This is a genomic window from Nonomuraea sp. PA05 (assembly GCF_008086045.1).
Taxonomy (GTDB): Bacteria; Actinomycetota; Actinomycetes; order Streptosporangiales; family Streptosporangiaceae; genus Nonomuraea; species Nonomuraea monospora.
Genome location: NZ_VSEY01000012.1, coordinates 115,344 through 230,686, shown reverse-complemented (window position 1 = coordinate 230,686; position 115,343 = coordinate 115,344). Strand labels below are relative to the sequence as shown.

General features: G+C 72.9%; 95 protein-coding genes (2 of these 95 cut by a window edge). 51 read left to right on the top strand and 44 right to left on the bottom strand.

What is annotated here, in order from left to right:
• Together FXF51_RS20830 and FXF51_RS20825 are read left to right on the top strand one after the other, a co-directional pair.
• Positions 1-1,811, top strand: the 3' portion of a protein-coding gene (locus tag FXF51_RS20830; RefSeq protein WP_187414471.1) for a CHAT domain-containing protein. It extends 1,639 nt beyond the left edge of the window; 1,811 of the gene's 3,450 nt are visible here — the last part of the coding sequence; its start codon lies beyond the left edge, outside the window; it ends in the stop codon at positions 1,809-1,811.
• Positions 1,812-1,909: 98 nt separating this feature from the next.
• The gene (locus tag FXF51_RS20825) at positions 1,910-2,344 is read left to right on the top strand and encodes a hypothetical protein (protein WP_148436179.1); all 435 of its coding nucleotides are present in this window, start codon (positions 1,910-1,912) and stop codon (positions 2,342-2,344) included.
• A gap of 59 nt (positions 2,345-2,403) precedes the next feature.
• Here FXF51_RS20825 and FXF51_RS20820 read toward each other — a convergent pair whose 3' ends face one another.
• From FXF51_RS20820 to FXF51_RS20810, 3 genes are read right to left on the bottom strand one after another with little or no spacing between them, the layout of a single operon-like run.
• The gene (locus tag FXF51_RS20820) at positions 2,404-4,101 is read right to left on the bottom strand and encodes an ABC transporter ATP-binding protein (protein ID WP_148436178.1); all 1,698 of its coding nucleotides are present in this window, start codon (positions 4,099-4,101) and stop codon (positions 2,404-2,406) included.
• On the bottom strand, positions 4,091-15,076 hold the full coding sequence (locus tag FXF51_RS20815) for a non-ribosomal peptide synthetase (RefSeq protein WP_148436177.1): 10,986 nt from the start codon (positions 15,074-15,076) through the stop codon (positions 4,091-4,093). Before FXF51_RS20815 ends, FXF51_RS20820 begins: the two co-directional genes overlap by 11 nt.
• Before the next feature lie 42 nt (positions 15,077-15,118).
• Positions 15,119-16,942 (bottom strand): ABC transporter ATP-binding protein, encoded by a 1,824-nt coding sequence (locus FXF51_RS20810; RefSeq protein WP_262379699.1) that lies wholly within the window; start codon positions 16,940-16,942, stop codon positions 15,119-15,121.
• Between the two features lie 145 nt (positions 16,943-17,087).
• On the opposite strand from FXF51_RS20810, the gene FXF51_RS20805 reads away from it, so the two are divergent.
• Complete coding sequence (locus tag FXF51_RS20805) at positions 17,088-18,176, top strand: alpha/beta hydrolase-fold protein (RefSeq protein ID WP_148436176.1); 1,089 nt, start codon at positions 17,088-17,090, stop codon at positions 18,174-18,176.
• A 43-nt stretch (positions 18,177-18,219) separates the two neighbouring features.
• On the opposite strand, the gene FXF51_RS20800 is transcribed toward FXF51_RS20805, so the two are convergent.
• Entirely contained in the window at positions 18,220-19,173 is a 954-nt protein-coding gene (locus tag FXF51_RS20800) for a methionyl-tRNA formyltransferase (RefSeq protein ID WP_148436175.1), read from the bottom strand.
• Between the two features lie 112 nt (positions 19,174-19,285).
• Here FXF51_RS20800 and FXF51_RS20795 point away from each other — a divergent pair, with 112 nt between their 5' ends.
• From FXF51_RS20795 to FXF51_RS20785, 3 genes are all read left to right on the top strand, one after another.
• Positions 19,286-20,602, top strand: a complete 1,317-nt coding sequence (locus tag FXF51_RS20795; RefSeq protein ID WP_148436174.1) for a lysine N(6)-hydroxylase/L-ornithine N(5)-oxygenase family protein — start codon at positions 19,286-19,288, stop codon at positions 20,600-20,602.
• A 90-nt stretch (positions 20,603-20,692) separates the two neighbouring features.
• Positions 20,693-21,973, top strand: coding sequence for a cytochrome P450 family protein (locus FXF51_RS20790; protein WP_262379698.1), 1,281 nt, complete (start codon positions 20,693-20,695; stop codon positions 21,971-21,973).
• Positions 21,974-22,010: 37 nt separating this feature from the next.
• A complete protein-coding gene (locus FXF51_RS20785; RefSeq protein ID WP_148436173.1) occupies positions 22,011-22,784 on the top strand; it encodes a DUF6544 family protein in 774 nt (257 codons plus the stop codon).
• Between the two features lie 49 nt (positions 22,785-22,833).
• Here the strand turns inward: FXF51_RS20785 and FXF51_RS20780 are convergent, their stop codons facing one another.
• Positions 22,834-24,399, bottom strand: coding sequence for a polysaccharide lyase family 1 protein (locus tag FXF51_RS20780; protein ID WP_148436172.1), 1,566 nt, complete (start codon positions 24,397-24,399; stop codon positions 22,834-22,836).
• 219 nt (positions 24,400-24,618) lie between these two features.
• Here FXF51_RS20780 and FXF51_RS20775 point away from each other — a divergent pair, with 219 nt between their 5' ends.
• The 8 genes from FXF51_RS20775 (at position 24,619) to FXF51_RS20740 (ending at position 35,347) form a co-directional block, all read left to right on the top strand.
• Complete coding sequence (locus tag FXF51_RS20775) at positions 24,619-27,372, top strand: ATP-binding protein (RefSeq protein WP_148436171.1); 2,754 nt, start codon at positions 24,619-24,621, stop codon at positions 27,370-27,372.
• A gap of 90 nt (positions 27,373-27,462) precedes the next feature.
• On the top strand, positions 27,463-28,782 hold the full coding sequence (locus tag FXF51_RS20770; RefSeq protein ID WP_148436170.1) for an MFS transporter: 1,320 nt from the start codon (positions 27,463-27,465) through the stop codon (positions 28,780-28,782).
• A gap of 75 nt (positions 28,783-28,857) precedes the next feature.
• Positions 28,858-30,075: a low temperature requirement protein A gene (locus FXF51_RS20765; protein WP_222871387.1), complete on the top strand. Its 1,218-nt coding sequence runs from the start codon at positions 28,858-28,860 to the stop codon at positions 30,073-30,075.
• Between the two features lie 100 nt (positions 30,076-30,175).
• Complete coding sequence (locus FXF51_RS20760; RefSeq protein WP_148436169.1) at positions 30,176-31,567, top strand: amino acid permease; 1,392 nt, start codon at positions 30,176-30,178, stop codon at positions 31,565-31,567.
• A 43-nt stretch (positions 31,568-31,610) separates the two neighbouring features.
• On the top strand, positions 31,611-32,876 hold the full coding sequence (locus FXF51_RS20755; protein ID WP_262379697.1) for an arginine deiminase: 1,266 nt from the start codon (positions 31,611-31,613) through the stop codon (positions 32,874-32,876).
• Between the two features lie 23 nt (positions 32,877-32,899).
• The gene (argF, locus tag FXF51_RS20750) at positions 32,900-33,913 is read left to right on the top strand and encodes an ornithine carbamoyltransferase (RefSeq protein ID WP_262379705.1); all 1,014 of its coding nucleotides are present in this window, start codon (positions 32,900-32,902) and stop codon (positions 33,911-33,913) included.
• A gap of 1 nt (position 33,914) precedes the next feature.
• Positions 33,915-34,859, top strand: coding sequence for a carbamate kinase (locus FXF51_RS20745; protein ID WP_148436168.1), 945 nt, complete (start codon positions 33,915-33,917; stop codon positions 34,857-34,859).
• The gene (locus FXF51_RS20740; protein WP_148436167.1) at positions 34,856-35,347 is read left to right on the top strand and encodes an Ohr family peroxiredoxin; all 492 of its coding nucleotides are present in this window, start codon (positions 34,856-34,858) and stop codon (positions 35,345-35,347) included. The genes FXF51_RS20745 and FXF51_RS20740 overlap by 4 nt, the downstream gene beginning before the upstream one ends.
• A 43-nt stretch (positions 35,348-35,390) precedes the next feature.
• Here the strand turns inward: FXF51_RS20740 and FXF51_RS20735 are convergent, their stop codons facing one another.
• Positions 35,391-36,245, bottom strand: a complete 855-nt coding sequence (locus tag FXF51_RS20735; protein ID WP_148436166.1) for an alpha/beta fold hydrolase — start codon at positions 36,243-36,245, stop codon at positions 35,391-35,393.
• A 263-nt stretch (positions 36,246-36,508) separates the two neighbouring features.
• Between FXF51_RS20735 and FXF51_RS20730 the strand changes: the two genes are divergently transcribed.
• The 4 genes from FXF51_RS20730 to FXF51_RS20715 are packed head-to-tail and all read left to right on the top strand — an operon-like array spanning position 36,509 to position 40,190.
• Entirely contained in the window at positions 36,509-37,453 is a 945-nt protein-coding gene (locus FXF51_RS20730; RefSeq protein WP_148436165.1) for a patatin-like phospholipase family protein, read from the top strand.
• Complete coding sequence (locus FXF51_RS20725; RefSeq protein ID WP_148436164.1) at positions 37,450-38,769, top strand: macrolide family glycosyltransferase; 1,320 nt, start codon at positions 37,450-37,452, stop codon at positions 38,767-38,769. The genes FXF51_RS20730 and FXF51_RS20725 overlap by 4 nt, the downstream gene beginning before the upstream one ends.
• Positions 38,770-38,772: 3 nt before the next feature.
• On the top strand, positions 38,773-39,267 hold the full coding sequence (locus FXF51_RS20720; protein ID WP_148436163.1) for a hypothetical protein: 495 nt from the start codon (positions 38,773-38,775) through the stop codon (positions 39,265-39,267).
• On the top strand, positions 39,264-40,190 hold the full coding sequence (locus FXF51_RS20715) for a hypothetical protein (RefSeq protein ID WP_148436162.1): 927 nt from the start codon (positions 39,264-39,266) through the stop codon (positions 40,188-40,190). The genes FXF51_RS20720 and FXF51_RS20715 overlap by 4 nt, the downstream gene beginning before the upstream one ends.
• A gap of 52 nt (positions 40,191-40,242) precedes the next feature.
• On the opposite strand, the gene FXF51_RS20710 is transcribed toward FXF51_RS20715, so the two are convergent.
• Positions 40,243-42,969, bottom strand: coding sequence for a cation-translocating P-type ATPase (locus tag FXF51_RS20710; RefSeq protein ID WP_148436161.1), 2,727 nt, complete (start codon positions 42,967-42,969; stop codon positions 40,243-40,245).
• Between the two features lie 311 nt (positions 42,970-43,280).
• Here FXF51_RS20710 and FXF51_RS20705 point away from each other — a divergent pair, with 311 nt between their 5' ends.
• The 3 genes from FXF51_RS20705 (at position 43,281) to FXF51_RS20695 (ending at position 45,100) form a co-directional block, all read left to right on the top strand.
• Positions 43,281-43,757, top strand: a complete 477-nt coding sequence (locus tag FXF51_RS20705) for a MarR family winged helix-turn-helix transcriptional regulator (protein ID WP_148436160.1) — start codon at positions 43,281-43,283, stop codon at positions 43,755-43,757.
• 82 nt (positions 43,758-43,839) lie between these two features.
• Positions 43,840-44,502 (top strand): nitroreductase, encoded by a 663-nt coding sequence (locus FXF51_RS20700; RefSeq protein ID WP_148436159.1) that lies wholly within the window; start codon positions 43,840-43,842, stop codon positions 44,500-44,502.
• A gap of 31 nt (positions 44,503-44,533) precedes the next feature.
• Positions 44,534-45,100 carry an NADPH-dependent FMN reductase gene (locus FXF51_RS20695; RefSeq protein WP_222871386.1) on the top strand — a complete coding sequence of 189 codons (567 nt, stop codon included), beginning with the start codon at positions 44,534-44,536 and terminating at the stop codon, positions 45,098-45,100.
• Here the strand turns inward: FXF51_RS20695 and FXF51_RS20690 are convergent, their stop codons facing one another.
• From FXF51_RS20690 to FXF51_RS20680, 3 genes are all read right to left on the bottom strand, one after another.
• The gene (locus tag FXF51_RS20690) at positions 45,101-46,111 is read right to left on the bottom strand and encodes an ABC transporter permease (RefSeq protein ID WP_187414470.1); all 1,011 of its coding nucleotides are present in this window, start codon (positions 46,109-46,111) and stop codon (positions 45,101-45,103) included.
• 290 nt (positions 46,112-46,401) lie between these two features.
• Complete coding sequence (locus FXF51_RS20685) at positions 46,402-47,037, bottom strand: transcriptional regulator (protein ID WP_148436157.1); 636 nt, start codon at positions 47,035-47,037, stop codon at positions 46,402-46,404.
• Entirely contained in the window at positions 47,034-47,420 is a 387-nt protein-coding gene (locus tag FXF51_RS20680; RefSeq protein WP_262379696.1) for a DNA-binding protein, read from the bottom strand. Before FXF51_RS20680 ends, FXF51_RS20685 begins: the two co-directional genes overlap by 4 nt.
• Positions 47,421-47,479: 59 nt before the next feature.
• Here FXF51_RS20680 and FXF51_RS20675 point away from each other — a divergent pair, with 59 nt between their 5' ends.
• The 3 genes from FXF51_RS20675 to FXF51_RS20665 all read left to right on the top strand — a co-directional run bounded on the left by FXF51_RS20675 (position 47,480) and on the right by FXF51_RS20665 (position 50,898).
• Positions 47,480-48,991, top strand: coding sequence for a PEP/pyruvate-binding domain-containing protein (locus tag FXF51_RS20675; protein ID WP_148436155.1), 1,512 nt, complete (start codon positions 47,480-47,482; stop codon positions 48,989-48,991).
• Positions 48,992-49,061: 70 nt separating this feature from the next.
• Entirely contained in the window at positions 49,062-49,664 is a 603-nt protein-coding gene (locus tag FXF51_RS20670; RefSeq protein WP_148436154.1) for a histidine phosphatase family protein, read from the top strand.
• A 40-nt stretch (positions 49,665-49,704) separates the two neighbouring features.
• Positions 49,705-50,898, top strand: coding sequence for an acyltransferase family protein (locus tag FXF51_RS20665; RefSeq protein WP_148436153.1), 1,194 nt, complete (start codon positions 49,705-49,707; stop codon positions 50,896-50,898).
• Positions 50,899-50,932: 34 nt separating this feature from the next.
• Here FXF51_RS20665 and FXF51_RS20660 read toward each other — a convergent pair whose 3' ends face one another.
• A complete protein-coding gene (locus FXF51_RS20660; RefSeq protein WP_148436152.1) occupies positions 50,933-52,114 on the bottom strand; it encodes a cytochrome P450 in 1,182 nt (393 codons plus the stop codon).
• A 180-nt stretch (positions 52,115-52,294) separates the two neighbouring features.
• On the opposite strand from FXF51_RS20660, the gene FXF51_RS20655 reads away from it, so the two are divergent.
• Together FXF51_RS20655 and FXF51_RS20650 are read left to right on the top strand one after the other, a co-directional pair.
• On the top strand, positions 52,295-52,759 hold the full coding sequence (locus FXF51_RS20655; protein WP_148436151.1) for a VOC family protein: 465 nt from the start codon (positions 52,295-52,297) through the stop codon (positions 52,757-52,759).
• Positions 52,760-52,926: 167 nt separating this feature from the next.
• Positions 52,927-55,194, top strand: a complete 2,268-nt coding sequence (locus FXF51_RS20650; protein WP_148436150.1) for an FdhF/YdeP family oxidoreductase — start codon at positions 52,927-52,929, stop codon at positions 55,192-55,194.
• Between the two features lie 24 nt (positions 55,195-55,218).
• Here FXF51_RS20650 and FXF51_RS20645 read toward each other — a convergent pair whose 3' ends face one another.
• Positions 55,219-55,872, bottom strand: coding sequence for a Dps family protein (locus tag FXF51_RS20645; RefSeq protein ID WP_262379694.1), 654 nt, complete (start codon positions 55,870-55,872; stop codon positions 55,219-55,221).
• Positions 55,873-56,037: 165 nt separating this feature from the next.
• On the opposite strand from FXF51_RS20645, the gene FXF51_RS20640 reads away from it, so the two are divergent.
• Complete coding sequence (locus tag FXF51_RS20640; protein WP_148436148.1) at positions 56,038-56,886, top strand: alpha/beta fold hydrolase; 849 nt, start codon at positions 56,038-56,040, stop codon at positions 56,884-56,886.
• 36 nt (positions 56,887-56,922) lie between these two features.
• Here the strand turns inward: FXF51_RS20640 and FXF51_RS20635 are convergent, their stop codons facing one another.
• A complete protein-coding gene (locus FXF51_RS20635) occupies positions 56,923-57,711 on the bottom strand; it encodes an SDR family oxidoreductase (protein ID WP_148436147.1) in 789 nt (262 codons plus the stop codon).
• A gap of 57 nt (positions 57,712-57,768) precedes the next feature.
• Between FXF51_RS20635 and FXF51_RS20630 the strand changes: the two genes are divergently transcribed.
• A complete protein-coding gene (locus FXF51_RS20630) occupies positions 57,769-58,638 on the top strand; it encodes an MBL fold metallo-hydrolase (RefSeq protein WP_187414469.1) in 870 nt (289 codons plus the stop codon).
• Between the two features lie 31 nt (positions 58,639-58,669).
• Complete coding sequence (locus tag FXF51_RS20625) at positions 58,670-60,247, top strand: MFS transporter (RefSeq protein ID WP_148436145.1); 1,578 nt, start codon at positions 58,670-58,672, stop codon at positions 60,245-60,247.
• Here FXF51_RS20625 and FXF51_RS20620 read toward each other — a convergent pair.
• The 5 genes from FXF51_RS20620 to FXF51_RS20600 form a co-directional block, all read right to left on the bottom strand.
• On the bottom strand, positions 60,133-60,990 hold the full coding sequence (locus tag FXF51_RS20620) for a geranyl diphosphate 2-C-methyltransferase (protein ID WP_262379692.1): 858 nt from the start codon (positions 60,988-60,990) through the stop codon (positions 60,133-60,135). The two genes, FXF51_RS20625 and FXF51_RS20620, sit on opposite strands and share 115 nt — an antisense overlap.
• 30 nt (positions 60,991-61,020) lie before the next feature.
• Positions 61,021-62,166 carry a family 2 encapsulin nanocompartment cargo protein terpene cyclase gene (locus tag FXF51_RS20615; RefSeq protein WP_148436143.1) on the bottom strand — a complete coding sequence of 382 codons (1,146 nt, stop codon included), beginning with the start codon at positions 62,164-62,166 and terminating at the stop codon, positions 61,021-61,023.
• A gap of 27 nt (positions 62,167-62,193) precedes the next feature.
• Positions 62,194-63,588, bottom strand: a complete 1,395-nt coding sequence (locus FXF51_RS20610) for a family 2B encapsulin nanocompartment shell protein (RefSeq protein WP_148436142.1) — start codon at positions 63,586-63,588, stop codon at positions 62,194-62,196.
• A 32-nt stretch (positions 63,589-63,620) separates the two neighbouring features.
• Positions 63,621-64,010, bottom strand: coding sequence for a hypothetical protein (locus FXF51_RS61950; RefSeq protein ID WP_222871385.1), 390 nt, complete (start codon positions 64,008-64,010; stop codon positions 63,621-63,623).
• Between the two features lie 286 nt (positions 64,011-64,296).
• Positions 64,297-65,067 carry an alpha/beta hydrolase gene (locus FXF51_RS20600; RefSeq protein WP_148436141.1) on the bottom strand — a complete coding sequence of 257 codons (771 nt, stop codon included), beginning with the start codon at positions 65,065-65,067 and terminating at the stop codon, positions 64,297-64,299.
• A 235-nt stretch (positions 65,068-65,302) separates the two neighbouring features.
• Here FXF51_RS20600 and FXF51_RS20595 point away from each other — a divergent pair, with 235 nt between their 5' ends.
• Positions 65,303-65,791 (top strand): TlpA family protein disulfide reductase, encoded by a 489-nt coding sequence (locus tag FXF51_RS20595; RefSeq protein WP_187414468.1) that lies wholly within the window; start codon positions 65,303-65,305, stop codon positions 65,789-65,791.
• Positions 65,792-65,800: 9 nt separating this feature from the next.
• On the opposite strand, the gene FXF51_RS20590 is transcribed toward FXF51_RS20595, so the two are convergent.
• From FXF51_RS20590 to FXF51_RS20580, 3 genes are read right to left on the bottom strand one after another with little or no spacing between them, the layout of a single operon-like run.
• The gene (locus tag FXF51_RS20590; RefSeq protein WP_148436139.1) at positions 65,801-66,592 is read right to left on the bottom strand and encodes a maleylpyruvate isomerase family mycothiol-dependent enzyme; all 792 of its coding nucleotides are present in this window, start codon (positions 66,590-66,592) and stop codon (positions 65,801-65,803) included.
• 51 nt (positions 66,593-66,643) lie between these two features.
• Complete coding sequence (locus FXF51_RS20585; protein WP_148436138.1) at positions 66,644-67,240, bottom strand: TetR/AcrR family transcriptional regulator; 597 nt, start codon at positions 67,238-67,240, stop codon at positions 66,644-66,646.
• Between the two features lie 40 nt (positions 67,241-67,280).
• Positions 67,281-68,489: an MFS transporter gene (locus FXF51_RS20580; protein WP_222871384.1), complete on the bottom strand. Its 1,209-nt coding sequence runs from the start codon at positions 68,487-68,489 to the stop codon at positions 67,281-67,283.
• 50 nt (positions 68,490-68,539) lie between these two features.
• On the opposite strand from FXF51_RS20580, the gene FXF51_RS20575 reads away from it, so the two are divergent.
• From FXF51_RS20575 to sigJ, 4 genes are all read left to right on the top strand, one after another.
• Positions 68,540-69,115 carry a CGNR zinc finger domain-containing protein gene (locus FXF51_RS20575; RefSeq protein ID WP_148436137.1) on the top strand — a complete coding sequence of 192 codons (576 nt, stop codon included), beginning with the start codon at positions 68,540-68,542 and terminating at the stop codon, positions 69,113-69,115.
• A gap of 115 nt (positions 69,116-69,230) precedes the next feature.
• Complete coding sequence (locus FXF51_RS20570) at positions 69,231-70,760, top strand: AMP-binding protein (protein ID WP_148436136.1); 1,530 nt, start codon at positions 69,231-69,233, stop codon at positions 70,758-70,760.
• A 57-nt stretch (positions 70,761-70,817) separates the two neighbouring features.
• Positions 70,818-72,206, top strand: a complete 1,389-nt coding sequence (locus FXF51_RS20565; protein ID WP_148436135.1) for an amino acid permease — start codon at positions 70,818-70,820, stop codon at positions 72,204-72,206.
• Between the two features lie 72 nt (positions 72,207-72,278).
• Positions 72,279-73,166 carry an RNA polymerase sigma factor SigJ gene (gene sigJ / locus FXF51_RS20560; RefSeq protein WP_148436134.1) on the top strand — a complete coding sequence of 296 codons (888 nt, stop codon included), beginning with the start codon at positions 72,279-72,281 and terminating at the stop codon, positions 73,164-73,166.
• Positions 73,167-73,183: 17 nt separating this feature from the next.
• On the opposite strand, the gene FXF51_RS20555 is transcribed toward sigJ, so the two are convergent.
• Entirely contained in the window at positions 73,184-73,762 is a 579-nt protein-coding gene (locus FXF51_RS20555; RefSeq protein ID WP_148436133.1) for a helix-turn-helix domain-containing protein, read from the bottom strand.
• Between the two features lie 94 nt (positions 73,763-73,856).
• Here FXF51_RS20555 and FXF51_RS20550 point away from each other — a divergent pair, with 94 nt between their 5' ends.
• Positions 73,857-75,464 (top strand): bifunctional NAD(P)/FAD-dependent oxidoreductase/class I SAM-dependent methyltransferase, encoded by a 1,608-nt coding sequence (locus FXF51_RS20550; RefSeq protein WP_148436132.1) that lies wholly within the window; start codon positions 73,857-73,859, stop codon positions 75,462-75,464.
• Here FXF51_RS20550 and FXF51_RS20545 read toward each other — a convergent pair.
• On the bottom strand, positions 75,442-76,080 hold the full coding sequence (locus FXF51_RS20545) for a flavin reductase family protein (protein ID WP_262379691.1): 639 nt from the start codon (positions 76,078-76,080) through the stop codon (positions 75,442-75,444). The two genes, FXF51_RS20550 and FXF51_RS20545, sit on opposite strands and share 23 nt — an antisense overlap.
• Positions 76,081-76,140: 60 nt before the next feature.
• Positions 76,141-77,313 carry a mannose-6-phosphate isomerase, class I gene (gene manA / locus FXF51_RS20540; protein ID WP_316247627.1) on the bottom strand — a complete coding sequence of 391 codons (1,173 nt, stop codon included), beginning with the start codon at positions 77,311-77,313 and terminating at the stop codon, positions 76,141-76,143.
• A 144-nt stretch (positions 77,314-77,457) separates the two neighbouring features.
• Between manA and FXF51_RS20535 the strand changes: the two genes are divergently transcribed.
• Positions 77,458-78,078: a TetR/AcrR family transcriptional regulator gene (locus tag FXF51_RS20535; RefSeq protein ID WP_148436131.1), complete on the top strand. Its 621-nt coding sequence runs from the start codon at positions 77,458-77,460 to the stop codon at positions 78,076-78,078.
• Positions 78,075-78,980 carry an ATP-binding cassette domain-containing protein gene (locus tag FXF51_RS20530; RefSeq protein ID WP_148436130.1) on the top strand — a complete coding sequence of 302 codons (906 nt, stop codon included), beginning with the start codon at positions 78,075-78,077 and terminating at the stop codon, positions 78,978-78,980. Before FXF51_RS20535 ends, FXF51_RS20530 begins: the two co-directional genes overlap by 4 nt.
• A gap of 22 nt (positions 78,981-79,002) precedes the next feature.
• On the opposite strand, the gene FXF51_RS20525 is transcribed toward FXF51_RS20530, so the two are convergent.
• From FXF51_RS20525 to FXF51_RS20505, 5 genes are all read right to left on the bottom strand, one after another.
• Positions 79,003-80,352 (bottom strand): cytochrome P450 family protein, encoded by a 1,350-nt coding sequence (locus FXF51_RS20525; RefSeq protein WP_148436129.1) that lies wholly within the window; start codon positions 80,350-80,352, stop codon positions 79,003-79,005.
• Positions 80,349-81,449: an NAD(P)/FAD-dependent oxidoreductase gene (locus tag FXF51_RS20520; RefSeq protein WP_148436128.1), complete on the bottom strand. Its 1,101-nt coding sequence runs from the start codon at positions 81,447-81,449 to the stop codon at positions 80,349-80,351. The genes FXF51_RS20525 and FXF51_RS20520 overlap by 4 nt, the downstream gene beginning before the upstream one ends.
• Positions 81,446-82,372, bottom strand: a complete 927-nt coding sequence (locus FXF51_RS20515; RefSeq protein WP_222871383.1) for a hypothetical protein — start codon at positions 82,370-82,372, stop codon at positions 81,446-81,448. Before FXF51_RS20515 ends, FXF51_RS20520 begins: the two co-directional genes overlap by 4 nt.
• 72 nt (positions 82,373-82,444) lie before the next feature.
• Positions 82,445-83,425, bottom strand: a complete 981-nt coding sequence (locus FXF51_RS20510) for a hypothetical protein (RefSeq protein WP_148436126.1) — start codon at positions 83,423-83,425, stop codon at positions 82,445-82,447.
• Between the two features lie 68 nt (positions 83,426-83,493).
• Positions 83,494-84,015: an RICIN domain-containing protein gene (locus FXF51_RS20505; RefSeq protein ID WP_148436125.1), complete on the bottom strand. Its 522-nt coding sequence runs from the start codon at positions 84,013-84,015 to the stop codon at positions 83,494-83,496.
• A gap of 194 nt (positions 84,016-84,209) precedes the next feature.
• Here FXF51_RS20505 and FXF51_RS20500 point away from each other — a divergent pair, with 194 nt between their 5' ends.
• A complete protein-coding gene (locus tag FXF51_RS20500; RefSeq protein ID WP_148436124.1) occupies positions 84,210-85,583 on the top strand; it encodes an FG-GAP repeat domain-containing protein in 1,374 nt (457 codons plus the stop codon).
• Between the two features lie 37 nt (positions 85,584-85,620).
• Positions 85,621-86,961, top strand: a complete 1,341-nt coding sequence (locus tag FXF51_RS20495; RefSeq protein ID WP_148436123.1) for an FG-GAP repeat domain-containing protein — start codon at positions 85,621-85,623, stop codon at positions 86,959-86,961.
• Here FXF51_RS20495 and FXF51_RS20490 read toward each other — a convergent pair.
• On the bottom strand, positions 86,958-90,008 hold the full coding sequence (locus FXF51_RS20490; RefSeq protein ID WP_148436122.1) for an AfsR/SARP family transcriptional regulator: 3,051 nt from the start codon (positions 90,006-90,008) through the stop codon (positions 86,958-86,960). The two genes, FXF51_RS20495 and FXF51_RS20490, sit on opposite strands and share 4 nt — an antisense overlap.
• Before the next feature lie 86 nt (positions 90,009-90,094).
• On the opposite strand from FXF51_RS20490, the gene FXF51_RS20485 reads away from it, so the two are divergent.
• A complete protein-coding gene (locus tag FXF51_RS20485; RefSeq protein ID WP_148436121.1) occupies positions 90,095-90,790 on the top strand; it encodes a M15 family metallopeptidase in 696 nt (231 codons plus the stop codon).
• Positions 90,791-90,928: 138 nt separating this feature from the next.
• Here the strand turns inward: FXF51_RS20485 and FXF51_RS20480 are convergent, their stop codons facing one another.
• From FXF51_RS20480 to FXF51_RS20470, 3 genes are all read right to left on the bottom strand, one after another.
• Positions 90,929-92,332 carry a sensor histidine kinase gene (locus tag FXF51_RS20480; RefSeq protein WP_148436120.1) on the bottom strand — a complete coding sequence of 468 codons (1,404 nt, stop codon included), beginning with the start codon at positions 92,330-92,332 and terminating at the stop codon, positions 90,929-90,931.
• Positions 92,333-92,529: 197 nt separating this feature from the next.
• Positions 92,530-94,380, bottom strand: coding sequence for a glycoside hydrolase family 15 protein (locus FXF51_RS20475; RefSeq protein WP_262379689.1), 1,851 nt, complete (start codon positions 94,378-94,380; stop codon positions 92,530-92,532).
• A 102-nt stretch (positions 94,381-94,482) separates the two neighbouring features.
• Entirely contained in the window at positions 94,483-95,289 is an 807-nt protein-coding gene (locus FXF51_RS20470; protein WP_148436119.1) for an MBL fold metallo-hydrolase, read from the bottom strand.
• A 133-nt stretch (positions 95,290-95,422) separates the two neighbouring features.
• On the opposite strand from FXF51_RS20470, the gene FXF51_RS20465 reads away from it, so the two are divergent.
• Positions 95,423-96,295 (top strand): aldo/keto reductase, encoded by an 873-nt coding sequence (locus FXF51_RS20465; protein ID WP_148436118.1) that lies wholly within the window; start codon positions 95,423-95,425, stop codon positions 96,293-96,295.
• A gap of 23 nt (positions 96,296-96,318) precedes the next feature.
• Positions 96,319-96,948 (top strand): cysteine hydrolase, encoded by a 630-nt coding sequence (locus FXF51_RS20460; protein WP_148436117.1) that lies wholly within the window; start codon positions 96,319-96,321, stop codon positions 96,946-96,948.
• Between the two features lie 206 nt (positions 96,949-97,154).
• Here the strand turns inward: FXF51_RS20460 and FXF51_RS20455 are convergent, their stop codons facing one another.
• Entirely contained in the window at positions 97,155-98,270 is a 1,116-nt protein-coding gene (locus FXF51_RS20455) for a MerR family transcriptional regulator (RefSeq protein ID WP_262379687.1), read from the bottom strand.
• A gap of 98 nt (positions 98,271-98,368) precedes the next feature.
• Here FXF51_RS20455 and FXF51_RS20450 point away from each other — a divergent pair, with 98 nt between their 5' ends.
• From FXF51_RS20450 to FXF51_RS20435, 4 genes are all read left to right on the top strand, one after another.
• Positions 98,369-99,001 carry a TetR/AcrR family transcriptional regulator gene (locus FXF51_RS20450; protein ID WP_262379686.1) on the top strand — a complete coding sequence of 211 codons (633 nt, stop codon included), beginning with the start codon at positions 98,369-98,371 and terminating at the stop codon, positions 98,999-99,001.
• 64 nt (positions 99,002-99,065) lie between these two features.
• Entirely contained in the window at positions 99,066-99,635 is a 570-nt protein-coding gene (locus FXF51_RS20445) for a DUF1707 domain-containing protein (RefSeq protein WP_148436116.1), read from the top strand.
• 80 nt (positions 99,636-99,715) lie between these two features.
• Entirely contained in the window at positions 99,716-100,099 is a 384-nt protein-coding gene (locus FXF51_RS20440) for a hypothetical protein (RefSeq protein WP_148436115.1), read from the top strand.
• A gap of 124 nt (positions 100,100-100,223) precedes the next feature.
• Positions 100,224-100,955 carry a ZIP family metal transporter gene (locus FXF51_RS20435; RefSeq protein WP_148436114.1) on the top strand — a complete coding sequence of 244 codons (732 nt, stop codon included), beginning with the start codon at positions 100,224-100,226 and terminating at the stop codon, positions 100,953-100,955.
• Between the two features lie 8 nt (positions 100,956-100,963).
• Here FXF51_RS20435 and FXF51_RS20430 read toward each other — a convergent pair whose 3' ends face one another.
• From FXF51_RS20430 to FXF51_RS20405, 6 genes are all read right to left on the bottom strand, one after another.
• Positions 100,964-101,539 (bottom strand): hypothetical protein, encoded by a 576-nt coding sequence (locus tag FXF51_RS20430; protein ID WP_148436113.1) that lies wholly within the window; start codon positions 101,537-101,539, stop codon positions 100,964-100,966.
• A 27-nt stretch (positions 101,540-101,566) separates the two neighbouring features.
• Complete coding sequence (locus FXF51_RS20425) at positions 101,567-102,259, bottom strand: methyltransferase domain-containing protein (protein ID WP_222871381.1); 693 nt, start codon at positions 102,257-102,259, stop codon at positions 101,567-101,569.
• Between the two features lie 130 nt (positions 102,260-102,389).
• Positions 102,390-103,865, bottom strand: a complete 1,476-nt coding sequence (locus FXF51_RS20420; protein WP_187414467.1) for an alpha/beta fold hydrolase — start codon at positions 103,863-103,865, stop codon at positions 102,390-102,392.
• A 225-nt stretch (positions 103,866-104,090) separates the two neighbouring features.
• Positions 104,091-105,104, bottom strand: a complete 1,014-nt coding sequence (gene dmpG / locus FXF51_RS20415; protein ID WP_148436110.1) for a 4-hydroxy-2-oxovalerate aldolase — start codon at positions 105,102-105,104, stop codon at positions 104,091-104,093.
• A complete protein-coding gene (locus FXF51_RS20410) occupies positions 105,104-106,051 on the bottom strand; it encodes an acetaldehyde dehydrogenase (acetylating) (protein ID WP_148436109.1) in 948 nt (315 codons plus the stop codon). Before FXF51_RS20410 ends, dmpG begins: the two co-directional genes overlap by 1 nt.
• Positions 106,048-106,866, bottom strand: a complete 819-nt coding sequence (locus FXF51_RS20405; RefSeq protein WP_262379685.1) for a 2-keto-4-pentenoate hydratase — start codon at positions 106,864-106,866, stop codon at positions 106,048-106,050. The genes FXF51_RS20410 and FXF51_RS20405 overlap by 4 nt, the downstream gene beginning before the upstream one ends.
• 69 nt (positions 106,867-106,935) lie before the next feature.
• Here FXF51_RS20405 and FXF51_RS20400 point away from each other — a divergent pair, with 69 nt between their 5' ends.
• Positions 106,936-107,697 (top strand): IclR family transcriptional regulator, encoded by a 762-nt coding sequence (locus FXF51_RS20400; RefSeq protein WP_148436108.1) that lies wholly within the window; start codon positions 106,936-106,938, stop codon positions 107,695-107,697.
• Positions 107,698-107,963: 266 nt separating this feature from the next.
• Here FXF51_RS20400 and FXF51_RS20395 read toward each other — a convergent pair whose 3' ends face one another.
• Positions 107,964-108,380: an ArsI/CadI family heavy metal resistance metalloenzyme gene (locus FXF51_RS20395; RefSeq protein ID WP_148436107.1), complete on the bottom strand. Its 417-nt coding sequence runs from the start codon at positions 108,378-108,380 to the stop codon at positions 107,964-107,966.
• A gap of 203 nt (positions 108,381-108,583) precedes the next feature.
• Here FXF51_RS20395 and FXF51_RS20390 point away from each other — a divergent pair, with 203 nt between their 5' ends.
• The 4 genes from FXF51_RS20390 (at position 108,584) to FXF51_RS20375 (ending at position 111,930) form a co-directional block, all read left to right on the top strand.
• Entirely contained in the window at positions 108,584-110,083 is a 1,500-nt protein-coding gene (locus FXF51_RS20390; protein ID WP_148436106.1) for a wax ester/triacylglycerol synthase domain-containing protein, read from the top strand.
• Between the two features lie 121 nt (positions 110,084-110,204).
• Positions 110,205-110,399 (top strand): hypothetical protein, encoded by a 195-nt coding sequence (locus tag FXF51_RS20385; RefSeq protein WP_148436105.1) that lies wholly within the window; start codon positions 110,205-110,207, stop codon positions 110,397-110,399.
• A gap of 34 nt (positions 110,400-110,433) precedes the next feature.
• Positions 110,434-111,201, top strand: a complete 768-nt coding sequence (locus FXF51_RS20380; protein ID WP_148436104.1) for a BTAD domain-containing putative transcriptional regulator — start codon at positions 110,434-110,436, stop codon at positions 111,199-111,201.
• Between the two features lie 27 nt (positions 111,202-111,228).
• Complete coding sequence (locus tag FXF51_RS20375) at positions 111,229-111,930, top strand: BTAD domain-containing putative transcriptional regulator (RefSeq protein WP_148436103.1); 702 nt, start codon at positions 111,229-111,231, stop codon at positions 111,928-111,930.
• 132 nt (positions 111,931-112,062) lie between these two features.
• Here FXF51_RS20375 and FXF51_RS20370 read toward each other — a convergent pair whose 3' ends face one another.
• The 3 genes in view from FXF51_RS20370 to FXF51_RS20360 are tightly spaced (at most 56 nt apart) and all read right to left on the bottom strand, a layout consistent with a single transcriptional unit that may run on beyond the window.
• Positions 112,063-113,289 (bottom strand): hypothetical protein, encoded by a 1,227-nt coding sequence (locus FXF51_RS20370; protein ID WP_148436102.1) that lies wholly within the window; start codon positions 113,287-113,289, stop codon positions 112,063-112,065.
• A gap of 56 nt (positions 113,290-113,345) precedes the next feature.
• Positions 113,346-114,173: a tetratricopeptide repeat protein gene (locus FXF51_RS20365; protein ID WP_148436101.1), complete on the bottom strand. Its 828-nt coding sequence runs from the start codon at positions 114,171-114,173 to the stop codon at positions 113,346-113,348.
• Between the two features lie 13 nt (positions 114,174-114,186).
• Positions 114,187-115,343: the final stretch of a DUF4157 domain-containing protein gene (locus tag FXF51_RS20360; protein WP_148436100.1), read on the bottom strand. Its footprint extends 2,368 nt past the window's final position; the window shows 1,157 of its 3,525 coding nt (coding positions 2,369-3,525); the start codon falls outside the window, past its right edge; it ends in the stop codon at positions 114,187-114,189.

Sequence of the window (115,343 nt, the reverse complement as noted above, 5' to 3'; positions counted from 1 at the left end):
CTCACGAGATCACCATGACGCTGTTGAAAGCCGGGATGCTGCACCTGGACTTCGCCGTGTCGCTCTTCCTCATCCTCGAGGACCCGGAGACGGCGCAACTCGCGCTGCGGGCCCTCGACGAGCAGGGCTGGCCACCACCGGCCAGGCGGCCCTGGCTCGACGCCGCGCGCCGCGCGGAGCTTGCCACCGCGCTTGGTCGTTTCGACGAGGCCGTCACGCACGGCGCCCGTGCCATCGAGGACTTCGAGACCAGGTCGGCCGGCCTCGTCAGGGAGGTGCTGCGTACCTCGATGACGGACGACGTCAATGTCGCCGCCATGTACCACTTCGGCGTCATGGCCCACCTCGGGCGGGCCGGCCAGGCCGATTCGCCGGTGGAGGCGGACCGGGCCGTCCGCGACGCCTTCCAGCTCGCCGACCGCTGCCGCGGGCTCGTCGTCGATCTGCTGCACGCGCTCGACGCGCTGCCCGACGGTGCGCCGCGCGACGCTGTAGCCCGGTGGCTGCGGGCGGGCTCCGCCTGGGCGGCAGCCTACGAGGGCCTGGCAAGGGAGGTGGCGAGGGCGGCGGCGGATCCGCCGCCGCCCGAGGAGGTCCAGCGCCGGATCCTGGCCGTCGAGGACGAGCTCGAAGCGGCCGAGTCGACGGTCGCCGAACTTGCGCCGCAGGTGCTCACCGGGTGGCGGGAGAGACGGCCCGGCGCGAACTGGGACGAGGTGCGCGCCGGACTGACCGGCGACCGTGTCCTGCTCTACTACGAGGCGTTCGGACAGGACCTGGTGGTCTGGGCCGCCGGCTCGGACGGCCTGCGGCACCAGCGCGTACGGGTTCGCGAGCGCGACCTGACCGCCGACGTCAGGACGTTCCACCAATCGTGCGCAACCGGCTGGTACGACCGGCAGCTCGGTGAACGACTCACGGACCTGCTGCTTCAGCCGGTCCAGTCCATGATCGCGGACGACGGCCACCTGATCGTCGTGCCGCACCGCTCGCTGGCGCTGCTTCCCTTCCACGCCCTGCCTTGGCGCGGCAAGGTGCTGGGAGAGCGCAACCACGTCTCCCACCTGCCCTCGGCGGCGCTGCTCGCCCGCCCGGAGGCCGCACGCGCGCCGGATCTCAATGGGCCGGCGCTGCTGGTGGGCAACCCGGCGTACAGCCCTCAGCGCGGTCTTCACCCGCTGGGTGGCAGCGCCACCGAAGTGGCGGCGATCGCCGGCATGCTCGGCGACGCGAGACTTCTCACGGGCGACGACGCCACCGAGCAGGCCGTCAGGGCACGGGCGCCGGGATGCCGCATTCTGCACCTCGCCACGCACGGCCTCGTCGACGAGCTGGCGCCACACGGCAGCTATCTCGCGCTCGCCGGTGACGACCGGCTCACCGTGGGAGACCTGATGGGGCTCGACCTCGGCGCCGACCTCGTGGTGCTGTCGGCGTGCCATACGGGCAAGGGCACCGCCACCGCGGGTGGAGACATCGTAGGGCTGGTCCGCGCCGCGGTGACGGCCGGCGCGCGGCACGTGGTGGTGTCGCTGTGGCCGGCCGACGATCAGGCCGCCGCCCTGCTCATGACGGAGATGTATCGGGGTCTGGCAGAGGGCGACGGCGTCACGCAGGCTCTCACCTCGGCCCGGCGCTGGGTTCGCACGCTCGACGAGGACGCACGGGATGCCGCGTACGAGACCTTGCGGCGCGACGTCGGTACAGGCGGGGCCTCCGGGGTGCGGGACCTCCGCCCCGAAGGACCCGCTCCCGGCCCAGAGATAGGACTGCCTTATTTCTGGGGTTCGTTCGTGCATTACGGCGTGTGAATCGAATACGTAATTTCACGAATTCCGGGGCTTGGAATTCGCGGCCATCATGGAAATGGCGGGGGAAATTCTCTCGCCATTCCTGCTCGGGAGGGCACATGAATTCCAGCGACGCGAGAATAGCGGCGGCCTACACCACGGCCCCCAACGGCACCGTCGCCGACGACACCCCCAACGCGGGTCCGCCCAGGTCGCCGACCTTCGATCTCGTCCTGCAACTCGAGGCGGGCAACGTACTCGGCCAGAGCGGCGGCGATTACACACTGAACATCGTCGCCATCAACGAGAACACCGGCCTTCCGGTGGCCAGCCTGGTGCCGACGGGGAATCCCTTCAAGGAGGAGTTCAAGGCGCCGGCCTGGACGCCGAGTGGGAACGACTTCGTGCGCTCCGGCTCCAGCCCCGGGGTGCTGCGGTACTCGATCACCGTGCCGAGCGGGGTGACGGGACGATTCCATTACAACGTGGACTTCGTCAGCTCCGGCTTCCAGGTGGTCGAGCTCGCCAAGACCCCGTCCTTCCTGCTGGTCTGAACCCGCGAACCCCGGGGCGGCGCTTCGTCCGCACCGGGGTTCACCTCATGTGGCGCAGATCACCTGGCCACCGCCTGACGGTAGCCCTCGTCGGTGTGCAGCAGGTTGCGATGGGTGTCCTCCGCCGTGATGACGCCACCGTCCAGCACCAGCACCCGATCCGCCGCGTCCAGCAGCGCCGGGCTGCCGGTGATGACGATCATCGTGCGGCCCCGCCGCGCCCGCGCCAGGTTGCGGGCGATGAGCTGCTCGGTGACCGCGTCCACCGCCGTCGTCGGATCGTGCAGCACCAGGATGCCGGGGCCGGCGGCCAGGGCGCGGGCCAGGGAGAGGCGCTGGCGCTGCCCGCCCGAGAGGTTCGCGCCGCGGTCGCGCACCTCGTGGTCGAGGCCTTCGCGGTGCAGGGCGACGACGTCGGTCAGCATGGACGCCTCGACGGCCTCCGCCACCGGCAGGCCGGCGCCCGCCGGGTCGAGGTTGGTGCGGACGGTGCCCGCGAAGATCTCCGCGTGGTACGGGTTCACCAGCAGGTGCTCGCGGACCGCCTCGACCGACAGGTCCTTCAGCTCGTGCCCGCTGACCCGCACCACGCCCTCGTAGGCGTCGGGCGGGACGTGCACGGCCAGGATCGCGGCGAGGTCGGCCGCCTCCCGCGCCTGGTAGGCGGCGATCGCCACGAACTCGCCCGCCGGCACGTGGAACTTCAGGCCGCTCAGCGACCCGTACCGGACGCTGTCCACCTCCAGGTCGCCGTCCGCGGCCGGCCGTTCGGCGCCCGGCGTCATCACCGGGGGAGCGGCCAGCACCAGCGCCATCCGGTCCGCGGACGCCCGCGCGATCATCACGTACTTCGGCATCTCCGAGAACAGCTTGAGCGGCTCGATGATGAACTGCGCCAGCCCCACCGCCATGACGAGCTGCCCGATGCTGATCCGGCCGCTCAGGGCCAGCCAGCCCGCCGCCAGGGTGACGGCGGCGGCGAGGATCGCGTTGAGCGCCAGCGCCGCCCCGGCGTACGCGCCGTTGATCCTGGCGACGCTGATCGCCTGGTCCTTCGCCTCGGCGCTGACCTTCCGGTACGTCAGGAACGCCGCGTGGTTGCCGCCGAACCCGTGCAGCGGGCGCAGGCCGGAGATCAGGTCGGCGACCTTGGCGCCCGCCCGCGCGACCCGCGCCTGCTGCTCGCGGGTGCCCTCGCCGATCCGCCTGGACAGCACGCTGAGGATGGTCAGGATCGCGACGGTGCCCACGATCACCAGCGCCCCCAGCCAGAGGCTCGCGATGCCCAGCGCGACCGCCGTGATCACCACCGCGACCAGCGAGCTGATCAGCAGCGGCACCACCTCGATGATGTCGGCGGTCTGGTCGGCGTCCTCCGTGGCGATGGTCAGCACCTCGCCGGACTTCAGGTCCGTGTCCCTGGCCACCGGCTGCAGCCCGCGGTCGGCGACCAGCACCCGCCAGCGGTGCGCCTCGGTCGTGTTGGCCTTCTGCAGGATGCGCATCCCGAACCGCCACGACAGCGACACCGTCGTGATGATCACGGCCAGCGCCGCGATCGACCAGCCGAGCGCGCCGAGGCTGCGATCCTGCAGCGCGTGCTCGACGATCAGGCCGAGCGCGATCGGGAACGCGGTCTCGCCCGCCTGGTACAGCCCCATGAGCAGGGTGCCGCCCGCCATGGCGCCCGCGTTGCGCCGCAGCGCGGTCCTGAGGATCCGGGAGCCGGTGCGGGGCTCTGCCCGGTCAGTGCTCATCGAGGTGCTGTTCATCGAGGTGCCCGGCGATCGCTTCGGGGGTACGCAGCGCGAACAGGTCGCGGATGGTGACCACGGGCCCGTACTCGCGGCGGAGCAGCCCGACCAGCCGCACCGCCAGCATGGAGTGCCCGCCGAGGGACACGAAGTCGCTCACCGCGCTCACCTCGTCGTCGTCCAGGTCCAGTGCCTCGGCGAACAGCTCGCACACCGCCCTCTCCGTGCCGGTCGCCGGGCCGCGCTCGGCCGACGTGGTCAGCGCGCCCAGCGGCTTGGCCTCCGGCAGCGCCTTGGTGTCGGCCTTCCCGTTGACGGTCAGCGGGATGGCGTCCACCTGAGCATAGTGGGTGGGCCGCAGGTAGTCGGGCAGCCCCGCCCCCACCTCGGCGGCCACGGCGGCCAGGTCCGCCTCTTCCAGGACGAGATAGGCGGCCAGCCGGTACGCGCCGTCCACCTGCGGATCGGACTGGGCGACCGCGGCGGCGAACCGCACGGCCGGGTGCGCCGCGAACGCCGCCTCCACCTCGCCCAGTTCGACCCGGTGCCCCCGGATCTTGACCTGCTGGTCGGTGCGGCCCAGATACATCAGGTTCCCGTCGGGCCGCCGCAGCACGAGGTCGCCCGTGCGGTACATGCGCTCGCCTGGCTCGCCGAACGGGCACGCGACGAACCGGTGCGCGCTCTGGCCGGGCTGCCCGAGGTAGCCGCGGGCGATGCCGACGCCCGACACGTACAGCTCGCCGGGCACGCCGTCCGGCACCGGCCGCAGCCAGGCGTCCAGCACGTACACGGCGGTGTTGTCGATGGGCACGCCCACCACCGGGTCCGGGCACTCGAACGTGCCGACGCCGAGGGTGTTGATGGTGTACTCGGTGGGGCCGTACAGGTTGTAGCCGACCGTCCCCTCGGTCTCGGCGAGCCGCCGCCACAACCCGGGGGTGACCGCCTCGCCGCCCAGCAGCACCAGCGGCGGACGCCGCGCCGGGTCGTCCAGCAGGCCCTCCGCGACCAGTTGCTGCGCGTAGGTGGGGGTCACGTTGATGACGTCGATCCCGTGGTCGAGGCAGTACTCGACCAGGCGGGGCGCGTCGCGCCGCAGCTCCTCGTCACAGACGTGCACCTCGTGACCGTCCGCCAGCCACAGCAGCTCCTCCCACGACATGTCGAACGCGAACGACACGGTGTGCGCGATCCGGAACACCCGGTGGCCGTGCTCCGCCAGCACCGGCTCGAAGATCCGGCGCTGATGGTTGATCAGCATGTTGGTGAGCCCGGCGTACTCCGTCACCACGCCCTTCGGCTTGCCGGTCGAGCCTGAGGTGTAGATCGTGTACGCGGGGTGCCGCAGGCGGTCCGGGTCGCCGGGCGCGAACGTCACGAACGGCTCGGCCTCCGGCAGCGGCCGGTCCAGCTCGATCAGCTCGCCGCTGAGCCGGGGCGAGACGGAGCTGACGGTGAGGATCACGTCAGGGCGGGCGTCCGCGACGATCGCGGCGATCCGCTCGTCGGGGTGGTCCAGCTCCAGCGGCACGTACGCCGCCCCCACCCGCAGCACGGCGAACAGCGCCACGATCGAGTCCAGCGAACGCGGGATCGCCAGCCCCACCGTCGTCTCAGGCCCGAGGCCGCGGCCGGCGAGCACCCCGGCCACCGCCCGGCTGCGGTCCCGCAACTGCGCGAACGTCATGCTGCGGCCGTGCGAGACGAGCGCGACCCGGTCCGGATCGCGGTCGGCCGCCAGGTCGAACCGGTCCACCACCGTGTCGGTGCCGATGCCGGTGCGCTCGACCGGCGACGGCACGGGGCCCAGGCCGGGCAGCGCGCCCACGGGGCCGCTCCACCGGGCCAGGTCGCCGAGCACACGCAGGTAGTCGTCGAGGAGCCGGCGGGCGCGCGCGGTGTCCCTGTCGCGGTACTCCAGCTTGACCGTGAGCTGCTCGCCCGGCGTGACGACCCAGGTGAACGGGTAGTGCGTGGAGTCGTCGGCCCGCTCGGCGACGATGCCGTGGCGGGCGTTCCGCTCGGCGAACGCATCCAGGTCCAGGAAGTTCTGCAGCACGAACAGGTTGTCGAAGAGGGTGTCGTGCCCGCTGCCGCGCTGGATCTCGCCGAGCCCCAGGTGCTCGTGCTCCATCGCCGCCACCCTGGCCGCCTGCACGCCCGACAGGTACTCGCGCACCGTGTCGCCCGGCCTGGCCCTCGTCCACATGGGGACGGTGTTGAGCAGCACGCCGACGATGCCGGACAGGCCCTCGCCCTCCCTGCCTGAGACGGTCACGCCGAACACCGCGTCCGAGCGTCCGGTGTGCGCGCCGAGCAGCAGGCCGAACGCGCCGGTCAGCACCGAGTTCAGCGTGACGCCGTGCGCCCTGGCCGCCTCCCGCAGCAGCCGCGACCGCTCCGCCGTCAGCGTGTGCACGAGCGCGGGCGGCAGCTCGTCCGGCAGCGACGGCGCCGGGCCGGCGAGCAGCGTCGGGCCGGGCAGGCCCGCCAGGTGCTCCGCCCAGAAGCGCTCGGACACGGCGACGTCCCTGGCGGCCAGCGCCCTGGCGTGCTCCTCGAAGCTCGGCGTGGCCGGCACCGGGACCGGCGGCTGCCCGGCGACGACGGCCGCGTAGGCGTCGAACAGCTCCCGCAGCACGATCTCGCGCGACCAGCCGTCCCACAGCAGCAGGTGGTAGCTCAGCAGCAGGCCGTCGTGGCCGGGCAGCCGCACCACCGTCAGCCGGATCAGCGGCGCCTCGCCGGGGTCGAAGCCCGTGTCGCGGTCCCGCGCGCACAGCGCTTCCGCCGCCGCCTCGTCCGGCAGCTCCACCGTGCGGACCTCGGCCCGCCGTCCCGCCGCGAGCACCTGGACCGGGTTGCCGTCGGCGTCGGTGCTGAAACCGGCGCCCACGGACGGGTGCCTGGCGATCACGTACGCCATCGCCTCGGCCAGCGCGCCGGCGTCCAGCCGCCGGTCGAAGGTGAAGTAGCTCTGGGCGACGTAGTGCCCGGCCGGGCCGGTGAGCTGGGCCTGGAAGTACAGGCCGCGTTGCAGCGGCGTCACCGGCGCCGTGCGCTCCGCCGCGGCGCACGCGTCCGCGACGCGCTCCAGCGCGCGCCGCCAGTGCCCGGCCAGCTCGCCGGGTACGCCGTCGGCCAGCGTGAACGTGGCGCGCAGGCTCCCCGTGGCGGTGTCGAGCCAGGCGTTCACCTCGACGGCGTACGGGCTGCCCTGGTCGCCGCCGGTGATCCGCACCGCCGCGGACTCACTGGCCGGGCCCAGGTAGTTGAACAGCACCTGCGGGCGGGCGGCCAGCAGCGGGGCGGTCTGCGGGTTGAGGTACCTGAGCCGTCCGTAGCCGGCGTGCCCGCGCTCGTCCGGCTGCCGCCGGGCCAGCTCGCGGGCCGCCGCGACCGGGTCGGTGTGCGGGGACAGCCGCACGGGCGCGATCGCGGTGAACCAGCCGACCGTACGGGTGTAGTCGTGGTGGCCGAGCACCGGGACGCGGCCGTGCCGCTCCAGCTCGATCGCCAGATCGGCGGGCGACGCCTGGACGTGGGTGAGCGCGGCCCGCAGCGCGCCGCACAGCAGCTCGGTGAGGCCGACGCCGAGCGCGGCGGGCGCGGTACGCGTCACCTGGGCCGACAGCTCGGGCGCCAGCTCCACCGCGATCTCCCGCGACCCGCTCGCCACGGGCAGCAGCGGGGGCGCTTCGAGCGTCTCCAGCCAGTGGCCGAGGTCGTCGATCGTCTGGGCCGACTGTGCCGCCAGCGCGTCGGCGTACTCGGCGTAGGAGGTGGTGGGCGGTGGCAGGGGCGTCCCGCGCAGGGCGGCGTTCAGGTCGTCCAGCAGGATCAGCCAGGAGACCGCGTCCACGGCGAGATGGTGTGCGGTGATCACCAGGGTGCGGCTCGTCTCCAGCCACGAGAACGCGATCACCTGCCCGGCCTCGGGGTCGAGCCGTCCCGCCGCCTCGTTCGCCGCCGTCGTGGCGTCGGCCGCGTCCGTGCGGACGACGGCGACCTCCGTGGTGGGGTCGGTGCGCAGCGTCCACACCCCGTGCCCGGTGCGCAGGCGGAGGCGGAGGACGGGGTGGGCGGACACCACGGCGTCGGCGGCTCGCTGCGCGTCTTGGAAGCCGGTGCCCTCTGGGGCCGTCAGCGTTCTGGCCTGGGCGAAGCGGGCGAGGGAGCCGCCCAGCTCGCGTTGCCGGAGGATGATCGGCGTCGGGGCCAGCGGGCCGTTCCCGGAGCGGGCCGGGGCCGGTGTCGTGGTGCTCGGTGTGTGGGCGGCGAGGGTCGCGGCGAGGGCGCGGGGTGTCTTGTGGAGGAAGACGTCCCTGGGGGAGATCGGCAGGCCGAGGGCTCTGGCGCGGTTGACCACGGCGATGGCGATGATGCTGTCGCCGCCTGCCATGAAGAAGTCGGTGTCGGCGTCCGCGCCGGAGCCGGGAAGGGCCTCGGCGAAGATGCCGGTCAGCGTGGCGAGCGCCGGGGAGCCCTGCGCGCCCGGCGCGACGGCTCCGCCGGGTTCGGCGCGGGCCGCGTGTTCCCGCAACGCCTGCCGGTCCAGCTTGCCGTTGACCGTCAGCGGCAGGGCGTTCACCGAAAGGACCCGCCCCGGCACCATGTACGCGGGCAGCTTCACCGCCAGCAGCCCCGCCACGTCACCGGCGGCCTCACCCACCACATGCGCGACCAGGTGATCGCCGCTGTCCGCCACCGTGACGGCCGCGTCCACCACCCCGCCGAGCTCCCTGATCGCGCTCTCCACCTCGCCGAGCTCCACCCGGAACCCCTTGAGCTGCACCTGGTCGTCGGCCCGTCCGGCGAAGACCAGCTCGCCGCCGAGCGTCCGCCGCGCCAGGTCACCCGTGTGGTACATGCGCGAGCCGTCCCCCGCGAACGGGTCCGCCACGAACCGGCTCGCGGTGAGCTCCGGCCTGCCCAGGTAGCCGAGCGACACCTGCTCGCCGGCGACGTAGATGGCGCCTGCCTGGCCGGGCGGCACCGGCCGCAGCCGGTCGTCGAGCAGGTACGTGACCAGGCCGGGGATCGGGCCGCCGATGGGGCTGACGTCGTCGCGGGCCGCGAAGTCCTCGCCGGTCAGCACCCGGTGGGTGACGTGCACGGTGGTCTCGGTGATGCCGTACATGTTGACCAGCTCAGGCGAGGCGGCGCCGTACCGATCGACCCAGCCGCGCAACCGGCCCAGATCCAGCGCCTCGCCACCGAAGACGATCACGCGCAGCGAGGTGAGCGGCTCGCCGGCGTGCCGGTCGGCCTCGATGAGCTGGTAGAACGCCGACGGCGTCTGGTTGAGCACGGTGACGCCGCGCTCGCGCAGGAGGCGGTGGAAGTCGACGGGGGAGCGGGTCAGCCCGTACTCGGGCACCAGCAGCTCGCCGCCGTGCGCGAGCGCGCCCCACAGCTCCCACACCGCGAAGTCGAAGGAGGCGGAGTGGAACTGCACCCACACGTCGTCCGGGCCGAACCGCAGGTCGTGGCGGGTGTTCGCGAGCAGCGCCAGCACGCTGGAGTGCGGGACGACGACGCCCTTGGGCCTGCCCGTCGAGCCCGAGGTGTAGATCACGTACGCCGGGTCGTGCGGGGCGGCCTCCGGTCCGTCCGTGGTGGCGTGCGGTTCTTCTCCTTGGACGAGCACGCGGGCCTGGATGCCCGCCCTGGCCGCCAGCTCCGTGAGGCGGTCGCGCTGGTGGTGGTCCACGAGGATGACCTGGGGGGCGGCGTCGGTGAGGACGTACTGGAGCCGTTCGTCCGGGTAGGCCGTGTCCAGGGGGACGTAGGCGGCGCCGGCGGTGACGACGGCGATCAGCGCGGCGACCTGTTCGGCGGAGCGGGGGAGGGCGACGGCGACCCGTTCGCCCGGCCCGGCACCGGCTGCGCGCAGTGCGGCGGCCAGGTGGTCCTTGGCCTGTGCCAGCTCGGCGTAGGTGAGTGAGCGGGTGCTGCCGTCCAGCGCGCACTGGGTGACGGCGGTGGCGGCGGGGTTCCTGCGTGCGGCGGCGTCGAACAAGCCGCCCAGCGTCGCCGGGGAGAGGCCGGGCGACTCGCCGTGCGCCGCCGGGGAGAGGCCGGGCGACTCGCCGTGCGCCGCCGCCGGGGCCGCGATCGGGGCCGCGATCGGGGCCGCGATCGGGGCCCGCCGCCGGTCGCCGCCCGACAGGTCGCCCGCCAGGTCGTCCGGCCGGGTGAGCAGCCCGCTCAGCGCACGCGTGAACGTGCCCAGGATCGCCCGCGCGTCAGCCTCTCGCGCCAGCTCCCCGTCATAGATCAGGTTGAACCGCGCGCCCCCGTCCGGCGCGCGCTCCACCACCAGCGTCAGCGGATAGTGCGGCGCCCCCTCGTTCACGACCCCGGTGATGGCCAGCGAATCCCCGCGCAGCCCGCTCACGTCGGTGGCCACGTCGAACACCACCAGCGTGTCGAACAGCGGCCCGCCCCCGGCCTGCCGCCCGATCCTGGCCAGCGACACGTGCTGGTGCGGCAGCACGGCGCTCTGATGCTCCCGCACCGCCCCGAGCAGCTCACCCGCCGTCGTGCCGCCGCCCCACCGGACGCGCACGGGGATCGTGTTGATGAACAGTCCCACCATGTCCTCGATGCCGGGCACCTGCGCGTCCCGCCCTGACACGGTGGAGCCGAAGACGACGTCCCGGCTGTGCAGGATGCCGCCCAGGGTGAGCGCCCAGGCGGCGTGCACGGCGACGCTCAGCGGAACCCCGGCCGACCGGGCGGCGGCGTCGAGGTCGTGGTCCGGGCGCACGGCGGTGTCGGCGTACCGGCCGGACGGGGTGTGACCCTCGGCGACCAGCGAGGGGCCGGGCAGGCCCGCGAGCTGTTCGCGCCACACCCGGTCGCTCGCCTCGTCGTCGCGCCCGGCGAGCCACCGCACGTAGGCGGGGAAGCCGCCGAGCGGACGCACGCTGCCCGGCGCGTGGTACTCGGCCAGCAGCGCGCGCAGCATGGCCGGCACCGACCAGCCGTCGGCGATGATGTGGTGCACGGTCTGCACGAGGACGTGCCCGCCGGAGGCCGCCCGGATGAGCGTGTACCGCATGAGCGGGCCGGTGGCCAGGTCGAATCCGGCGCGGCGGTCGCGTTCGGCGTGGTCGCGGATCTCCTCGTCCGTCATGCCGGGGTGGTCGAGCGTGCTGAACGGCGCGACCGCGCCGCTCTCCAGCACCGAGATGACCCGCCCGTCGTCGAGCGCCACGAACCGCGCGGCCAGGTTCGGGTAGAGGGTGAGCAGCCGGGTGGCCGCCGCGGCCAGCCGGTCGGCGTCCACGTCGCCGTCCAGCGTCAGCAGTTGCTGCTCGACGTAGCTGCCCGCCGAGTCGTCGTCGAAGACCGAGTGGAAGTACAGGCCCTCCTGCAGCGGGGTGAGCGGCAGCAGGTCGCGCAGGGCCGGGCCGTCGAGGGCGTCCACGTCGGCCTGGGTCAGGGTCAGCGGCCGGAAGTCGCTGGGGGAGTGGCCGCCCTGGTCGAGCGCGGCCAGGCCCGCGAGGGCGGCCAGGAAGTACGCGCCGATCGTGGCGACGTCGTCCTCACTGAAAACGCCCTCCGGCCAGGAGATGGCGGTGGCCAGCTCGTACGCGCCGGTCGGCCCTGGCTCGGCGATCGCGTTGAACTCCAGGGCCCGCGGCAGCCGCATCGCGGGGTCGCGCCGCTCGCCGAGCTGCCCGGTGGCGCCCGCGAGCTGCCAATCCCCGGACGTGCCCGCCTCGAAGCGGCCCAGGTAGTTGAAGAGCACCTGCGGCGCGGGCGCGTCGAACGCGGCGCCGGCCAGGTAGCGCAGCACGCCGTAGGACAGGCCGTTGCCCGGCACCCGGGCGAGGTCCTCCTTGACCGCCTTCAGCGCGGCGGCCAGGTAGCCGGGATCGGTGAGGTCGGCCGCCGCGCCGGGGTCCACGACCACCGGGAACAGCGTGGTGAACCAGCCGACGGTCCGCGACAGGTCCGGCTCGGGCCCCGCCACGTGCCGCGCCACGTGCCGCGCCTCCCTGCCGTGCCCCTCCAGCTCGATGTGCGCGAACGTCTGATCCTGCCCCAGGTCGCGCCGCCACCGGGCGAGGGCGACGGCCAGCGCGGTCAGCAGCACGTCGTTCACCCCGGCGTGGAACCGGGCGGGGATCTCGCCCAGCAGCGCCGCGGTGACCTCGGGCCCGGCGGTGACGACGCGCACCCGCTCGCGGGCGACGGTGTCGGCTCCGGACAACGGGCGCCTGCCGACCGGCCGGTCCTCGGCGGGAAGGGGACGCCGGTAGTGGGCGAGGTCCGCGTCGAACGGCGTCCCCTCCAGCAACTGCGTCCAGCGCCGGAACGACGTGCGCACCGGGGGCAGCTCGATCGGCGCGCCCGACGTGAGCTGCCGCCACGCCGTGGAGAGGTCGTCCATCAGGATCCGCCAGGACACGCCGTCGATCACCACGTGGTGCGCCGCCACGACGAGCTGCCGGGCCGCGCGCCGCCAGACGGCGGCCAGCATCGTGCCGCCGTCCGGATCCAGGGCGGAGACGGCGAGGCCGGCGCACTCGCCGAGCGGCCGGTCGCTCTCCTGCCACCTGGCCGCCGCCCCACCGGCCTCCGGGACGTCGAAGCCCCAGCGGTCGCCGCGCGTCAGCCTGGCCCGCAGCATGTCGTGCCGCCTGGCCACGGCGGCGAGGATCTCGCCGAGCGCCTCGGCCGTCAGGTCCGCCGGGGTGTTCAGCACGACCGACTGGGCGAAGCCGTCCACCGCTTCGGTGGTCTCGCCGAGCCAGCGCACGATGGGCGAGCCCGTGACGGGGCCGGTCGCGACGTCCTCGTGGTCGGTGGCGGAGTCGTCCTCGCGCCTGGCCACCGCCGCCAGCGCGCCGATGGTGACGCTGGTGAAGATCTCCGTCGCGGTGACGTGCAGGCCCGCCTCGCGCAGCGCGCCCAGCAGCGAGATCGCCAGCAGGCTGTCGCCGCCGAGCTGGAAGAAGTTGCCGTCCACACCCACTCTGTCCAGACCCAGCACGGACGCGACCGCCGCGCACACCACCCGCTCCTCCTCGGTGACGGGTGCGGTGATCGGGCCGGTGACGGCCGGCGGCTCGGGCAGCGCGCGCCGGTCCAGCTTGCCGTTCTCGGTGAGCGGGAACGCCGTCATCACCACGACGTGCGCGGGCACCATGTAGTCGACCATGTTCGCCGCGGCCCAGGTGGTGACCTCGTCAGGACGCAGGCCCTCGCTGCCCGCCGCCGGGATCACGTAGCCCACCAGATAGGTGCCGCCGGCGGTGTTCTTCTTCGCCACGACGCACGCGTGGCGCACGCCCGGATGCTCGGTGAGCCCGGCCTCGACGTCCTCCAGCTCCAGCCGCATGCCGCGGATCTTGATCTGGTTGTCGGCCCGGCCGAGGAAGTCCAGCGAACCGTCCGGGGTGAAGCGCGCCAGGTCGCCGGTCCGGTAGAGGCGGGAGCCGTCCGGCGCGAAGGGGTTGGCCACGAAACGGGAGGAGGTCAGGCCGGGCGCGCCGACGTAGCCGCGCCCCAGGAGGAAGCCGCCCACGTACAGCTCGCCGCCGACCCCGACAGGGACCGGGCGCAGCTCGTCGTCCAGCACGTACAGCTCGGTGTTGGGGTTGGCCTTGCCGATCGAGGTGGTCAGGCGCTCCGCCGCGCCCCGGTAGATCACGTGCGAGACGCCGATCGTCGTCTCCGCCGGGCCGTAGCCGTGGTAGAGGGGGATGCCGAGCAGCTTGCGGAACCGCTCGTACAGCTCGGGGGTGAGCACCTCGCCGCCGCACCACACGTGCCGCAGGCTGTCCAGCCGCCCGGAGTCGCCCGCCATCTCCAGCAGCACGTCCAGCATGGACGACACGAGGTAGGTGAACGTGACGCGCTGCTCGGCGATCACGCTCAGCAGGTGGTGCGGGTCGCGTTCGCCGCCGGGCCGCAGCACCACCAGCCTGCCGCCGCGCACCAGCGGCAGGAAGATCTCGTTGATGGAGATGTCGAACGACAGCGGCGCCTTGAACAGCGCCGCGTCGTCGGTGCCGAAGCGCAGGATCTCGCCGGCCTGCCACAGCAGCCGCTCGCTGATCGCCTCGTGCCGGATCATCGCGCCCTTGGGCCGTCCCGTCGAACCCGACGTGAAGATCACGTAGGCCAGGGCGGGCCCGGCGATGGCGACCTCCGGGTCCTCGGCGGGGTAGGAGCCGTACCGCCAGCCGGCGAGATCGACGGCCACCGCCTCCGGCTCGCCCCCGGCGTGCTCGCCCGTGCGGTTGAGCTGCGCGACGAGCCCGGCGTCTGCGATGACCACCGCCCGGCGCGCGGCCGGCCAGCGCGGGTCGAGCGGCACGAACGCGCACCCGGCCATGAGCACGCCCAGCAGGCCGATCACCATGTCGGCAGAGCGCTCCAGCGAGATGCCGACGACCTGCTCGGCGGTGAGCCCGCGGCCGATCAGGTGCCGGGCGAGCTGGCTCGCCAGGGCGGAGGTCTCGCGGTAGGTCAGCGAGCGGTGCTCGTCCACGACGGCGACGGCGTCCGGCCTGGCCCGCACCTGCTCGCGGAACAGCTCCACGATGGTCGGGCGGTCCCGCTCTGCCCTGGTGTCGTTCCACTCCGCCAGGGTGCGCAGCCGGTCCGCCAGGCTGGACGGGGCGATGGTGCCGAGCGGCCGGTCGGGGAAGTCGGCCAGGTCGTCCAGCGCGAGCTGCGCGTCGGCCGCCGCCACGCCCTCGGGGACGGCGATGCTCCGCCCGTCGTCGGCCACCTCCCAGCCCGCGGGCGCGCGCCCGCCGCCGCCCGCCCAGCCGATCACGTCGGTGAAGAGCGTGCCGGGGGCCAGGCCGTCAGGGGCGCGGCCCGCCCAGTACGCCAGCCCGATGGCGCACGCTTCCGCCAGGGTCCTGTCGGGATGTTCGCCGATCCGCCGGCGCAGGCCGGCCAGCCGTGCGGAAGAAAGCGTGACGAGACGAGCGCTTGGTTCCAACATCGCAGACTCAGCCATCCCTTTCGGTAACCTCCATCTGATCGCCTAGCCGGCGTCTCGCCACGCCCGCCACAGCCGCGCGTAGCGGCCGTCCAGGGCGACGAGCTCCTCATGCGTTCCCTGTTCCACCACGCGGCCCGCGTCCAGCACGGCGATGCGGTCGGCCGCCATCGCCTGCGTCAGCCGGTGCGCCACGAACAGCGCGGTACGCCCCCGGCACGCCGCCAGCACGGCCCGCTCCAGCTCGGCGGCGCCCTGGCTGCCCGCCTCCGCGGTCGACTCGTCCAGCACCACCACCGGCGCCCGGCCCAGGACCAGCCGGGCCAGCGCGAGCTGCGCGACCCTGGTGCCGTCCAGCCGCTCGCCGCCCTCGCCGACCACCGTGTCCAGCCCGCCGGGCAGCGCCGCGGCCCACGTGCCCGCGCCCGCCGTGCGCAGCGCGTCCCACAACTCGGCGTCCGTCGCCTCCGGCGCGGCCAGCCGCAGGTCGTCGGCGAGCGAGCCGGAGAACACGTGCGTCTCCTGCGTCAGGATGCTCGCCAGGACACGCGCCCCTGCCTCGTCCAGGTCGGCCAGGTCGGTCGAGCCGATGCGCACCGACCCGGCCTGCGGGGTGCCGATGCCCGCGATCAGCGCCGCCAGCGTCGACTTGCCCGCGCCGGTCGCGCCCACCAGCGCGAGCGAACGGCCCGCCGGGATCTCCAGGTCCACGTCCAGCAGGACCGGACGCTCGGACCCGGGGTAGCCGAACGTCAGCCCCTCCACCTTCACGGGGTACGGCCCGGCGCCCGCCGGCGTGACGGCCGCCTCGCCCACCAGCCGCTCCTCGGTGGACTCGCTCAGCACCCCGACCAGCCGGGTCAGGCTCGCGCCCGCCTTCTGCGCCTCGTCGAAGGTGAACATGATGGCGCCCAGGGGGTTGAACAGCCGGTGGAACAGCAGCGGCGCCACCGACGCCTCGCCCAGGGTGACGGCGCCGGCCTCCAGCAGCACGTACCCCGTCACGATGATCAGGACCAGCCCGATGAACTCGGCCCGGTTCTCCCTGCCGACGAACCGGCCGAAGAAGCGGAACACCTCGATGCCGAGATCGCGCACCCGCCACGACTCGCGGGCGACCCGCTCGCGGAAGACGCCCTCCAGCCGGTAGGCGCGCACGGTGTCGATCCCGTTCAGCCCGCTGATCAGCGCCTGCGCGCGGTCGGCCTGGGCCTCCCGCTGCGCCCGGTAGAGCGGCGCGGAGCGGGGCAGGTACCAGCGCAGCGCCAGCGCGTACGCGGGCAGCGCCCCCGCGCCCGCCAGCCCGAGCCGCCAGTCCAGCCCGAACATGCCCACCGTGGCGACCGCGACCAGCACCCCCGAGGACAGCACCGTGGGCACGGCCTGCCGGATGCCCTTCGACACCACGGCCACGTCGTCGCCGACCCTGGACAGCACGTCGCCGTGCCCGACCTGCTCGATCCGGGCGCTCGGCATGCCGAGCACGGCCCGTACGGCGCCTTCCCGCAACCGCGCCAGCATTTCCGCGCCGAGCCGCCCGATCAGGTACGCCGACGCCGCGGTGGCCGCCGCCCCGAGCAGCGCGGCAGCGACCAGCAGCACCCCGATCGTGACCAGGATCGACTGCGGCTCGCCCGCCGTCACCCCGTCCACCACCCGGCCGAGCAGCAGCAGGGGCAGCACCTGGAGCGCCGCGCCGGCGACCGTGGTGAGCGCGGCGGCGGCCGTCAGCCACGGGGCCTCACGGCAGGCGGCGACGACCCAGCGGGTGGCCTCGCGGCCGCTCGCCGTGGCCAGGATCGCCGGGGCCCGGGTCTCTACGGCGCTCACATCCACGCCGCGGCGGACGGCGCCACCGGTGATCGCCACGGGGGCGTCGTCACAGTCGTTGCCTGGTAGAGCATCCGGAGTCCCTCGCTGTCCGCTGCACACTCGCCGAGCCAGGGAAACCGTAACATGCTGATATTAGGTAAGGCTAACCTTGCTTAACGCTACGACCGTAAGGACGGGCCGCATGCACGACACCTTCGCCGAATTCGACTTACCCGGCGAACCGGGCACCGACGCGTTCTGGGCGGCCGCGGCCTCACCCGCGTGGGCGCCCGACGGCGCGGGCGGCTGGACGGCGCTGTTCCTGTGGCGCGGATCATCCGCGACTCTCGACTTCGAGAGCTGGTCGCCGCCCGTCCCGCTGCGCCGGTGGGGCGACACGGACTGCTGGTACGCCGAGGTGGCGGTGCCCGCGCGGCTGCGGGTCACCTACCGCCTGCGCGCCGGAGACGCCGCCTGCGCCGACCCGCTCAACCCGGTGGGCGCGGGCGGCGACCTGTCCATCGCCGCCGCCCCCGACGCGCCGCCGCAGCCGCACTGGGCCGCCGTCGGCGCCGCCGACGTCCTGCCGCTCCCGCCCGCCCGCCTGCGCTGGACCAGCGAACGGCTCGGCGGGCGGCGCAGCGTGCGCGTGCACCCGGCGGGCGGCGGCGGGCCGGTCGTGCTGCTGCTGGACGGGGACGACTGGCTGTACCTGCACCCCGCCATGACCGCGTTCGACTCGGCCGTCGCCGCGGGGGACCTGCCTCCCGTCACGCTCGTCTTCGTGCCCGCCAGGGACAGGGAGGCCGAGTTCGCGTGCAGGCCCGAGCTGTGGGAGGCGATCAGGGACGAATTGCTGCCGCTGGTGGCGGGCTGCGGGGTGCCCGCCTCGCTGCCGCGGATGGTGGTCGCGGGGCAGAGCCTCGGCGGGCTGAGCGCGATGTACGCGGCGCTGGAGTTTCCCGGGCTGGTCACGGGGCTCGCCTGCCAGTCGCCGTCGTTCTGGTGGGGGCCAGGCGTCGCCGGCCTGGCTGACCCGATGGACGGCCCGGCCGGTGGCGCCGTCGCGGCACGCCTGCGGGAGCGGCCTGACTTGTCCGGGTTGCGGGTGGCGTTCGACGTGGGGGAGCACGAGGGGCGGATGTTGCCGCACTGCGAGCTGGTCGAGAGCCTGGCCGGGCAGGCGGGCGCGACGGTGCGGGTGTCGCGCTCGCCCTCGGGGCACGATCGGGCGGCCTGGCGGCACGCGCTGCTGCGGGACGTCGCCTGGGTACTCACGGGCGACGCCTAGGTGGCGCGCGGCGGCCCGGGGCCGTCGGGCCGCCGCGCGGCTCTCAGGTGGCGGGGTGGCGGGTCAGGTAGCCGCCCATGGTCCTGAACACCTCGGTGGCGGGCAGGCTCGTGCCGTCCTCCGTACGGACGCGCTCGATCACCAGCCCGTGGCTGCGCCCGCGACGGGCGTCGGCGCCCGCGACGATCACCACCCCGTCGCCCTCGCGGATGAACACCCGCCCCGGCGTGCCCCCGTAGATCCCCCGCGACACCGACGCCTTGAGCACCCGGATCCGCTCGCCCCGGTAGTGCGTGAAGGCGTTCGGATACGGGTCGGACTGGGCGCGGACCAGGCGCTCGATGTCCTCGGCCGGCCAGTTCCAGTCGATGTTGCTGTCCTCGATCGAGCGCTTGTGGAAGAAGCTGGCCTTCGACCTGTCCTGCGGCGTCCAGGCGGTCCGGCCCGAGGCGATGAGGTCGAGGGCCTCGGTGACGATCGGCGCGATCAGGTCGACCGTGCGGTGGAACAGGTCGGTGGCGGTGTCCTTCTGGCCGACGGGCACGGCCCGCTGCACGACGATGTCGCCGGCGTCCAGCTCCTCGTCCATCATGTGCGCGGTGACCCCGACCTCCTGCTCGCCGTTGATCAGCGCCCAGATCAGCGGGGAGAAGCCGGCGTAGGCGGGCAGCAGCGAGTCGTGCACGTTGAGGGTGCCGTGGCGGGGGAGGTTGAAGATCTCCGGCGGGATCCAGGTCCGCCAGTTGTTGGCGACGATGAGGTCCGGCTCGGCCTCCTTCAGCCGGGCCATGAGCTCCTCGTCGTCGGGCCGGTTGCGCAGCAGCACGGGGACGTCGTGCGCCAGTGCCAGCTCGGCCACCGAGTCGCTCCAGATCCTCTCGTAGGCGTGCTCGCTCCTGGGGTGCGTGACCACCAGCACGACCTCGTGCGCGGAATCCAGAAGTGCCTGGAGCGTGCGATGACCCCAGGTCTGGTAGCCGAACATCACGACCCGCATGGTGCCTCCTTGTCGGGGCGATCGGATTAGGTTAGGCTCACCTTAATTAGGCCAGGCTAACCTAATTTGGGCAAGGTCTCCACCCCTGTTTCGTACCGGCGGAAAGGCGTTCATGTCCTCAGCGGAGCAGCACGTCCACGACCTCGTAGGCATCGGCTTCGGGCCGTCCAACCTCGCCCTGGCGATCGCGCTACGGGAACGGCAGACGCGGACGGGCGACCTGCTCGACGCGGTGTTCCTCGAGAAACAGCCCGCCTTCGGCTGGCATCGGGGCATGCTGCTGGAAGGCACGACCATGCAGGTGTCCTTTTTGAAAGACCTGGTCACCATGCGAAATCCGACCAGCGAATTCAGCTTTCTCTGCTATCTGCAGGACAAGGGCCGGTTGCCCGACTTCATCAACCACAAGACGATGTTCCCGTCCCGCGTGGAGTTCCACGACTACCTCGAATGGGCGGCGGCCCGTTTCGCCGAGCAGGTCGAGTACGCCTCCGAGGTCGTCGCCGTCACCCCCGTCGAGTCGGCCGGCACGATCGAGCTGCTCGACGTGGTGGTCCGGCAGGGCGACGGCACGCTGGTCACCCGCCGCACCCGCAACCTCGTCCTCGCCGCCGGCCTCGAACCGGTCCTGCCGGACGGCATGGTGAGCGACGACCGCGTCTGGCACAGCGACGAACTCCTCGCCAAGCTGCCCGCGCTGCGCGACCCGCGCAGGATCGTGGTGGTCGGCGCGGGACAGAGCGCGGCCGAGGTGACCGAGCACCTGCACGGCGCCTTCCCCGAAGCCGAGGTGTGCGCCGTCTTCGCCAAGTACGGCTACACCCCCGCCGACGACAGCTCCTTCGCCAACCGCATCTTCGACCCCGTCGCGGTCGACCACTTCTACTCCGCGCCCGACGAGGTGAAGACGCGGCTGCGCGACTACCACGCCTCCACCAACTACTCGGTGGTCGACCTGGACCTCATCGACGAGCTGTACCGCCGCCACTACCAGGAGAAGGTCCAGGGCAAGGAACGGCTGCGCATACTCAACGCCTCCCGCCTCGCCGACGTCGAGCGCGACGAGGACGGGCTGCGGGTCACCGTCGAGTTCCTGCCCACCGGCGAGCGCACCCTGCTGGAGACCGACGTCATCGTCTACGCCACCGGCTACCGGCCGTCCGACCCGCTCACCCTGCTCGGCGAGGTGGGGCGGCTCTGCGAGCGGCTGCCCGGCGGCGGCGTGCGGCTGGACCGCGACTACCGGGTCGTCACCTCCCCGGCGCTGCGCTGCGGCGTGTACGTCCAGGGCGCCAGCGAGCACACGCACGGGCTCACCTCGACCCTGCTGTCCGCCACCGCCGTCCGGGTGGGCGAGATCGCCGAGTCGGTGGCCGACCGGCTCAGGAGCGGCAGCCTCAGCTCCTACCTGCTCTCACGCTCCACCTGACCCTCCCTGTGGACCGGCGGGCCCCTCGGGCGGACAATCGCGAGGGGCGCTCGCCGTGTCCGGCGGACGCGTGACGCATGGAGGGCCGGCATGGAGGGCCGCATGGAGGGGCGCGCGGAGGGCCGCACGGAGGGCCGTACGGAGCAGGCCGCCGCTGACCGGCCCTTCGTCCTCGATCCCGCCGGGCGCGACATCCACGCCGAGGCGGCACGCCTGCGGGCGCTCGGCCCGGCCGTACGCGTCGAGCTGCCCGGCGGCGTGCCGGCCTGGGCGGTGTGCGGACAGGAGCCGCTGCGGCGGCTCCTCACCGACCCGCGGGTGTCCAAGGACGCGCACCAGCACTGGGCCGCCTGGATCGACGGCGAGGTCACCGCCGACTGGCAGCTCGTCGCGTGGGTAGGCGCACGCAACATGTTTACCGCCTACGGCTCCGACCACCGCCGGTTACGCGGGCTCGTCTCCAGCGCCTTCACCGCCCGGCGCACCGCCGCGCTGCGGCCCCGGATCGAGGAGATCGTTTCCAGGGCGCTGGACGAGCTGCCCGGCGACGAGCCCGTGGACCTGCGCGCGCACTACGCGTACCCGATCCCGGTGCACGTGATCTGCGAGCTGTTCGGCGTCACCGACGACGACACCCGCGAGCGGCTGCGCCGCTGCATCGACGCCTTCTTCCACACCGCGGCCGATCCGCGTGAGGCCGCCGAGGCGTACCCGCGCATCCAGCACATCCTGCGCGGGCTGATCGCCGAGAAGCGGCGGAACCCCGGCGACGACCTGTCCTCGGCACTGATCGCGGCCCGCGACGGGGGCTCCCGGTTGTCGGAGGACGAGCTGGTGGACACCCTCTCGCTGTTCCTCAGCGCGGGCCACGAGAGCACGGTCAACCTCCTCGACAACGCCGTCTTCGAGCTGCTCACCCACCCGGACCAGCTCGGCCTCGTCCGCGCCGGCCAGGTCACCTGGGCGGCGGTGATCGAGGAGACCCTGCGCCACCAGGCGCCCGTGGCCAGCATCCCGCTGCGCTACGCCGTCGAGGACATCGACCTCGACGGCGTCACGCTGCGGGCCGGTGAGGCGATCCTCGCCTGCTACGCGGCGGCCGGCCGCGACCCGCTGGTGCACGGCCCCGACGCCGGCCGCTTCGACGTCACCCGCCCGGTCAAGGACCACCTCTCCTTCGGCCACGGCGCCCACCACTGCGTGGGCGCCCCGCTGGCCCGCATGGAGGCGATGGTCGCGCTGCCCGCGCTGTTCGACCGTTACCCCGAACTGGCCCTGGCGGCCGAGGCGGGCCCGCCGGCGCCGATGGAGTCCTTCATCTCCAACGGGCACCGCGCCCTGCCCGTCCGGCTCGGAAAGGCAAGCCGATGACGACCACCACGCGGATCCAGACGCAGGGGAGCCGGCCATGACCGTCGTCCTCGCCCCGCCCCGCCTCACCGAGCAGGCCCGCCAGGACTGGGACCTGCTGCAACGCCCCACGCGGCGGCCACCCGCCTTCGACCCCGACCTGGCCGGGCTGCTGCCGGAACCGGCGCGACGCTGGCTGCTGCACGCCATCGAGCCGGGCACGCCCCTGCTGCGGGCGGTCGTCCTGAGCATGCGGGGCACGATCAGGCTCGGCGAGTGGCACCGCTTCCACGCCAATGAGGCCCTGCTCCCGCTGGAAGGCTACGTCTGGGCGGGAACCGCCTCGCTCGGGATGACGTCGGTGCGCGGCCTCGACCGGTACCGGGCGGGAGCCGGTGAGACCCGCTGGCGGATGTTCGGCGCCTTCCCGATGGTGACGGGCGGCGGGCCCGACGTCACCCGCGGCGCCGCCGGGCGGCTCGCCTGCGAGCTCGTCCTCGCGCCCGCCGCCGCGCTCGATCCGCGCGTCCGCTGGAAGGCCCTGGACGAGCGCCACGCGGTCGCCGCCATGCCGATCGGCGGTGAGGACCACGAGGTGACGCTGGCCGTCGCGCCGGACGGGCGGCTGGACAGCGTCACCACGACCCGGTGGGGCGCTCCCGGCGGCACCGCCTACCACGAGCATGCCTTCGGTATGGAATGCGTCGAGGAGGGGACGTTCGACGGGTTCACGATTCCCGCCCGGGTCCGCGGCGGGTGGTGGCCGGGGACGGAGAGATGGAGGGACGGCGAGTCCATCCACTTCGCCCTGGACGACGCGCTGTTCCGCTGAGCGAGGGGCGACGCCCGGCCCCGCGGTCACGGCGGGCCCGGGCGGTCGCTCATCCGGCGTAGGTCTCGAACTCGGCGATCCTGGGCGCGGCAGACGAGCCCGTGATCCTGAAGGTGATCTTGCTGAGCGACGCCGGGGTGAACGTGATGGTCCCGGCCCCGCTGCCCGATTTGAGCACGGCCCCGTTGCCCGCGTTGAGGAGCTGCCACGCTCCGATGCGGCCCTCCGCCCCGGCCGCCTCGCGGATTACGACCCTGGAGACGGTAGTGGCGGAGCCCCACTTGATCGAGATGTCACCGGTCGAGCCCGACGGCGACCAGTAGGTGCTCAGGTTGCCGTCCCGCACGTTGCCGTAGCTCGTCCCGTCGGCCTTGCTGGAGCCGTCCGAGCCGGCTCCGATGCTGAGGTTCGTCCCACCGGGCGTGGGCGTGACGGTCGGGGTGACGGTCGGTGTGACGGTCGGGGTGACCGTGGGCGTGACGGTGGGGGTCGGCGTCTGCGGCGTGCAACTGCCGTTCGACACCTGCAAGCCCTTGTTCGCCCCGGCCGTCTGCCGCACGACGGCCGGCACGCAGCTCGCCCCGTCGAGCGTGTAGGAGTAGGGGACGCTGACCGAGGTGTTGGACTGCGGGTTCGGCCCGGCCGGGTTGTTCTCGCTGCCCGGGGCCGACCAGGTCACGTTGTCGAAGATGTTCCCGGCGACCTGCCAGTAGCCCGCCTCGCTGGTGTAGAAGGTGCCCAGGACGTCCTTGGAGTCCTTGAAGTAGTTGTTCTCCACCTTGGCGCGCGCCCCGGCCCGGGAGTTGATGCCCGACTCGTGCAGGCTCACGTAGGAGTTGTTGTAGATGTGCGAGACGCCGCCGCGCAGCAGGGGCGTGCGGGAGTCGATGTTCTCGTACAGGTTGTGGTGGAAGGTGACGTAGCCGTTGGACAGGTCGCTCTCGCTCGAACCGATGAGCCCGCCGCGCCCCGAGTTGCGCAGGATGCTGTAGGACAGCGTCACGTACTGGGTGTCGTCCTTCATGTCGAAGAGGCCGTCGAAGCCCTCCGACTCGCCGCCGGAGGCCTCCAGGGTGGCGTGGTCGACCCACACGTTGCGCACGCCGCTCTCCATGCCGATGGCGTCGCCGCCGTTCGACGTGGGCGAGCCCGACTTCTTGACGTTGCGGATCGTCACGTTGCGGATGATGATGTTGCTGGCCTCCCGGATGTGGATGCCGAGCTGGTCGAAGACGGCGCCGCCGCCGACCCCGATGATGGTGACGTTGCTGATCTGCTTGAGCTCGATCACCCCTGCCGCGGTGTTGCAGCTCCCGCCCGACACCTTGGCGGTGTTGCCGTGGTTGATGGTGCCCTCGACCTCGATGGTGATCGGGGTGCTGCTGCTGGCACGGCCGCACAGGGCCGCGTGGATCGCGGTCCCCGTGGTGGCGCGCACCGTCTGGCCGCCGGCGCCGCCGGTCGTCCCGCCGTTGCTGCTCGCGTAGCCGGTGGCGCCGTCGGCCGCCGCCGACGCCTGCGTCATCGGTAAGGCCACGGCGGCGGTGCCGACCGCCGCCGCGGCGGCCACCGCGGCCAGCACCGCGTGGACTCGTGACGCGACTGCTCGTCTCATCCCTGGTTCACCTGCTCCTTCGACATCGAGCGCCTGCAGCGACACCGTAGGAAAGCGCTTTCCTCACTGTCAACGCGCCGTGAAACTTTCATCGGGCACCCCTGGGGACACTAGGGACCCCCACCAGGGTCACCCGGAGGCGACCGGGGGGTCGCCCCGGGCACAGTACGAACGTCGGCGGCGGGCGTCCGACAGCGGGCCGAGGGGTGGTGAGTCCGGGTGCGGCTGTACGGCCGGAGATTCGAGTGCGAGAGGCTGGACGAGCTCGTCGCCACGGTGCAGACCGGGCGCGGCTCCAGTGCCGTCCTGGTGGTGCGGGGCGAGGCGGGCGTCGGCAAGACGGCCCTGCTGGAGCACACGCGCGACAGCGCGGCAGGCTGCCGGGTGGCCTGCGCGACGGGCGTGGAGTCGGAGATGGAGCTGGCCTTCAGCGGGCTGCACCAGCTCTGCGCCCCGTTCCTGGACCGGCTGCACCGCCTGCCGCAGCCGCGCCGCCAGGCCTTGGAAGCGGCGTTCGGGCTGAGCGCGGCCCCGCCGCCCGATCGGTTCCTGTTCGGGCTGGCGGTGCTCGGCCTGCTCGCCGACGTCGCCGAGAAGGAGCCGCTGATCTGCCTCGTCGACGACGCCCAGCGGCTGGACCAGGTCTCCGCGCAGACCCTGGCGTTCATCGCGCGCCGGCTGCTCGCCGAGCGGATCGGGCTGGTGATCGCGGTACGTGAGCCCGGCCTGCGCGCGGAGCTGGCGGGGCTGGCGCGGCTCGACGTGGGACGGCTGAGCGACGCCGACGCCCGCGCCCTGCTCGACTCCATGACCCCCGGCCGGCTCGACGCGCGCGTCAGGGACCGGATCGTCGCCGAGGCGCAGGGCAACCCGCTGGCCCTGCTGGAGCTGCCCAGGGGCCTGGCGCCGGCGGACCTGGCCGCCGGTTACGGCCTGCCCCACGCGCCGTCGCCCGGCCGGGCCGAGCGCGGCTTCCTGCGCCGCGTCGAGTCGCTGCCCGCCCCGACCAGGCAGTTGCTGCTGGTCGCGGCGGCCGAGCCGGTGGGCGACGTGACCCTGCTGTCCAGGGCCGCCCAGACGCTGAGCATCGACGAGGGCGCCGCCGCGCCGGCCGAGTCGGCGGGGCTGATCACCCTCGGGACGCGGGTGCGCTTCGTGCACCCGCTGGTGCGTTCCGCCGCCTACCGGGCGGCCACCCCGGAGAGCCGCCAGTGCGTGCACCGGGCGCTGGCGGACGCGATCGATCCGCGCGCCGACCCGGAACGCCGGGCGTGGCACCTGGCCAACGCCACCGCGGGAACCGACGAGACGGTGGCCGCCGAGCTGGCCGGCTCGGCCGAGCGGGTGCGGGCCCGCAGCGGGATCACGGCGGCGGCGGCGTTCCTGGAACGGGCCGCCCAGCTCACCCCCGACCCCGCCAGGCGCGGGGGCAGGGCGCTGGCCGCGGCCCAGGCCAAGTACCTGGCCGGCGGGTACGACGACGCCCTCGGCCTGCTCGACGCGGCCACCCTCAGCCCGCTGAACGAACACGAACGCGCCCGCGCCCGCCTGCTGCGCGGCCAGATCACCTTCGCCTCCACCAGCGCCGGCGCCGCCCTGCCGCTGCTGCTCGAAGCGGCAGGGCGGCTCGAACCGCTGGACCCCGGGCTGGCCCGCGAGTCCTACCGCGACGCGCTGCACGCGGTCATCACCGCGGGCGGCCTGCCGGACGGCCCGAGCCTGGCCGACGTCGCCAGGGCGATCCTGGCCGCGCCTCCCGGCCCCGCCCGCGAACGCGAGGACCTGCTGCTGAACGGCCTGGCCCTGATCGCCACCGAGGGTTACGCGGCAGGCGCGCCGATGGTGCTGCGCGGCCTGGACGCCTTCCGCGCCGGCCCGGTCTCCACGGAGGAAGGGCTGGGCTGGCTCCCCTTCGCCTGCCGCCTGGCCCACAACGTGTGGGACTTCGACGGCTGGTCGGCGCTGTCCGCCCGCCTGGTGGACCTGGCCCGCGAGACGGGAGCGCTGGCGATACTGCCGGAGGCCCTCCTGATGCGCGTGTCGAACCGGGCGCTGGCCGGCGACCTCGCCGACGCCGACACGCTGCTCGCCGAGGCGCAGGCGATCGGCGAGGTAACCGGCAGCCGCTTCCTGGCCCGGTACACGGCCCTGGTGTTCGAGCCGCTGCGCGGCCGGGAGAGCGCGACCCGCCAGGCGATCAGAGCCGTTACCCGGGAGACCGCACTGCAGGGGGAGGCCAAGGCGGAGACCGCCACCCAGTGGGCGACCGCGGTCCTCTGCAACGGCCTCGGCCGCTACGAGGAGGCCTACGCCGCGGCCGAGCGGGGCTGCGGGCACCCGCAGGAGCTGGGCGGGGCGCTCATCCGGTCGCTGATCGAGCTGGTCGAGGCCGCGGCCAGGACCGGCAGGCCGGTGCAGGCGGCCCAGGCCGCCGCGCGGCTCGACGAGCTGGCCGGGGCCAGCGGCACCGACTGGGCGCTCGGCACGTCCGCGTGCGTGCGCGCCCAGGTCAGCGAGGGCCCGGCCGCCGAGGACCTGTACCGGGAGGCGATCGAGCGGCTGGGCCGCACCGAGGCGCGCGTCCCCCACGCCCGCGCCCGCCTGCTCTACGGCGAGTGGCTGCGCAGGGAGAACCGCCGCGCCGACGCGCGCGAGCACCTGAGCGCCGCCTACGAGGCGCTGAACAGGATGGGCGCCGAGGCGTTCGCCGAACGCGCCCGCCGCGAGCTGCAGGCCACCGGCGAGAAGGTGGGGCGGCGCACCGCCGAGGTGAGCGCGACGCTGACCGCGCAGGAGGCGCAGATAGCGCGCCTGGCCGGCGACGGGCTGACGAACCTGGAGATCGGCTCGCAGCTCTTCATCAGCCCGCACACCGTCGAATGGCACCTGCGCAAGGTGTTCGTCAAACTCGGCATCGTCTCCCGCAAGCAGATCCGCACCTGGCTGGTCGAGGAGGACTCGGCCACGGCCTGACACCCCCGCCGCTGGACGACGAGGGTGCGCGTCACGCAGACTGATCCGCCCAACCGATTCCCCTGTCACTCCCGTCAGAAGGATCCCCCCATGTCCGACGGTTCACCAAGCTCGCGTCAGAGCAGACGCGCCACGATCGCCTCGTTCGTCGGCACGGCACTCGAGTGGTACGACTTCTTCATCTACGGCACCGCCGCGGCCCTGGTCTTCGGCACGTTGTTCTTCCCCGAGTCCGACGGCGCGACCGGGACGCTGGCCGCGTTCGCCACGTTCTGGGTCGGCTTCCTGGCCCGCCCGATCGGCGGCATCCTCTTCGGTCACCTCGGCGACCGGCTCGGCCGCAAGAACGTCCTGGTCATCACCCTGGTCCTGATGGGGACGGCCACCACGCTGATCGGCGTCCTGCCCACCTATGAGTCCATCGGGTACGCGGCGCCGCTGCTGCTCGTGCTGCTGCGCGCCCTCCAGGGCATCGCGGTCGGCGGCGAGTGGGGCGGAGCCGTCCTGATGGCCACCGAGAGCGCCGGCCAGGGCCGCCGCGGCCTGGCGGGCATGTGGGTGCAGCAGGGCTCGCCCGCCGGCTCCCTGCTGGCGACCTTGGTCTTCGTGGTGGTGGGGCGGCTGCCCGACGGCGCCTTCCTGGAGTGGGGCTGGCGCGTGCCGTTCCTGCTGTCGGCCGTCCTGGTGGTGTTCGGGCTGGTGGTGCGGCTCACCGTCAGTGAGTCCGCCGAGTTCTCCGCCTCGCGCGAGACGGAGCCGCCCGTCCGGCTGCCCATCGTGACGGTGCTGCGCACCTCGTGGCCGCTGGTCGCCCTCGGCGTCGGGGCCAGCGCGCTGGGCATCTCCGCCGCCTACTTCACCAACACCTTCCTCGTGTCGTGGGCCACCACCGCCCTGGGCGTGCCCCGGCAGACGATGCTGGACGTGCTGCTGATCACCGCCATCGTGCAGTTCCTGTGGCAGCCCGTCGCCGGGCTGATCGCCCACAGAGTCGGCGCGCTGCGCGTCATGACGGGCGCCCTGGCGGGGAACATCCTGGTCGCCGTCCCGATGTTCCTGCTCATCACGACCGGCGACGGGCCGATGATCGCGATCGCGCTCGCGCTCAGCGTGGTGACAGGGGCGTCGTACTACGCGCTGCTGGCGGGCTTCCTGGCCCAGGCGTTCCCGGTACGGGTGCGCTACACCGGCATCTCGCTGTCGTACCAGCTCTGCAGCACCATCATCGGCGGCTCCACCCCGCTGGTCGCGCAGTGGCTGCTGACCAGCGGCGGCGGCAGCCACTGGCCCGTCGTCGGGCACTACGTCGCGCTGCTCGTCCTGACGCTCGGCTGCGTGCTCGCGCTCGCCCGCCGCACCGGCTTCGAGCGCCGGCCCGCCGCCGCGCCGCCCGTCCTGGCCAATTCCTGAGAGAAACCGTCACGAAGCCGGGCGCCTGTCCTGTCTTACCGGGAGACCACCCCACGCAGCGACAGGATCGACATCTTGCCACCCGCCAGAATCCGGCTCCGCATCCGCATGAGCGCGCGTCCCGTCGACGAGCCGCACCGCGTCTCCAGCCAGCTGGAGCTGCTGTTCGACCTCACGTTCGTGGTCGCGGTCGCCGCCATCACCGCCCAGCTCGCCCACCAGGTCGTCGAAGGACACGCGACGGACGGCATCGTGCCGTTCCTCCAGGTGTTCTTCGCGATCTGGTGGGCGTGGATGAACTTCACCTGGTTCGCCTCGTCCTACGACACCGACGACGTCGCCTACCGGGTGCTGACCATGGTGCAGATGGCCGGCGTGCTGGTCCTGGCGGCCGGCGTGCCGGCCGCCGGCGAGCACACCGACTACCGGTTCGTCACGCTCGGCTACGTGATCATGCGGATCGGGCTGGTCGCCCAGTGGCTGCGAGTCGCCGCCGAGGACCCGGCGCGGCGGCGCACCGCGCTGCGTTACGCCGGCGGCATCACCCTCTTGACGGTGGCCTGGGTGTACCACTCGTGGCTGGCGCCGCTGAGCATCGAGCTGCCGCTCTTCCTGCTCCTCGCGGCGCTGGAGCTGGCCGTGCCGCTGTGGGCGGAACGGGCCGAGCCCACCACCTGGCACCCGCACCACATCGCCGAACGGTACGGGCTGTTCACGATCATCCTGCTCGGCGAGAGCGTGCTCGCCGCGTCCAGGGGCGTGGCCAGGGCGCTGGAGTCGGACGCGGTCAGCGGCCCCTTCATCATGGTCGCCGTCTCCGGGCTCGTCGTGCTGTTCGCCCTGTGGTGGCTGTACTTCCTGGTGGAGGCCGGTGAAGGGCTGCGCGGGCGGCGCGACCGCTCCTACCGGTGGGGGTACGGCCACTACGGCATCTTCGCAGCCCTGGCCGCGCTCGGCGCCGGTCTGGAGGTCGCGGTCGAGCAGAGCGGGCACGCCGTCGCGGCCACGCCGCTCACCGTCGCCTACGCCGTCGCGATCCCCGTCGGCCTGTTCCTGCTGCTGCTGTGGGTGGTGCACACGCCGATCGAGCCCGAGTCCGTCATCCACCCCGCCGTGATCGCCGGGTGCGCCGTCGTCGTCCTGGTGCTGCCGCCGGCGGTGACGTGGATCGGGGTGCACGGCGTGGCCACGGCCATCGCGGCGGCCTGCGTCCTGGCGGTGGCGATCACGATCGCCCTGAGCCCGTCCCGCGAGCCCGCGCGCACCCACCGGCCGTCCAGGGCCGCCCGCTAGCCAGCCCCGGTCCCGCCTGCCCCCGCGCTGTCACAGACGTGCGGGGCCGCCCGGTCCAAGTGAGCGAATCGATCCCCACCCGCTACGAGAGAGGTGGATCATGAGCGTTTCCCACCGCCGGGCCCCGGCCCCCGGCGCACCCCCGGCGCCCCCGGACGACGAGCCGGAGCCGGGCGGCAGGTTCGGGCTCGGCACGGCCTCGGCCCTGGTGGTCGGCTCCGTCATCGGCACCGGCGTCTTCGCACTGCCGTCCGCCCTGGCGGTGTTCGGCCCGATCTCGCTGGTGGCGTTCGGGCTCGTCACCATCGGCGCGATCGCGCTGGCGCTGACGTTCCGCGGCCTCGCCGAGCGGCTGCCCGGCGCGGGCGGCCCGTACGTCTACGCCCGCGACGCCTTCGGCGGCTTCGCCGGCTTCCTCATCGCCTGGAGCTACTGGATCACCGCCTGGGCGGGGAACGCGGCGATCGTCGTGGCCTGGGTCGGCTACGTCGAGGTGTTCTGGAACACCGGGCACGAGACCAGCTGGTCGATCGCCATCGCGCTGACCGGGCTGTTCCTGCCGGCGCTGGTCAACCTCATGGGGCTGCGCAGCTTCGCCGCGTTCCAGGTCGTCGCGACCGTGCTGAAGTTCGTCCCGCTGCTGTTCATGGCGACGGCCGGGCTGCTGTTCATCGACTCGGCGAACTTCGGCGAGTTCAACGCGGGCGGCACCTCCTGGCTCGGCGCGATCAGCGCGGCGGGCGCCATCGCCCTGTTCAGCTACCTCGGCATCGAGACCGCGTCGGTCGCCGCCGCCCGCGTCCGCGACCCGAAGCGGAACGTCGGCCGGGCCACCGTATTGGGCACCCTGGCCTGCGCGGGGGTGTACATCCTCGGCACGATCACCGTGTTCGGCACCGTCGCGCACGACGACCTCGTCGGCTCCAGCGCGCCCTTCACCGACTCGGCCAACGCGATCTTCGGCGGCGAGTGGGCGGGGGCCACGGTCGCGGCGGCGGCCGTCGTGTCCGGGTTCGGGGCGCTGGTCGGCTGGACGCTGATCACGGCCGAGATGCCGCGGGCCGCGGCGCGCGACGGGCTGTTCCCCGCCCGGTTCGCCCGGCAGAGCAGGGCCGGGGTGCCCGCGTTCGGGATCGTCGTCTCCACCCTGCTGGCGGCGGGGCTCACCGTCGTCAGCTACACCAGCTTCGAGCAGGTGTTCATCACCGTCGTGCTGCTGTCGGTGCTCACCTCGGTCGTGCCGTACCTGCTGTCCGCGGCGGCGCAGCTCTACTGGCTGGCCACCGACGGCAGGCGGTTGCGGGCCGCGCACCTGGCCCGCGACGTCACCGTCTCGGCGCTCGCCCTGGTGTTCGGGTTCTGGGCGCTGGCGGGCAGCGGCTACCAGGCCGTCTACTACGGGACGTTCTGCCTGCTGCTCGGCGTGCCGGTGTACGTGTGGGTCAAGGCCCGACGCGGCGCCTACGGCGAGATCCCGGTGGCGGCGTCATGACCATGAACCCCCACGTCCACGGCGAGATCCCGGAGTTGACCTGATGACCATGGACCAGGACGTCGCGCTGACCGTCGGCATCCACTCCGAGATCGGCGGGCTGCGCGAGGTGATCGTGCACAGGCCCGGCCGCGAGCTGGACAGGCTCACCCCCGAGAACGCCGCTGACCTGCTGTTCGACGACGTGCTCTGGGCCGACAGGGCCCGCCGCGAGCACGACGCGTTCGTCGAGGTGATGCGCGACCACGGCGTACGGGTGCACCTGTTCGCCGACCTGCTGGCGGAGGCGCTCGCCACGGAGGACGGCAGGCGCTTCGCCGTCGAGCGGATCTGCACCGACGAGCGGTTCGGGCGGGCACTCGCCTGGGAGCTGCGGGCCCTGTTCATGGACCTCGACCCGGTGCTGCTGGCCGGCTACCTGATCGGCGGCGTACTGAAGTCGGACCTCGACGTGCCCGGCAGGGCCAGCGTCACGTGGCAGAGCCTCGGCGACGACGACTTCCTGCTCACCCCGCTGCCCAACACGCTGTTCCAGCGCGACAACGCGGCCTGGATCGGCCGGGGCGTCGCCGTCAACCCGATGGCCAAGCCGGCCCGTAGCCGCGAGTCCGTCAACACCCGCACCGTCTACCGGCACCACCCGCTGTTCGCCGGCGCCGATTTCGCCACCGTCTACGGCGACGACGACCTCGGCCACGCCCCCGCCACCCTGGAGGGCGGCGACATCCACGTCCTGGCCCCCGGCGTCGTCATGGTCGGCATGGGCGAGCGCACCACGCCGATGGGCATGGAGGCGCTCGCCCGGCGGCTGTTCGCGGGCGGCCACGCCCACCGCGTCCTGGCCGTCGAGCTGCCCAAGGCCCGCTCGACGATGCACCTGGACACCGTCCTCACCATGGTCGACGTCGCCACCTTCGTCGCCTACCCCTACTTCGACCAGGACACCGCGCGGGTCTGGCTGCTCACCCCCGCCTGCGAGGGCAAGGGCGTCCGCGCCGAGCGCCTGCCGGGCCTGACCGCCGGCCTGCGGGAGGCGCTGCGGGACGACGGCGTCCGCGTCCTCACCGCGGCGGGGGACCGCCGTCAGGCCGAGCGGGAGCAGTGGAACGACGCCGACAACTTCCTCGCGATCGCGCCCGGCGTGGTGCTCGGCTACGAACGCAACACCGCGACCAACGCCATGCTGCGCGACCACGGCCTCGAGGTCATCCCGCTGGCCGGGAGCGAGCTCGGCCGCGGGCGCGGTGGCGCCCGGTGCATGACCTGCCCCGTCCTGCGTGACCCCGTGCCCGCGAAGGAGCCGAAGTGACCCGCACGCTCGAAGGAGCCGAAGTGACCCGCACGCTCAAGGGAGCCGGGAAGACCCGCTCGCTGCTCACCCCGACAGACCCCGGCCGCGACGGGTTCCTGGAGCTGCTCGACCGTGCCGCCGCACTCAAGCTGGCCAAGCGGGCCGGACGCGAACAGCCCGTGCTGACGGGCCGCAACATCGCCCTGGTCTTCGAGAAGAACTCCACCCGCACCCGCTGCGCGTTCGAGGTCGCCGCCTACGACCAGGGCGCCCACGTCACCTACCTCGGGCCGTCGGGCTCCCACCTGGGCAAGGAGGAGAGCGTCGCGGACACCGCGCGGGTGCTGGGCGCGCTCTACGACGGGATCGAGTTCCGCGGGTTCGCCCAGGAGACCGTGGCGGAGCTGGCCAGGCACGCCGGCGTGCCCGTCTGGAACGGGCTCACCGACGAGTGGCATCCGACCCAGATGCTCGCCGACGTCCTGACGATGCGCGAGCACCAGCCCGGCCCCGTCGAGGCGATCAGCTTCTGCTTCACCGGCGACGGGCGCGGCAACATCGCCCGCTCGCTGCTCGTCACCGGCGCCATGCTCGGCATGGACGTGCGGATCGCCACCCCCGACGAGCTGCGCCCGCCGGAAGCGCTGGTGAAGGAGGCCGAGCGGCTGGCGCTGACCAGCGGCGCCCGGGTGCTGGTCACCGGCGACCTGCCGGCGGCGCTCGACGGCGCCGCGTTCGTCCACACCGACGTGTGGGTCAGCATGGGCGAGGCCGACGCCGAATGGGACCGGCGCGTCCCGCTGCTCACCCCCTACCGGGTCACGCCGCAGGTCATGGCCGCCACCGGCCGTCCCGACACGCGGTTCCTGCACTGCCTGCCCGCCGTCCACGACACCACCACCGAGCTGGGCAGGCGGATCCACCGGCGCTACGGGCTCACCGGGGCCGAGGTCACCGGCGAGGTGTTCGAGTCGGCCGCGTCCGTGGTCTTCCAGCAGGCGGAGAACCGCATGCACACGATCAAGGCGCTGCTCGTCGCGGCGCTGGGGGAGTGACATGCTGCTCGTCGTCGCGCTGGGCGGCAACGCCCTGCTGGAACGCGGGGAACGCCCGGACGCGCTGGTGCAGCGCGAGCACGTGCGCGCCGCCGCCCGCGCGCTCGCGCCGCTCGCGGCCGAGCACACGCTGGTGCTCTGCCACGGCAACGGGCCGCAGATCGGGATGCTGGCCGTGGAGAGCGAGAACGACCCCGCGCTGACCCACCCGTACCCGCTCGACACGCTCGGCGCCCAGACCCAGGGCATGATCGGCTACTGGCTGGCGCAGGAGCTCGGCAACGCGGGCCTGACAGGCCCGGTCGTCACCATCGTCACCCGCACCCAGGTGGACGCGGACGACCCGGCCTTCCGCACCCCCACGAAGTTCGTCGGCAACGGCTACCCGGAGCTGACCGCCCGGCGGCTCGCCCGGGAGCACGGATGGAGCATCGCCAGGGACGGCCGCGACTGGCGCCGCGTCGTCGCCTCCCCGGCGCCCCGCGCCGTCGTCGAACTGCCCACGATCAGGCACCTCGCCGCCGCCGGGACCACCGTCATCTGCGGCGGCGGAGGCGGGGTGCCCGTCGTCACCCGCGGCGGGCGTTCGGAAGGCGCGCAGGCCGTCGTCGACAAGGACCTCACGGCGGCGCTCCTGGCCATCGAGCTGGGCGCCGACCGGCTCGTCGTGCTCACCGACGTGGACGCCGTACGGCAGGACTTCGGCACCCCTCGTGAACGGCCCCTGCTCCAGGTGGACGCCGCCGAGCTGGGCGCCATGCGCTTCCCCGCCGGGTCCATGGGGCCCAAGGTCGAGGCCTGCGTCCGGTTCGTCACGGCGACCGGGCGGCCGGCCGCGATCGGGGCGCTACGGGACGCCCCAGCGGTACTCGCCGGCACGGCAGGAACCGCCGTCACGGCGGCGCCGCTCGCGTCGGCACGGCTCTCTTCGAAAGGCATCCAGTGACAGACCACACCGCACCTGACGCCCCCGGCGGCTCCACGCTCGAACCCACGTTCAAACCGCTCTACGTCACGCGCGTCGCCGTCACCGGCGGCAGCTCCGCCCACGCCCGCGCCACCGGACGCGCCCGCTCCGCCGACGGCGCCCTCGCCCTGGAGCTGCGCATGCCCGAGGAACTCGGCGGCGACAACCTCGGCCCCAACCCCGAACAGCTCTTCGCCGCCGGGTACGCCGCCTGCTTCCAGGGCGCCCTCAGCATGCTGGCCCGCCAGCATCTCCTCGACCCCGCGCCGATCATCGTGGAGGCGACCGTCACCTTCGGCCGCGACCCGGCCGACGGCGGCTACCAGCTACGCGCCGACCTCGCCGTCACCTGGCCGGGCGTGGACCGCGACACCGCCACCCCGCTGCTCGCCCAGGCCACCGCGCTCTGCCCGTACGCCAAGATGGCCCGCCAGGGCATCCCGGCCACCATCAACCTGGCCTGCTGAACCCCGCGAGAGGGCACCGCCCGGTGCCCTCTCGCGGATGCCCCTACTGGACGACGCCCGCCCGCGCCGCCTGCTCGATCACCCGGGTGACCGTCCTCGGATCCGTCATCAGGCCGACATGCCCGGCGTCGTACTCGACGACGGTGGAACCGGCCCGCGCGGCCATCGCCCGCTGCGCGCCACGCGGGATGATCTGGTCCCTGGCGCCGATGACGTACCAGGACGGGATCGTCCGCCAGGCGGGGGCGCCGGACGGCTCGTTGAGCGCCCCGAGCGTGGCCGGCCGCTGCGTCGCCGCCACCAGCGCCTTGTCGGCGGCGCCCAGCCCGGTCGCGAACGACGCCAGCACGGTCGCCTTCTTCAGGTACAGCTCCGTGCCGGCGGTGGGCGGCAGGGTGGGAGGAACGAGGTCGAACACCGTCGTCGGATCAGGGACCGACAGCGCGGAGTCCGGCCCCGCCAGCTCCGTCGCCGACTCGCCGGCGTCGGGGGCGAACGCGTTGACGTACACCAGGGCCTTGACGCTCGCGCTGCCCGTGGCCGCATTCGTGATCACCGCCCCGCCGTAGGAGTGACCGACGAGCACGATCGGCCCGGCCAGCGTCGCCACGAACGCCTTCACGGACGCGGCGTCGCCCGACAGCGAACGCAGCGGGTTGGCCACGGCCCTGACCGTGTAGCCGTCGTCGTGGAGGCGGGCGATCACCCGCGTCCACGACGAGGCGTCCGCCCAGGCGCCGTGCACCAGCACGATGGTGGGCTTCGCCGTCTGCTTCCGGTCGTCCTGGGCGGCTGCCTGGGCCGGGCTGAGACCGGCCAGGAGGAGGGCGCCCGCCGCGATGAGGCCCACTGCGGTGCGGGGGGCTCTTCCGGTGCGGCGGGGTGCGTGGGTGGTCATCGATGTGGGCCCTTTCGCTTGGATGAGGCGGCTCCGGCGGACGGGAGAGCGGAGACGTGGTCGCGCCGGAGCCGCGGCCGGGGCGTGACGCCCGGCTCGTCTGCGTAGACCGAACACCGGCCCGCCCCGTGACGCCCGCCTGCCACGACCGCTCCGCGACCCGCGTCGGATGAGGTGTCACGCGCCGCGGCGGCTGCCTTGTCTTAGCTGCTGAAGGCACCTGTTCCCGAGCAGCACGCTCGCTCGCGAGAAGGGCGGACCATATGGGTGACGATTCGCCGGATACCGGCCTCCTTGACGGCTCCTGGCCTACCCGGCGGGAATGCCAGGCCCTCCAGTCCCTGCCCCGCCCCGTGGCGGCGGTGATCGGCGGCGGCGGAGTGCTCGGCGCCGCCCAGGTCGGCATCGGCTACGCCCTGGAGCAACGCGGCTTCGTCCCCGACCTGATCGTCGGAACCTCGGTCGGCGCGCTCAACGGCGCCATCGTGGCCGCCTACCCCGGCACGGCCGCCGCCCGCCTGGACGACGTGTGGACCCGGGTGCGCCGCCGCGAGGTGTACCCGCTCGGCCTCCTCGCCTCCCGCGTCAGCATCGTCGCCGACCACGGCCTGCGCAGGCTGATCGCCCGCGCCGAGCTGCCGCGGCGCATCGAGGAGCTGAAGATCCCCTTCACGGCGGTGGCCACGGACCTGGCCACCGGCGACGAGGCGCTGCTCAGCGCGGGCGACCTGGAGTCCGCGCTGCTGGCCAGCGCCGCCATCCCCGGCGTGCTGCCGCCGGTGGTCCGGGAGGGCCGCACGCTGATCGACGGCGGAGTGATCGCCTACGTCCCGGTACGGGCGGCGCAACGCGCGGGAGCGGCCAGCGTGGTGGTGCTGTCGGCCGGCCCGGAATGGCCGCTCAGCCCGGCCCTGCCGCCCCGCCGGGCCGACGCGGTGGCCGCCAGGGCGGCGCTGCTGCTGGGACACCGCCAGATCCAGCGCGACCTGCTGGAGGTCTCCACCCGCATCCCGACCGTGGTACTGCCCACCGGTGTCAACGCCTGGCCCGCCCCGTGGGACTTCCGCCACTCCCAGCGCCTGATCGTCACCGCCGCCCACACGGCGGGGCGTTTCCTGGACGGGCTGAGCATCGACGGGCCAGGCCTGTACGGCGTCAACGGCACGGCGGCCGGTTCGGCCGCCCCAACAGCGGAGGCGGGCCGATGAGCACCATCGCGTTCCTCAACATCCCGATGCACGGGCACATCAATCCGACGTTGCCCGTCGTGGCCGAGCTCGTCCGGCGCGGCCACGTCGTCACCTACCACACGGCGCCGCCGTTCGCGGCGGAGATCGCGGCCACCGGCGCGACCGTGTACCTCTATCCGGAGGCCGACCGGCCGCTCGCCGATCCGCCGATGCCGATCACGATGCTGGAGGGGCTCGCCCGCACCACCGCCGGGCTGCTGCCCCGGGTGCTCACCGAGCTGTGCGAGATCCGTCCCGACCTGATCGTGCACGACTCGGCGTGCCTGTGGGCCGGGGTCGCCGCGCGCGAGCTGGGGGTGCCCGCGGCGTCGCTGTTCACCACGTTCGCGTACAACCGCCAGGCGCCCAGCCCCACCCGCCTGTCGTGGCGGCTCCTGGCCCAGGCGGCGGCCCACCCCCGCAGCACCCGCGAGTACCTGCGCTGGAGGCGGCGGCTGCGCCGCGACTACGACACCCGGGGACTTCCCCGCTTCGACTACGCGAACGCCCGCCAGCCGCTCAACCTGGTCTTCACCTCCCGCGACTTCCAGCCCGGCACCCTCGACGAGTCGTTCCGCTTCGTCGGCCCCAGCCTGGGCTCCCGCCCGCCCGACCCGTCCTTCCCCGCCGACCGGCTGCGGGCCCCGGTGCTGTACGCGTCCCTGGGGACGGTGTTCGACGCGGGCCCGCAACTGCTGCGCAACCTCATCACCGCGCTCGCGCCGCTGGGCGGCACCGTGGTCGTCTCCACCGGCGGCACCAACCCGGCAGCCCTGCACCCGCTGCCGGACAACGTGATCGCGCGCCGTTTCGTCCCGCAGACCGAGGTGCTGGCGCGCGCGGCGCTGTTCGTCACGCACGGGGGCATGAACAGCGTCAACGAGGCCATGTACGCGGGCGTCCCGATGCTGGTGATCCCCCAGGGCGCGGATCAGCCGCTCGTGGCCCGCCGCGTCGTCGAGCTCGGCGCCGGCCTGTCGATCAGCGCCCGCGACGCCGGGCCGGGGCTGGTGCGGGCCCTGGCCAGGCGCCTGCTCGCCGAGCCGCGCTTCATGGCCGCGGCGGACCGGCTGCAGGTCGCCGAGCGCGAGGCGGGCGGCTATGTGCGCGCGGCCGACGAGCTGGAACGCTACCTGCACCGCAGCGCCGGCCCCGACCGCACCGGCCGGTCCGCTCCGGCGGACTCGCGGCCCGGCCGCTCCGGCCGCCGCGGCCGCTCCGACCGGCCCGACCGGCCCGACCGGTCCGACCGCACCGACCGGTCCGCTCCGGCGGATTCGCCGCGGGAGCGGTGAGCGATGTCGCCCCTCGTGATCATCCTGTTGCTCCTGGCAGGCCTGTCCGAGGCCATCGGACGCCTGCTGCCCCTGCTCACCCGCCGCCCCCGCACGTCCCGCCCCCAGCTCATCCCGCTCCTCCTGATCGGCGCCGTCGTCGAGGGCGCCGTGTTCGCGCTGTGGCCCCTGACCGCGTGGACGATCGCCGAGCTGACCCTGTCCGCCCCCCTGTCCGGCGTGGCCCCGTTCACCTGGACGCCCGGCCTGGTCGTCCCGCTGCTGCTCTCCGCCGTCCTCGCCTTCCCGCTGCTCGGCCCGCTGCTGCACCTGCTGCTGCTGGTGGCGGTCGGCGCGAGCCTGGTGGCGCCGCTCGCCGCGGGCACCGGGCTGGGCTGGTGGGCCGCCGCGGGCTGCGTGGCCGTCGCGGGACTCGGGCTGGGCACCACCGTCGAGGTGGTCCGCCGCCTCGTGGTGCGGATCAGCGCCGCCACCGGCGTGCGGGAGCAGGTGACATGAACGAGTTCCCGCTGCTGGCCCTGGTGCTCGGCCCGGTCCTGCTCGCCGAGGCGCTGCTCGCCCGCTACGAGGTGCTGGCCTACGCCGCTGGCTGGCGCGCCCCCGGCACCGCGCTGCCCCAGGACATGCCCTACGCCCGCGGCGCCGGCCCGGACCGCCCGCCGGAGGCGTACCTGGTCTATCTGGACGGCATCGGCAAGCGCCGCTTCCGCGACACCCGCGACGGGGGCAAGCTGGTCGACGCCCTGATCGCCGGGGCGCCCGAGCTGCGGGTGCTGGGCCAGGTGCAGCCGTACTCGCCGCTGGCCGCCCCGCTGGTCGACCGGCCCGTGTGGGAGTGGCTGCGGCACCACGTCGGGCTGCTGCTGTTCCTGCACAACGTCATGCAGATCTTCGTCGCCGCCGACCACCGCTACCGTCCCCTGTACAACCGCGCCGTCGGCACCCAGATCGCCGAGCAGTTGCGCCTGGCCGGGTACCGGCCGGGCAGCGGCATTCCCGTGGTGCTGCTCAGCTACAGCGGCGGCGCCCAGGTCGCCATCGGCGCGATCGCGGATCTGCACGCCCGCCGGCAGGCCCCGCTGCTGCTCATCACGCTCGGCGGGTTCCACAACGGCGCCAACGATCTCACCCACGCCGACCACCTGTACCGGCTCACCAGCGACCACGACTGGATCGAGCGGGTCAGCACCTGGCTCTTCCCGCAGCGCTGGCGCCTGTTCCCCGGCAGCGCCTGGAACCGCGCCCGTCGCGCCGGGAAGATCACCGAATGCCGCCTCGACCCGGCCACGCACGTCGGGCGGCAGAGCTACATCAGCCCGGAGGCGACGCTTCCCGACGGCCGCACCCATCTGGACCGGACCGTGGAGACCGTGATCGCCCTCATCCGCGCCCACTGGGCGACCCGCGAGCCGTCACCGTAAGGGCGGCGGTCCCGGCCGTGTCAGCGAGCATCGCCGACACGGCCGTTCGCGTTCAGGACCGGCGGCGGTCGCGGGCGCGGAGCAGGGCCTTGACGAGCTCACCCGCCCACAGCACGGCGGAGCCGACGGCCAGGCACGTCACCCACTGCCCCCACGCGAGATCGGTGGTGGTGAAGAAGCCGTGCGACACGTCCACCTCGACGATCACCAGCAGCAGCCCGACGACCGCGAGCGTCGCGACCAGCGGCTGCGGGTGACGCAGGGTCTCGCGGTGGAACAGGCTGCGCGTGGGATGGCGGACGGTGAGCAGGTTGAACGCCTGGAAGAAGACGAAGGTGACGAGCGCCATCGTCCCCGCCACACTCGCCTGCCCGACGGCGGAGGCGGGCCCCGGCGCCCAGGCGAGGACGGCGGCCGTGCCGGTCGCCATGAGTGCGCTGGCCAGCAGGATGCGGACGAGACGCTCCGCCGTGAGGATGGGCTCGCGCGCCGGGCGGGGCGGCCGGCTCATCGCGTCGCGGCCGGGCGGGTCGACGCCGAGCGACATCGCGGGCGGGCCGTCCATGACGAGGTTGACGAACAGGATCTGCAGGGCGGTGAACGGGGCGCCGCCGGCGAGGCCGGTCAGCGAGGTGATCAGGAACGTCAGCACGAAGCCGAGCGCGGTGGAGACCTGGAAGCGGGTGAACTTCACGATGTTGTCGTAGATGCCGCGCCCTTCGCGCACGGCTCCCACGATGGTGGCGAAGTTGTCGTCGGTGAGCACCATGGTCGCCGCCTCCTTGGTCACCTCCGTGCCGGTGAGGCCCATGGCGACGCCGATGTCCGCCTTGCGCAGCGCGGGAGCGTCGTTGACGCCGTCGCCGGTCATCGCGACCACGTCGCCGCGGGCCTGGAGTGCGCCGACGATGCGGAGCTTGTGCTCGGGCGAGACCCGGGCGACGACGCCGACGTCGTCCAGGCGGCGGGCCAGGGAGGTGTCGTCGGGGATCGCGTCCAGCTCGGCGCCGGTGACGGCCTGGCCGGGGATGCCGAGGTCGCGGGCGATGGCCGCGGCCGTCACCGCGTGATCTCCGGTGATCATGCGGACGCGGACGCCCGCGTCGTGGCACTGCGCGATGGCCTGCCGCGCCTCCGGCCTCGGCGGGTCGACGATGCCGACGAGGGCGATCAGCACGATCCGGTCCAGCAGCCGCATCGCGTCGTCACCCGTTGCCAGGTCGTCGGCGGTGACGTCCTGGTAGGCCACGGCCAGCACCCGCCGCCCCTGCCCCGCCAGGCTCGCGTTCGCCTCGTCGTGACGCCGCCGCGCCTCCCCGCCGAACGCGCGGACACCGTCCGCCCCCAGCCAGTGGGTCGCCCGGGCCGCCAGCACATCGGGCGCACCCTTCACGAAGCAACGCACCACCGGCAACCCCCCGTCGCCGGTCCAGTGGTGGAAGGTGGCCATGAACTTGTAGTCCGCGTCGAACGGGATCTCCGCCAGCCGCGGCCGTTGCGACCGCAGCGCCGTCACGTCGATCCCGCCCTTCTCGGCGAGCACCACCAGAGCGCCCTCCGTGGGATCGCCGACCACCGTCTCCTCCTCGTCCCGGAACACGGCGTCGCTGCACAGAGCCATCGCGATCAACGCCTGATCCAGGCCGTCCGGCGGCGGGCCGCCGTCGGTGGAGCGGATGCGCCCGTCGGTGGCGTACCCGTGGCCGGAGACGGTGAAGTGCCGCCCCTCAAGGACGATCTCCCGCGCGGTCATCTGGTTCAGCGTCAGCGTGCCGGTCTTGTCCGTGCAGATCTGGGACGTGCTTCCCAGGGTCTCCACGGAGGACAGCCGTTTGACGATGGCGCCGCGCCTGGCCAGCCGGTCTGTCCCCATGGCCAGGGTGAACGCCACCACCGCCGGCAGTCCCTCCGGGATGGCGGCCACGGCCAGCGAGACCGCCGTGACGAACAGCAGGCCGAAGTCCTGCCCGCGGACCAGCCCGAGCACCACCACGACGAGCACCACCACGGCGGAGATGAGCGCCAGCGTCCTGCTGAGGGAGCTGATCTGCCGCTGCAACGGGGTCGGGGCGGGTTTGGCGGCGTCCAGCAGGCCGGCGATCCGCCCGGTCTCGGTCTCCATGCCGGTGGCCGTGACGAGCAGCTCGCCCCGGCCCCGGGTGACGGAGGTGTTCATGAACAGCGCGTTCGTCCGTTCGGCCAGCGGCGCCCCCTCCTCGACCCGGCCGGTGGCGGACTTGGCGACCGGCTGCGCCTCCCCGGTCAGCTCCGCCTCCCGCACCTCCAGCGAGGCCGCGGACAGCAGCCGCCCGTCCGCCGGCACCCGATCTCCCGCCTCGACCACCACCACGTCCCCAGGCACCAGCTCCGCGGCGTCCAGGCGGGTGAGGCGCCCGTCCCGCCGCACGGTCGCGACGGTGGAGGTCATCTTCCTGAGCGCCTCCAGCGACGCCTCGGCCCGCGACTCCTGGACGAAGCCGATGGTGGCGTTCAGCAGCACCACCACGGTGATCGCCAGCGGGGTCTCCCAGTCGCGGGAGATCAGCAGGCTGACCACGGCGGCGATCAGCAGAATCACGATCATCAGGTCCTGGAACTGGCGCAGGAACGCCCGCAGGCGCGGCTCGCGGGGCGTCTCACGTAAACGGTTGGGGCCGTGACGTTCGAGCCGCCGCGCCGCCTCGCCGGCGGACAGCCCCTGCTCGGGGGCGGCCCGCAGCATGACGGCGACGTCGCCGGCGGGCAGCGCGTGCCACGGCGTTCGGTCCGGTTCGATCATGTGGTCGTCCTCCGGTGGCCGCGCGGCCGCCTCCCCAGCCGGCGGTGCGGCCTCTGGTCTCGCGTTTCGATGGCGGCCTCGCCCAGCGGCCTCTTCGGCGCCCGGGGCTGGACGGGCCCTCTTCTGAGGAGGGGATGCGGACGGTCCGCTCTTCCTCCTAGGACCGGGTGGCCGGGGGAGGTCGTGACAGCGCCGGGCGGGCGCGGATCGTTCCGGGGCGGTTCGCGCCCGTCCACCGGCCACGCGCTCACCTGTCCGCGGCGTTTCACGCGATACCGTCTCGAATGAAAGTTCGGCGGTACATTGTTCACATGACCGGCGACGTTCCTGCCCAGGCCACCCCTCCGCGCGCGATCGACACCCCGGCAGACGCCTCGCCCTTCGCCCTCGGCCTGCTCCTGCGCAAGGCGCACTGGCGCGCGGCCGCGGTCATGACGGAGGCCCTGCGCCCCCTGGGCATCGAGCTGCGGCACTTCGCGGTGCTGATCGTGCTGGTCAACCGGGGCCCCACGGTGCAGCGGGACCTGGCGGCCGAGACGGGGTCGGACAAGGCGGGGATCATGCGGATCGTGGACGACCTGGAGCGCAAGGGCCTGGCCGTGCGCAAGGCCGTTCCGGGGAACCGGCGCCTGCGGGCGGTGGAGATCACGCCGCAGGGCGTGGAGCTGTTCGACGCGGCGCACGTGTCGGCGGAGTCGGTGTCCGAACGCCTGGTGGCCGGCCTGGCGCCCGGCGAGTCAGAGCTGCTCAGGGATCTGCTGACCCGTTTCGCCTATCCCGAAGGGTGAATGCCCGCAGGGCCGGCCCCGGGATTCGCATGCGCATGCAACGGTATTGAATGAAACGGTATCGAATGATACGGTTGTAGTCGTGGATGTGTACGAAGCAGTGAGAACCCGGCGTGCGGTGCGCGCGTTCACCTCCGAGCCCGTGCCGAGAGCCGTGCTGGAGCGTGTGCTGGCCGCCGCGGCCTGGTCACCGTCGGGTTCGAATTTGCAGCCCTGGCACGTCTACATCGTCACCGGCGAACCGCTGGCCGAGCTGAAACGACGCACCGGCGGGCGTGTCGCCGAGGGCACCCCCTGGGACGAGCGGGAGTACGAGATGTACCCGCCCGCCCTGAAATCCCCCTACCACGAGCGCCGTTCCGCTTTCGGCAAGGAGCGGTACAGCGCACTCGGGATCACCCGCGAGGACTGGGAGGCCCGCCAGCGGGCCGCCTCCGACAACTGGCAGTGCTTCGGCGCGCCCGTCGCCCTGTTCTGCTACATCGACCGCGACATGGGCCGGCCGCAATGGGCCGACGTCGGCATGTACCTGCAGACGGTCATGCTGCTGCTGCGCGCCGAAGGGCTGCACAGCTGCCCGCAGATGGCCTGGTCGGTGTACCGCAAGACCGTCGCGGAGATCCTTTCACCCCCTGACGGGCTCATCCTGTTCTGCGGCATGTCGATCGGGTTCGAGCGCGTCGGGGCGGACCACGTCCGTACGGGCCGGGCTCCCATCGAGGAGACGGTCACGTTCGTCGAGTGATGACCCCCAACAGCCTTCGAGAGGAATTGTGATGACCTACAACGTCGGTTACATCGTCGGAAGCCTGTCCCAGCGGTCGATCAACCGGTCGCTGGCCGCGGCCATGAGCCGCCTGGCACCCCCCGAGCTGAGCCTGTCGGAGATCCCCATCGACCGGCTGCCCCTCTACAACCACGACCACGACCTCAGCTACCCCGCCGTGGCGCAGGAGTTCAAGGACGCGATCAAGGCCTCCGACGCCCTCCTGTTCGTCACCCCCGAATACAACCGGTCGATCCCCGGCGCGCTGAAGAACGCCATCGACTGGGCGACCCGGCCCTTCGGCTCCAGCGTGCTCGCAGGCAAGCCGGCCGCGGTCATCGGAGCCTCGCCCGGCCCCATCTCCACCGCGGTCGCGCAGCAGCACCTCAAGACCATCCTGTCCTTCACCAACTCGCCGGTCATGGGCCAGCCCGAGGCCTACATCCAGTTCACGCCCGGGCTGATCGGCGACGACGGCGAGATCCAGGTGCCCGCCACCGCCGACTTCCTGACCGGCTACCTGCGGGCCTTCACCGCGCACATCCGCCGCCACCACCACGACCTGGCGGCCCTGTAGTCAGGCGGTGTCAGGCCCCGGGTGGCGGTCGCGCCAGATCAGGAAGATGGCGCACGACATCAGCGCCCAGGCCGCCAGCACCAGGAACGGCATCAGCCGCTGATGCCCGCCGAAGTACACGGCCGTGTGCTGGGCGTTGATCGAGGCTCCCGGCGGCAGCCAGCGCCCGATGGTGCCCAGCGGCGACGGCAGCAGCGGCCACGACACCGCCCCGCCCGACGACGGGTTCCCGAGCAGCACCATCAGCCCCCACGTGGGCACCATCGCCCACCGCCGGACCAGGGTGTTGAACATCGTGAACACCATGCCCGAGGCGAACATCGTCAGCGCCAGGATGAACCACGACTCCAGCAGCGGCAGGTCGAGCGCGCCGAGCCCCCAGTCCACGGCGGCCACGATGCCGAGCCCGCCCAGCGCCGCGTACGCCGCCGTGAACGCGATCCGCTCCCACGCGGTCAGCGCGCCCGCCTGGACGCTGAGCTGGACGGCGCCGATGAACCCGATCACCACCGCCGCGAGCGTGATGTAGAACAACGCCAGCCCGCGCGGGTCGCCCCGCTGCAGCGGCTTCAGGTCCCGCACCGTCAGCCGCACGCCGACGCGCGGGGCGACCTTCGGCGCCGCCGTGGCGAGCAGCTCCGCCACCGACGCCCCTGACGCGCTCGACACGTACAGCGTGACGTCGTTGCCGGGGTGCACCACGATGACGCCGAACACCCGCTGCTCCTCGACCGCCTGCCTGGCGTGCTCGAACGAGGCGTCGAAGGAGAGGGCCAGCGAGGCGTTCAGCGCCTGCTCCAGGCCGGCGGCGAACGCCTTGCCGCGTACGGTCTGGTGGCTGACCCCCACCACCGCGACCGGCACGCGGTGCGGGGTCGGGTTCGCCATGGCGTAGGTGTAGGAGCCGGCGAAGAGCCCGGCGGCGGCGGCGAGGATCAGCACGAGCACGCTCGCGGGGAAGAGCGGCGACGCCTTGAAGGCCGCCCACCGATGGCCTGTCCGGTCGTCCATGCCCACCCACGCTAGGCACGTGAGCGCCGCCGCCCGGCCGGTGACACGCGCGCCTTGTGGAGGTTTGGCCTCCTGATTCCGGACGGCCGCAGCGGGGCGCGCGGTCAGGCCCCGGTGCGGCGGCCGAGTCCTGGCGGTTGGAGGGGCGTGCGGTCGGGCTCCGGTGCGGCGGCCGAGTTCTGGCGGTTGAAGGGGCGTGCGGTCGGGCTCCGGTGCGGCGGCCGACTTCTGGCGGTTGGAGGGCGCGCGGTCAGGTTCCGGTGCGGCGGTCGCGGGGGCGTGCCAGTTGGTCAGGCCTCGGTGCGGCGGTCGAGGCCGAGGGTGGCGATGAGATCTTCGTGCAGCTCGAACCAGACGCGGTGGCAGGAGTCGACGTCGGTGCGATCCACCCAGGACCCCTCCCCGCCCCGGACGCGCGCCAGCGCCGCCGAGAACCGGGCGTCGTAGCCGCGGAACCGGGCCAGCACGCTCCCTAGCCGATCCGCCAGCGGCCTCAGCGCGCGATCGACGCCGGCCAGCTCGCTCACGACGCGGCTGTCCCAGACCTGGTCGGAGTGGTCGTTGACGGCGAGCCGGTCGCCGGGCGCGGGCCGGAGCTGCCAGTCGGTGCAGGCGCGCAGCAGCAGCGCGTTCAGCGGAAGGAACGCGCGGTGGACGTCGCGGACCTCGTCACCGCCGCCGGCACGGTCGAGCTCGGCGGCGAGCCGGCGCTCGTCCTCGGCCCTGCCCCGGTCCGTCAGTGTCCAGCCGCTGTCACCCGCGAAGGCGACGTGCTCGACCCAGCCGTACGCCTCGGCGTCCAGCAGCAGCTCCTTCGTCTCGCCCGGATCGAGCCCGAACCGCTGGGCGATCGCCGCGGTCTGCCCGAACCCGATGAGCCGCACCGCGTGCAGAACCAGCAGGTCGGCGGGGGATCGGACCGTCACGAGCCGGCGTCCTGACGGGCGGCCAGGCGGGTGAAGTGCTGCTGGCACGCCTGCGGCGAGTTGAACCCCATCACCTGCGCCATCTGCGCCCACGTCAGCCCCGCGCTCCTGGCCACGAACAGCAGCGCCGACTCCAGCCCCTCGACCTCGGCGCGGGCGGCGGGCAGCAGGGTGAGGGCGCTCAGAACGTCGTCGGGGGACAGGTCGGCGTGGCGCCAGACGGCGAACTGCACGAGGTCCACCGCTGTGGGCGGGGCGGGGGAGGGGCGCCACGGGCGGGGTTCGAGCGCGTCCGCGCCGAGGCTCAGCAGCCGCTCGCTCGCGCCCTGCTCGCGCCTGGCCCGGGCGTGGTCGGCGTGCGGGCCGGTCTCCTTGCGTGCCATGCGGCCCATGATGCAGAATCAAGAAAAAGTTGTCAACGAAATGTTGAAGGCGGGAGTGGATGATCGTACCTCTTGAGGAGGCCGTCGCCGGGACCTGCGGGGGCAAGGCCGGCTCGCTCGGCGCGCTACTCCGTGCGGGCCTGCCGGTTCCCGGCGGCTTCGTCATCCCGTTCGCCACCTACCTCGCCGCCGTCGGCGAGCCCGACCCGGGACGACTGGAGGAACCGGGCGCGGCGCGGCAGGCGATCAAGAACCACCCGCTGCCCGCCGCCTCGCCCGCCGCCCTGCCCGCCGCCCTGCCCGCCGCCCTGCCCGCCGCCCTGCCCGCCGCCCTGCCCGCCGCCCTGCCCGCCGCCCTGCCCGCCGCCCTGCCCGCCGCCCTGCCCGCCGCCCTGCCCAAGGCCCTGTCCGCTGCCCTGCCCGAGGCGCTGCCCAAGGCCCTGCCCAAGGCCCTGCCCGAGGCCCTGCCCGAGGCGCTGTCCGAGGCGCTGGAGGGCGCGCTCGGGGAACTCGGCGATGCGCCCGTGGCGGTGCGGTCGTCGGCGTCGGACGAGGACACCGGCCAGGCGTCGGCAGCCGGCCGGTACGAGAGCTTCCTCGCCGTGCACGGCCCTGCCCGGGTCGCCGACGCCGTACGTGCCTGCTGGGCCTCGCTGTTCTCCCCGCGCGCCATCCACCACCGGCGGTCCGGCGAACCCAGGATGGCCGTCATCGTCCAGCGCCATCTGGACGCCGAGGTGTCGGGCGTGATGTTCACCCCCGGCGGCGCGGAGGGCACGACGGAGATCGAGGCGTCCTGGGGGCTCGGGCCGAGCGTGGTCGGCGGCACGGTCACCCCTGACGCCTACCGCGTCGCCGCCGACGGGTCCGTCACGCGCACGGTCGCGGAGAAGCGAACCCGCCTCGACCGGCGCGGCGAGCGGCTCGTCACGAGCGAGGTGCCCGCCCACGCCCGGACCGCACCGGTGATCGACGACGTCACCGCCAGGCACCTCGCCGCGCTGGGCGCCGAGATCGCCGCCGTTCTCGGCGCACCGCAGGACATCGAATGGGCGATCGCCGACGGCCACACCTGGATCCTCCAAGCCCGCCCGATCACCGCCGCGCCCCCACCCGGCCCCGCTCGAACCGCCGCCACACCCCCGCCCCCGCCGTCAAGCCGCCCGCGCACCCCGGACACGCCCACGTCATCCGGCCTTCCGCGCACCCCGGACACGCCCCCGTCATCCCGCCTTCCGTGCATCCCGGACACGCTCACCGGAACCCCGGGCAGCCACGGAACCGCCACCGGCACCGCGAGAATCGTCCGAGGCCCCCGCGACTTCCCCCGCGTACGTCCCGGCGACATCCTCATCTGCCCCTTCACCGACCCCGCCTGGACACCCCTCCTCCGCATCGCCGCCGGCGTCATCACCGAAACCGGCGGCGTCCTCTCCCACGCCGCGATCGTCGCCCGCGAACACGCCATCCCCGCCGTCCTCGGCATCCCCGACGCGACCACCAGGCTCCACGACGACACCCTCGTCACCATTGACGGCACCACCGGCACCGTCACAACGACCAGCGTGTGACGTGCGACGAAGCGAACCCAGGAAAGGAGAGAGGCGCGGCCCCGCACGGCCACCGCGCCCCTGACCACTCATGCCCACGCGACACCTCTACCTGGCCCGCCACGGCGCCGCCGACGCGTTCGGCGAGCTCACCGACCTTGGACACAGGCAGGCGAGCCTCCTGGGCGAACGCCTCGCCGCCCTCCCCATCGACAACGTGTGGCACTCCCCGCTGCCCCGCGCCGTGGCCAGCGCCCACGAACTCGCCAAGCACCTGCCGGACGCGCCCATGGCCGAGGCCGCCGAACTCATCGACCACGTGCCCTTCGTCCCCGGCCCGGCCGACACGCCAGGGCCATGGGCGGGCTTCTTCGACGGCTACGAAGCGGCCGAGGCCGCCGAGGGCCGCAGGCTCGCCGACGCGCTGGTCGCCCGGTTCGCGACGGTCCCCGACGAGGCGGCGTCCGACACCCATGAGGTGCTGGTGACGCACGCCTTCCAGATCGCGTGGCTGATCCGGCACGCCCTGGACGCGCCGCCGTCCCGATGGCTCGGGCTCAACAGCGGCAACACCGCGCTGACCGTCATCCACTACCGCACGGGCCTGCCACCCGCGATCGTGATGTTCAACGACATGAGCCACCTGCCGGCCGACCTGCGCTGGACCGGATTCCCGCCGGGCACACGCCCGTAGGGCTGCCCCGAGAATCCCGTTTGGCGATACGTTGATCCCTATGCCCCTGGCCCTCACCGCAGCGCTCCGCGCCCAACGGCCGGCCTCCCCCAGGCTCGCCTGGCTGGACGCGCTGCGCGGCATCGGCGCCATGGCCGTGGTGGGGGAGCACCTCACCACGTGGGCGATGCCGTGGCTGCGGCCCACCGCCTTCAACCTCGGCGTGTACGGCGTGCTGGTGTTCTTCCTGGTCAGCGGCTACATCATCCCCACCTCGCTGGAGCGCCACGGCGACCTGCGCGCCTTCTGGATCGGCCGCGCCTTCCGCCTGTATCCGCTCTACCTGGCGGTCATCGCCGTCGTCCTCGCGCTGGCCTGGTGGATCCCGGTGCGGCCCGAGGTGCCCAGGGACCTGTCCTCCGCCGCCGCGCACGCCACGATGCTGCTGGACGTGGTGGGCGTCGCGGGCGTGCTGAACACCATGTGGACGCTGTCGTACGAGATGGTCTTCTATCTGCTGGCCGCCGCGCTGTTCGCCGGCGGGGTGCGGGATCGGTGGGGTCTGCTCCCGGCTCTGTTCGCGGTGGCCGGCGGCGTGGCGGGGCTGGCGCTGACCGGGCCGCCGCTTTCGGGCGGGTGGCTGGCCTGGGTGTCGTGCGCGGTGTTCGCGGCCGGCATGGGCTGTGTCATCTCCGGACGCTGGCGCACGGTCGCGGCCTGCGCGCTGGGCGTGATGGCGCTGGGGCTGGTGCTGCTGAGCAGCCGCGTCCCGTGGTTCGGGGTGGCGATCGTGGCGGTGATGTTCGCGGGGACGGCGATCCGCCGGTGGGAGAGCGGCGCGGGGCCGCTCTGGCCGGTGGCCGTCACCGCCGTGGTCGTGGCCGCGACGCCGTTATGGGCGCGCAACGCCGGCTGGTGGTGGGTGCGGCCGGACGTGTGGGGGCTGACCATCCTCCTCACAGCCCTCACCTTCGCCGCCGCCATGGCGTGGCGCACCCGCCGCTCACCCGCCGTCCTGGCCTGGCTCGGGGCGATCAGCTACTCCCTCTACCTGGTGCATCTGCCGATCCTCCTGATCCTGATGGAGGTGGCGGGGGAGATGCGCTGGTCGCCCCTGCCGTACCAGCTCGGCATCGGCCTGGTCTTCCTGTCGCTGCTCCTGCCGGCGAGCTGGCTGACCCACCGCTACCTCGAACGCCCCATGCAGCGCCTCGGCCGTCGCCTCAGCACACCGCCCCCTCGCGGCGGCCGGTGAGGCGCGGCCTGCACCTCAGGACATCGCCTGCCTCCTACTTCCTGACGATCAGCTTCGCCGGCCGGACAGCCAGGTTGCCCTCCGTCCACGGCACGTCCCGCGCCCGCCCCGCCAGCCTGAGCCCCGGCTGCCGCGTCACCAGCACGCGCAGGATCTCCTGCAGCTCCATCCGCGCCAGGTTCGCGCCCAGGCAGAAGTGTGTGCCCCGCCCGAAGGTCAGGTGCGCAGCCTGCCGCTCCGGCCGCAGCGCGCAGGGATCGGGAAAGATCGACGGGTCGAAGTTGGCCGAGGAGTTGGACGCGATCACGCCCTCACCCGCGCGCACCACACCCGACGGCAGCTCCACATCCTCCCTGGCCACCCGCACGAACGGGCTGTCACCGACCAGCTCCAGCCGCAGCAGCTCCTCCACCGTGCTCTCGATCAGCTCGGGCCGCTCGATCAGCCGCTCGTAGCCCTCACGCGGGTCGAGCAGCCGCAGGATCGACCTGGACAGCGCCGTCCCGGTCGTCTCGTGCCCGGCGAGGAAGAGCACGAGCGTGTTGGTGACCAGCTCCTCCTCGGTCAGCCGGTCCTCGCCGTCGCGGGCGTGGATCATCGTGGCCAGCAGGCCGTCGCCCGGCTGGTCGCGGTGCTCGCTGATCACCTCGGCGATGTACGCGGCGAACTCCATGGCCGCGCCGAGCTGCTCCTCCTCCGACAGGCTGGACGTGGAGAGCATGGCGTCCGACCATGCCCTGACCCGCGCCGTGTCGATGCCGGGCACGCCCATGACGTCGCAGATGACCTGCACGGGCAGCGGGAACGCGAAGTCGTGCACGAAGTCGAACTCGCCGGGCAGGGAGTCGAGCAGCTCCGTGGTGAGCGCGCGCAGCCTGGGCCGCCAGGCGTTCACCTGACGCGGCGTGAACACCCCCGACAGCAGCCTGCGCAGCCTGGTGTGCTCGGGCGGGTCCATGCTGGAGAGCATCCCGGGCGTCTCCAGCAGGGAGAACCCGCTGAACATCCGGGGCGAGCCCGGACGGCTGAGGTCCTTGCCGAAACGCGGGTCGCTCAGCACGGCGAGCGTGTCCTCGTAGGTCGTGGTGAGGTACGCCGTGCAGCCGCTGGGCAGCCGCACTTTGCCGAGCGGGTCCTTGCCGCGGCGCTCGGCGTACGCGCCGGCCAGAGCCCCATGTGGGCCTGGCCCGAACGGGTAGTGCTCAGAATCGGCCATAGCTCGGACGGTAACCAGTGATCGGGACGCCGACCAGACCCGAGATCCGGTCGGTGGCGGATCATGCTGGCCTGGGTTTCGTCTGGGGTGGGGGAAGCGAAGGCGGGGAGGTGGGATGAAGTGGGTGGGCCGTCCGGTTGCATCGGAAAAGAAGGACGACCCGCGAAGGAGAACCGGTCCATGACCACGAACCCCACCTCACCCGGCACCCCGGTCCGCCAGCTCAGGCTGGTCGTCGAGGCGGAGGACTACGAGGCCGCGCTGGCCTTCTATCGCGACGTGCTCGGCCTGCCCGAGCAGGCGGCGTTCTCCGGCGGCGACGGCGCGCGCGTGACAATCCTGGACGCGGGCCGCGCCACCCTGGAGATCGCCAACCCGGCGCAAAAGGTGATGATCGACGAGGTCGAGGTGGGCCGGCAGGTGGCACCCAAGATCCGGGTCGCGTTCGAGGTGGACGACGCCAAGGGCACCACGGAGCGGCTGGTCTCGGCCGGCGCGACGGAGGTGGCGCCGCCGACGGTCACGCCGTGGGAGTCGCTGAATTCCCGCCTCGACGCGCCCGCCGGCCTGCACATCACGGTCTTCCAGGAGCTGCGCCCGCAGGAGGAGCGTGAGGTGCTCGACGGGTTCGGCACGGAGGGCTGAGCCGGGCGCGGTCGGTTCCGGTCCGTGCGGAAGGGGGTCGGATGCGGGCCGTGCGGAGAAGAGACCGGGCCCGGTCCGTGCGGAGAAGGGGGCAGATCCGGTCCGTACGAAAAGTAGAGTTCTGGAAGGATCGTTTCGGCATCGAGCAGCGAAGACGTGGCACATCCATGGACAAGGTCGAAGGTCAGGACGGCGAGCGCCTCTCGGTCGGGGCGCCCAAGACGTGGGCGGCCGGGCTGCCGGGGGTCCGGCACGCGCTGTCGTACTCGCTGGGCCAGACCTCACCCAGCCGCACCGCGCTGACGCTGCTCAACCTCAACCAGACCGCCGGCCTCGACTGTCCCGGCTGCGCGTGGCCGGAGCCGGGGCGCCGGCACGTCAACGAGTACTGCGAGAACGGCGCGAAGCACGTCAGCGACGAGGCCACCACGCGTCGCGTCACCGCCGAGTTCTTCCGCGAGCACCCGATCTCCGAGCTGGCCGGCGCCTCCGACCAGTGGCTCAACCAGCAGGGCAGGCTGACCGAGCCGATGGTCAAGCGGCCGGGCAGCGACCACTACGAACCGATCGGCTGGGACGAGGCGCTCGGCCTGATCGCCGGCGAGCTGCGCGGACTCGGCGAACCCGACCGCGCCCTGTTCTACACCTCGGGCAGGCTCGGCAACGAGGCCGCGTTCCTGTTGCAGCTCTTCGCCCGCGCGTACGGCACCAACAACCTGCCCGACTGCTCGAACATGTGCCACGAGTCCAGCGGCGTCGCCCTCATCGACACCCTCGGCGTCGGCAAGGGCAGCGTCAGCCTGGACGACATCCACGACGCCGACCTGGTGTTCGTCGTCGGCCAGAACCCGGGCACCAACCACCCCCGCATGCTCTCCGCGCTGGAACGAACCAAGCGCTCGGGCGGCAGCGTGGTGGCGGTCAACCCGCTGCCCGAGGCGGGGCTGCTGCGGTTCAAGAACCCGCAGACGGCGCGCGGTCTCGTCGGGCGCGGCACGCAGATCGCCGACCAGTTCCTGCAGATCAGGCCCGGCGGAGACCTGGCCCTGTTCCAGGCGCTCAACCTGCTGCTGCTGGAGGCCGGCGACGCGCTGGACCGGGAGTTCATCGAGGCGCACACCACGGGCTTCGACGAGTTCGCCGCCCACGCGCGCGAGGTGCGCTGGGCGGACGTGCTGGCCGCGACCGGCCTGACCCGCGAGGAGATCGAGCGCGTCCACCAGCGGGTCCTGGGCGCGAAGAAGGTCATCGTGTGCTGGGCGATGGGCCTGACGCAGCACAAGCACGGCGTCGCCACGATCAAGGAGATCGTCAACTTCCTGCTGCTGCGCGGCAACGTCGGCAAGCCGGGCGCGGGCGTCTGCCCGGTGCGCGGGCACAGCAACGTGCAGGGCGACCGCACGATGGGCATCTGGGAGCGCCCGCCGCGGCCGTTCCTGGACGCGCTGGAGCGGGAGTTCGGCTTCACCCCGCCGCACGAGCACGGCCTCGACACCGTGGGCGCCATCCAGGCCATGCTGGACGGCCGGGCCGAGGTGTTCCTCGGTGTCGGCGGCAACTTCGTGCGCGCCACCCCCGACAGCGCCGTCACCGAGCGGGCCATGCGCTCCTGCCGCCTGACCGCGCACGTCTCCACCAAGCTGAACCGCTCCCACACCGTCTGCGGCGACACGGCGCTGATCCTGCCGACCCTCGGCCGCAGCGACCGCGACATCCAGGCGAGCGGCGAGCAGTTCGTCACGGTCGAGGACTCGATGAGCCAGGTGCACGCCTCCCGGGGCCGCCTGCACCCCGCCTCCGGCACGCTGCTCAGCGAGGTCGCCATCATCGGGCGGCTGGCCAGGCTCGTCCTCGGCGACAAGCCGGACATCCCGTGGGAGACGTTCGAGGCCGACTACGGCACCATCCGCGACCGCATCTCCCGCGTCGTGCCCGGCTTCGAGGACTTCAACGCCCGCGTGGCGGAGCCCGGCGGCTTCCGCCTGCCGAACCCGGTCAGCGAACGCGTCTTCCGCACCCCCAGCGGCAGGGCCGTCTTCACCCGCAACCCGTTCGCGCGGCTGGAGGCCCCTCCCGGCCACCTCATCCTGCAGACACTGCGCTCGCACGACCAGTGGAACACGATCCCGTACTCCGGCGACGACCGCTACCGGGGCATCCGCCGCTCCCGCCGGGTCGTCCTCGTCAACCCCGCCGACCTGGCCGAGCTGGGCATCGCGGAGCGCAGCGTGGTCGACCTGGTCGGCGTCTGGCACGACGGCGTGGAACGCCGCGCCCCCGGTTTCACGGTGGTGGCCTACCCGACCACGCCGGGATCGGCCGCGGCCTACTACCCCGAGACGAACGTGCTGGTGCCGCTGGACAGCGTCGCCGACCACAGCAACACCCCGACCTCCAAGGCCGTCGTCATCCGGCTGGAGGCCGCGCGGGGCTGAACCTCACAACCTGGCTGAAACTCACTACTTGGACGAACGGGCGGCGCGGCGCGGCATGCGGGCCTGGCCGTTGTGCGGCGTCTCCACCAGCGGCGTGTCCACCAGGTGCTCGACCAGGAACCAGGTCTGCAGCTCCCCGGTCCTGATCACGTCGGAGACCAGCAGGTCGTTGGTGCCGTCGTCGCCCATCTCCTGAGCGCGGGAGGCGGCGTCGTGCGAGGCGATGAGGATCGTCTCGTGCGCCTCGATCAGCCGCGAGATCATCGCCGGCACCTCCTCGGCGCCGTTCGGCGGGCGCGGCACCACGGTGATCTCCGCCACGTGCCGCGGGTCGCCCACCGCGATGCCGCCCAGCGTCTGGACGCGCTCGGCGATCAGGTCCACCAGCTTGAGCTGCTCGTCGGCGTGCTTGTCCAGCAGCAGGTGAAGCTGGTAGAAGGTGGGGCCGCGCATCAGCCAGTGGTGCTTCTTGTACAGCGCGTAGAGGATCTGCGTGTCGGCCAGGATCTGGTTGAGCCGCTCGCAGGAGTACTCGCGGGCCTCGTCCGACAGGCCCAGCGGCCACGTCCTGACGGTGCCGAACTCCTGGATCTCGGTACCGTCGACGTGCAGCCACGGCTGGCTGCTCGACTGCTTCTTCGTTGTTGCCTTGGTGCTGCTTCTGGTTTTGGCGGGCACGATCATCTCCCGGTCCGGTGAGGTTTGAGCCGATCCGACCTCGAACCTTCCCGTACGCCCGCCCGACGACCCTCCGCCCGCACCAGCGCATGGCAAAGGTTTCCGCAGCCCCGGCGGGAAATACTCGATTGCCCGCCGGGCGGCGTCGTTGCGAGGATCTGCGCCATGCCCTTCTACCCGGCCCACGACGGAACCCGTCTGGCCTACCACGTGTCCGGCGACGGCGACCCGCTGATCTGCCTGCCCGGCGGCCCCATGCAGGACTCCGCCTACCTCGGCGACCTCGGCGGCCTGCCCGCGCACCGGAGGCTCATCCTGATGGACCCGCGCGGCACCGGCGACTCCGACAAGCCGGGCGACCCCGGCACGTACCGCTGCGACCGGCTCGTCGCCGACGTCGAGGCGCTGCGCGAGCACCTCGGCCTCGACCGGATCGACCTGCTCGGCCACTCCGCCGGCGCGAACCTCGCCGTCCTGTACGCCGCCCGCCACCCCCACCGCGTCGCCCGGCTCCTCCTCATCGCCCCCAGCACCAAGGCCGTGGACCTGGAGCCCGCCCCGCAGGCGCGGCTCGAGGCCGCCCGGCTGCGCGCCGGCGAGCCCTGGTTCCCTGAGGCCTTCGCCGCTCTGGAGCGGATCCAGGCGGGCGAGGCCACCGCCGAGACGTGGGCCGCCGTCGACCCCTTCGTGTTCGGGCGCTGGGACGAGGCCGCGCGGGAGTTCCTGGCGCTCTGCGACCGGCACAGGAACGGCGAGGCCGCCGCCGTGTTCGGTGCGCAGGGGGCCTACGATCCGGCGGCGATCCGGGCGGCGCTGGCCGGGCTCGGGGCGCCGGTGCTGCTGGTGGCCGGGGAGTTCGACCTCAACACCATTCCCGCCGTCGCCGCCGAGTACGCCGCGATCTTCCCCGACGCCGAGCTCGTCGTGCAGCAGGGCGTGGGGCACTTCCCGTGGCACGAGGACGCCGCGCCGTTCGCGGCGACGGTCGCCGCGTTCCTCGCCCGCACGCGCTAGCCCAGGCCACGGTTGCTCATCAGAAGCTGAGACGCGTCAGGCGAGGCCGCCGTTGCTCATCAGGAGCTGCCCGTTGATCCACTGACCCTGCGGCGAGCACAGGAACGACACCAGGTTCGCGGTGTCGTGCGGCGTGCCGAGGCGGCCCAGCGGCGTCAGGCCTGCCATCCGCTCCTTGAGCTCCTGCGACATCCACCCGGTGTCCACCGGTCCCGGGTTGACGGCGTTGGCGGTCACGCCGAGGTCGGCGAGCTCGTGCGCGGCGGCCAGCGTGATGCGGTCCAGGGCGCCCTTGCTCGCCCCGTAGGGCAGGTTGCCGACCGTGTGGTCGCTGGTCAGGGCGACGATCCGGCCGGTGCCGTGCGCGCCGGCGAAGCGCCGCCCGTACTCGCGGATCAGCAGCCACGTGGCCCGCGCGTTGACCGCGAAGTGCCGGTCGAAGCTCTCCACGGTGGTGTCGAGCAGGCCCGAGTCGACCGACTCGCAGTGGCACATCACCAGCGCCGTCACCGCGCCGAGGCGGCGCTCCACCTCGTCGAAGACGAACGCGGGCGCGCCGGGGTCGGACAGGTCGGCCTCCACGGCCGTCGTGGCGGCGCCGCGCGCGGCCAGGGTCTTGGTGATGGCGTCGGTGGCTCCGGCCTCCACGCCCCAGGTCATGCGCTCGTCGTACGGGGTCCAGCAGGTCAGGGCGATGTCCCAGCCGTCGGACGCGAGCCGGTCGGCGATGCCCGCGCCGATCCCGGTCGTCCGGCCGACACCGGTCACCAGCGCCAGCGGGCGGGCCGGCGGGCGGGCAGGTGCGGAAGAATGTGCGGTCGTCACACGACACGATCATTGAGGACACCGCACCCGGCAGGCAACCGATATCTGGGGGACACGATGATCCATCGCTTCACGGTCGGCGGCCTTGCCTGCGCCGTCATCAGCGACGGCCAGTCCGAGCCGCCCATGGAGCCGCCGCTGGCCGCCTTCTACCGTCCCGGCACCGGCGTGCCCGAGCACGAGCTGCGCGCCGCCGTGGCGGCGGAAGGGCGCGGAAGGAGCACGCTGACCTGCGCGTACAACTGCCTGTGCGTGCAGACCCCGGCGGGGCTCGCGGTGGTCGACGCCGGTCTCGGTCCCGGCTTCCTCGGGTACGGGCCCGCCTTCGCGCCGCTGGTCGGCCGGTTCGGCGCGGGGCTGGCGGAGGCCGGGTTCGAGCTGCCCGACCTGGCCGCCGTCGTCTTCACCCACCTGCACGAGGACCACGTCAGGGGCGCCGTACGGGCGGGGGAGCGGGCCTTTCCCGAGGCGGTCGCGTACGCGCACGCCGCCGAGGTGGAGTTCTGGTCGGACCGCGACGACGTGCTCCCGGACGAGCAGCGCGCGGCGGCGCGGGAGGCGATCCGGCTGTTCGGCGAGCGGCTGCGCCCCGTCGGGTACGGCATCGAGGTGCTGCCCGGCGTGCACACCGTGGACGCCGCCGGCCACACGCCGGGGCACACGGCCGTCCTGCTGCGGTCGCGCGGGGAGCGGCTGCTCTGCCTGGGCGACACCTTCTACGACCCGCTCCAGCTCGCCAACCCCGCCTGGCGCACGCCGTGGGACCACGACGCGGCCCGCTCGGTCGCCAGCCGCCGCCGGCTGCTGGACTGGGCGGCGGAAGACGGGCTGCTGGTGCACGCCTACCACCTGCCCTTCCCCGGCCTCGGCCGGATCGAGCGGCGCGGCGCAGCCTTCACCTGGCACCCGCTCGCCACGACCGGTTGACGGGCGGGATCATGGACCGGACGCTGCTTGCATGCCCCCCATCAGGAACCCACGGCCCATCGTGGCGGTGCTGGCCTTCGCAGGCATCGTCGTCGCGCTCATGCAGACCGTGGTGATCCCGCTGATCCCCCAGCTCCCCCGCCTCCTGCACGCCACCCCGACCGACGCCACCTGGGCGATCACCGTCACGCTGCTGGCCGGAGCCGTGGCGACGCCGGTGGTGGGCCGCCTGGGCGACATGTACGGCAAGCGGCGGATGCTCCTGATCAGCCTCGCCCTCCTGGTGACCGGCTCGGCCGTCTGCGGTCTCAGCGACACCCTGGCCCCCATGGTGACCGGCCGGGCGCTGCAGGGCGCCGCCTTCGGCATCATCGCGCTGGGCATCAGCATCATGCGCGACGAGCTGCCCCAGGAGCGGCTCGGCTCGGCGACCGCCCTGATGAGCGCCTCGCTGGGGGTGGGCGGCGCGCTCGGCCTGCCCGCGTCGGCGCTGCTGGCCGAGCGGACCGACTGGCACGTGCTGTTCTGGACGTCGGCCGCGTTCGGCGCCGTGGCGGCCGTGCTGGTGGTGGCGCTGGTGCCGGAGTCGCAGGTGCGCAGCGGCGGACGCTTCGACGTCGCGGGCGCAGCCGGGCTGTCGGCCGGGCTGACGTGCCTGCTGCTGGCGGTCTCCAAGGGCGCGGACTGGGGCTGGGGGAGCGTGACCACGGTGGGCCTGTTCTGCGCGTCGGCCGCGGTGCTGGGGGTGTGGGGCCGGTGGGAGCTGCGCGCCCGCGAGCCGCTGGTTGATCTGCGCACCACCGCCCGCCGGCAGGTGCTGCTGACGAACCTGGCCTCGGTCGTGTTCGGGTTCGCGATGTTCGCCATGGCGCTGGTGCTGCCGCAGTTGCTGCAACTGCCCGTCTCCACCGGTTACGGGCTGGGCGCCACGATGCTCGGCGTGGGGCTGGTGCTGGCGCCGTCCGGGCTGGTGATGATGGCGATGGCGCCGGTGTCGGCGCGCCTGTCACGGGCGCGGGGCCCGAAGGTGACGCTCATGGCGGGCGCGCTCGTGGTGGCCGCGGGTTACGCGCTGGGCGTGGCGCTGATGTCGGCGGTCTGGCAGCTCGTGCTGGTCTCGTCGGTGATCGGGGCGGGCATCGGCCTGGCGTACGGGGCCATGCCCGCGCTCATCATGTCGGCCGTGCCGATCTCGGAGACGGCCGCCGCCAACAGCCTCAACACGCTGTCGCGGGCCATCGGCACCTCGGTCTCCAGCGCCGTCGCGGGGGTCGTGCTCGCCCGGCTCACGGTCGACCTCGGCACGTTCACCGCGCCGTCGCCCGCGGGGTTCCGCCTGGTCATGGGGGTCGGCTGCGGCGCGTCGCTGGTCGCCTTCGCGGTCGCCGCGTTCCTGCCGGCACACCGGCGGCCCGGCAGGGAGGAGGGCGCGTCGCCGCGCGGAGGACTGCCGGGCCAGGACAAGGCCAGAGGGAGGGGGAGGGGGCCGGACCGTCAGACGCGGTCGGCCGCGATCAGCAGGTACTGGAAGCTGCCGCTCTTGTACGCCTCCAGGAAGGCGTCCTCGATCCCGGTGGCCAGGTGGGTCCTGGCCCGCAGCTCCCAGTAGGGGATGGTGGCGGCCGTGAGGTCCACCACGCTCACCGGCACCAGCCGGTTGGCGGCCATCTCCTTGAAGTAGGTGCTGCGCGAGTGGATGTCGCAGATGTAATGGGCGTTGATCTGGCTGATGGCGCGCGACGGCAGGCCGTAGGCGTCGTTGTAGCAGCCGGTGATGCACACGTAGCGGCCGCCGCGGCGCAGCAGCCTGGCATGCTCGGCGAACAGCAGCGACAGCTCGACGTACATCGTGCTCTCGTTGTTCCAGATGGCCTGGAAGTCACCGGTGGGGAAGCGGGTGTCGAGCATGTTGCGGAAGTGGAAGCGCACCCTGTCGTCCACGCCGCGCTCCTTGGCCTGCTGGTTGGCGAAGGCGACCTGCGACTCGGAGATCGACACGCCGTCCACCTGGCAGCCCGTGCGCAGGTTGGTCAGGAAGCTGGAGCCGCCGCGGCCTGAGCCGGCGTCCATGACGCGGTGTTCGGGGCGCAGCGGGCCGAGGTGCGCGACGAGCGTCTCGGCCTGCGCGCTCTCCAGCCGGTGCAGCTCGTTGACGACGCGTCTCTCCCTGGTGTCTGCGGGCCCGTCAAGGACCGACCAGTCCACCTCGCCGATGCCGTAGTGGTGGTGGTAGAGGCCGTCCACCTCCCCCAGCCGCAGATTGACCGGATTCTCCTCGGCGTTCCAGTAATCGGCGACGGATTGCTGGTAGAGGCTGCTCAGAACGGGGACGGCGTTCGGGGTGACGGTCACCTCGGGCTCCTTCCTAGCGGTGTTCATCGGTCAGGACTGGTATCGGGTGGTGCTGCCGTGCCACTCGACGCCCCCGGCCATCCACGCCTGCGCGCCGCGCAGGAAACGCTTCAGCTCGGGGGAGGGCAGGGCCGACAGCTCCCGCTGGCTCTGCTCGAACCCGCGGACGAACTCGTTGTGCATGCACACCGTGCGCTCGACGGCCTCGCGGGTCGAGCAGCCCTCCTCCTCGGCGATGAGCAGCACCACGTTGGAGTCGGGCAGCTCGTCGGCCGCCTCCTTGGCCGCCGAGTGCAGGTCGTTGACCAGCACGGCCGCGGTGCCCGCCTGCATGAGGGCGGTGTGGAAGCGGCGTTCGGCGAACAGGTGCGGCGACAGCTCGTAACCGCCGACGATGTCGATGAGGACCATCGAGGTGTAGAAGCTGTCGTGCTGGCGGGCCGCCAGGTAGCGCCACACGGGCGGCGGGGTCTCCAGGTAGCGCCACGCGGCGTAGGCGTCCCAGCTCACGTACATCTGGCTCGTGATGTTGCACAGCCGCATGACCTGCGCGGACGTGCAGTGGCGGGCGGCGTGGCTGGTGGCCGAGCGCAGCGAGACCAGCACGGGGTCGCTTCTGATGGCCTCTTCGAGCTGCTCGGTGTACGGGCCGGCGTCGGGCGGCGGGTCCATCGCCGACATCACCAGCGCCAGCCGGGGCGGCAGCTCGGTGGGGGTGGCGCCCAGGTCGGTCTCGTCGGCGTAGTAGTCGTCGGCCGCCCACCAGGCCGCGTTCATCTGCGCGGCGATCAGCAGCATGTCGGGGTCGTCGCTGTCGGTGTGGGTCAGCATGGCCAGCCGCCCGAACCCGGTGGAGGCGAACTCCGCCATCCGCCCCTCGTGCAGCCCGATCCGCTCCGCCCACGCCACCAGCCGCCGGTCCACCTCCGCGCCCAGCTCGTCGTTGACGCGGTCGGCCTCGGGGCAGTAGAGCGGCGGGTAGGTCCCGTCGCCCCAGTCGCGCTCCCGGTAGCCCAGCGGCGCCAGGCTCGGGCCGCCGCGCCTGCCGGAGCCCAGGTAGGAGGGCGGCTGGTGCCCGTCGTCGTCCTGGAAGGCGTGCCGGTACGGCCGCAGCGCCGAGCGCAGGCTGAGCGTGTACGAGCCCAGGCCCGTCGGCCCGGCTGGGATGTCAGACATAACGCGCCTCTTCCTGGGGCCGGCGGGTCACGAGCGCGGGGCGGCGACGTCGACGTCCTCCAGGATCCCGATCGCGTCGGGGACCAGGATCGCCGCCGAGTAGTAGGCGCTGACCAGGTACGACATCACGGCCTGCGGGTTGATGCCCATGAAGCGCACGTTCAGCCCCGGCTCGTACTCCTCGGGGATGCCCGTCTGGTAGAGCCCGACCACGCCCTGGTCGTCCTCGCCCGTGCGCAGGGCCAGGATCGAGGTGGTGCGATGGCGTGAGACCGGGATCTTGCCGCAGGGGAAGATCGGGATGCCCCGCCACGACGGCACCTCGTGCCCGTTCACCTCGGTGGAGCCGACGACCAGCCCGCGCTTGTTGCACTCGCGGAAGAACGCCGCGATCGCCTTGGGGTGGGCCAGCAGCATGCGGGTCTTGCGGCGCATGCTGATCAGCTCGTCGAGGTCGTCGGGGGTCGGCGGGCCCGACCAGGTGTAGATGCGCTGGTCGTAGTCGGTGTTGTGGAGCAGCCCGAACTCGGGGTTGTTGAGCAGCTCCGACTCCTGGCGCTCGCGCAGCTCGTGGATGGTCAGGCGGAGCTGCTGCTCGATCTGGTTCATCGGGTCGTTGAACAGGTCGGCGACCCGGGTGTGCACGCGCAGGATGGTCTGGGCGACGCTCAGCTCGTACTCGCGGGGGTGCAGGTCGTAGTCGACGAATGTGCCGTCGATGACGGGCTCGCCGGTGTGGCCGGCCGACAGGTGCACGGCCGCCTCGCCGCGCCGGTTGGCCGGTCTGCGCATCGTGTCGAGGTAGCCGGCGAGGTGCTCGCGCAGCGCCGCCGACCGGTCGGCCACCCGCCGCAGGCCGTCGCGCGGCGCGAACAGCACCGTGCACGGCGTGGCGGCCCTGAACGTGCACGGCCAGCGGGCCTCGTCCGCCGTGAGCACCTCGTCGCCGAACTGGTCGCCGTCGGCGATGACGCCGAGGAACTGGGTGGCGCCGTACCGGCCGGTGGACAGGCGCTCGACCCGGCCGTGCGCGATCACCCAGGCGCCGGTGACGGGGTCGCCCTCCTCGGCGACGACGTCGCCGGGTTGCAGCTCGCGCGCCGCGAACTCGCCGGCGAGGGCGGTCAGCACGCCGTCGTCGCCGAAGCCGCGCAGCGCGGGTAGCTCGGTCAGCGTCCCCGGCACGATCCGGACCTCGCCGGGCCCGCCCGGCACCACGCCGACGCGCCCGCGGCCCGGCCGGTGCGTCAGCCGCCGGTTGACCCGATAGGTGCCGCCGCGCACGTCGACCCAGGGCAGCATGCGCAGCAGCCAGCGGGAGCTGATGGCCTGCATCTGCGGGCGGGTCTTGGTGGTCGTGGCCAAATTGCGCGCGGCCCGGGTGTCCAGGCTGAGCCGGGTTTCCGTCGGGTCCGTGGGCATTTTTCCTCCGGGGGTCGCACAGCCAGTCGCTACTAAAAGTAGTTATATGGCCACTGTGCGTTCAGTCTCTTGATCGATAGGAATGCTGTCGCGCCGGTAAGGCCGATGTGGCGCGCAAGTGACTTCCCCGCTGAATTGGCCGGACGTTCAGAGCGCGGACGGCGGCCCTGTCCGTCCTGGCCGCCGGAGCCGCCGCCACGCTCGCCGGGGCGGGCCCGGCCGGCGCCGGGGCCACCATCCAGATCGCCCACTTCGTCATGTCCGGCACGGCGGGCAGCGAGTTCGCCGCCGAACTGCTCGAAGCGCACCGGCGCGGCGTCCACGTGCGGGTCGTCCTGGACGGCGACCTGCGCGGCGCCGCCGTGGCCGCCCAGCTCGCGGCCGGGCTCGGCACCGACCTCACCGGCGGCTCCTGGCTGCACGTCTGCACCGGGCCGATGTCGGGCGGCACCGCGGCCTGCGTCGGCGACAAGGGGCAGCACAACAAGTTCTACCTGTTCTCGCGGGCCGGCCGAGCCTCCGACGTGGTGCAGTCGTCGGCCAACCTGACCGACCTGAACTCCACCACGGCAGCCACAACTACAACGAGACCTCGCTGCGCCGCAACGACGAGACGCTGCTGCGGCTCGGCGACAAGCGCGTCTACCGCCAGTACGTGGCCGACTTCGAGCGGATGCGGGCCGCCGCCGCCTCACAGAGCTGACCCGCTCACCACCCACGGCCGCGCAGGAAGGCGGCGCACCGGGCGGTCCAGTCGCCGACGACCGGGTCCTCCCCGGCCAGCCCGAGCCCGTGCCTGCCGCTCGGGTACACGTGCACCTCCTGCGTGACGCCGTGACGGGCCAGCGCCCGCGACAACGCCAGGGTGTTCCCGACGGGGACGCCCTCGTCGTCGGCGGTGTGCCAGAGGAACATCGGCGGCGTGTCCGCCCTCACCCGCCCGGCCAGGGACAGCTCCTCCAGCAGCGAGTCCGGGGCGCCGGAGCCGACCAGGTTGGCGACCACGCCCCGGTGCGCGTCCTCGCCGGTCAGCGCGGTGACCGCGTAACACAGCACGGCCAGCCCCGGCCGGGCGTCGGCCTCGTCCACGGCGTCGTGCGGGCCCTCCGCCAGCATCGGCCCCCGCTCGGTGGCCAGCAGCCCCGCCAGGTGGCCGCCCGCCGAGAACCCCAGCACCCCCACCCTGGCCGCGTCCACGCCGTGGCCGGCGGCGTGGTGACGCACCCAGCGCACCGCCCTGGCGGCGTCGAGCAGCGGGAGCGGGTGGCGGTGCGGCGCGACGCGGTAGCGCAGCACGAACGCCGCGATGCCGAGCGAGTTCAGCCACCGCGCGACCGGCTCGCCCTCGTGGCCGGCCAGGTGGTGGTAGGCGCCGCCCGGGCACACGACGACCGCCGGCGCGGGGCCGTCGTCCCGCACGACGGGGAAGGCGGTGATGGTGACCTCGCCGGACGCCGGCCACAGGGGGTGCTCGCTCATTTCCGTGCCTTTCGTGTCGATCAGGACGGATGCTAGCGAGGGCCGGGCAGGCCACGCCGGTCGCACCCGCCCGGAATTGCCGCCACGCGGATGACGTGCGCAAACTTGTGCGGCGTCAGGGCAGGGGCGATGCTGGGCGGACGGCGGTGACACCTTGAGGCAACCATCCCTGACGCGACGCGTGACGGAACCACGGCACGATGCCGTTCCGCGGGCCGGCCATGCTCCGCGCAACGTGAGACGCCTGGTCGCCGTCCTGGCGGTCGTGTCGGCGCTGAGCGTCGTCCTCGTGCACACGCTCGGGGGGAGGCCCGGCGAGGTGCACCCTGAACACCGGCCGGTCCTGTTCGGCCGCACCGTGGACGGCCGCCCGTTCGACCCGGCCAGCCTGTGGGGCAGGCCCGTCGTGGTGACCGTGTGGGCGTCCTGGTGCGACCCGTGCCGGCATGAGCTGGCCACGCTGGCCGGGCTGTCCCGCACCCTCCACGGGGTGCGCTTCGTCGGCGTGAACCTGCGCGACAGGCGGGCCGCCGCCCGCTCCTTCCTCGCCGAGTCGGGCGCGACCGCGTACCCGCATCTGTCGGACGCGGACGGCGGGCTGGCCTCGGAGCTCGGCGCGCGCCGCGTCCCCGAGACGTTCCTCCTGGACGCCCGGGGGCTCGTCGCCGCCCGCACCACCGACGCCGTGACCAGGGGCTGGGTCGAGGAGCACGTCCAGCCCTGAGCACGCCGCTCAGTAGCCGGGGAAGACGCGGCGCAGCAGGCCGAGGTCGGCCGCGCCGGTCGTGGCGACGCCCTCGGGGGTGTGGCGCGGCGCGAGGCGGCCCGCCACCAGCCGCAGCCACGACTCCGCCGGGAGCGTCAGCGTGCCGTCGGCCTTGTCGGGAAGGTCGAAGTCCACGCTGATCGGCTCCTGCAACCGCAGCGCGAACTCCGAGCCCGGCTCGCTCGTCGTCACCTGGATGACCGCGCGCTGACCGTCGAGCCGCTCCGCCTTGCCGGTCCAGCCGATCAGGTCGGGCGCCCCGTGCAGCAGTTGGCGGGTGGCCTCCGGGGCGAGGGTGGCGTGCTCGTCGAAGGCGACGCGCACGTCCCAGGCGTGCAGGGCGGCCTCGCTGAGCCGCATCCGCCCGGCCGTCGCCAGGTCCACAGGCTCCGGCAGGAAGCCCAGGTCGATGCGCAGGTTCGTGCGGGTGTCCCGGTCGAGCGACTCGTACAGCTCGATCAGCGCCCGGTCCGATTCGAGGAAGCCGCCGGCGCGCTGCCTGCGCGTCATGGCGTTCCACCGGTCCCAGACGGACTGCATGAAGTCGCGCCCGGGCCCCGGCCGGCCGTCGAGGGCGGCCTGAAGGTTGGCGCGGCCGATCTCGGCGCCGCTGCCGAGGTGGCTCAGCACCTCGGAGACGTCCCACTCGGCCGAGCCGGAGGGGCGGGCCAGGTCGTCCTCGCCGAACGACGACACGTCCGCCGCCAGCGCGTCGTGCCCGGAGCGAAGGGCAGAGATCACCGCGTCTGTGCTGGTCATGCGCTCTCCCAAGGGTTGTGTACGCTACCCGCCCCAGTGTCGCAGCCCGCGTCAGGTGACGCTCAGCGCGCCCCTGAGGACCGAGGCGACGGTCTCGCGGACGTCCTCCGGCCACGGCGGCAGGCCGTCCAGACCGGCGAACAGCAGATGCGCGGCCCCGACCAGCGTGGGCGCGAGCCGGTCCACCTCGGCGTCGGCCGCGACGCGGCCCAGGTCCCGCTCGGCCGTGAGGTAGGCGGAGACGATCATCCCGATCTCCGTCACGATCGGAATGCCGCCGACGGGCCTCGCCGTGCGCAGCCGGGCCCGCAGCTGGTTGTTGAACGTGACCAGCGCGACGATCGACACCGCGGCCGGGCCGAAGAGCTTGATCAGGGCGTCGGTCAGGTTGTCGACCACGGTGCCGGTGCCCGCGGAGTCGCGCAGCACGGCGCCCTGGGCCCGCACCAGCTCGATGCGGTCGAGCACGAACTCGGCGAGGAAGGCGTCGAAGGACTCGAAGTGCCGGTGCAGCACCCCCTTGGCGCATCCGGCGCGGGTGGTCACCGCCCGGCTGGTGAGGGCGTCCGCGCCGTCCTGCTCCAGGATCTGCTCGGCGGCGGCGAAGAGCTGCTCGCGCGGATCACGCAGGTGCACCCCTGTCGGCATCGTCGATCCTCTTCACTGTCGGCCGGCGGGCGATTGCCCACTATAGCGTGCGGCCCTGCCGCTGGAGCAGCGGCTTGATCATGGTGAGCTGTGCCGCCGCGAGCAGCAGGCAGGCGAGGGCCAGGCCGCCCCACAGGCCTTCGGGGCCGGCGCGTTCGAGGAGCTGGGTGCCGCACAGGGGCGCCAGGACGGCGGCGAAGCCCCAGCAGGTGCCGAAGACCGACAGGTAGCGTCCCCGCGCGTGCCGGGGCGCGAGGTCCACGACGACGGCGTAACTGCGCCCGAACATCAGCACGTCACCCGCGCTCCACACCACCGTTGCGGCCAGGTGGCCCGGCAGCCCGTCCGACACGGCGTAACCGGCCAGGCCCGCGGCGAGCAGAAGGTAGCCGCAGGTCATCGCCGTGTGGTGGGACAGCGCCGCCGTCCGGCGCAGCAGCGGCTGGCAGAGCACCATGACGACGGCCGCGACGGCCGACAGCAGCCCGGCGTCGGCGGCCTCCAGCCCGCGCGACGCCAGGGCCAGCGGCATCGCCATCCCGACCTGCATGAAGATGACCGCGAAGAGGGTGCCGGAGAGCAGGAGTACCAGCAGCCCGCGGTCGCGCCAGGCCGACCCCTCGTTCCGGACCCGGGCGGTGACCGGGGCGGGGCGGTCCGCGGGCAGGACGAGACGGATCACGATCGCGCAGAGCAGGCAGGAGACGGCGTCCGCGACGAACAGCCACCGCAGGTCCCACCGCCCGAGCCCCGCCGCGATCAGGCCCGCGCCCATCCCGCCCACCGCCAGGGCCGTGTTGAACAGGCTGAACGCCTGCGCCTGCCGCTCCGGCCGTACGGCGTCGGCGATCATCGCCTGCGACGGCGGCTCGTAGACCTCGAAGACCAGCCCGAGCAGGACCGCGAACACGGCCGCCATCGCCACGGACCCGGAGACCGCGATGCCCGCCTGCGCCAGCGCGCACCCCACCAGCCCCGCCACGATCGTGCGGCGGCGGCCGAGCCGGTCGGCCAGCACGCCGCCCACGAGCCGCGACGGGATGGTGGCCAGCCCGAAGGCGGCGGAGACGGCTCCGGCGGCGACCGCGCTCACCCCGAACTCGGTGGTGATCAGCACGGTGAGGAAGCCGACGGAGAAGGCGCCCAGCCGGTTGATCGCCCGCGCCAGCACGAGCCACCACACCGTACGCGGCAGCCGCTCCGCGCGCGACCCGGCGATCAGCACGTTCACCTCCCGTGTGACCAACAAAACTGATAACGTCGGTCACGGACACTATGGCGTGAGGAGTGACCAGTCAAGTGCTGTTCGATAGTCACGTGGCGATCCTGCTGGACACCGCGGTCTCGCTCGTGAACGTGCTGACCGACGGCGGCGACCGCGGCAAGCCCTACGTCGCCCCCAAGGGCGAGTCGCTGCCCGACATGATCCGCGCCGTGCTGCCCGGCAACGTGACGGTGTCCATGGACGAGGCCCACTACCTGGCCGGGACCACGCTGAAGGTCCGCCGCGTCTTCGAGGCCATGGACGACGGCCGCGACGACGACGCCGCCGCCGTCGTCAACGCCCTCGTCGTCAGCACCGGCGCGCGGCCCCAGCTCGACCGCGCCGCCGGCGAGCCGTGGCAGGTGCACTTCCACGGCGCCGACGACAGCCTCGCCGTGGGCTGGAGCGCCGGCATCGCCTCCGCGCTGACCCTGGCCATCGGCAGCGACCTCGGCGGGCGCCTCGGCGTCTGCCAGGCCAGGCAGTGCGACCGCGTGTACGTCGACGCCTCCCGCAACAACGTGCGCCAGTTCTGCTCGCGCTCCTGCCAGAGCAGGACGAAGGCGGCGGCCTTCCGCGCACGCTCGGCCGGGCGCGGCGGCCGGGGCTGAGATCCCCGCTCGGCCGGGCGCGGCGGCCCGGGCTTGGGATCTTCCGGGATCCAGGCGGAGGCGGCACCATTCGAAGTGCGCGGTCACGACCCAGGCCCGGCGGAGGAGAGCACGGATGTTGTCGTACGAGCCCCTGACCCCCACCACCTTCCTCGAACGATCCGCCACCGTCTTCGGCCCGCGGCTCGCGGTCGTGGACGGCGGGCTCGAACTCACCTACGCCGCCCTGTGGGACCGCGCCCAGCGCCTGGCGGGCGCGCTCGCCTCGGCCGGGGTGCGGCCGGGCGACCGCGTGGCGGTGCTGGCGGCCAACGGGCACCTGCTGCTGGAGTCCACGTTCGGCGTGCCGGCGGCGGGCGCGGTCATGGTCCCGCTGAACATCCGCCTGTCCGCGAGCGAGCTGGCCTACATCCTGGACCACGCCGAGGTGTCGGTGCTCCTGCACGACGACGCCCTCACGGGCCTGGCCACCGAGGCGGCCGGGACCACCGTGCGCCGCCTGGTGCCCGCCGCCGAGTACGAGAGGCTGGTCGCGGCGGCCGAGCAGCTGCTGGTCAGGGTGGAGGACGAGCTGGCCCCGCTGTCGATCAACTACACCAGCGGCACCACCGGCCGTCCCAAGGGCGTCGTCTACCACCACCGCGGCGCCTATCTCCAGGCGCTCGCCATGGCCCTGCACACCAAACTCGACGCGAGCTCCGCCTACCTGTGGACGCTGCCGATGTTCCACTGCCACGGCTGGTGCTTCCCCTGGGCGGTCACGCTGGCCGGCGCCCGCCACGTCTGCCTGCCCAAGATGGACCCCGGCCAGGCGTGGGCGCTCATCCGCGAGCACCGCGTCACCCACCTGTGCGGCGCCCCGACGGTCCTGACCTCGCTGCTCGCCCACGAGCAAGCCCCCACCGGCGCGCTCGACCCCCGCCTGCTGGCCTGCGTGGGCGGCGCGCCGCCCAGCCCCGCCCTGCTCGGCAGGGCGCTGCAGGCCGGCATCGACGTGATCCACCTGTACGGCCTCACCGAGACGTACGGGCCCGCCGTCATCTGCCAGCCCCAGCCGGAATGGCGCGACCTGCCGGTGGAGGAGTCGGCCGCGCTGACCGCCAGGCAGGGCGTCGGCAACGTGATCGCCCAGCGCGTCCGCGTCGTCGGCGACGACGGCCGCGACGTGCCCGCCGACGCCGCCACCGTCGGCGAGATCGCCGTACGCGGCAACGACGTCATGATCGGCTACCACCGCGACCCGGCGGCCACCGAGAAGGCCGCGCCCGACGGCTGGTTCCGCACCGGCGACCTCGGCGTGGTGCACGCCGACGGGTACGTGCGGATCGTCGACAGGGCCAAGGACGTGATCATCTCGGGCGGCGAGAACATCGCCTCCGTCGAGGTGGAGAACGTGCTCGTCAGCCATGCCGGCGTGCAGGAGGCCGCCGTCGTGGCCCGGCCTGACCCGCACTGGGGCGAGGTGCCCGTCGCGTACGTGACGCTCGCCGCCGGGGCTGCCGCCACCGAGGCCGAGCTCATCGAGCACGTACGCGCCCGCCTGGCCCACTTCAAGGCCCCCAAGGCGGTCGTCTTCTGCGAGCTGCCCAAGACCTCCACCGGCAAGATCCAAAAGAACGTCCTCAGGCAGCGCGCCGCAGGTTAACCGGCACGCGGAGGGGAAAGTCGCACCCACGGACCGGACATCGGCAGTGGGGGCGGCATGGTCACTTCGCGCGGCGTCTTCCGGCGCAAGCCGGTGGCGCAGATCGCCACCGAGCACGAGGGGGAGCTGTCCAGGTCGCTCGGGCTCTGGCAGCTCACCGCCATCGGCGTCGGCGGCATCATCGGCGCGGGCATCTTCGCCCTGGCCGGCGCCGTCGCCAACGAGACCGCCGGCCCGGCCGTGCTGATCTCGTTCCTCATCGCGGGCATCGCCAGCGCCGCCGCCGCGCTGTCCTACGCCGAGTTCGCCGGCCTCATCCCGAAGGCGGGCTCGGCCTACACCTACGGGTACGCGGTCCTCGGTGAGATCGTCGGCTGGTTCATCGGCTGGGACCTGCTGCTGGAGTACACCGCGATCGTCGCCGTCGTGGCGATCGGCATCTCCGGCTACTTCGGCTTCCTCGTCCAGCAGCTCGGCATCACGTTGCCCGCCTGGTCGCTCGGCGCGCCCGGCACCGGCCCCGGGCACGTCGTGGACCTGTTCGCCGCGGTGCTGTGCCTGATCATCGCGGCGCTGCTGAACCTCGGGATCCGCGCGGCGGCCAGGTTCGAGACGTTCGTGGTCGGCATCAAGGTCGCGGTGGTGCTGCTGGTCATCGTGGTCGGCTTCTTCCACATCAGCACCGCCAACTACACCCCGTTCTTCCCGTTCGGGGTCGGCGGCGCCATCACCGGGGCCGCCACCGTGTTCTTCGCGGTGTTCGGCTACGACGCGATGAGCACCGCGGCCGAGGAGTCACGCGACGCGCAGCGCCACATGCCCAAGGCGATCCTCTACTCGCTGGCCATTTCCATGGTCCTGTACGTGCTGGCCTGCCTCGTCCTGACCGGCATGCAGAACTACCGCGACATCGACCCCGAGAGCGGCTTCTCCTCGGCGTTCGCCGCCGTCGGCCTGTCGGGGCTGGCGTCGGTCATCGCGGTCGGCGCCATCGTCGGCATCCTCACCGTCATGTTCACGTTCATGCTCGGCGTCACCCGCATCTGGTTCTCGATGAGCAGGGACGGCCTGCTGCCCGCCTGGTTCGCCAAGGTGCACCCGGTGCGCAGGGTGCCCACGCGGGTCACCTGGATCTTGGGCGTCGCCTCGGCGCTCATCGCCGGGTTCCTGCCGATCAGGGAGGCGGCCGAGCTGACGAACATCGGCATCCTGCTGGCCTTCGTCGTCGTGTGCGTGGCGGTGATCGTGCTGCGGTACCGGCAGCCGGACCTGCCGCGCTCGTTCCGCACGCCGTGGATGCCCGTCGTGCCCGCCGTGGGGGTGCTGTTCTCGATCTGGCTGATCACCTTCCTGGCGCCCGCGACGTGGCTGCGGTTCGCCGTCTGGTTCCTGCTCGGGCTGATCGTCTACTTCGCCTACAGCAAGCGGCACTCCGCCCTGGAGTGAGCGTGTCACATAAGGCCCATCGTGAACGTCAAGGCGGTGACGGACGCACCGACAGCAGCGAGACGAGGGCCGATGAACGATCGCGAATACCTGGCAGGCCGGTTCGAGGCGCACCGGGGGCACCTGAAGGCGGTGGCGTACCGGATGCTGGGCTCGCTCAGCGAGGCCGAGGACGCCGTCCAGGAGGCGTGGCTGCGGCTCAGCCGCGCCGACGCCGGCGAGGTGGAGAACCTCGGCGGCTGGCTGACCACCGTCGTCGGCCGGGTGTGCCTCGACATGCTGCGCGCCCGCACCTCGCGCCGCGAGGAGCCGCTGGAGGGACGCCTGCCCGACCCGGTCGTCAGCCCGGCCTCGGGCCCGGACCCCGAACAGGCGGCGCTGCTCGCCGACTCCGTCGGGCTGGCGCTGCTGGTGGTGCTGGAGTCGCTGACCCCGGCGGAACGGCTGGCGTTCGTGCTGCACGACATGTTCGCGGTGCCGTTCGAGGAGATCGCGCCGCTCGTCGGCCGCTCCCCGGCCTCGGCCAGGCAACTCGCCAGCAGAGCCAGGCGGCGCGTCCGCGGCTCCGCGCCCGTCCCTGACCCCGACCTCGCCCGGCAGCGCGAGATCGTCGCCGCCTTCATCGCCGCCGCGCACCGCGGCGACTTCGCGGGGCTGGTGGCCCTGCTCGACCCCGACGTGGTGCTCCGCGCCGACGCCGGCGCCCTCACCGGCGGCGGACTCGCCGAGGTCCGCGGCGCCGCCGACGTCGCCGGACAGGCCCTCACCTTCCGCCGCTACTCGCCCTCCACCGCGCACGCCGCCCTGGTCAACGGCCTGGCCGGAGTCGTCAACACCGTGGACGGCGAGCCGTCGGCGGTCATGAGCTTCACCATCACGGACGGCCGCATCGTCGAGATCGACATCCTCGCCGACCCGGACCGGCTGTCCCGCCTCGACCTGTCCGTCCTCAGCGACTGAGCCCCCTGCTCGGGCCGCTACTTGGCCGCGGGGCGGGCCCGCACATGCATGCGCTCGCCCTGCGGCCCGAACAACGCCAGCACCTCCGTGTGCTCATCGGCCTCGTTCACGAACGCGTGCGGCGTCCTGGTGTCGAACTCCGCCACCTCGCCCGCCGTCAGCACCACGTGATGCCTGCCGAGCATCAACCGCAACCGGCCGGCCAGCACGTACAGCCACTCATAACCCTCATGGACCTGCTGCTCAGGCTCGTAACCGGGCCACCCCGGCGGGTAGATCTGCTTGAACGCCTGCAACCCGCCCGGCCTGCGGCTCAGCGGGACGTACGTCATGCCGTGCCGCTTGACCGGCCGCATGTGCACCCGCGGATCACCCGTCACGGGGGCGTCGATCAGCTCGTCGATCTGCACCTGGTAGGCGTCGGCCAGCAGCAGCATCATCTCCAGGGTCGGCCTGCGCCCGCCGGACTCCAGCCGCGACAGCGTGCTGACCGAGATGCCGGTGTTCTTCGACAGCTCGGCCAGCGTCGTGCCGCGCTCCTGGCGCATGGCCCGCAGCCGCGGGCCGACGGCTTTCAGCACGTCATCGAGATCCATCCCGCCTACTTTGCCATTTCGGCAACGAAGTTTGTCAACCGGGCGGCCGGTGGAGCACAGTGGCGCGGCAGGTGACGAGTGAGAGGAGCCGCGCATGGACGCGAACTACGACGTGGTGGTGATCGGTGGCGGGGCCGCCGGGCTGAGCGGGGCACTCGCGCTGTCCCGGGCGCGCCGCAAGGTGCTGGTGATCGACTCGGGGCAGCCCAGGAACGCGCCCGCGCAGGGCGTGCACGTGTTCCTGGGGCACGAGGGGGTGCCGCCGCGCGACCTGCTGGCCATCGGGCGCAAGGAGATCGCCGGGTACGGCGGGGAGATCGTGACGGGCGTGGTCGCGGGCGCCGAGCCGATCGGGGACGGGCGGTTCCGGGTGAGGCTGGAGGACGGGTCCGCGGTCGAGGCGGCGCGGCTGCTGGTGGCGACCGGGCTGGCGGACGAGCTGCCGCCGGTTCCCGGGCTGGCCGGGCGGTGGGGGCACGACGTGCTGCACTGCCCGTACTGCCACGGCTATGAGGTGCGCGACCAGGCGATCGGCGTCGTGGCCACCAACCCGCTGGCCGCCCACCAGGCGCTGCTGTGGCGGCAGTGGAGCGACGACGTGATCCTCTTCCTGCACACGGCTCCCGAGCCGGGGGAGGAGGCGCGCGAGCAGCTCGCCGCCAGGGGAGTCAAGGTGGTCGAGGGGGAGGTGACCGAGGTCGTGGTGACGGGGGACCGGCTGACCGGCGTGCGGGTGGCCGGCGGGCGCGAGTTCCCGAGGGAGGCGCTGGCCATCGGCACCCGGCTGAACGCGCGGCTGGACGGGCTCGAAGGGCTCGGGCTGGAGACCGCGGACCAGGAGATGAACGGGTTCGTCATCGGCACCTACGTGCCCGCCGACCCCATGGGCAAGACCGCCGTGCCCGGCGTGTACGTCGCCGGGAACGTGCACAACGTGGTCGACCAGGTCGTCAGCGCCGCCGCCGCGGGCGTGCGGGCGGGCGCGGCCATCAACGCCGACCTGGTCGGCGAGGAGGCGCGGGCCGCCGTGGCCGCCCGCCGCGCCACCGTCACGAGCACCCCGCACGGCCAGGCCCCGGACGGGCTGAGCGAGGAGGAGGCCTGGGACGGCCGCTACCGCCAGAGCGAGCGGGTCTGGAGCGGCGACCCCAACGCCGTGCTCGTCCAGGAGGTGTCCGGCCTGCCGCCGGGACGCGCGCTGGACCTCGGCAGCGGCGAGGGCGGCGACGCGATCTGGCTCGCCGCCAAGGGCTGGCAGGTCACCGCGGTCGACATCTCCGGCGTCGCCCTGCGCCGCGCCGCCCGCCACGCCGGGGAGGCCGGGGTGGGGGAGCGCGTCGACTGGCAGCGGCACGACCTCGGCGCGTCCTTCCCCGAGGGCGTCTACGACCTGGTCACCGCCTGCTACCTGCACTCCGCCGGCGACATGCCGCGCGAGAAGATCCTGCGGCGGGCCGCAGCCGCGGTCGCGCCCGGCGGGGTGCTGCTGGTCGCCGGGCACGCCGGGTGGCCCGCCTGGCAGCAGCACGACCACTCCGACGTGCACTTCCCGACGCCGCAGGAGGTGCTCGACTCCCTGGAGCCCGGGGAGGGGGAGTGGGAGGTGCTGCGGTGCGAGGAGTTCGAGCGCACGCAGAACGGTCCCGACGGGGAGCCGACCACCCGGGTCGACAACGTCCTCACGATCCGGCGGCGCTCGTAACGGTGCCGGTGACGGGCGGGGTCTGGGTGCGGTAGGAGTGGCCGAGCTGGGGGCCCAGGCCGAAGTAGTGGCGGAAGTTGTAGATGAGCGGGCTCCAGGCGGACGGGTCCACGTGCTGGGTCCCCGGTACGACGAGGCGCGGGTCGGCGTGCACCCTGGTGACGACGGCCTCGACGATGACGAACGAGGCGGAGACGTCCCGGCGCACGCTCTGCGCCCGCGCCTCGAACTGCAGCGGGCACTCGGCCACCCGCGGCGGCCGAACCTCGTCCGAGGGCTCGGGCCGCAGGCCGGCCGCGCCGAACTTGTCCGGTTCGAAGCGGCAGCCCGCGTGCTTGGTGTCCGGGACGGGGAAGCGTCCCGTCAGGGGCGCCAGCCGTTCCACCGCCCGCCACTGGTGCGGGGCGGGCAGGTTGATCACCAGGTCGGGCCGGTCGGCAAGGTTGCGGGCGCTCTGGCCCTCCTCGCCGAGCCCCAGCACGATCACGTTGCCCAGCGCCCAGGCCGAGGACATGGGCGCGAGGTTGAAGGAGCCGTCCGGGTTCTCGGTGGAGAGCAGGACGACCGGGGTGCCGAAGTACAGGATGCTGGGCTCGATGGTCACGTGGTCGGTCACGAACGGCAGCCTAGGGACGGGACGTTCAACCGGCGGTCGAAGCGTTCCCGCCCCTGAGATCTACTTTGTAAAGGCGCCAGGCTGGGCGAGGTAGACCACACCCTTGCCGGAAACCCGCGCCGAGGGAGCGGAGGCGGGGACAAAGGCGGACTGTCCCGGGCGCAGCGTCAGGTCGTCGCCCAGCAGGGCCTCGCCCTCGGTGCACAGCACGATGCCCGGCACTCCGCCGGGCAGCGGGTGAGCGCCGGTCCCGTTCAGTTCGTGGCGGGTGAGGGCGAACTCCGGGGCGGGCGGACGGTAGTCGTAGCCGCCGGAGCCGTCGGACACCGGCTCGACGCGGTGCGGCTCGGACGGGGTGAAGTCCACGACGCGCATGAGCTCGGGCACGTCCACGTGCTTGGAGGTGAGGCCGCAGCGCAGCACGTTGTCGGAGTTGGCCATGATCTCGACGCCGATGCCGCCGAGGTAGGCGTGCGGCACCCCGGCGCCCAGGTAGAGCGCTTCGCCGGGGCGGAGGGTGACGTGGTGGAGCAGGAGTGCGGCGATGACGCCGGGGTCGCCGGGGTAGGCGCGGGCGATGTCGGCGTAGACGGCGAGGTCAGGGTCCTGGGAGGTCAGCAGGGCCGCCTCGGCCTCGGCGCGCAGGGGGCGCGCGGCCTCGTCGAGCATCGCGGCGAACACCTCGCGCAGCGCCTGCCCCGGCTCTCCGGCGCGCAGGGTGTCGAGCCAGGGGCGCAGGCCCGGCACGCCGAGCCGGTCGAGCAGGCCGGCGGCGGCCTCGGGTGAGCGGAAGCCGCACAGCCCGTGGAAGGGCGTCAGCGCGCACACCATCTCGGGCTTGTGCGAGGCGTCCTTGTACGTCCTGGCGTAGTCGTCCAGCGGGACGCCACGCGCGTTCTCGTCGGCGAACCCGGCCTCGGCCTGCGCGGTGGTGGGGTGGACCTGGAGGGACAGGGGCCGCTCGATGGCCAGCACCTTGAGCAGGTACGGCAGGACGGGGCCGAACCGCTCAGCGCAGCGCTCGCCGAGCGTGGCGGCGGGGTCGCGGGCGATGAGCTCGTTCAGCGGGACGCCGCCGACCGTCGAAGGGGCTCCGGGGTGGGCGCCCATCCAGAGCTCCGCCTGCGGCTCGCCGGTCGGCTCGGTGCCGAACAGCTCGGGCATGGCGGTGACCGACCCCCAGTCGTAGGGGCGGATGGTGGTGGCCAGGCGCATGGGCGTGGCGTGTGGCACGGCGGTGGCTCCAATCGTCGTCGTGTGGAGCGTAGAGCGTGGACGTGTCCTGTGTGTGGCCGGGTGCTGGACGAGCGACTATACGTGGGTATAGTTTCCTTCTCGTGAGAACAGTCGGCTGTACGAACGAACAGGAGGGGCGGGGTGACGACGACCGTACCGGACCCTGAGGACCTCACGGCCCGCGCCCGCATCAGGGACGCGGCGCTGCGCCACTTCGGCGAGCACGGCTTCGAGCGGGCCACGATCCGCGGCATCGCCGAGACCGCGGGCGTGTCCCTGGGCCTGGTGCGCCACCACTTCGGCTCCAAGCAGGCGCTGCGCGAGGCGTGCGACGAGCACCTGATGAAGGTCATGCACCGGCTGCACGAGGAGGCCGCGAGCCGGCCGCTGGGCGGGCTCAACCCCGTCGCGGTCATGGGCCCCTACCGCGACTACCTGGCACGGGCGCTGGCCGAGGGGTCGGCGGCGTCGTTCTTCGACGAGATGGTGCGCATCGGGGTGCGGTGGCTGGAGGAGGCCGACAGGAAGCGGCCCGGCCCGCCCGGCGTCTCCCCGCAGGCGCGCGCGACCGTGATCGCCACGATGGCCCTGTCGTTCAGCGTGCTGACGGGGCACGTCGAGCGCGGCCTGGGCGTGTCGCTGGAGACGACCGAGGGCCAGCACGAGCTGCTGCGGGCCGTGCTGTGGGTCTACTCGCACCCGCTGCTCACCCCGGAAGAGGCCGCCGCGGCCGGTGCGGCCCTCGGCAGGAGTGCCTCATGACTGACGCGATCACAGTCTCCGGCCTGCGCAAGCGCTTCGGCCGGACCAGGGCGCTCGACGGGCTCGACCTCACCGTAGGCGCCGGTGAGGTGCACGGCTTCCTCGGCCCGAACGGCGCGGGCAAGTCCACCACGATCCGGATCCTGCTCGGCATGGTACGCGCCGACGGCGGCACCGCCCGGCTGCTGGGCGGCGACCCGTGGACGCGGACGGCCGAGCTGCACCGGCGGCTGGCGTACGTGCCGGGTGACGTCACGCTGTGGCCGGACCTGACCGGCGGCGAGACCATCGACCTGCTCGGCCGGCTGCGCGGCGGGCTGGACCGGCGGCGCAGGGCGGAGCTGGTGGAGCGGTTCGGTCTCGACCCGCGCAAGAGGGGCCGCGCCTACTCCAAGGGCAACCGGCAGAAGGTGGCGCTGGTCGCGGCGCTGGCGTCCGGCGCGGAGCTGCTCATCCTGGATGAGCCGTCCACCGGGCTGGACCCGCTGATGGAGGAGGTGTTCAGGGACTGCGTCAGGGAGGAGCGGCGGCGCAGCGACCGGACGGTGCTGCTGTCGAGCCACCTCCTGGCCGAGGTGGAGGCGCTGTGCGACCGGGTGACGATCGTCCGTGACGGGCGCACGGTGGAGACCGGAACGCTGGCCGGGCTGCGCCACCTGACCCGCACCTCCATCGAGGCCGACCTGGCGGGGCCCGCCGACGGGCTGGCGGACCTGCCAGGCGTGCACGACCTCGCACACGAGGTGGGTGGCCGGGTGCGATTCACCGTGGACACGGCGCAGCTCGACCCGGTGCTGCGCCGGCTCACCGCCGCGGGCGTGCGCGGGCTGGTGAGCCGGCCGCCGACGCTGGAGGAGCTGTTCCTGCGCCACTACGGCACGACCGCCGCCAAGGCGGGCTGAGGCGGCCGGGTGCGGTGCGGGTTCAGCGGGCGCGCGGGCCGAGGACGACCGGCATGGTGCGCGTGCTGTTGCCCAGCAGCGTGTCCAGCGGCGGCAGCTCCTCCACCGGCCGCTCCAGCTCCATGCCGGGAAACGCCTCGAACAACGCCTTGATCGCGATCTCGCCCTCCAGCCTGGCCAGCGGCGCGCCCAGGCAGAAGTGCGGCCCGTGCCCGAAGGCCAGGTGCGTGAACTGCGGGCGGGTGATGTCGAAGACGTGCGCGTCCTCGCCGTACTGGTGCGGGTCCCGCCCGGTGGCGGCGAAGCAGGCCAGTACGGGCTCGCCGCTGCTCAGCCGCACCCCGTCGATCTCGACGTCCCGGACGGCGTACCGCATCGGGAAGTAGGCGATCGGGGAGTCCCAGCGCAGCGTCTCCTCGACCGCGGCGCTGTAGGGGCACTGCCCCGAGCGCAGCAGGTCGAGCTGCCCCCGCTCGGTGAGCAGGGCGCCGATGGCGTTGGTGATCAGGTTGACGGTGGTGACGTGCCCGGCGATGAACAGCAGCTCGATGGTGGCGAACAGCTCGTCCTCCGACAGCCGGCCGCCGTCCTTCTCGTGCAGCGCGAACAGGTCGCTGATGAGGTCCTCGCCGGGCGTGTCGCGGCGCTCCTCGATGATCTGGTCGAGCAGCTCGCGCAGTTCCTTGCGCAGCCCCGGCGAGTCCTCCAGGCCGCCGACCTGGGCGACGGCGTCGGTGAGCCGGTGCAGCTCGTCCTGGTGGGCGGCCGGGATGCCGATCAGCTCGGAGATGACCTCGCGCGGCAGCGGGTAGGCGAACTCCAGCCGCAGGTCCACCGGCCGGTCGGGCGGCAGCTCGGCGAGCCGGTCGATCAGGCGGGCGGTCAGCTCCTCGATGCGCGGGCGCAGGCCGTTCAGGCGTCGCTGGGAGAACGCGGTGGTCAGCGGCATGCGCAGCCGGCGGTGGCGCTCTCCTTCCGCGTTGAGCAGGGACGTGTCGGTGACGATGCGGTCGATGGCCGTGCCGGGCGGCATGGCCTGCCGGGCGTTCCAGTGGCGCAGCTCCCTGGACAGGTCCGGGTGGGTCAGGACGGTCATCACCGTGGCGTAGTGGGTGGCGGCCCAGGCGGGCACGCCCTCGGCGGTGACGGGCACGAGCGGGCCCGCCCGCCGCAGCCGGTCGTTGTCGCCGTGCAGGTCGGCGGTGGCCGGGTCGAGGACGAAACGGTCCTCCCGCCCGGAACGGCCCGCGCCGTCCAGCCGATCGGCGTGCCCGGCGCCGTCGAGGCGGTGGGTGCGGCTGACGTCGTCGAGCCCGCCGGTGTGGTCGGCGCCGTTGAGCCGGTCCGCCTGGCCGGAGCGCTGGTCGGTCATGACACCAGCCCCGTCCGCGCGGGCCCGACCGCCAGCGCCGTCACGTCCATCCCCGGATCCCGGTCCAGGAAGAGATCACGGACCAGCTCCCCGGCGGCGGGCGCGTTGCACAGCCCGTGGCCGGAGAACCCGGTCGCGTACAGGAAGGCAGGCGGCCCGGGCTGGTGCCCGATGAAGGCGGTCTTGTCGGGGCTGGCGTCCCGCAGGCCGGTGACGGCGGTGTGCAGCCCGATCCCGGCCAGGCTCGGGTACGTCTGGGCGAGCCGCACGGCCACGTCCCTGCGCCAGGACTCGCGGTCGGGCCCCGGGTACCCCATGCCGATGAGCAGCCGGTCGTCCCGGTTGCGGATGAGCAGCCCGCTGGCGGCGTGCAGGGTGACCGGGACCTGCGGCGTGCCGGGCGGCAGCGGGTCGGTGGTGAGCAGCTCCTGCTCGATCGGCTCGGTGAGCGGCATGTCCACGCCGGCGCAGCGCACCAGCGAGGCGGACCAGGCGCCGGCGGCGCACACGATCGCGTCGGCGGAGATCTCGCCGTCGGCGGTCTGCACGCGCCCGGCCTCCGGGTCGATGGCGGTGACGGGGCAGCCGGTGCGCAGCGCCGCCCCCGCCTGCTCGGCCGCCTGCGCGTAGGCGGTGACGATGGCGGTGGTGTCGGAGATGTAGGCGTCGGGCGAGTACGCGGCCCCCAGCAGCGGCAGGTCCCCGATGAGCGGGTTGTGCTGTCTGGCCTCTTCCGCGCCGATCAGCTCGACGTCCACGCCGGCGGCGCGCTGGGCGGCCAGGTCGGCGTTGAAGGCGGCGAGCTGGTCGGGCTCGGTGAACAGCACCAGGTAGCCGACCTGCCGCAGCGGCAGCTCGGTGCCCGGCCTGGTGGGGAAGGCCCGGTACGCCTCCAGGCTGCGTACGGCCAGCGACGAGCTGACGGGGTTGCCGGCGAAGTAGGAGCGGACCACGTCGGCGGTGGCGCGGGAGGCGCCGGAGCCGAGGGTGCCGCGTTCCAGCAGCGTCACGTCCTGCCCTGCCTCGGCCAGGTGGAAGGCGATCGACAGCCCGATGACGCCGCCGCCGATCACCACCACCCTGGAGCCGGCGCTCATGTCGCCACCAGCGTTCTGCGCAGGTGGTCGCCCGCCTGCCAGGGGAACAGGTGCAGGTTCCAGCCGCCCAGGCAGTTGCAGTAGAGCGCCATGTGGGCCATGATCGCGACGAAGTCCTCGTGGTCGTCGAGCCGCTCCAGGCCCGACAGCAGCCGCTGGGTGAAGTCCCACAGGCGGTCGAGGCCGCAGTAGCCGAGGAACTCGGCGGGCGTGTGGGCGAGCTGCCTGGTCATCTGGCGCAGCCACGGCATGGGCATGCCGTCGAGGGCGGCGCGGACGAGGCCGCCGTAGCAGCTGTAGCCGAGCGGGCGGGTCTCGCCGTTGACGAACAGCAGCGTGGTCAGCACCGTCTCGTAGCTGCCCGCGCCCGACGGGATGCGGCCCTGGTGCAGGTCGAGCAGCTCCTGCGGCGGGTTCAGCCAGATGCGCTCGGTCTCGGCGTGCACCTCGATGGCGAGCCGGTTGAGCTCGGGGTCGCCGAGCGGCAGGCGGGGCAGCACGTGGCCGCCCTGCTGGCCGGCGCGGCGCACCTCGGCGATGACGGGCTGCTTGGTCTCGTAGACCGAGCGCCACACCTCGTGGCCGGCCTGGGCGAGGGCGTCGAGGTCGGCGTCGGCGACCTTGCCGATCGGGGTGGCCTGCATGGGCTCGGTCAGCTCGCCGTACTTGATGCCTAGGTGCTGCAGCCGCGAGCAGAACAGGGTGCCGTCGGGCACGGTGCGGCGGTCCACCTTGTATTCGGCCGGGGTGTGCAGCAACGAGTACACGGGAGCGACGTGGTACAGGTGGTATCCCGCCACGAGGGCGTGTCCCTGGAGGCTCTGGTAGGGCAGGCCGTCCCACAGGGCCTGGGCCAGGGAGGGGTTGCGCTGGTCGAGTTCGGCGGCCACGGTGATGCCGATGCCGGGCCAGGTGATTTCCACATGCTTAGTATCGTTCACAGTACGTCACTCTAACGTCACACTATGTGGCGATAGAGTGAGGGGCTGGCCGTTTTACCGGGAGATGACCTCACCGGGAATCAGCAGGTCGCGGCTGCGTTCGTCCCCCCAGACGGAGGCGGGATCGACGTACGGGCGGATCAGCTCGGTCAGCGCGGGATCGCCGCGCCCGGTGAGCTCGTCCAGCGCGACCTTGCGGGCGACGCCCGCCATGACGTCGGCGACCTGTACCCGCTCGTCCAGCTCCGAGTCCACCAGGTGCAGCCCGGCCATCCGGCCGCCGAGGAGCTCGCGCATCTGCGCGATCCGCTCGCCGGTCAGCGTGGTCTGCCTGTCGTGCACCACGGTGACGGGCCCGCCCGTGCCCCAGCAGGTGACGGCGCGGACGATCGCGGGGATGAGCGGGTCGAGGGCGGGGAAGACGTACGGGGCCGCCAGCAGCCGCTCGCGGAAGGCGGCCACCCGCGGCCTGGCCCGCCACAGCTCCTGCATGATCTCGCCCGCCTGCCCGTCCGCTCCGCGCAGCGCGTCCACCAGCCGGTACGTCTCCTCGACGGAGGTCGTGACGCCCTGGCCGTTCTTGGCGCGCAGCAGGTAGTTGAACGAGTCGAGCAGGGCCGTCCACCGTCCGTCGCCGAACGCGCGCCGCCCCTCGCGGTAGAGGACGGCGGCCGTGGCGACCGCCCGGGGGTCGAGGCCGAGGCGCGGCTCGTGGTCCTCCTGGAGCAGGCCGGCGACCTTGCCGACGGCGTAGAAGACCTTGTCGGTGAGGAACACGCGCACGTTGCCGAGCACGGGGCCCCGCGGGCCGAGCAGCCACAGCAGGGCGGCGCGGTGCTTGTCGCGCAGCACGTGGCCCGCGCAGTACTGGGAGGCGGGGGTGGGCGCCCGCTCCCGTAGCTCGCCGATGCAGGCGGTGGCGGCCCGCGCGTCCATCAGCACGCTGGCGTGCGTGAAGACGTCGCTGTTGCCGCCGACGAGTTTCTCGCCCTCCGCGCCGGACTCGTCGCACGCGATGTCGAGGGGGTGGGACACGCTTGCGAATCTAGCCGCAGCCGCTGCCTGCTCGCGAGGCGATTTTCAGCGCCTCATGGAGCCGGTTCTCACGAACGGATGAAGAACTGCTGGGCCGCGCTCCCGTTGCAGCGGAAGACGTACAACGGCACCGACGGGGACCCGCCCGGCACGTCGATGCAGTGCGTACGCGTGCCGCTGACGGCGGAGCGGATCTGCTTGGGCGTGGTGTTGTTGAACGATCCCGACCAGACCCACTTCTCGTTGCTGATGGTGTTGCACGGCCACTGGTCGACGCGGCCGAGGTTGACGGCGCCCTCCCTGGCCTCCAGGCACCACCCCGTGCGCTGGTTGAGGAAGCGGTAGGTCGAGGCGCTGCTGCTCTCCTGGAGCGGCAGCCAGTTCTGGCCCGCGCTGCCGTCGCACGGCGCCTGGAAGATCTGGGCGTCGGAGCCGGCGGGGGCGGACGGGTCGGGCTGCAGGCACATCCCGCTCGCGAAGCTGACGATCTTGAAGTAGTTCTGGGCCTGTGCCGCCGTGGTGGATGCCGTGATGAGTCCTGCCGACGCGACGGCGACGGTCAGGACGGCTAAGCCACGTTTGATCGACATGTTCTGCCTCCCGTGTCAAGGGCGAAGGACGCGTCCGCGCCCCTCACTTCCTGTTGGCGTTCCATCCCGTTCCATCCGTGCCGGCGGTCTAAAGGCGCTGAGGACACGTTGCAGGGGATTTCCAGCACGGCTCGGCACTCTGGCGTTGCTCGGGGCCGAACACCGGCCCCATCACTCCCCGGAGGCACACTCCCATGCCGAGCACGTCAGCCCCGGCCCGCCTGCTGGCCGGCCTCGCGTTCGCCGCCGCCACGCTCTCCTTCACCGTCGTGGACGTCGCGGCCACGCCCCAGGCCGCGCACGCCGCGAGCGTCCCCGACGGCAGGATCACCCGCTCGGAGGTGCTGGCGCGCGCCCAGAACTGGGTCGACAGAAACGTCCGCTACAACCTGACGCGCGCCCCAGGCACCCTGGTCACGGACGCGGAGGGGGACGACAAGTACGGCCCGGACTGCTCGGGCCTGGTCTCCATGGCCTGGCACATCACCGCGAACTCCGGCAAGGGCGGCAACAGCACCGTCGACTTCGCCGGCTACGGCGGGAAGGTCACCCTGGGCAGCCTGCACGACCTCAAGCCGGGCGACGCGATCCTGCGCAGCGGGCACATGGAGCTGTTCGCCCGGTGGAAGAACGAGCAGGACCACAGCCAGGGCGCGTGGACCTACTCGCTCAACGGCGGCAGCGACTCCGACGGCGACGGCTGGGAGGACGACTGGGCCAAGGGCCCGAAGGTCAACTCCCACGGCGAACGCGGCGACGAGTCGTGGACGAGCATGCAGAACTACACGCCCATCCGCTACAAGAACATCGTCGACGACAACGCCTCGACGCACGGCGCGGACTTCAACGGTGACGGCATCGGTGACATCTTCTCCGAGGTGACCGGCACGCTGAACATCTGGAACGGCCGGGGCAGCAACAACTTCGCCGCGCGGCTGGAGGTCGGCGGGGGCTGGGCGGCGTTCTCCAAGCCGGTCGCGGGTGACTTCGACAACGACGGGATCAGCGATCTGGCGGCGGTCAAGGACGGCAGCACGCTGTTCATCTGGAACGGTGAGGGCGGCAACGAGTTCGGCGCGGCTGTCGCGGTCGGCGCGGGCTGGGGTCCGTTCGACGGGACGCTGACCTCGGTCGGTGACGTCAACCGGGACGGGCACGACGACCTGGCGGCGATCAAGGACGGCAGCACGCTGCATGTCTGGAACGGCGAGGGCGGCAACGAGTTCGGCCCGGCGGTGGAGATCGGCGCGGGCTGGTCGGCGTTCTCCAAGCCGGTCGGCGGTGACTTCAACAACGACGGCATCGGCGACCTGGCGGCGGTCAAGGACGGCAGCACGCTGTTCATCTGGAACGGCAAGGGTGCCAACAACTTCGGCGCCGCCACGGCGATCGGTGCCGGGTGGGCTCCGTTCGACGGGACGCTGACCTCGCTGGGTGACGTCAACCGCGACGGCCACGACGACCTCGCCGCGATGAGCGACGGCACCCTCTACCTCTGGAACGGCGAGGGCGGCAACGAGTTCGGCGCCGCCACCGCCATCGGCCCCGGCTGGGCCCCCTACTTCTAACCCCGGGCATCCCCTTCACACGATCAGGAGCAAGCACATGCCGTCCATGAAGAAGGCCGTACTGGCCGCCTGCGCGACTCTCACGTTAGCCGCCGCCCCGGCCCAGGCCGGCACCCCCGACGAGCCCGCCGCCGCCTCGCTGACGGCCTCCTACGCCACCGCCCCCTGCGACCCGGACGGCACGACCGGCGCGGACGCCGCGACCGCCACCCGGCTGAACAGCGTGCTGACGGCGAAGATGCGGGGCTACATGAACGCCTACCGCGTCTCGTGCGCCCGCATGGTCGTCGAGGCCGTCCGCGACCGAGGCCTGGCCGAGCGCGCCGCCGTCATCGCGATCGCCACCGTCATCGTGGAGGCGAGCATCCAGAACGTCGCCGAGACCGTCGACCACGACAGCCTCGGCCTCTTCCAGCAGCGCGCGTCCTGGGGCTCGGTCGAGCAGCGGCTCGACCCCACCTGGGCCACCAACGCCTTCCTCAACAAGATGATCAGGCTCTACCCGGGCGACGCGTGGAAGTCGGCCCAGGTCGGCGACGTCTGCCAGGCCGTGCAGGTCTCCGCCTACCCGGACCGCTACCAGGTCCAGGCCGGCGACGCGCAGAAGATCGTCGACGCCCTCTGGAGCCCGGCCGGCAGGGCAGGCGCGGACTTCAACGGTGACGGTATCGGTGACATCTTCTCCGAGGTGACCGGCACGCTGAACATCTGGAACGGCCGGGGCAGCAACAACTTCGCCGCGCGGCTGGAGGTCGGCGGGGGCTGGGCGGCGTTCTCCAAGCCGGTCGCGGGTGACTTCGACAACGACGGGATCAGCGACCTGGCGGCGATCAAGGACGGCAGCACGCTGTTCATCTGGAACGGCGAGGGCGGCAACGAGTTCGGCGCGGCTGTCGCGGTCGGCGCGGGCTGGGGTCCGTTCGACGGGACGCTGACCTCGGTCGGTGACGTCAACCGGGACGGGCACGACGACCTGGCGGCGATCAAGGACGGCAGCACGCTGCATGTCTGGAACGGCGAGGGCGGCAACGAGTTCGTCCCGGCGGTGGAGATCGGCGCGGGCTGGTCGGCGTTCTCCAAGCCGGTCGGCGGCGACTTCAACAACGACGGCATCGGCGACCTGGCGGCGGTCAAGGACGGCAGCACGCTGTTCATCTGGAACGGCAAGGGTGCCAACAACTTCGGCGCCGCCACGGCGATCGGTGCCGGGTGGGCTCCGTTCGACGGGACGCTGACCTCGCTGGGTGACGTCAACCGCGACGGCCACGACGACCTCGCCGCGATGAGCGACGGCACCCTCTACCTCTGGAACGGCGAGGGCGGCAACGAGTTCGGCGCCGCCACCGCCATCGGCCCCGGCTGGGCCCCCTACTTCTAGGCCGGTGATCGCAGGGCCGGACCCTTCCCCGGGTCCGGCCCTTCGCTCTGCCCGTACGTCACGGCCTTGAGCTCGCCGGCCTCCCGCGCGCCGTGGCGCGCGAAGACGGCGGCGGCCTCCGCGATCACCAGCTCCGCCACCGCACCGTCGCCCCGCGCGGCCAGCACCGCCGCCAGATCCCGCTTGGCCCTGGCCACCGGAAGCGGCGTCCGCAACTCCTCCGAGATGGCGATCGACCGCAGCAGATGGGCCTCGGCCAGATCGAGCTGCCCGTTCGCCAGGTGCAGCTCGCCGATGGTGCGCTGCAGCAAAGCCTCGCCGAACCGGTCGAAATGATTCCTGCACACCTCCAGAGCATCGACGAGCAGCGGCAGGCCGGCGCCGTCCCCCTGCCGGATCCTCGCCTTCACCAGGGACTGCACCGCGAAGGCGGCCAGATGAGAGTCACCGATGGCACGGAACAGCTCCAGAGCCTGAGCGCTCAGCCCGGCGGCCACCGCGTAGTCGCCCAGCGCGCGATGGACGAGGCTCGTGGTGCGCAGCGTGAGCGCCTCACCCCGCCGGCTGCCCACCCGCCGGTACGCCTCCAGCGCCTGGTCGAGCAGCGGCCACGCGGCCTCGTACGCCCCCAGTTCGAGATGGATGGCGGCGGCCATCCGCGAGGTCGCGCCGATCGCGGTGTGGTCGCCCAGCCCGCGGAAGATCGCCGTGGACCGGGTCAGGTACCCGAGCCCCTCCCGCATCCGGCACTGTTCGCGGCACGCGCCGCCCATGCCCGCGAGCGCGACCGCCTCGCCCCTGACGTCGCCGGTCGCGGCGAACAGCGGCAGGGCCGCGGACAGGTACTCGTGCACCTCGTCGAAGCGGTCCAGCCGGTAGTGGATGTGACCCAGCCCGGCGAGCAGGAGCGCCTCCCCGGAGCGGTTCCCGGCGCGGCGGGCCGCCGCCAGCGCGGCCTGATGGCTGGCGTGCCACTCGCCGCGCCGGTTGGCGTCGAAGACGTGCGAGAACGACAGCGCCGCGGCCAGGTCGCAGGCGGCGACGTCCAGGTTCATGGCCGCGGCGCGGGACACGGCCACCGTCAGGCCGGGCGCCTCGGCGTCCAGCCAGGCGGCGGGGTCCGCCGCCGCCCGTTCGGCGACGAGCCCGTCCACCGGGCGGGCCGAGGCGTAGCCGCCGCGCAGGACCACCTCGCCGGACGGCGTGCGGGCGCCGATCGTGTCGACCAGCCACAACCAGCTCCCGAGAGTACGTGTGACGGCCGCCGCCCGCTCGGCCGCGGTGTCGTCCGTCTCCGCGCACTCGGCGGCGAACACGCGAAGCAGGTCGTGCAGCCGGTAGCGGGGCTGGCCGGTGGCGTCGATCGCGGTGAAGTCCACGAGCTGGGCGTCCACCAGGCGCTCGGCGACGTCGTCGGCGTCCGCCGCAGGCACGTCGAGCAGCGGGGCGATGATCCACGGCGCGAAGTCGGGCACCCCCAGCAGGCCGAGCCGGCGGAACGCCGTCCTGGCCTGCTCGTCCAGCAGCCGGTAGCTCAGGCTGACACTGGCGCGGACCTCCACGTCCCCGGCGGTGAGCTCGTCCAGCCTGCGGCGCTCGTCGGTGAGCCTGACGGCCATCGTGGCCAGCGCCCAGTGCCGCCGCGTGGCCAGCCGCGCGCCGACGGTACGCACGGCCAGGGGCAGCAGGCCGCACAGCCGGACGATCTCGCGGGCGGCCTCCGGCTCGGCGGCGACCCGGTCGGCCCCGGCGACGGCCCCGAACAGGGCGAGGGCGGCGTCGCCGTCCAGCATGTCGAGGTCCACCAGTTGCGCGCCCGCCAGGCCGGCCAGCCGGCCACGCGAGGTGACCAGCACCGCGCAGCCCGCCTCGCCCGGCAGCAGCGGCCGGATCTGCTGCTCGCTCCTGGCGTCGTCCAGCACCACCAGCACCTGCCGCTGCGCGAGCAGGCTGCGGTAGAGGTCGGCCCGCTCCGCCGCCGACTCGGGCTGCGCCTCGTGCTCGACGCCGAGCGCCCGCAGGAAACGGCCGAGCACCTCCTGGTCGGTGGCCGGGGTGTCGCTCGTGCCGCGCAGGTCGGCGAAGAGCTGGCCGTCAGGGAAACGCTCGGCCACCCGGTGCGCCACGTGGACCGTCACGGCGCTCTTGCCCACCCCGCCCTTGCCCGAGACGATCACCACGGGCGGAGCCGTACGGCTCGCGGACAGCAGCTTCGTCAGCTCACCGACCACGTCGGCCCGGCCCGTGAAGTCCGGCACGTCCGGGGGGAGCTGCTTGGCCACGAACTGCCGCCTCAGGTACGGCGGCGCCGCGCCGGACAGCGACGGATCACCCCGCAGGACGGCCTCCTGCAACGCCCGTAACTCCGGGCCGGGATCCAGCCCCAGCTCCTCGGCCAGCCTTACCCGCCCTTCGTCGAACACCGCCAGCGCCTCGGCCGAACGGCCCAGCCGGTACAGCGTCGTCATGAGCTGGCCGCGGATCCGTTCCCGCGTCGGATGCGCGGCGACCAGCGCGGTCAGCTCCGCCACCAGGTCGCCGTGCCGGTCCAGCAGCAGCTCGGCGGCGATGCGCTCCTCCACGGCGGCCAGGCGCAGCTCCTCCAGCCTGGCCGCCTCCGCCTGCAGCGCCTCGCCGATCCCGCCCAGCGCGGGGCCGCGCCACAGCCCGGCGGCGGCGCGCAGCGCCTGCTCGGCGTCCTCGTACCTGCCCGCCTCCGCGGCCAGCCGCCCATCGGCGACCAGCTGCTCGAACACCTGGAGGTCGAACCGCTCGCCGTCCAGCCGCAGCAGATAACCCGGCGGGCGCGTCACGATCACCTCCGGCCGCAGCCTGCGCCGCAACGCGGACACGTACGTCTGGATCAGGTCCCGCGCGGTCCCCGGCGCACGGTCGCTCCAGATCAGGTCCACCAGCCGATCGACCGACACCACCCGGCCGGGCGACAGGAGCAGCGACGCGAGCAGCGCCCGCGGCTTGGGGCCGCCCAGCGGCACCCGTTCCGCTCCGTCCCACACCTCGACGGGCCCGAGCAGGCGAAATTCCATCGATACCTCGCATCCGTGGAATTGCAGCGAACTTACAGCGGGCCCCCTCATGCTCGATCGAAAACACGAGCGAAGGACCGTAGGACATGACAGCTGAACCGATCGTGCTGATGTCGGACCGCCGGCTTCTGGCGATCCCGGTGATCGAGTGCGGCGAACCCCTGTTCGACCTGCACAAGGTGCCGGAACTGGCGCTCGACGCCCGCCAGGCCGACCCCGCCGGCGCGTACGCCCGGCTACGCATCGGCCTCGTCGACCGGCTGCTGTCCGCGCAGGAGCTCCTGCCCGCCCGGCACCGCCTGCTGATCGTCGAGGGCTACCGGCCGCTGTCGCTGCAGCGGCACTACTTCACCCGGTACGCCGCCGAGCTCCGTGACGCCAACCCCTCCTGGAGCGAGGAGCACCTCCACGTCCAGGCCAGCCGCTCGCTCGCGCCGCCCGAGGTGGCGCCGCACGTGTGCGGGGCCGCCGTCGACCTCACCCTGATCGACGCCACCGGCGCCGAACTCGACATGGGCACCCCCGTGAACGCCGGACCGGAGGAGAGCGGCGGCGCCTGCTACACGCACCATCCGGCGATCTCCTCCCAGACGCGGGCCAACAGACGCCTGCTCGCTCAGGCCATGAGCGCGGCAGGGTTCATCAACTATCCGACCGAGTGGTGGCACTGGTCCTACGGCGACAGGTACTGGGCACTCACGACGGGAGCCCCCGCGGCCCTCTACGGGCCGCTCGACTGGAACGGCCCAGCAGAGGACGGCACGTCGGGGCACCCGTCGTGACACCCGCGCCCGCAGCCAGGATGCGCGGTACGTCACGTTACGGGGTTGCGGTATGCGGGGGGTATATCTGACCTTTGTCCTGGTCTGCTCCCGCCGGCCCCTCTGCGGCGTCGCGGGACGACCGGTCGAGCCCCTGACTCAGGAGTCCGGTCCCGGCACCGGCAGGCGCAGCACGAAGCGGGTGCCGCGCGGGCAGTTCTCCACGGTGAGGGATCCGCCGTGGGCCAGGCAGGTCTCCCTGCTGATGGCCAGCCCGAGCCCGCTGCCACCCGGATCGAGCCGCCGCCCCTCCGGCAGCCGGACGAAGGCGTCGAAGACCCGCTCGCGATCCTCCGGGTCGATGCCGACGCCGTCGTCCTGCACGGTCACCTCGGCCTGGTCGCCCACCTGCTCGACCGTGACGTGGACGTGCGTGCGGGCGTGCCGCCGCGCGTTCGCCAGCAGGTTGTTCAGCACCCGGCCGAGCTGCACCCGCGACCCCCGCACCCGCGGGCGGGAGGCCGCCCGCAGCCGGATCGGGATGCCGTCCGGCGGGAGGGCGGCCAGCTCCTCCTCGACCACGGAGACCAGGTCGAGCTCGTGGTAGGCCTCCAGCGGGGCGTCCTTGACCCGGGTGTAGGCCAGCAGGTCGTCGATGATCGCCTCGAGGCGTTCCGTGCTGTGCAGCGCGTTCCGCAGCGCCGAGCCCGCGTCCACGTCGGCGGGGTACATGAGCGCCTCCTCCAGCTGGGTGCGCAGCGCCGTGACGGGCGACCTCAGCTCGTGCGACGCCAGCGACGCGAACCGGTGCCGCGCCTTCACCGCCTTCTCCAGCCGGTCGAGGTAGGAGTTGGAGGCGTGGGCGAACTCGGCGATCTCGTCGTCGTGCAGCGGCGTCGGCACCCGCATGGACAGGTCCTTCGCCGTCGCCTCGCGCATCCTCGTGCTGATCGCCCGCACCGGACGCAGCGTCCGGTCCACCACCACGCGGGTGGCCCACGCCGCCACCGCCGAGGCGACCAGGACCGCGGCGCCGAGGCCGACCTGCATGTACGGCTTGGCCAGGGCGACGGGCTGCACCGCGCCGGCGTAGATGTAGTGCGGCCCGTTCTTCAGCGGCGCGTCGGGCATCTGCGGGTCGAGCAGCAGGACCGTGACGAGCAGGCACGCGTCCGTACGCCACGGCGGGCACACCGTCAGGTCCTGCATGCCGTCACCCGGGACGGGTTTGACCGTGCTCAGCGCCGCCCTGCCGGACGCCGCGAGGTTGGACGCCACCACCCGGCCCCGGGAGTCGACGAGCTGCAGGTACCTGACGTGCACGGTCGACTTGCCCGGCCTGGGCGCGGGGATGTAGCCGGGCCGCATCCTGCTGACCCAGTCGACGATGGCCAGATGCAGGTCCTCGAAGACCTCCGTCGCGATGCTGTGGCGGACGCCGGAGACGGTCAGGGCGCCGACCGCCGTGAGCACCACCAGGAACAGCGCTCCGACGGCGAGGGAGAAGCGCGCGCGGATCGAGCGCGGGTACGGCAAGCGGCCTCTGCTCGCCTTCGACGACATGCGCCCCCTCTCCCTACCCCCCTCGGTCAGCTCTCGGGCCAGCGGCGGAGCCGTCACGTCGTAGCAGCGCGCCGGCGCCGGCTCCTCTCCTGGCGGACGCGTCCGGTATGACCGATGCCCGCGGCAGGCCTGCCTGCATCGCGCCGCGACGGGTCTTTACGGTCGCGGGCGCAAACCTAGAAGCGCCGCCCGGGACGTCAGCCGAGCGCGTGGTCGAGGTTGAAGGCCGCGCTGATCAGCGCGAGGTGCGTGAAGGCCTGCGGGAAGTTGCCGAGCTGCTCGCCGGTGTGCGCGATCTGCTCGGCGTACAGGCCGAGATGGTTGGCGTAGGTGAGCATCTTCTCGAACGCCAGCCGGGCCTCGTCGATGTGGCCGGCGCGGGCCAGCGCCTCCACGTACCAGAACGAGCAGATGGAGAACGTGCCCTCCTGCCCTTCGAGGCCGTCCGGGCTGAGCTCGGGGTCGTAGCGGTAGACGAGGGAGTCGGAGACCAGGGTGTCGCCGAGCGCGTCCAGGGTGGACAGCCACTTGGGGTCGGTCGGCGAGACGAACTTGGCCAGCGGCATCATCAGCACGGCCGCGTCCAGCACCTCGTCGTCGAAGTGCTGGACGAAGGCCTGCAGCCGCTCCGACCAGCCGTGCCGCATGATGTCGCGGTAGATGGCGTCGCGGCTCTCGCGCCAGCGCGGGATGTCGGCAGGCAGGCCGCGCTGCAGCGCCACCCGCATGGCGCGTTCGATCGCGACCCAGCACATCAGGCGGGAGTAGGTGAAGTTCCTGCGCCCGCCGCGGGTCTCCCAGACGCCCTCGTCGGGCTGGTCCCAGTTGTCGCAGACCCAGTCGGCCAGCGTGCACAGCTCGTCCCAGCGGCGGCTGGAGATGGGCGTGCCCCACTTGTTGTACAGGTAGATGGAGTCGATGAGCGCGCCGTAGATGTCGAGCTGGAGCTGGTCGACGGCGGCGTTGCCGATCCTGACGGGCCGCGAGCCCCGGTAGCCCTCCAGGTGGGGCAGCTCCTCCTCGGGCAGGTCGTTGCGGCCGTCGATGCCGTACATGATCTGCAGCGGCCCGCCGGGGCCCGGCCGCTCCAGCCGGACGTGCTCGTCCAGGAAGCCCATGAACGCCTCGGCCTCCTCGGTGAAGCCCAGCCGCAGCAGCGCGTAGACGCAGAACGCGGCGTCGCGCACCCACACGTAGCGGTAGTCCCAGTTGCGCCGGCCGCCGATCCGCTCGGGCAGGCTGGTCGTGGGCGCGGCGATGATGCCGCCGGTCGGCGCGTACGTGAGCAGCTTGAGCGTGAGCGCCGAGCGGTGCACCACCTCCCGCCACCGGCCCCGGTAGCGGGAGGCCGACAGCCACCTGCGCCAGAACCCGACCGTGCCGGTGAACAGCTCCTCGGCCTCCTCCAGCGGGCAGCCGCGCGCCTCGACGCCGGGGGAGAGCTGGTCGAGGGCGAACACCGCGAACTCGCCCTCGCGCAGCACGAACCGGCTGGACGCGTCGCGGCCGTCGTGCTCGACGGGGACGCTGGAGGTGAGCACCAGCGTGAGCTGCGGCGACTCGAAGAATGTCAGCTCGCCGTCCTGGGTGATGGTGTGCGGGCGGCGGGCGTAGTCGAAGCGGGGCGCCACCAGGGCGCGGAACGGCAGTGTGCCGCGCACGCAGGTGACTCGCCGGATCAGCCGGTGCCGGTCGCTCTCCGAGTCGCCGTCCGCGACGGGCATGAAGTCCTGGATCTCGCCCACGCCGTCGTCGGCGAAGAAGCGGGTGATCAGCACGTTGGTGTCGGGGAAGTAGAACTGCTTGGTGGTGTACGGGACGTCGGCCGCCAGCTCGAAACAGCCGCCCCGGTCGGCGTCCAGGAGCGAGCCGAACACCGATGGGGCGTCGAAGCGGGGGCAGCAGTACCAGTCGATGGTGCCGTTGGTGCCCACGAGCGCGACCGTGCGCAGGTCGCCGATCAGGCCGTGCTCGCCGATCGGCAGGTAACGCGGATCGCCGGGGTGGCCGTGGCCGTCGTTCTCCGGCATGGTGCTGTCTGCCTGCATGTTCTCAGCGTAAGCAGTGACGGGCGGCGCGTCGCGGGGCGCGCTCGACGTTCCAGGCAGGCCGGCGGACTTCGAGCGGGCGCGCTCGCAGGTTGCGGCGGGTCAGCGGCGCAGGCGGATCCAGGTGCCGTGCGTCGCCGTGCGCAGGCGCGCGGACAGGCCGGCCTCGTCGAAGGCCGTCTCCAGGTCGGTCAGCCCTTCGGAGAAGTGCGCCCAGCCGTCGTAGTGCGCCGGGATCACCAGCTCCGCGTCCAGGACGGCCGCGGCGGCAGCGGCCCGCCGGCTGTCCAGGGACAGGGGACGGCCGCCGAACTTCGCCGGCACCCTGGCCGCCCCCGCGTGCAGCACGGCCACGTCGATGGCGGGCAGGCGCCGGGCGATCTCCGCCACGGTGCGGATCGAGGCGTTGTCGCCGCTCAGGTAGACCGTGGGCAGCCCCTCTCCGGACAGCACGAACCCGGTCACCTCGCAGTTGACGTGGCCGTCGGCGTCGCGATCGCCGTCCTCGGGGCCGTGCACGGCGGGAACCGCGAGGACGGTGAGCGCCCCGCCCCCGTCACCGCGCGGCACATCGCGGCTCTCCCAGGGCGCGAGGCCGGCCGCCGGGCCGCCGAGCCGCTCCGCGGAGCGCGGGCCGGTGAGCACCAGCGGCGCCGCCCCGGCGAACGCGCGGCCGCGCTCGTCGAGGTTGTCCGCGTGCAGGTCATGGCTGACCAGCACCACGTCCACCGCGCCCAGGGCGTCCTCGGTGACGGCCGGGCCGGCCGTCTTCGTCAGATATCCGTGCGGACCGGCCTCGTCGAACGTCGGGTCACTGACCAGGCGCAGCCCGCCGAGGTCGATGACCGCCGTGGGCCCGCCCAGAACGGTGATCGCACATTCCTGCCGTGCCGGCGTTGTCGTGGTCATCGTGATGGCCAGCGTAACAACGCCTTTCCCGCGCAGCCGTCCGTGGAAGGGGCTTTGCCGGATGTTGAGGTAAGGCGGGGAAATCATGGGGCAGGCGCGGGAGGTGGCGGGCAAGCAGAGAGAGGAGACTCCGATGACTTCTGTGACGGCCGGCGCTTCCGGCCAGTTCGCGATGGAGAACACCCTGCGCGTCAACCGGCTCGGCTACGGCACCATGCAGCTCACCGGCCGCGGCGTGTGGGGGCCTCCGGCCGATCCCGACGAGGCCGTGCGGGTGCTGCGCCGCGCGGCGGAGCTCGGCGTGACGCTCTTCGACACCGCCGACTCCTACGGCCCGGCGGTCGCCGAGCCGCTGCTGCGTCGCGCGCTCGCCCCGTACGGCGAGGACGTCGTCATCGCCACCAAGGCGGGGCTCACCCGGCAGGGCCCCGACCAGTGGGCACCCGTCGGCAGACCCGCCTACCTGCGCCAGCAGTGCGAGATGAGCCTGCGCATCCTCGGCGTGGACCGGATCGCGCTGTTCCAGCTGCACCGCGTCGACCCGGAGGTGCCGCTCGAAGACCAGGTGGGCGAGCTGAAGGCGCTGCGGGACGAAGGGAAGATCGCGCACATCGGCCTGTCGGAGGTGAGCGTCGAGCAGATCGAACAGGCTCGCGCCGTCGCCCCGATCGCGTCCGTGCAGAATCTGTACAACCTGGCCGACCGCTCGGCCGAGCAGGTGCTCGACCACTGCGAACGCAACGACATCGCCTTCATCCCGTGGTTCCCGCTGGCCACCGGCGGCCTGGCGCAGCCCGGCGGGCCGATCGCCGTCCTCGCCTCCCGGATGTCGGCCACGCCGTCACAGCTCGCCCTCGCGTGGCTGCTCCACCGCTCACCCGTCATGCTGCCCATTCCGGGCACGTCGTCGGTCGAGCATCTGGAGCAGAACGTGGCCGCCGCCGGGCTGCGGCTCAGCGAGGACGACCTCGCCGAACTGACGGCGGCCGTCACCTCGCGGGCCTGACCATCGCATCGGAGCATCGAACCATGTCCGAGCAATACGATCCCCGCCGCACGGCCGTGCTGCTGGTGGACCCGTACAACGACTTCCTGTCCGAGGGCGGCAAGGTCTGGCCGCGTGTGGCGGCCGTGGCGGAGCAGGTCGGGCTGCTCGGCCACCTGCGCGCCGTGGTCGCCGCCGCCCGCGACGCGGGCATCCGGGTGATGTTCGTCCCGCACCGCCGCTGGGAGCCCGGCGACTACGAGACGTGGAACCACCCCAACCCCACCCAGCGCGGCATCATGGAGCGGCACAGCTTCGCCCGCGGCACCTGGGGCGGGGAGTTCCACCCCGACTTCCAGCCGCGGCCCGGCGACGTCGTGGCCAGGGAGCACTGGGCGCAGAGCGGCTTCGCCAACACCGACCTGGACTTCCAGCTCAAGCAGCACGGCGTCAGCCACGTCGTGCTCATCGGGCTGCTCGCCAACACTTGCATCGAGTCGACCGGGCGGTTCGCGATGGAGCTCGGCTACCACGTCACGCTGGTGCGGGACGCGACGGCGGCGTTTCTGCCCGAGATGCTGCACGCCGCGCACGTACTGAACGGCCCCACCTTCGCCCACGCCATCACCACCACCGGCGAGCTCACCGCCGCCTTCGCCGCGACGCACACCTGAACCAGCCGGGGCCCAGCCGCCGCACGGCCCAGACGACGCACGGCCCAGCCGCCGCACGGCCGAGTCGACCAGGGCCTCAGCCGACGCACGGCCGAGTCGGCCGCTCGGGCAACGAGGCCGCTCGGGCAACGAGGCCACTCAGGCAACGAGGCCACTCAGGCAACGAGGCCGCTCGGGCAACGAAGCCGCTCAGGCAACGTGGCCGCTCAGGCGACGAGCAGGCGCAGGCCGAGGTCCGCCGCGTCGAGCTCGGCGAGGTCGCTGTTGCGTTCGGCCCACCGCCCGGAGCCGAGGTCGTCGCCCAGGCTGCGCACCGCCCGCCGCTCGGCTTCCGGCCCCACCCTCGCCCACACCGACACCGCCCGGCGCACCCGATCATCCAGGTACGCCTCCGGCCGCCGCCAGTACGCCTCGAACAGGCCGTCGGCGCAGTCCCACGGAATGGGCACCGGCTCGGCGCGCCCGCCGATCGCGTCGGCCATCCCGGCCAGCGAGGGGAACGCCGACAGGACGCCGGCGAACTCCGGCAGGTAGTCGCGGGTGAGCCAGAACCGGTCCTGCCATCCCGGCTCGTCGGTGTCGAACGTGAGCACCACCACCCGCCGGGCCACCCGCCGCATCTCACGCAGCCCCGCGATCGGATCACCCCAGTGATGGACGGTGGACACGGCCATCGCGGCGTCGAACGACCCGTCGTCGAACGGCAGGCTCTCCGCCGCGGCGGCCACACACGGCGCCGAACCGGCGGGCCGCTGCCCCCGCATCACCGCCGACGGCTCCACCGCCGTCACGGCGCGATCCACCGGCTCGTACGAGCCGGTGCCGGCCCCGACGTTCAGCACGGTCCGCGCGTCGCCGAGCGCGTCCCAGATCCGCGCGGCGAAGCGCGGCTCGGTGCGCCGTGTCGCGGTGTAGGCGCCGCCGATCGCGTCGTACAGCCGTGCGCCGAGCATCCCCAGTTGCTCCTCCGGTGTCACCTTCAGCCCTTTCGCTCGTGCGGTGAGTTCCCTGTCGATGGCCGCCACCATGGCGTCGGCGCGGTCGCGCCGTTCCAGCAGCAGGCCGCGCAGCCGGCGCAGGTGCGCGACCGCGTCGGTGGAGGGGTCGCCGACCAGGCCCGCGACTTCGCGCAGGCCGAAGCCCAGCCGCCGGTAGGCCAGCACCTCGCGCAGCCGCTGCACGTCGGCCGGCGAGTAGGCCCGGTAACCGGCCGGGGTGCGCGCCGACGGCCGGACGAGCCCGATGTCGTCGTAGTGGTGCAGTGTCCGCACGCTCACGCCGGCCAGCCGGGCCACGTGCCCCACGGTCCAGTGATCCTCCACGGCATCGACTATGCCGCCTGACGCCACGTGAGGGTCAAGCGCTCCCAACGGCCCCGCTCCTCCCGTCCTGTTGACCAGCGGCCAATAAACTGCCGGTCATGGCACCCAGACGCAGGCGCGACCCCGCGCAGTCGCGCGCCGAGCTGCTCGCGGCGGCGGCCGAGCTGATCAGGCAGCGGGGCCCGGACAACGTCAGCCTGCGCCAGATCGCCGAGGCCGCCGGCGTCGCCCACGGCCTCGTGTCCCACTACTTCGGCAGCTACGCCGCCCTGGTCAGGGAGGTGCTGCGGGTCGAGAACGATCGCATCGAAGCGCTGGTGCGCGAGCGCATCAGCGCCGAGGGCGGCGTGCCGCTGGCGGCGGAGATCATGGACGTGGTGTTCGACACCCTGGCGGACGAGCGCTATCTGCGGTTGTTCGTCTGGGCCGAGATGCACGCCGACTACCGTGGCGCCACCCGGCCGGAGCTGGTGGAGCTGGTCGACACGATCGAGGCGGGCATCCGGGACGCGCTCGCGGGGCGGCCGGTGCCGAGCCGGTCGCGCATCGAGGCGGTGGTGCTGATCGGGCTGTCGGCCGCGTATGGGTTCGCCATCGGGGGGCGGTCGTGGCTGGCGGGGATGGGGCACGACCCCGATGACCCGGGGCATGCGGCGGAGTTCCGGCTTCAGCTCGCGCGGATGATGGGTGCTCACATGGTGGAGGAGTCCGGTCTGGAGCAGGGCGGCTGACTTGTTCTCCACTTGGAGAATAAGATGGTCCTGTTTCGTTGATCGCGCAGACAGGACCGAGAGCATGGCTGAGCATCCCGACCTCCATACGCGTCCCTCCGATGAGGATCGCGACCGGACGGCCCGGCGGCTCCAGGACGCCGCCGCGGCGGGCCGGATCGAGCTTAGTGAGCTGGATCAGCGGCTGAGCGAGATCTACGGGGCCCGGACGCAGGGGGAGCTCGCGCACGCGGGGCGCGGCCTGCCCGCGCCGGTCCGTACGGACGCGCTGGTGGTGACGGACGAGCCCGGCTCGCGCTTCGCCTTAAGCGTCTTCGGCTGGTTCAGCCGCAGGGGGCGGTGGGTCGCGCCGCGGGTGTTCACGTCCTTGTCGGTGTTCGGTGGCGGGGAGATCGACCTGCGCGACGCCCGTTTCGCCGGGCGGGAGATCCGGGTGCGGGCCTTCGCTCTGTGGGGGTACACGGAGGTCGTCGTGCCTGATGACGTCGAGGTCGAGGTCAAGGGGTTCGGGCTGTTCGGCGCGTTCGATCGGGGTGCCGTTCGCAGCAGGCGGGGAGCGCCGCGGGTCGTCGTCAGCGGGCTGGCCCTGTTCGGTGGCGTGGGCACGAAGGCCAAGGCGCCCGGCCGTGACTAATGAGCCCGAGTTGCGTGACGACCGCGCCGCGGCGCCGGGTGAGCGCAACTAGTCAAGAAATCTGAACCATGGGAGGCATTGTGTCGCAGCAACGTGCGCTCCGGATGAGCCTGCTCGCCGACGGCGCGGGCACCGGGCTCTTCGGCATCGTCGTCCTGGCCGGCGGGCAAGGGCTGGCCGGCGCGATCGGCGTGCCAGGCTCCTGGATCGTGCCCATCGGCGTCGGCATGCTGGCCGGCGCCGTCCTGCTGCTCGTCTTCAGCGGCCACGCCGCCATGCCCCGGATCGCGGCCACCGTGAACGCCGTCGCCGGCGTCGCCATGACGGTGCTGGCGCTCGGCGGCATCCTGCCGCTCACCGGGCTGGGCGTCGCCTTCATGCTGGCGGGGGCCGTGTGGGTGGTCGCGTTCGCCGTCCTGGTGACCGTCCTGCTGCGCCGGGCCGTCAGTGCGGAGGCGCACTGAGGCGTACGGCCGCCCTGTGGTTAGCGCTCCAGGGCGAGCCGCAAATGCGTCAAGCTATGACTTACAGCACCATCAAGGGTGCTGCGCGCCCAGCGCGTGTCGAGCGGGACGGTGGCGATGCGTCATGATCGAGGCATTCCTCTGGGGACTGCTCGCCGCGTCCTCGCTCCTGGCCGGAGCCGCGATCGTGGCGATCCGCCAGCCGGGCACCACCACCCTCGGCCTGGTGATGGGGTTCGGCGCGGGGGTGCTGCTGAGCGCCGTCTCGTTCGAGCTCATCCAGGAGGCGAGCGAGCTGGACGGCGGCGGCTTGGGCACCGCCGTGGGTTTCTTCTCCGGCGCGATCGTCTTCCTGGCCGGCGACCGGATCATCAGCAGGATGGGCTACCGGGACCGCAAGGACATCGCCGGGTCGGCGCAGACGGCGTCGGCGACGGCGATCGTCCTCGGCATCGTGCTCGACGGCATCCCCGAGTCGACGGTGGTCGGGCTCACCCTGCTCCAGTCGGGCACGGTCGGCGTGGCGATCCTGGTGGCGGTGTTCGTCTCCAACGTGCCCGAGTCGGTGGCCGCCACGACCGGGCTGCGATCGGGCGGGTGGTCGTGGACGGCGGTGTTCACCCTGTGGGCCGGCATCGCGCTCGTGTCCGGGCTCGCCGCGGGGGCCGGGTACGTCCTGCTCGATCAGGCCTCGCCCAACGTGATCGCGACCGTGCTGGCCTTCGCCGGCGGGGCGATTCTGGCGATGTTGTCGACGACGATGATGCCGGAGGCGTACGAGCACGCCAATCGTAAGGTGGGGTTCGCGACGACCATCGGGTTCGCGGCGGGGTACTGGGTTCACCTGGCTCAATAGCCGGTGGTTCACCAATGGTCCCAGCCGCTGTGGCCGTACCAGTCGCGTGTCAGATGACGGTATCGGTCGTCGGCTGTCTCGTCGGGTTCTGCCGAAGGCAGCCAGAGGAAGCCCTTGTTGTCGTGGAGGAACGGGTCATGGACGCTGAACTGGGCGCTGCCGGGTATGAGCTCTCCGGTGTCCAGGTCCATGTACGGCCCGCCTCCGCAGGTGAAATACAAGCCGACCCACTGGCAGGGGCGTTCGCGTTCCGGGTCTGCGATCAGAGCCGCCGCATAGAGGTCCAGGCTCGGCTGGGACAGGGTGAAACGTATGTGGAACGGCGCGTCGGTGATGAGGGCGAGCAGGACGCCGCCTGCGATGAACACCGGTGACAGCCAGCGTCCTGATCGCTCGTGGACATCGACCTTGCGCGACGCCAGAGCGATGCGAATCACCCAGTACAGAGCCAGCAACCCGCCGACGACGAACGCCAGCAGAATCAGCTCGAAATACCAGATCGGGTAACTGGCCCAGAGAAGGATGACGGAGACGGTCGCGGCGACAGCGGTCAGAAAGGGCAACCCGGGCGGCTCGGTGATCATCGCGTCACCTTAGCCGCACGGGAAGAATCAGTTCTTGCGCGCCGAGACCAAAGCGAACGACAGGAACTCTCCCTGATCGGCTTCCAGCATGGCGATGGTCCCCTCAAGGGAGGACCGGTCCGGAGGGTCGGCGGCGAGACAAGCCCTGGTCCACAGCAGCCAGTCGCGCCACCCCTCCGGCTGGAGCCGCGCCGCGGTCACGGTGACCAGTTCCGTGATGTCCCATTGAAAGCGCCACCACTCCGCGGTGTGCCAGGCGATGGCCTCCCACCCCACCAGGGCCTTGATATGAGGAGGAATGGCACCGAGGTCGCGAACCTCGGCGGTCATCGCGGGGGTCGCGACGCCCAGTTGCCCACCGGGCTTGAGGAACCGCGTAATGTAGGCCAGGTAACCATCCGCCGTGCCGAAATACTCGTAGGCGTCGATGCTGACGACGGCGTCGAAAGAACCGGGTTCGAACGGCAGGGCGTGAGCCTCGGCGTTGACCGCCGTCACCTGTTGAGAGACCCCGGCGCCGGCGAACACCTCCTCGGCGACCTCCGCCTCGATCCACAGGTCGGCGGCCACCACCTGCACGCCGAACTCCCGGGCCAGGAACACCGAGGTGGCCCCCTTGCCCGAGCCCAGGTCGAGAACGCGCATCCCCGGCCGCAGATCGAGGTCCCGCGACAGGTCCTCCAGCAGCCACAGCGGATTGGGGCCCATGTCCAGCCCCACCAGCCACGCGGGATCGTAGCCGGAAGAGCGGGGATAGACCGCCGGGCGGACGAGCTCATGAACGGCCGACATACTGAATCTCCTCAACGTGTGCGAAAGGCCGGGGCCGGTGAGGCCCCGGCCGGGCAGGTCAGTCCTGGGGCTCTTCCGCAGGGCAGCGCATGCCCCGCGCGGGCACGGTCCGCGAGATCAGGTACGCGTCCATCGCCGCCGTCGTGCACGAGGTCATGCCGTAGACGCCGTGACCCCACCCCTCGTAGGTGAGCAGCGTGGCCTTGCGGCCGAGCTGGCGGGCCACGTTGGCCGACCACGCGTACGGGGTGTCCGGGTCGTGCAGGGACGTGGCCACCAGCAGCGGAGCCTTACCGGTGTACCGGAGGCGGTGCTGCGGGTTGGTGACGGGGTGGCCCTGGCAGATCGGCATGTCGCCCATCGGCATCGGGTTGTAGCGCATGTTCGGTGCCACGGCGTTGGAGCCGCGCATCACGTCGGCGTACTCGGCGTAGTCACGCAGCCCGAGGTCGAAGTCCTGGCAGAGGATGGCCGTCGGCAGCTCGGCGACGTCCCCGTTCACGGGGCCGTTGCCGGGAGGGCCCGGCATGTCGTCCGGCACCGGCCCGCCGTCCAGCGCGAGGAGCACCTTCGCCTCCAGCGCCCAGTCGGGCGCCTCGTTCATCACCACGCCCAGCCAGAGGAGGTTGTGGGCGCTCACCGCGCGGCCGGTGACGCCCGGCCAGTACAGCTCGCCGCGCTCCGCCTTGGCGAGCAGGCCCTTCCACAGCGCCCGGATGTCGCGCCCGTGCAGGACGCAGCCGGTGTCCCGGTCGCACCAGGCGATGAACTCGGAGAAGGAGTCCTCGACGGTGGCCGCCTCGCTGACCTGGAACGCCTTGACGTTCAGGCTGTGGTCCATGTTGCCGTCCAGCACCATGGCCCTGATCCGGTCCGGGAACAGCTCGGCGTACATCTGCTGGGCCAGCGTGCCGTAGGAGACGCCGTACGAGGTGAGCTTGTCCTCGCCGAGGGCGGCGCGGATGGCGTCCATGTCACGGGCCACGTCGACCGAGTCGACGTGGTCGTACAGCGGGCCGGTCTTCTCCCGGCAGTCCGCGCGCAGCTTCTGGTCGAAGGCGACCCACTTGTCGAAGTCGGCCTGGCTGGTCATGACCGGGCTCGGCATCTGGTTGTACACCGAGGCCGAGCAGGCGATCGAGCCGCTGCGAGCGACGCCGCGGGGGTCGTGGCCGACGATGTCGAAGCGCCGCTGGATCTCCGGGCTGAAGCCCGACGGACGCAGGATGTCGTTGACCCCGGAGTTGCCGGGGCCGCCCGGGTTGGTCAGCAGGGACCCGATCCGGGCGCTGGGGTCGGTGGCCTTGCGCCGGGCGAGGGCCAGGTCGACGGTCGGCCCGTCCGGCTTGGACCAGTCGACCGGCACCGTCAGCTTGCCGCACTCCACGCTGGGCTCCTCCTCGCACGGCGCCCACGCGATGCCGAACTCTCCGACGGCTTCCGCGGCTGCCCCTCCCGTGGCCGCCGTCCTTCCCAGCTCGGTCACCGAGGCGGTGGAGAGGACGGCCAGTGCTACGAAGGTGGTGGCGAGCATGGAAGGTCGTGTCCGCACATATCTCCAATCGTCGATCGTCCAGGCATGCCTGTCTTTGACACGGCCTTGACTGGTGTCGACCATGCAGCATAGCCAGGCATAACAGGACAAACCTTGAGAAGTGTCGAAAACGGGTCATTCTTCTACGGGGGGTCATTGCATGATCACTTCTCGGGACCCGGCCGGACGCCGCATCGGCAGACGGCGGGTTCGGGGAGACGGTGCTCAGGCGGCCCCGGCGGCCAGCGTGAGCGCGATGTCGACGATCATGTCCTCCTGGCCGCCCACCAGCCGCCGCCGGCCGCACTCCATGAGGATGTCGCGGACGTCGAGGTCGTACCGGGCGGCGGCGGCCTCCGCGTGGCGGAGGAACGACGAGTAGACGCCGGCGTACCCCAGCGTGAGGGTCTCCCGGTCCACCCGCACTGGACGGTCCTGCAGCGGCCGGACGAGATCGTCCGCGGCGTCCTGGAGCTGGAACAGGTCGCACCGGTGCTCGAAGCCCGACAGGTCCGCGACCGCGATGAACGCCTCCAGCGGGCAGTTGCCCGCACCCGCGCCGTGCCCCGCCAGCGACGCGTCCACGCGGCGGACGCCGTTCTCGACCGCGACGACGGAGTTGGCGACCGACAGCGACAGGTTCTCGTGGGCGTGGATGCCGATCTCGGTCCCCGGGTCGAGGACGTCGCGGTACGCGCGGACCCGCGCGGCCACGTCGTTCATCGTGAGCCGCCCGCCGGAGTCGGTGACGTACACGCAGTGCGCGCCGTACGACTCCATCAGCTTCGCCTGCCCGGCCAGCTCCTCCGGCGGCGCCATGTGGGACAGCATCAGGAACCCGGCCACGTCCATGCCGATCTCGCGCGCCGCGGCGATGTGCTGCGCGGCGATGTCGGCCTCGGTGCAGTGCGTGGCGACCCGGACGGAGCGTACCCCCAGGTCATAGGCGCGCTTCAGCTCGTGAACGGTGCCGACACCCGGCAGCAGGAGCGTGGTGAGGCGGGCGTTCACCAGCACCGACGCCGCGGCCTCCAGCCATTCCCAGTCCGTGTGCGACCCGGGACCGTAGTTGAGCGACCCTCCGGCGAGGCCGTCGCCGTGCGCGACCTCGATCGCGTCCACGCCGGCCCGGTCGAGCGCGGTGACGATGCGCTTGACGTCCTCCACGCCCACCCGATGGCGTACGGCGTGCATGCCGTCCCGTAGCGTGACGTCCTGGACGAAGATCGGGACAGCCATCAGAGGCCCGCCTTCCGTGCGGCGATGCGCTCCGCGACCCGCAGGCCGGCGGAGGTCATGATGTCGAGGTTGCCGGCGTAGGCCGGGAGGTAGTGGGCGGCGCCCTCGACCTCCAGGAACACCGACACCTGGTGGGTGGGCCTGGCGGCGGCGCCGCCGGCGAGGAGCGTTCCGACCGGCTGGTCCGCGGGGACCTCGGTGATCTGCACCTGCTGCTTGAGCCGGTAGCCGGGGACGTAGGCGGCGACGTCCGCGACCATCTTCTCCACCGATCGGGCGATCTCCTCGCGTACGGCCGGATCCGGCGCCGCGACGAGGCAGAAGACGGTGTCCCGCATGATCAGCGGCGGCTCCGCCGGGTTGAGCACGATGATCGCCTTGCCGCGGCGCGCCCCGCCGACCTGCTCGATGGCGGCCGAGGTGGTCTCGGTGAACTCGTCGATGTTGGCCCGGGTGCCCGGACCGGCCGACTTCGACGCGATGGACGCGACGATCTCCGCGTACGCGACGGGCGCCACCCGGCTGACGGCGGACACGATCGGGATCGTCGCCTGCCCGCCGCAGGTCACCATGTTCACGTCGGGCGCGTCGAGATGATCTTCGAGGTTGACGGCGGGGACGACGTACGGGCCGATCGCCGCCGGGGTCAGGTCGATCAGGCGCTTGCCGAGCGGGAGCAGCCTCGCGGCGTTCGCCTGGTGCGCCTTGGCCGACGTCGCGTCGAAGACGATCTCGATCTCGGCGAAGCCCGGCAGGCCGATGAGGCCGTCCACGCCCTCGTGCGTCGTCCGGACGCCGAGGCGGGCGGCGCGGGCCAGGCCGTCCGAGTGGGGGTCGATGCCGACCAGGGCGCCCATCTCCAGGTGCCGCGACCCGCGCAGCACTTTGATCATCAAGTCGGTGCCGATGTTGCCCGACCCGATGATCGCGACCTTCGTCCCGCTCATGCCGCGTCTCCCTCGGCGAAGCCGACCGTCACCGTGCCGAGGCCGGACAGGGCGGCGGTGACGGTGTCGCCGGCGGCGACCGGCCGCATCGGGCCGAGCGCGCCGGACAGGACGACCTGCCCCGCCCGCAGCGGCTCGCCGAGGTCGCGCGCCATCCGCGCCAGCCACACGACCGCCTCGACCGGGTCGCCCATGCAGGCCGCGCCGGTCCCGGTGGAGACCTCCGCGCCGTTGACGCTCATCGACATCGCCACGTCCACCGGCTCGAACGCGTCGAGCGCGCGGCGCTCCGTCCCCAGCACGAAGGCGCCCGACGAGGCGTTGTCGGCGACCGTGTCGCCGAAGGCGATGTCCCACCCGGCGATCCGGCTGCCGCAGATCTCCAGCGCGGCGACGGCGTACGCGATCGCGTCCCGCACCTGCGCGGTGTCGAGCGGCCCTTCGGCCAGGTCGGAACGGAGCACGAAGGCGATCTCCGCCTCGGCCCGTGGCTGGAGCACCCGCCCGGCGGGGATCACGTCCCCGTCGGCGTACGCCATGTCGTCGAAGAGGACGCCGAGGTCGGGCTGGTCGACGCCGAGCTGACGCTGCACCGCCTCCGAGGTCAGCCCGATCTTGCGGCCGACGATCCGCGCGCCGGCGGCGACGCGGGCTTCGGTGAGCGCGGCCTGCACGGCGTACGCGGCGGCCAGGTCGTCCCGGCCGATCAGGTCCCGCACCGGGGCGCAGGGCACGCCCGACGCCGCCGCCTGCGTGAGCCGCTCGAACGCGGCGGCGACCTCGGGCCGCCTCGTGGCGGCGATGGTTTCGTTCACGCCCCCACTGTGCAGGCACGATACGGACGCCGACCACCACATCGTCTCGCTCACCGATACGCTGTGCGGATGACGGACACAGCGCGCCTCGACACCGTGCTGGGCAAGGCCGTGACGATCCTGCGCGCCTTCCGGCCGGAGGACCGCGTCGTCACCCTCGCCGAGCTGGTGCGGCGCACCGGCCTGCACAAGGCGACCGTGCACCGGCTCTCCGGCGAGCTCGTCACCCACCGCCTGCTCGACCGCGCCGGCGGCGGCTACCGCCTCAGCGGAGGCCTCTTCGAGCTCGGCATGCTCGCCTCACTCGAACGCAGCCTCCTCGAAGTCGCGATGCCGTTCCTCCAGGACCTCTACGAACGCACCCACGAAACCGTCCACCTCGGCGTGCGGGACGGCCACGACGTGGTCTACATCGCCAAGATCGGCGGCCACCGCCAGGCCAGGGTGCCCTCGCGCACCGGCGGGCGGATGCCGCTGCACTGCACCGCCATCGGCAAGGCGCTGCTCGCCCACGCCGACGCCGGCCTGCGGCACGAGGTGCTGACCGGGCCACTCGAACGCCGCACCCCGCACACCGTGGTCGCACCGGGCATCCTGCGCGGCCAGCTGCTGCGCGTCGCGGAGACCGGCGTCGCGTTCGAGACCGAGGAGTCGGCCGCCGGCCTGCTGTGCGTCGCCGCGCCCGTGCTGGGGCGCGGTGACGAGCCGGTCGCGGCGATCAGCGTGGCGGGGCCGGTCGGGAGGTTCCGCCCTGAGGGGCATGTGGTCGCGGTACGGGCGGCGGCGGCCGCGCTCGGCAGCACGTTGAGCCGGCGTGACCTCCTCCGGTGACGTGCGGCGGGGGAGCCGGCGCGGACGCTGAACGGCTGCCCCCGCCCCTGGCGGTGCGTCGGCTACGTGGTTGCGCTCCCGTTATCCGCGGTGATGAGAGGGGTGCCCGGGTGCCCGGCGGTGGGGTGCTCGGCAGGGCCGTGGGGCTGGGCGTGCGGCCCGAGCGCCCGACGTGTGCGGACGCAAGGGCTGTGGTGGCCGGGAATCTTCGCGCGGCCCGTCGCCTGCTTCGTGCGGGCCCGGCGCGATCCGCCGGCCGGTGCAGGTCAGCAGCAGCACGACGGCCGGGTCTGGTCGGCCTGCTTGGCCAGGGTGTCGGCGTCGCCCTTGACCACATACACCTCCCACGGCTCGGCGCCAGGGCCGTGCACCCACACCTTGTCCTGCAAGGCGTAGCAGCAGGAGGTGTCGTTCTCGGTGACGGTGGCCAGGCCTGCGGCCGAGAGCCGCTGCGTGGCGGCGGTGACCTGGGCGGTGTCCTCCACTTCGACGCCCAGATGGTCCAGGCGGGTCGGCTCGTTCTCCTCGCCTTCGATGAGCACCAGTTTGAGTGGCGGCTCGGCGATGGCGAAGTTGGCGTAGCCGGGACGGCGCTTGGCCGGTTCGGCGCCGAACAGCTTGGAGTAGAACGCGATCGAGCCTTCCAGGTCGGCGACGCGCAGGGCGAGCTGGACACGTGACATGGCGATCTTCTCTCGGATTCGATGGATGTCTAAACAGGAGTTTGCGTTACTGATTAGATATCTGTCAAATTAGAGGTATGTCGAAGCGAGAGCCCTCCGGGTGCTGTGACCGAACGGCCCCGCTCCAAGGGACGAAAGGCACTGCCCCGCGCGGCGCCCGTCGGTGACGCTCGGGGGAGACCCCAGCGAAGGAGCGACGCGTCATGATCGAACGCCTGAGCACCGGGGACCTGATGATGATCTGGGCAGAGAAGCCCGGCTCCCCGATGAACATGAACCTCGGCATGGCCGGGGTGGTGGACCAGGACGGGCCGCTGGACGTCGAGCGGTTACGCGCGCTGGTGGGCGCCCGGCTGCACCGGGGGCCGATGCTGCGCCGCCGCGTCCAGCGCACCCGGTTCTGGCAGGGCCCGCCCCTGTGGGTGGACGACCAGCGCTTCGACCTCGCCCGGCACATCGAGCTCGTCCCCTTGCCGCCCGGCGCTGAGTTCCTCGACTGGGCGGCGACCAGGATCGCCGAGCCGCTCGACCTCGGCCACGCCCCGTGGCGCCTGCTCTGCGTCACCGGCCTGAACGCGGGCACCGGCGCGAACGCGGGCACCGGCCTGAACGCGGGCACCGGCCCGAACGCGGGCACCGGCCTGAACATGGGCACCGGCTCGGACGCGGGCACCGGCTCGAACGCGCGCACCGGCCGGGAGGCGGGTGCCGGTCTGGACGCGGGCACCGGCCTGGTGCTGGCCCTGCACCACACGCTGGCCGACGGCAAGACCGCGGTGGCGCTGGCCGACGTGCTGCTGAGCGCCGTCTCCCAGGAACCGGGGCAGGAGAGCGTCCGGTGGAAGGCGGCGCCGCCTCCGCCGGCGGGCAGCCTGGTGCGGGACGCGGCGGCGGCGAAGGCCGCCGCCCTGCGGCGAGCACTCAAGGGGATCCCGCACCTCCCGGCGAAGCTGCGCGTCCTCGCGACGGCGATCAGGGCCGTCGGCCCGCGGGTGCCGAGCCTGCCGTTCCCCGTCGTCCGCGACGGCGGACGCCGCCTCGCGACCGCCGCCTGGCCACTGGCCGACGTCGAACGGGCCGCGCACACGCTGGACGCGACCGTCAACGACATCGCCCTCACCCTCACCACGTTCGGAGTGCGCCGGCTGCTGACCGCGTCGGGCGAGCCGGTCGACGGCCACGCGCTGCGGGTGTCGGTACCCGTGGCCGCCGCGCCCGGCACGCGCAACGCGGGCGGCAGCCCGCCCATGATGATCTCGTTGCCTCTGGACGAACCCGACCCGCTGCGGGCGCTGGCCCAGGTGACCGCCCGCACGCGCGCGGCCAAGGCGAGCCGGGCCGGCACCTCCTCGTGGCAGCCGCCGATGCTGCTGATGCGTCTGATGATGCGCTGGGTGCGCAGCCACGGCGCCGAGCGGGTCAACCTGTACGTCACGAACGTGCCGGGCCCGGCCGCGCCGCTCCGGCTGGACGGCGCCCGCCTGACCGCCGTGTACCCGATCGCGCCGATCACGGCGGGGGTGCCGCTGGCCGTGGCCGTGCTGTCCTACGCCGGCACGCTCGTCATGACCGTGAACGCCGCGCCGGAGCTGACCCGGCTGCGGGCGTTCGCCGCCGGGGCCCGCGAGGCGATGACGGCACTCACCGACGCGGTCGCACGACCGTCGCTCATCGCTGACCCGGGACGAAAAGCCGGCTTGTGAGGATCTCCTCGCCCCGGCCCACGGAATCGCTCAGCGACGATGTGCCGCGGCGCTGCCCGAGGGGAGGCTGGAGGCAGGGAGGACAACGCCCGGGTGACGATCGTCGTCCAGTATGGGCGGCATGGCCGAGCATGCACGGCACGGCGTCTGCGTCATCACGGTACGGTGCCCGGCGGGCGCTCCACCGACGATCACCGTTTCGGTGCGCCTCGACGTGCACGACTCGGCCGGCGAGACGCGCCGGCACGTCACCACCGAGGGGCAGGCCGTTGAGGAGATCCGCGCGTTCCTGCGCGCCCTCGACGTGCCGGAGTGACGGTGGGGTGACGCTGCACGCATAACTTCCTGCCATGGTGTGCCTTCCCAGTCTCAAGTCCGGCGGTTCGCCGCCGCGCATCTGCCTGTTCGAGGAGCCGTGTCTCGTCGCCGGCGGGCAGCGGCGGACTCTGCCGGACGGGGCCCGGCGGCTGGTGGCGTTCACGGCCGTGCACGGCGGCCGGGTGGAGCGGCGGCACGCGGCGGGCGTGCTGTGGCCGGTCGGCGACGACCTGCGGGCGGCCGGCAACCTGCGCTCGGCCCTGTGGCGTCTGCGCGCGGCCGGCATCGACGTGCTCGACGCCGACAAGCGGCTGATCTGGATCCGGGACGGTGTCGTCGTCGATGCCGTCCTGGTGGCACGGTGGACCGCCTGCCTGACCGCGGGCGGCGCGATGCCGGCCGGGACCGACGAGGCGTACTGGCGGCACTCGCGGGGTGGTCTGCTGCCGGGGTGGTCAGAAGCCTGGGTTCGCCCGCACCGCGAACGCCTGCGCCAGCGGGTGCTGCACGCGATGGAGTCGCTGGCCCGGCGTCTCGTCGCAGAGGGAGATGCGGTCCGGGCCACGGCGGTGGCCCGGCAGGTGTGCGCCGCTGAGCCGTTACGCGAGAGCACGCATCGGATCCTGGCGGAGGCGTTGCGACGCGCCGGCCGACCGGTCGAGGCCCGCGCCGCGTACGCGGCTTTCCGCTCGGCCGCCGCGCGGCGGTTCGGGCCGGCTGCCGGGGCGACGATCCGCGTCGCGCCGGCCAAGACTCGGGGAGAGCCTCGCAGCCGTACGCCCGGCGGCTCGGGGCGCTGACGGCTTGATCGATCAACGGGGGTTTCAGTGGAGATCCTTCTTCGGGTGCTGGACGGGCCCCGGCTGCTCGTCGACGGCGAGCCGGCCACGCTTCCCGAGAGCAGCCTGCGCATTCTGGTGTTCCTCGCGTTCCGCCGCCGCCCCGCTCCACGCAGGGTGGTCGCGTCGCTGCTCTGGCCGGACAGCGACGAGGCCCGGGCAGGGGGCAACATGCGCTCGGCGCTCTGGCGGCTGCGTGCCGTCGGCGTGCCGATCGACGACCGGGCGGGAACCGGCCTGCATGTCCGCCCCGGCCTGGCCGTCGATCTCGACGCGGTGACCGGCTGGGCGGGCCGGGTCGCGGCCGGGCCCGGCGAGCCGTCCGACCTGCGCGTCCCGGCCGGCGTGGACGCGGCGCTCGATCTGCTGCCGGCCTGGTACGACGACTGGGTGATCTTCGAGCGGGAACGGGTCAGGGCCTGCGTGCTGCACGCGCTCGAGCAGGTGAGCGAGCGTCTGTCGGAGTGCGGACGGCACGCCGAGGCGGTCGACGCGGCCATCGCCGCGGTCTGCGCCGAGCCGCTGCGGGAGAGCGCGCAGCGAGCGCTCATCCTGGCCCATCTGGCCGAGGGCAACCAGATCGAGGCGCACCGCTCCTACCGCGCGTACCGCACACTGCTCGAGACCGAACTCGGGGTGGCTCCGTCTCCGCAGCTACGGGCGCTCGCCCCGGTGGCGGTCAGCCACTGACTCGGGCGGCCCTCTTCGCCACGGTCGCATCGTCGGCGGAGCCACCCGTACGAGTCCGCACTCACCACAGCGGCCGGAGCGACGCCGCGGGCGGGGGTGTCCCGTCCACCCCACGCGAACCGGCGCGCTGGGTCACGGCGCGCGGTAGCCGCCCGTCTCGTCGCTGTACGCGCGCCGCGGCCTCCGCCCGCCCTTGCGGGACGGCGCGGCGGCCTCCGGCTCGGGGCCCGGCTCGGGCTCGCGCGCCGCACGTGTGCCACGCCGGGGACGCACCGGGCGTGGAGGCTCGTCGTCATCGTCGGCGTCGACGTTCACATCGATGTTGATCTCGACGTCGTCGTCATCGTCGTCGTCCCGCTCGCGGCGCCGGTCCCGGCCACGGCCGCCCCGGCGCCCGCGGTGGCCGCGATCGTCGTCGTCCGCCTCCCCGGGCGGCTCATACCCGTCTTCGTCGTGGTCGTCGTCGTCCGCGCAGATGCGCAGGTACTTCGCGACGACCTCGGCCGCCGCATCCCGCTCAAGCCGCCGGCAGGCCTCGCGCCACGACTTGCGGTAGCAGTCCTCGACGGCGGCCCGGCGCACCAGGACGCTGATCTTCGCGTGTCCGTCGATCACGGCGGTGAGGCAGTCGCACAGGCGGTCCATGTAGTCGTTGACGTTGTCGAAGCCGAGCCAGATGGTCTTCAGCCCACGGCGGGCGACGATCGCGGACGCGTACAGATCGACCGGATCAGCCCCGCCCGCCAGCTCCGCGGCGATCTCGTCGATCTCCTTCTGCAGGTTCGTGACCCGCTGCGGCAGGGAGAGGACGTCATCCTCCTGCGGCGACTGCTCATCGCCGTCCGCCTCGGCAGGGGCCACCGCGGCGGGTGGCGCGGCCGTCTCGATCCCGACCACCGGGGGCGAGGGCGATGCCACCGGCGTCGCCGGATCCGGTTGCGGGGTTTCGGTTCCCGGTTCGGAGATCAGCCGGTGGAAGCAGGCGGCCGCCTCGGCGGTGCGGCGTTCGAGCGCGGCGCGGCGTCCGAGCTCGGCGATCTCGTCGTCGTCCTCCTCGTCGGCGCAGTCGCAGCCGAGGCCTGAGCCGCAGCGGTCGAGCCGCCGGACGACGTCGTCGAAGGCCTGGTCGAGCCGTTCGAGGTCGTCGGCGTCCAGCTGACACCGGATCTTCTCGATCAGGTCGCCCAGGTCCTTGCCCGCCTTGCCGACCTTCGGCTCCGCGGCGCGGCGGGCACTCACGTATCGGGCCCGGGCGCCGATGTACGCGGTCCGGGCGTCACCGATCACCTTGGCCTGCTTCTCGTTGTACGCCGCCTGCGCCGCGATGCCGAGGACCCGGCAGGCGTTCTGGTCCAGCACCCGGGGATCGCAGCGCCGACGGCGTCGGGATCCGGTTTCGGCAGCGGCCGGGCTCGTCATGACGTCCTCCCTGGATGGCTACCCACATCGTCCAGTGCGCCTGTCACCGCGCCGTCACCCTCCATCCGGCTGAGGAGAGCCGCCGCCTGGCTCTCGCCCTCGGCGGCCAACCGGCGCAGGGCGGCACGCGCCTCGTCCGTGGCGCCGACGAGCAGGTGCAGCACGGCGAGGTGGAATCGTGCGTCAGGGTCGTCAGGAGCAAGATCGAGCGCGGTGAGCAGCGCCTCGCCGGCGGTGCCGTGGTCCTGGCGGATCAGCGAGATCACGCCGAGCTGCGTCCAGGCCCGCGCGGACCGGGGCGCCCGTTCTGTGGCCTCGTGCAGCACCCGGGCGGCTTCCCTCGTGCGGTCCTGGGCGGCCAGTGCCGTGGCGAGGGCGACGCGCAAGCCGGTGTCGTCGGGGCGGGCCGCGACCGCCGACGACCATGCCTGCTCCGCCTCGGCCGGGCGGCCGAGCGCCAGGTTGGCGCGGCCGAGTGCGTCCCAGGCGAAGTGGTTGGCCGGGTCCAGGCGGACGGCGGTCGCCAGCGCGGAGAGCCCGGCGGCGACCTCCCCGAGCGCGAGCCGGGACATGCCCAGATGCGCCCAGGGCGCGCTGCGTCCCGGCTCCAGAGCCAGGGCCGTCTCCGAGTGCTCGACGCCCTCGCGATGCCGGCCGGTCGCGGACAGGACATAGCCCAGGTCGGCGTGCGCGGTCGCGTTGGCCGGGTCGGCGGCCACCGCCTCGCGGAAGAGCCGCTCCGCCTCTGCGGCGTCGCCTCGGCCCAGGGCCAGCGCGCCCTGGTTGACCAGGTGGCGGGCCGGCGATCCGGCGGTCAGCGTCATCGCGGCGCCCCTTTCAGCCGACGAGCTGCTTCATCAGCCCGCCGAGCAGATCGGGCGGGTTGAGTTGCGGGTAGGTCCATTGGATCTGGTCGAACGACAGCGCGAACGGCTGATCCGACGCGTAGTGCAGCGGGAAGGCCAGCCCGAAGCGCAGGTTGGAGCCGTACTCGAAGGCGGCGAGCTTCCAGGTGCGGTGGTAGAGCTCGATCTCGGTGAGCCACAGGTCGGCACTGACGTCGACGAACGCGTCGACGCCGAACTTGAACTTCGGCTCCACGAAGATCTCGCCCCGCGCGTCGAGCACGATGCCGGTGCGGGGCGTCCAGTTCAGCGCGGCGGCGGCGGACGCCTCCCCAGCGACTCCCACCTCGCCGTGGATGGACACGCCCGCGGTCGCGCTGACGACCGGGATGCCCACGCCCAGCCCGCCGTTCACCTGGACCCGCAGGCCGGCCTGCGCGGGTACGGCGAAGGTTCCGGTGCCCTTGACCGTGGTGTCGTCGGGGCGGTCCGGGCTGTAGGTCACTTCGAGCGCCACGTCGCGCAGCTGCCCCGGCCCGAACCCGGCGGAGACGGTGACGCCGCCCTTGATCGTGGCGAAGACGCCGATCCGCTGCCCGGCCACGGCGACCCCGACGATCGGCAGGTCGATGCCGATGGCCAGGATCTCGCGCTCGACTGCGCGCTCCTCGAAGACGGTGAAACGCGGCGGCATGGCCACCTTCCCGGTGACCTCGATCTCCCCCTTCGGGGAGAGCCGCAATCCCACCGTTCCCTGCAGCCAGGGTGTGACAGCGAGGGTCACGACCCCTTCCCCGTACGCGACGAGCGCCCCGTCCTTGTCCGCCGGCCCGGCAGGCAGTCCGGCCTCATCCAGCGTGCGGTTGGTGAGGCCGGCCTTGAGGCGGCCCTTGGCGAGGCCGCGCTCGTAGGCGAGGTCGGCCTCGGCGAGGAAAGCGCCGTCTGCGTAGGTTCCGCCGATCGTGCCGGTGAGGCCGGGGATGTCCGGCTCGGCGGTGACCGCCCCGGCCAGCGACCAGTCTCCTGCCGGAGTCTGTGCGACGGTGGCGTTCAGTCTCCCGCCCTTGATCCCCGGAATGCCCTTGCCGATGAGGATCTCCCCAGTGATCGCCATCCCGGTGGCCGGGTCGTAGGCGAAGCCGAGCGCGC

Coding starts and splice junctions, on each gene's coding strand:
- FXF51_RS20825 (WP_148436179.1), top strand. CDS start 1,910: ATGAATTCCAGCGACGCGAGAATAGCGGCGGCCTACACCACGGCCCCC.
- FXF51_RS20820 (WP_148436178.1), bottom strand. CDS start 4,101: ATGAGCACTGACCGGGCAGAGCCCCGCACCGGCTCCCGGATCCTCAGG.
- FXF51_RS20815 (WP_148436177.1), bottom strand. CDS start 15,076: ATGTTGGAACCAAGCGCTCGTCTCGTCACGCTTTCTTCCGCACGGCTG.
- FXF51_RS20805 (WP_148436176.1), top strand. CDS start 17,088: ATGCACGACACCTTCGCCGAATTCGACTTACCCGGCGAACCGGGCACC.
- FXF51_RS20800 (WP_148436175.1), bottom strand. CDS start 19,173: ATGCGGGTCGTGATGTTCGGCTACCAGACCTGGGGTCATCGCACGCTC.
- FXF51_RS20795 (WP_148436174.1), top strand. CDS start 19,286: ATGTCCTCAGCGGAGCAGCACGTCCACGACCTCGTAGGCATCGGCTTC.
- FXF51_RS20790 (WP_262379698.1), top strand. CDS start 20,693: ATGGAGGGCCGCATGGAGGGGCGCGCGGAGGGCCGCACGGAGGGCCGT.
- FXF51_RS20785 (WP_148436173.1), top strand. CDS start 22,011: ATGACCGTCGTCCTCGCCCCGCCCCGCCTCACCGAGCAGGCCCGCCAG.
- FXF51_RS20780 (WP_148436172.1), bottom strand. CDS start 24,399: ATGAGACGAGCAGTCGCGTCACGAGTCCACGCGGTGCTGGCCGCGGTG.
- FXF51_RS20770 (WP_148436170.1), top strand. CDS start 27,463: ATGTCCGACGGTTCACCAAGCTCGCGTCAGAGCAGACGCGCCACGATC.
- FXF51_RS20760 (WP_148436169.1), top strand. CDS start 30,176: ATGAGCGTTTCCCACCGCCGGGCCCCGGCCCCCGGCGCACCCCCGGCG.
- FXF51_RS20755 (WP_262379697.1), top strand. CDS start 31,611: ATGACCATGGACCAGGACGTCGCGCTGACCGTCGGCATCCACTCCGAG.
- FXF51_RS20745 (WP_148436168.1), top strand. CDS start 33,915: ATGCTGCTCGTCGTCGCGCTGGGCGGCAACGCCCTGCTGGAACGCGGG.
- FXF51_RS20735 (WP_148436166.1), bottom strand. CDS start 36,245: ATGACCACCCACGCACCCCGCCGCACCGGAAGAGCCCCCCGCACCGCA.
- FXF51_RS20730 (WP_148436165.1), top strand. CDS start 36,509: ATGGGTGACGATTCGCCGGATACCGGCCTCCTTGACGGCTCCTGGCCT.
- FXF51_RS20725 (WP_148436164.1), top strand. CDS start 37,450: ATGAGCACCATCGCGTTCCTCAACATCCCGATGCACGGGCACATCAAT.
- FXF51_RS20720 (WP_148436163.1), top strand. CDS start 38,773: ATGTCGCCCCTCGTGATCATCCTGTTGCTCCTGGCAGGCCTGTCCGAG.
- FXF51_RS20715 (WP_148436162.1), top strand. CDS start 39,264: ATGAACGAGTTCCCGCTGCTGGCCCTGGTGCTCGGCCCGGTCCTGCTC.
- FXF51_RS20710 (WP_148436161.1), bottom strand. CDS start 42,969: ATGATCGAACCGGACCGAACGCCGTGGCACGCGCTGCCCGCCGGCGAC.
- FXF51_RS20705 (WP_148436160.1), top strand. CDS start 43,281: ATGACCGGCGACGTTCCTGCCCAGGCCACCCCTCCGCGCGCGATCGAC.
- FXF51_RS20695 (WP_222871386.1), top strand. CDS start 44,534: ATGACCTACAACGTCGGTTACATCGTCGGAAGCCTGTCCCAGCGGTCG.
- FXF51_RS20690 (WP_187414470.1), bottom strand. CDS start 46,111: ATGGACGACCGGACAGGCCATCGGTGGGCGGCCTTCAAGGCGTCGCCG.
- FXF51_RS20680 (WP_262379696.1), bottom strand. CDS start 47,420: ATGGCACGCAAGGAGACCGGCCCGCACGCCGACCACGCCCGGGCCAGG.
- FXF51_RS20675 (WP_148436155.1), top strand. CDS start 47,480: ATGATCGTACCTCTTGAGGAGGCCGTCGCCGGGACCTGCGGGGGCAAG.
- FXF51_RS20670 (WP_148436154.1), top strand. CDS start 49,062: ATGCCCACGCGACACCTCTACCTGGCCCGCCACGGCGCCGCCGACGCG.
- FXF51_RS20665 (WP_148436153.1), top strand. CDS start 49,705: ATGCCCCTGGCCCTCACCGCAGCGCTCCGCGCCCAACGGCCGGCCTCC.
- FXF51_RS20660 (WP_148436152.1), bottom strand. CDS start 52,114: ATGGCCGATTCTGAGCACTACCCGTTCGGGCCAGGCCCACATGGGGCT.
- FXF51_RS20655 (WP_148436151.1), top strand. CDS start 52,295: ATGACCACGAACCCCACCTCACCCGGCACCCCGGTCCGCCAGCTCAGG.
- FXF51_RS20650 (WP_148436150.1), top strand. CDS start 52,927: ATGGACAAGGTCGAAGGTCAGGACGGCGAGCGCCTCTCGGTCGGGGCG.
- FXF51_RS20640 (WP_148436148.1), top strand. CDS start 56,038: ATGCCCTTCTACCCGGCCCACGACGGAACCCGTCTGGCCTACCACGTG.
- FXF51_RS20630 (WP_187414469.1), top strand. CDS start 57,769: ATGATCCATCGCTTCACGGTCGGCGGCCTTGCCTGCGCCGTCATCAGC.
- FXF51_RS20625 (WP_148436145.1), top strand. CDS start 58,670: ATGCCCCCCATCAGGAACCCACGGCCCATCGTGGCGGTGCTGGCCTTC.
- FXF51_RS20615 (WP_148436143.1), bottom strand. CDS start 62,166: ATGTCTGACATCCCAGCCGGGCCGACGGGCCTGGGCTCGTACACGCTC.
- FXF51_RS20610 (WP_148436142.1), bottom strand. CDS start 63,588: ATGCCCACGGACCCGACGGAAACCCGGCTCAGCCTGGACACCCGGGCC.
- FXF51_RS20600 (WP_148436141.1), bottom strand. CDS start 65,067: ATGAGCGAGCACCCCCTGTGGCCGGCGTCCGGCGAGGTCACCATCACC.
- FXF51_RS20590 (WP_148436139.1), bottom strand. CDS start 66,592: ATGACCAGCACAGACGCGGTGATCTCTGCCCTTCGCTCCGGGCACGAC.
- FXF51_RS20585 (WP_148436138.1), bottom strand. CDS start 67,240: ATGCCGACAGGGGTGCACCTGCGTGATCCGCGCGAGCAGCTCTTCGCC.
- FXF51_RS20570 (WP_148436136.1), top strand. CDS start 69,231: ATGTTGTCGTACGAGCCCCTGACCCCCACCACCTTCCTCGAACGATCC.
- FXF51_RS20565 (WP_148436135.1), top strand. CDS start 70,818: ATGGTCACTTCGCGCGGCGTCTTCCGGCGCAAGCCGGTGGCGCAGATC.
- sigJ (WP_148436134.1), top strand. CDS start 72,279: ATGAACGATCGCGAATACCTGGCAGGCCGGTTCGAGGCGCACCGGGGG.
- FXF51_RS20555 (WP_148436133.1), bottom strand. CDS start 73,762: ATGGATCTCGATGACGTGCTGAAAGCCGTCGGCCCGCGGCTGCGGGCC.
- FXF51_RS20550 (WP_148436132.1), top strand. CDS start 73,857: ATGGACGCGAACTACGACGTGGTGGTGATCGGTGGCGGGGCCGCCGGG.
- FXF51_RS20530 (WP_148436130.1), top strand. CDS start 78,075: ATGACTGACGCGATCACAGTCTCCGGCCTGCGCAAGCGCTTCGGCCGG.
- FXF51_RS20525 (WP_148436129.1), bottom strand. CDS start 80,352: ATGACCGACCAGCGCTCCGGCCAGGCGGACCGGCTCAACGGCGCCGAC.
- FXF51_RS20520 (WP_148436128.1), bottom strand. CDS start 81,449: ATGAGCGCCGGCTCCAGGGTGGTGGTGATCGGCGGCGGCGTCATCGGG.
- FXF51_RS20505 (WP_148436125.1), bottom strand. CDS start 84,015: ATGTCGATCAAACGTGGCTTAGCCGTCCTGACCGTCGCCGTCGCGTCG.
- FXF51_RS20500 (WP_148436124.1), top strand. CDS start 84,210: ATGCCGAGCACGTCAGCCCCGGCCCGCCTGCTGGCCGGCCTCGCGTTC.
- FXF51_RS20495 (WP_148436123.1), top strand. CDS start 85,621: ATGCCGTCCATGAAGAAGGCCGTACTGGCCGCCTGCGCGACTCTCACG.
- FXF51_RS20490 (WP_148436122.1), bottom strand. CDS start 90,008: ATGGAATTTCGCCTGCTCGGGCCCGTCGAGGTGTGGGACGGAGCGGAA.
- FXF51_RS20485 (WP_148436121.1), top strand. CDS start 90,095: ATGACAGCTGAACCGATCGTGCTGATGTCGGACCGCCGGCTTCTGGCG.
- FXF51_RS20480 (WP_148436120.1), bottom strand. CDS start 92,332: ATGTCGTCGAAGGCGAGCAGAGGCCGCTTGCCGTACCCGCGCTCGATC.
- FXF51_RS20475 (WP_262379689.1), bottom strand. CDS start 94,380: ATGCAGGCAGACAGCACCATGCCGGAGAACGACGGCCACGGCCACCCC.
- FXF51_RS20470 (WP_148436119.1), bottom strand. CDS start 95,289: ATGACCACGACAACGCCGGCACGGCAGGAATGTGCGATCACCGTTCTG.
- FXF51_RS20465 (WP_148436118.1), top strand. CDS start 95,423: ATGACTTCTGTGACGGCCGGCGCTTCCGGCCAGTTCGCGATGGAGAAC.
- FXF51_RS20460 (WP_148436117.1), top strand. CDS start 96,319: ATGTCCGAGCAATACGATCCCCGCCGCACGGCCGTGCTGCTGGTGGAC.
- FXF51_RS20450 (WP_262379686.1), top strand. CDS start 98,369: ATGGCACCCAGACGCAGGCGCGACCCCGCGCAGTCGCGCGCCGAGCTG.
- FXF51_RS20445 (WP_148436116.1), top strand. CDS start 99,066: ATGGCTGAGCATCCCGACCTCCATACGCGTCCCTCCGATGAGGATCGC.
- FXF51_RS20435 (WP_148436114.1), top strand. CDS start 100,224: ATGATCGAGGCATTCCTCTGGGGACTGCTCGCCGCGTCCTCGCTCCTG.
- FXF51_RS20430 (WP_148436113.1), bottom strand. CDS start 101,539: ATGATCACCGAGCCGCCCGGGTTGCCCTTTCTGACCGCTGTCGCCGCG.
- FXF51_RS20420 (WP_187414467.1), bottom strand. CDS start 103,865: ATGCTCGCCACCACCTTCGTAGCACTGGCCGTCCTCTCCACCGCCTCG.
- dmpG (WP_148436110.1), bottom strand. CDS start 105,104: ATGGCTGTCCCGATCTTCGTCCAGGACGTCACGCTACGGGACGGCATG.
- FXF51_RS20410 (WP_148436109.1), bottom strand. CDS start 106,051: ATGAGCGGGACGAAGGTCGCGATCATCGGGTCGGGCAACATCGGCACC.
- FXF51_RS20400 (WP_148436108.1), top strand. CDS start 106,936: ATGACGGACACAGCGCGCCTCGACACCGTGCTGGGCAAGGCCGTGACG.
- FXF51_RS20395 (WP_148436107.1), bottom strand. CDS start 108,380: ATGTCACGTGTCCAGCTCGCCCTGCGCGTCGCCGACCTGGAAGGCTCG.
- FXF51_RS20390 (WP_148436106.1), top strand. CDS start 108,584: ATGATCGAACGCCTGAGCACCGGGGACCTGATGATGATCTGGGCAGAG.
- FXF51_RS20385 (WP_148436105.1), top strand. CDS start 110,205: ATGGCCGAGCATGCACGGCACGGCGTCTGCGTCATCACGGTACGGTGC.
- FXF51_RS20380 (WP_148436104.1), top strand. CDS start 110,434: ATGGTGTGCCTTCCCAGTCTCAAGTCCGGCGGTTCGCCGCCGCGCATC.
- FXF51_RS20365 (WP_148436101.1), bottom strand. CDS start 114,173: ATGACGCTGACCGCCGGATCGCCGGCCCGCCACCTGGTCAACCAGGGC.